The organism is Longimicrobium sp., from assembly GCA_036377595.1.
In the GTDB taxonomy this organism is placed as follows: domain Bacteria; phylum Gemmatimonadota; class Gemmatimonadetes; order Longimicrobiales; family Longimicrobiaceae; genus Longimicrobium.
Genome location: DASUYB010000105.1, coordinates 1 through 114623, shown reverse-complemented (window position 1 = coordinate 114623; position 114623 = coordinate 1). Strand labels below are relative to the sequence as shown.

At 70.9% G+C, this 114623-nt stretch carries 101 protein-coding genes and 4 tRNA genes (1 of these 105 running past the window's edge); 58 read left to right on the top strand and 47 right to left on the bottom strand.

What is annotated here, in order from left to right; translation table 11 throughout:
• Nucleotides 1–381: the 5' portion of a phage holin family protein gene (locus VF092_17955; GenBank protein ID HEX6749186.1), read on the bottom strand. 87 nt of this gene lie to the left of the window's left edge; only the first 381 of its 468 coding nucleotides appear in the window; it begins with the start codon at nucleotides 379–381; its stop codon lies off the left edge, out of view.
• Nucleotides 382–391: 10 nt separating this feature from the next.
• Nucleotides 392–1216 (bottom strand): hypothetical protein, encoded by an 825-nt coding sequence (locus tag VF092_17950; protein HEX6749185.1) that lies wholly within the window; start codon nucleotides 1214–1216, stop codon nucleotides 392–394.
• A gap of 238 nt (nucleotides 1217–1454) precedes the next feature.
• Here VF092_17950 and mnmG point away from each other — a divergent pair, with 238 nt between their 5' ends.
• The 8 genes from mnmG to VF092_17910 all read left to right on the top strand — a co-directional run bounded on the left by mnmG (nucleotide 1455) and on the right by VF092_17910 (nucleotide 8403).
• Nucleotides 1455–3350 (top strand): tRNA uridine-5-carboxymethylaminomethyl(34) synthesis enzyme MnmG, encoded by a 1896-nt coding sequence (mnmG, locus tag VF092_17945; protein HEX6749184.1) that lies wholly within the window; start codon nucleotides 1455–1457, stop codon nucleotides 3348–3350.
• A 125-nt stretch (nucleotides 3351–3475) separates the two neighbouring features.
• Complete coding sequence (locus tag VF092_17940; protein HEX6749183.1) at nucleotides 3476–4303, top strand: AAA family ATPase; 828 nt, start codon at nucleotides 3476–3478, stop codon at nucleotides 4301–4303.
• A gap of 3 nt (nucleotides 4304–4306) precedes the next feature.
• Nucleotides 4307–5233 (top strand): ParB/RepB/Spo0J family partition protein, encoded by a 927-nt coding sequence (locus VF092_17935; protein HEX6749182.1) that lies wholly within the window; start codon nucleotides 4307–4309, stop codon nucleotides 5231–5233.
• 66 nt (nucleotides 5234–5299) lie between these two features.
• A complete protein-coding gene (locus tag VF092_17930; protein ID HEX6749181.1) occupies nucleotides 5300–5743 on the top strand; it encodes a hypothetical protein in 444 nt (147 codons plus the stop codon).
• 232 nt (nucleotides 5744–5975) lie between these two features.
• Nucleotides 5976–6437, top strand: coding sequence for a polymer-forming cytoskeletal protein (locus tag VF092_17925; protein ID HEX6749180.1), 462 nt, complete (start codon nucleotides 5976–5978; stop codon nucleotides 6435–6437).
• Between the two features lie 134 nt (nucleotides 6438–6571).
• Nucleotides 6572–7324, top strand: coding sequence for a Nif3-like dinuclear metal center hexameric protein (locus VF092_17920; GenBank protein ID HEX6749179.1), 753 nt, complete (start codon nucleotides 6572–6574; stop codon nucleotides 7322–7324).
• 48 nt (nucleotides 7325–7372) lie between these two features.
• The gene (locus VF092_17915) at nucleotides 7373–8107 is read left to right on the top strand and encodes a hypothetical protein (GenBank protein HEX6749178.1); all 735 of its coding nucleotides are present in this window, start codon (nucleotides 7373–7375) and stop codon (nucleotides 8105–8107) included.
• An 11-nt stretch (nucleotides 8108–8118) separates the two neighbouring features.
• Nucleotides 8119–8403 carry a DUF427 domain-containing protein gene (locus VF092_17910; protein ID HEX6749177.1) on the top strand — a complete coding sequence of 95 codons (285 nt, stop codon included), beginning with the start codon at nucleotides 8119–8121 and terminating at the stop codon, nucleotides 8401–8403.
• A gap of 104 nt (nucleotides 8404–8507) precedes the next feature.
• On the opposite strand, the gene VF092_17905 is transcribed toward VF092_17910, so the two are convergent.
• From VF092_17905 to VF092_17890, 4 genes are all read right to left on the bottom strand, one after another.
• On the bottom strand, nucleotides 8508–8666 hold the full coding sequence (locus VF092_17905) for a hypothetical protein (protein HEX6749176.1): 159 nt from the start codon (nucleotides 8664–8666) through the stop codon (nucleotides 8508–8510).
• Nucleotides 8667–8669: 3 nt separating this feature from the next.
• Nucleotides 8670–9581, bottom strand: a complete 912-nt coding sequence (locus VF092_17900) for an aminoglycoside adenylyltransferase domain-containing protein (GenBank protein ID HEX6749175.1) — start codon at nucleotides 9579–9581, stop codon at nucleotides 8670–8672.
• Between the two features lie 59 nt (nucleotides 9582–9640).
• A complete protein-coding gene (locus VF092_17895) occupies nucleotides 9641–10621 on the bottom strand; it encodes a hypothetical protein (GenBank protein HEX6749174.1) in 981 nt (326 codons plus the stop codon).
• Nucleotides 10622–10929: 308 nt separating this feature from the next.
• A complete protein-coding gene (locus VF092_17890) occupies nucleotides 10930–11112 on the bottom strand; it encodes a DUF1540 domain-containing protein (protein ID HEX6749173.1) in 183 nt (60 codons plus the stop codon).
• A 313-nt stretch (nucleotides 11113–11425) separates the two neighbouring features.
• On the opposite strand from VF092_17890, the gene VF092_17885 reads away from it, so the two are divergent.
• Nucleotides 11426–14131 carry a DUF5916 domain-containing protein gene (locus tag VF092_17885; protein HEX6749172.1) on the top strand — a complete coding sequence of 902 codons (2706 nt, stop codon included), beginning with the start codon at nucleotides 11426–11428 and terminating at the stop codon, nucleotides 14129–14131.
• Nucleotides 14132–14236: 105 nt separating this feature from the next.
• Here VF092_17885 and VF092_17880 read toward each other — a convergent pair whose 3' ends face one another.
• Entirely contained in the window at nucleotides 14237–15703 is a 1467-nt protein-coding gene (locus VF092_17880) for a pyridoxal-dependent decarboxylase (GenBank protein ID HEX6749171.1), read from the bottom strand.
• Nucleotides 15704–16128: 425 nt separating this feature from the next.
• Entirely contained in the window at nucleotides 16129–17427 is a 1299-nt protein-coding gene (locus tag VF092_17875; GenBank protein HEX6749170.1) for a VWA domain-containing protein, read from the bottom strand.
• 165 nt (nucleotides 17428–17592) lie between these two features.
• Between VF092_17875 and VF092_17870 the strand changes: the two genes are divergently transcribed.
• The 4 genes from VF092_17870 (at nucleotide 17593) to mutY (ending at nucleotide 21173) form a co-directional block, all read left to right on the top strand.
• Nucleotides 17593–18846: an MFS transporter gene (locus VF092_17870; GenBank protein HEX6749169.1), complete on the top strand. Its 1254-nt coding sequence runs from the start codon at nucleotides 17593–17595 to the stop codon at nucleotides 18844–18846.
• A gap of 79 nt (nucleotides 18847–18925) precedes the next feature.
• Complete coding sequence (locus tag VF092_17865) at nucleotides 18926–19114, top strand: hypothetical protein (GenBank protein ID HEX6749168.1); 189 nt, start codon at nucleotides 18926–18928, stop codon at nucleotides 19112–19114.
• Nucleotides 19115–19193: 79 nt separating this feature from the next.
• Entirely contained in the window at nucleotides 19194–19991 is a 798-nt protein-coding gene (locus VF092_17860) for a hypothetical protein (protein ID HEX6749167.1), read from the top strand.
• A 30-nt stretch (nucleotides 19992–20021) separates the two neighbouring features.
• On the top strand, nucleotides 20022–21173 hold the full coding sequence (gene mutY, locus VF092_17855) for an A/G-specific adenine glycosylase (protein HEX6749166.1): 1152 nt from the start codon (nucleotides 20022–20024) through the stop codon (nucleotides 21171–21173).
• A 150-nt stretch (nucleotides 21174–21323) separates the two neighbouring features.
• On the opposite strand, the gene VF092_17850 is transcribed toward mutY, so the two are convergent.
• Nucleotides 21324–21734: an OsmC family protein gene (locus VF092_17850; protein ID HEX6749165.1), complete on the bottom strand. Its 411-nt coding sequence runs from the start codon at nucleotides 21732–21734 to the stop codon at nucleotides 21324–21326.
• 286 nt (nucleotides 21735–22020) lie between these two features.
• Here VF092_17850 and VF092_17845 point away from each other — a divergent pair, with 286 nt between their 5' ends.
• Both VF092_17845 and VF092_17840 read left to right on the top strand, forming a co-directional pair.
• On the top strand, nucleotides 22021–22770 hold the full coding sequence (locus VF092_17845; GenBank protein ID HEX6749164.1) for a hypothetical protein: 750 nt from the start codon (nucleotides 22021–22023) through the stop codon (nucleotides 22768–22770).
• A 126-nt stretch (nucleotides 22771–22896) separates the two neighbouring features.
• The gene (locus tag VF092_17840; GenBank protein ID HEX6749163.1) at nucleotides 22897–23310 is read left to right on the top strand and encodes a hypothetical protein; all 414 of its coding nucleotides are present in this window, start codon (nucleotides 22897–22899) and stop codon (nucleotides 23308–23310) included.
• Nucleotides 23311–23413: 103 nt separating this feature from the next.
• On the opposite strand, the gene VF092_17835 is transcribed toward VF092_17840, so the two are convergent.
• From VF092_17835 to VF092_17820, 4 genes are all read right to left on the bottom strand, one after another.
• Nucleotides 23414–23776, bottom strand: coding sequence for a 4a-hydroxytetrahydrobiopterin dehydratase (locus VF092_17835; GenBank protein HEX6749162.1), 363 nt, complete (start codon nucleotides 23774–23776; stop codon nucleotides 23414–23416).
• A 135-nt stretch (nucleotides 23777–23911) separates the two neighbouring features.
• Complete coding sequence (locus VF092_17830; protein HEX6749161.1) at nucleotides 23912–25555, bottom strand: putative ABC exporter domain-containing protein; 1644 nt, start codon at nucleotides 25553–25555, stop codon at nucleotides 23912–23914.
• The gene (locus VF092_17825) at nucleotides 25552–26352 is read right to left on the bottom strand and encodes an ABC transporter ATP-binding protein (GenBank protein ID HEX6749160.1); all 801 of its coding nucleotides are present in this window, start codon (nucleotides 26350–26352) and stop codon (nucleotides 25552–25554) included. The genes VF092_17830 and VF092_17825 overlap by 4 nt, the downstream gene beginning before the upstream one ends.
• Entirely contained in the window at nucleotides 26349–27449 is a 1101-nt protein-coding gene (locus tag VF092_17820; protein ID HEX6749159.1) for a M20/M25/M40 family metallo-hydrolase, read from the bottom strand. The genes VF092_17825 and VF092_17820 overlap by 4 nt, the downstream gene beginning before the upstream one ends.
• Nucleotides 27450–27837: 388 nt before the next feature.
• Here VF092_17820 and VF092_17815 point away from each other — a divergent pair, with 388 nt between their 5' ends.
• The 5 genes from VF092_17815 to VF092_17795 all read left to right on the top strand — a co-directional run bounded on the left by VF092_17815 (nucleotide 27838) and on the right by VF092_17795 (nucleotide 35914).
• Nucleotides 27838–29169: a DUF1343 domain-containing protein gene (locus VF092_17815; protein ID HEX6749158.1), complete on the top strand. Its 1332-nt coding sequence runs from the start codon at nucleotides 27838–27840 to the stop codon at nucleotides 29167–29169.
• 450 nt (nucleotides 29170–29619) lie between these two features.
• Complete coding sequence (locus VF092_17810) at nucleotides 29620–30012, top strand: BlaI/MecI/CopY family transcriptional regulator (GenBank protein HEX6749157.1); 393 nt, start codon at nucleotides 29620–29622, stop codon at nucleotides 30010–30012.
• A gap of 2 nt (nucleotides 30013–30014) precedes the next feature.
• Nucleotides 30015–31643 carry a M56 family metallopeptidase gene (locus tag VF092_17805; GenBank protein ID HEX6749156.1) on the top strand — a complete coding sequence of 543 codons (1629 nt, stop codon included), beginning with the start codon at nucleotides 30015–30017 and terminating at the stop codon, nucleotides 31641–31643.
• 467 nt (nucleotides 31644–32110) lie between these two features.
• Complete coding sequence (locus VF092_17800) at nucleotides 32111–34738, top strand: DUF5916 domain-containing protein (GenBank protein ID HEX6749155.1); 2628 nt, start codon at nucleotides 32111–32113, stop codon at nucleotides 34736–34738.
• A 225-nt stretch (nucleotides 34739–34963) separates the two neighbouring features.
• Nucleotides 34964–35914, top strand: coding sequence for a hypothetical protein (locus tag VF092_17795; protein ID HEX6749154.1), 951 nt, complete (start codon nucleotides 34964–34966; stop codon nucleotides 35912–35914).
• 96 nt (nucleotides 35915–36010) lie between these two features.
• Here the strand turns inward: VF092_17795 and VF092_17790 are convergent, their stop codons facing one another.
• The 10 genes from VF092_17790 to VF092_17745 form a co-directional block, all read right to left on the bottom strand.
• Nucleotides 36011–39151: an efflux RND transporter permease subunit gene (locus VF092_17790; protein ID HEX6749153.1), complete on the bottom strand. Its 3141-nt coding sequence runs from the start codon at nucleotides 39149–39151 to the stop codon at nucleotides 36011–36013.
• Nucleotides 39152–39606: 455 nt separating this feature from the next.
• On the bottom strand, nucleotides 39607–42840 hold the full coding sequence (locus VF092_17785; protein ID HEX6749152.1) for an efflux RND transporter permease subunit: 3234 nt from the start codon (nucleotides 42838–42840) through the stop codon (nucleotides 39607–39609).
• A gap of 210 nt (nucleotides 42841–43050) precedes the next feature.
• Nucleotides 43051–44247, bottom strand: a complete 1197-nt coding sequence (locus VF092_17780) for an efflux RND transporter periplasmic adaptor subunit (GenBank protein ID HEX6749151.1) — start codon at nucleotides 44245–44247, stop codon at nucleotides 43051–43053.
• A 300-nt stretch (nucleotides 44248–44547) separates the two neighbouring features.
• Nucleotides 44548–46029, bottom strand: a complete 1482-nt coding sequence (locus VF092_17775) for an FAD-dependent oxidoreductase (GenBank protein ID HEX6749150.1) — start codon at nucleotides 46027–46029, stop codon at nucleotides 44548–44550.
• 72 nt (nucleotides 46030–46101) lie between these two features.
• Nucleotides 46102–46767 carry a thioredoxin domain-containing protein gene (locus VF092_17770; protein HEX6749149.1) on the bottom strand — a complete coding sequence of 222 codons (666 nt, stop codon included), beginning with the start codon at nucleotides 46765–46767 and terminating at the stop codon, nucleotides 46102–46104.
• On the bottom strand, nucleotides 46764–47921 hold the full coding sequence (locus tag VF092_17765; GenBank protein HEX6749148.1) for a hypothetical protein: 1158 nt from the start codon (nucleotides 47919–47921) through the stop codon (nucleotides 46764–46766). Before VF092_17765 ends, VF092_17770 begins: the two co-directional genes overlap by 4 nt.
• Before the next feature lie 106 nt (nucleotides 47922–48027).
• Complete coding sequence (locus tag VF092_17760) at nucleotides 48028–48228, bottom strand: hypothetical protein (GenBank protein ID HEX6749147.1); 201 nt, start codon at nucleotides 48226–48228, stop codon at nucleotides 48028–48030.
• Between the two features lie 72 nt (nucleotides 48229–48300).
• The gene (locus VF092_17755; protein HEX6749146.1) at nucleotides 48301–48507 is read right to left on the bottom strand and encodes a hypothetical protein; all 207 of its coding nucleotides are present in this window, start codon (nucleotides 48505–48507) and stop codon (nucleotides 48301–48303) included.
• Nucleotides 48508–49101: 594 nt separating this feature from the next.
• Complete coding sequence (locus VF092_17750; protein ID HEX6749145.1) at nucleotides 49102–49710, bottom strand: hypothetical protein; 609 nt, start codon at nucleotides 49708–49710, stop codon at nucleotides 49102–49104.
• A gap of 57 nt (nucleotides 49711–49767) precedes the next feature.
• Nucleotides 49768–50169, bottom strand: coding sequence for a hypothetical protein (locus VF092_17745; protein ID HEX6749144.1), 402 nt, complete (start codon nucleotides 50167–50169; stop codon nucleotides 49768–49770).
• Between the two features lie 241 nt (nucleotides 50170–50410).
• Here VF092_17745 and rimJ point away from each other — a divergent pair, with 241 nt between their 5' ends.
• Nucleotides 50411–50989, top strand: a complete 579-nt coding sequence (gene rimJ, locus VF092_17740) for a ribosomal protein S5-alanine N-acetyltransferase (GenBank protein ID HEX6749143.1) — start codon at nucleotides 50411–50413, stop codon at nucleotides 50987–50989.
• An 83-nt stretch (nucleotides 50990–51072) separates the two neighbouring features.
• Here rimJ and VF092_17735 read toward each other — a convergent pair whose 3' ends face one another.
• Nucleotides 51073–52644, bottom strand: a complete 1572-nt coding sequence (locus VF092_17735) for an alkaline phosphatase family protein (protein ID HEX6749142.1) — start codon at nucleotides 52642–52644, stop codon at nucleotides 51073–51075.
• Between the two features lie 263 nt (nucleotides 52645–52907).
• On the opposite strand from VF092_17735, the gene VF092_17730 reads away from it, so the two are divergent.
• The 3 genes from VF092_17730 to VF092_17720 all read left to right on the top strand — a co-directional run bounded on the left by VF092_17730 (nucleotide 52908) and on the right by VF092_17720 (nucleotide 56249).
• Nucleotides 52908–54404, top strand: a complete 1497-nt coding sequence (locus VF092_17730; protein ID HEX6749141.1) for a long-chain fatty acid--CoA ligase — start codon at nucleotides 52908–52910, stop codon at nucleotides 54402–54404.
• Nucleotides 54405–54552: 148 nt separating this feature from the next.
• Nucleotides 54553–54626: transfer RNA gene (locus VF092_17725), tRNA-Arg, on the top strand.
• A gap of 399 nt (nucleotides 54627–55025) precedes the next feature.
• A complete protein-coding gene (locus tag VF092_17720; protein ID HEX6749140.1) occupies nucleotides 55026–56249 on the top strand; it encodes an amidohydrolase family protein in 1224 nt (407 codons plus the stop codon).
• Between the two features lie 118 nt (nucleotides 56250–56367).
• On the opposite strand, the gene VF092_17715 is transcribed toward VF092_17720, so the two are convergent.
• Nucleotides 56368–56598 carry a hypothetical protein gene (locus tag VF092_17715; protein HEX6749139.1) on the bottom strand — a complete coding sequence of 77 codons (231 nt, stop codon included), beginning with the start codon at nucleotides 56596–56598 and terminating at the stop codon, nucleotides 56368–56370.
• A gap of 368 nt (nucleotides 56599–56966) precedes the next feature.
• Here VF092_17715 and VF092_17710 point away from each other — a divergent pair.
• From VF092_17710 to VF092_17675, 8 genes are all read left to right on the top strand, one after another.
• Nucleotides 56967–57050, top strand: a tRNA-Leu gene (locus VF092_17710).
• 14 nt (nucleotides 57051–57064) lie between these two features.
• Nucleotides 57065–57138: transfer RNA gene (locus VF092_17705), tRNA-Met, on the top strand.
• A gap of 6 nt (nucleotides 57139–57144) precedes the next feature.
• Nucleotides 57145–57218, top strand: a tRNA-Val gene (locus VF092_17700).
• A gap of 284 nt (nucleotides 57219–57502) precedes the next feature.
• Entirely contained in the window at nucleotides 57503–58300 is a 798-nt protein-coding gene (locus VF092_17695) for a hypothetical protein (protein HEX6749138.1), read from the top strand.
• 345 nt (nucleotides 58301–58645) lie between these two features.
• Nucleotides 58646–60100, top strand: a complete 1455-nt coding sequence (locus tag VF092_17690; protein ID HEX6749137.1) for an FAD-binding oxidoreductase — start codon at nucleotides 58646–58648, stop codon at nucleotides 60098–60100.
• 138 nt (nucleotides 60101–60238) lie between these two features.
• A complete protein-coding gene (locus VF092_17685) occupies nucleotides 60239–61735 on the top strand; it encodes a tetratricopeptide repeat protein (GenBank protein ID HEX6749136.1) in 1497 nt (498 codons plus the stop codon).
• 475 nt (nucleotides 61736–62210) lie between these two features.
• Nucleotides 62211–62627, top strand: coding sequence for an energy transducer TonB (locus VF092_17680; GenBank protein HEX6749135.1), 417 nt, complete (start codon nucleotides 62211–62213; stop codon nucleotides 62625–62627).
• Nucleotides 62628–62703: 76 nt separating this feature from the next.
• On the top strand, nucleotides 62704–62898 hold the full coding sequence (locus VF092_17675) for a hypothetical protein (GenBank protein ID HEX6749134.1): 195 nt from the start codon (nucleotides 62704–62706) through the stop codon (nucleotides 62896–62898).
• A gap of 47 nt (nucleotides 62899–62945) precedes the next feature.
• On the opposite strand, the gene VF092_17670 is transcribed toward VF092_17675, so the two are convergent.
• Both VF092_17670 and VF092_17665 read right to left on the bottom strand, forming a co-directional pair.
• On the bottom strand, nucleotides 62946–63752 hold the full coding sequence (locus VF092_17670; GenBank protein HEX6749133.1) for a LytTR family DNA-binding domain-containing protein: 807 nt from the start codon (nucleotides 63750–63752) through the stop codon (nucleotides 62946–62948).
• Nucleotides 63749–64867 carry a histidine kinase gene (locus tag VF092_17665; GenBank protein ID HEX6749132.1) on the bottom strand — a complete coding sequence of 373 codons (1119 nt, stop codon included), beginning with the start codon at nucleotides 64865–64867 and terminating at the stop codon, nucleotides 63749–63751. The genes VF092_17670 and VF092_17665 overlap by 4 nt, the downstream gene beginning before the upstream one ends.
• Before the next feature lie 708 nt (nucleotides 64868–65575).
• Between VF092_17665 and VF092_17660 the strand changes: the two genes are divergently transcribed.
• Genes VF092_17660 through VF092_17640 form a run of 5 tightly spaced genes read left to right on the top strand, consistent with a single transcriptional unit; the run spans nucleotide 65576 to nucleotide 69699 of the window.
• Entirely contained in the window at nucleotides 65576–66517 is a 942-nt protein-coding gene (locus VF092_17660) for a sulfurtransferase (GenBank protein ID HEX6749131.1), read from the top strand.
• Nucleotides 66514–67089 (top strand): YeeE/YedE thiosulfate transporter family protein, encoded by a 576-nt coding sequence (locus tag VF092_17655; GenBank protein HEX6749130.1) that lies wholly within the window; start codon nucleotides 66514–66516, stop codon nucleotides 67087–67089. Before VF092_17660 ends, VF092_17655 begins: the two co-directional genes overlap by 4 nt.
• Complete coding sequence (locus tag VF092_17650; protein HEX6749129.1) at nucleotides 67086–67664, top strand: YeeE/YedE thiosulfate transporter family protein; 579 nt, start codon at nucleotides 67086–67088, stop codon at nucleotides 67662–67664. The genes VF092_17655 and VF092_17650 overlap by 4 nt, the downstream gene beginning before the upstream one ends.
• Entirely contained in the window at nucleotides 67661–68287 is a 627-nt protein-coding gene (locus VF092_17645) for a rhodanese-like domain-containing protein (GenBank protein ID HEX6749128.1), read from the top strand. Before VF092_17650 ends, VF092_17645 begins: the two co-directional genes overlap by 4 nt.
• Nucleotides 68287–69699 carry an aminotransferase class V-fold PLP-dependent enzyme gene (locus VF092_17640; protein HEX6749127.1) on the top strand — a complete coding sequence of 471 codons (1413 nt, stop codon included), beginning with the start codon at nucleotides 68287–68289 and terminating at the stop codon, nucleotides 69697–69699. Before VF092_17645 ends, VF092_17640 begins: the two co-directional genes overlap by 1 nt.
• 115 nt (nucleotides 69700–69814) lie before the next feature.
• Here the strand turns inward: VF092_17640 and VF092_17635 are convergent, their stop codons facing one another.
• Nucleotides 69815–70633 (bottom strand): alpha/beta hydrolase, encoded by an 819-nt coding sequence (locus VF092_17635; protein ID HEX6749126.1) that lies wholly within the window; start codon nucleotides 70631–70633, stop codon nucleotides 69815–69817.
• A gap of 739 nt (nucleotides 70634–71372) precedes the next feature.
• On the opposite strand from VF092_17635, the gene VF092_17630 reads away from it, so the two are divergent.
• The gene (locus VF092_17630) at nucleotides 71373–71888 is read left to right on the top strand and encodes a type II toxin-antitoxin system VapC family toxin (GenBank protein HEX6749125.1); all 516 of its coding nucleotides are present in this window, start codon (nucleotides 71373–71375) and stop codon (nucleotides 71886–71888) included.
• Between the two features lie 162 nt (nucleotides 71889–72050).
• On the opposite strand, the gene VF092_17625 is transcribed toward VF092_17630, so the two are convergent.
• From VF092_17625 to VF092_17610, 4 genes are read right to left on the bottom strand one after another with little or no spacing between them, the layout of a single operon-like run.
• Nucleotides 72051–73649, bottom strand: coding sequence for a DHA2 family efflux MFS transporter permease subunit (locus tag VF092_17625; GenBank protein ID HEX6749124.1), 1599 nt, complete (start codon nucleotides 73647–73649; stop codon nucleotides 72051–72053).
• Between the two features lie 7 nt (nucleotides 73650–73656).
• A complete protein-coding gene (locus VF092_17620) occupies nucleotides 73657–74823 on the bottom strand; it encodes an HlyD family secretion protein (GenBank protein ID HEX6749123.1) in 1167 nt (388 codons plus the stop codon).
• 3 nt (nucleotides 74824–74826) lie between these two features.
• Nucleotides 74827–76164, bottom strand: a complete 1338-nt coding sequence (locus tag VF092_17615; GenBank protein HEX6749122.1) for a TolC family protein — start codon at nucleotides 76162–76164, stop codon at nucleotides 74827–74829.
• Entirely contained in the window at nucleotides 76161–76841 is a 681-nt protein-coding gene (locus VF092_17610) for a TetR/AcrR family transcriptional regulator (GenBank protein ID HEX6749121.1), read from the bottom strand. Before VF092_17610 ends, VF092_17615 begins: the two co-directional genes overlap by 4 nt.
• A gap of 702 nt (nucleotides 76842–77543) precedes the next feature.
• Here VF092_17610 and VF092_17605 point away from each other — a divergent pair.
• From VF092_17605 to VF092_17595, 3 genes are all read left to right on the top strand, one after another.
• Complete coding sequence (locus tag VF092_17605) at nucleotides 77544–78098, top strand: RDD family protein (protein ID HEX6749120.1); 555 nt, start codon at nucleotides 77544–77546, stop codon at nucleotides 78096–78098.
• 186 nt (nucleotides 78099–78284) lie between these two features.
• The gene (locus VF092_17600) at nucleotides 78285–78689 is read left to right on the top strand and encodes a hypothetical protein (GenBank protein HEX6749119.1); all 405 of its coding nucleotides are present in this window, start codon (nucleotides 78285–78287) and stop codon (nucleotides 78687–78689) included.
• Nucleotides 78690–78884: 195 nt separating this feature from the next.
• A complete protein-coding gene (locus tag VF092_17595; protein ID HEX6749118.1) occupies nucleotides 78885–79661 on the top strand; it encodes a hypothetical protein in 777 nt (258 codons plus the stop codon).
• 164 nt (nucleotides 79662–79825) lie between these two features.
• Here VF092_17595 and VF092_17590 read toward each other — a convergent pair whose 3' ends face one another.
• From VF092_17590 to VF092_17580, 3 genes are all read right to left on the bottom strand, one after another.
• Nucleotides 79826–80557 carry a hypothetical protein gene (locus tag VF092_17590; GenBank protein HEX6749117.1) on the bottom strand — a complete coding sequence of 244 codons (732 nt, stop codon included), beginning with the start codon at nucleotides 80555–80557 and terminating at the stop codon, nucleotides 79826–79828.
• On the bottom strand, nucleotides 80554–81498 hold the full coding sequence (locus VF092_17585; protein ID HEX6749116.1) for an ABC transporter ATP-binding protein: 945 nt from the start codon (nucleotides 81496–81498) through the stop codon (nucleotides 80554–80556). Before VF092_17585 ends, VF092_17590 begins: the two co-directional genes overlap by 4 nt.
• A 138-nt stretch (nucleotides 81499–81636) precedes the next feature.
• Nucleotides 81637–83703, bottom strand: coding sequence for an NAD(+) synthase (locus VF092_17580; GenBank protein HEX6749115.1), 2067 nt, complete (start codon nucleotides 83701–83703; stop codon nucleotides 81637–81639).
• A gap of 261 nt (nucleotides 83704–83964) precedes the next feature.
• On the opposite strand from VF092_17580, the gene VF092_17575 reads away from it, so the two are divergent.
• The 7 genes from VF092_17575 to VF092_17545 all read left to right on the top strand — a co-directional run bounded on the left by VF092_17575 (nucleotide 83965) and on the right by VF092_17545 (nucleotide 93540).
• Nucleotides 83965–85623 carry a serine/threonine-protein kinase gene (locus VF092_17575; protein ID HEX6749114.1) on the top strand — a complete coding sequence of 553 codons (1659 nt, stop codon included), beginning with the start codon at nucleotides 83965–83967 and terminating at the stop codon, nucleotides 85621–85623.
• Between the two features lie 114 nt (nucleotides 85624–85737).
• Nucleotides 85738–87048, top strand: a complete 1311-nt coding sequence (locus VF092_17570) for a M20/M25/M40 family metallo-hydrolase (protein ID HEX6749113.1) — start codon at nucleotides 85738–85740, stop codon at nucleotides 87046–87048.
• Nucleotides 87049–87168: 120 nt separating this feature from the next.
• A complete protein-coding gene (locus VF092_17565; protein ID HEX6749112.1) occupies nucleotides 87169–87990 on the top strand; it encodes a D-hexose-6-phosphate mutarotase in 822 nt (273 codons plus the stop codon).
• Nucleotides 87991–88084: 94 nt separating this feature from the next.
• The gene (locus VF092_17560) at nucleotides 88085–89473 is read left to right on the top strand and encodes an aminotransferase class V-fold PLP-dependent enzyme (GenBank protein ID HEX6749111.1); all 1389 of its coding nucleotides are present in this window, start codon (nucleotides 88085–88087) and stop codon (nucleotides 89471–89473) included.
• 222 nt (nucleotides 89474–89695) lie between these two features.
• Nucleotides 89696–90784, top strand: a complete 1089-nt coding sequence (locus tag VF092_17555) for a ligase-associated DNA damage response exonuclease (protein ID HEX6749110.1) — start codon at nucleotides 89696–89698, stop codon at nucleotides 90782–90784.
• 253 nt (nucleotides 90785–91037) lie between these two features.
• The gene (locus VF092_17550) at nucleotides 91038–92648 is read left to right on the top strand and encodes an ATP-dependent DNA ligase (protein HEX6749109.1); all 1611 of its coding nucleotides are present in this window, start codon (nucleotides 91038–91040) and stop codon (nucleotides 92646–92648) included.
• A gap of 94 nt (nucleotides 92649–92742) precedes the next feature.
• A complete protein-coding gene (locus tag VF092_17545; protein HEX6749108.1) occupies nucleotides 92743–93540 on the top strand; it encodes a DUF5995 family protein in 798 nt (265 codons plus the stop codon).
• Nucleotides 93541–93760: 220 nt separating this feature from the next.
• Here VF092_17545 and VF092_17540 read toward each other — a convergent pair whose 3' ends face one another.
• The 8 genes from VF092_17540 to VF092_17505 all read right to left on the bottom strand — a co-directional run bounded on the left by VF092_17540 (nucleotide 93761) and on the right by VF092_17505 (nucleotide 102201).
• Nucleotides 93761–94165, bottom strand: a complete 405-nt coding sequence (locus VF092_17540) for a hypothetical protein (protein HEX6749107.1) — start codon at nucleotides 94163–94165, stop codon at nucleotides 93761–93763.
• Nucleotides 94166–94199: 34 nt separating this feature from the next.
• Nucleotides 94200–94556 carry a hypothetical protein gene (locus VF092_17535; protein ID HEX6749106.1) on the bottom strand — a complete coding sequence of 119 codons (357 nt, stop codon included), beginning with the start codon at nucleotides 94554–94556 and terminating at the stop codon, nucleotides 94200–94202.
• Nucleotides 94556–95002 (bottom strand): hypothetical protein, encoded by a 447-nt coding sequence (locus VF092_17530; protein ID HEX6749105.1) that lies wholly within the window; start codon nucleotides 95000–95002, stop codon nucleotides 94556–94558. The genes VF092_17535 and VF092_17530 overlap by 1 nt, the downstream gene beginning before the upstream one ends.
• Nucleotides 94999–96453: a radical SAM protein gene (locus tag VF092_17525; GenBank protein HEX6749104.1), complete on the bottom strand. Its 1455-nt coding sequence runs from the start codon at nucleotides 96451–96453 to the stop codon at nucleotides 94999–95001. The genes VF092_17530 and VF092_17525 overlap by 4 nt, the downstream gene beginning before the upstream one ends.
• Nucleotides 96438–97238: a prolipoprotein diacylglyceryl transferase family protein gene (locus tag VF092_17520; GenBank protein ID HEX6749103.1), complete on the bottom strand. Its 801-nt coding sequence runs from the start codon at nucleotides 97236–97238 to the stop codon at nucleotides 96438–96440. The genes VF092_17525 and VF092_17520 overlap by 16 nt, the downstream gene beginning before the upstream one ends.
• 484 nt (nucleotides 97239–97722) lie before the next feature.
• Complete coding sequence (locus VF092_17515; protein ID HEX6749102.1) at nucleotides 97723–99390, bottom strand: O-antigen ligase family protein; 1668 nt, start codon at nucleotides 99388–99390, stop codon at nucleotides 97723–97725.
• Nucleotides 99391–99728: 338 nt separating this feature from the next.
• Nucleotides 99729–100895: an FAD:protein FMN transferase gene (locus VF092_17510; GenBank protein ID HEX6749101.1), complete on the bottom strand. Its 1167-nt coding sequence runs from the start codon at nucleotides 100893–100895 to the stop codon at nucleotides 99729–99731.
• 622 nt (nucleotides 100896–101517) lie between these two features.
• Nucleotides 101518–102201: a uracil-DNA glycosylase gene (locus VF092_17505; protein HEX6749100.1), complete on the bottom strand. Its 684-nt coding sequence runs from the start codon at nucleotides 102199–102201 to the stop codon at nucleotides 101518–101520.
• A 211-nt stretch (nucleotides 102202–102412) separates the two neighbouring features.
• On the opposite strand from VF092_17505, the gene VF092_17500 reads away from it, so the two are divergent.
• From VF092_17500 to VF092_17490, 3 genes are all read left to right on the top strand, one after another.
• Complete coding sequence (locus tag VF092_17500; GenBank protein ID HEX6749099.1) at nucleotides 102413–103126, top strand: hypothetical protein; 714 nt, start codon at nucleotides 102413–102415, stop codon at nucleotides 103124–103126.
• Between the two features lie 86 nt (nucleotides 103127–103212).
• Complete coding sequence (locus VF092_17495; GenBank protein HEX6749098.1) at nucleotides 103213–103464, top strand: hypothetical protein; 252 nt, start codon at nucleotides 103213–103215, stop codon at nucleotides 103462–103464.
• Nucleotides 103454–103879 (top strand): PIN domain-containing protein, encoded by a 426-nt coding sequence (locus VF092_17490; GenBank protein ID HEX6749097.1) that lies wholly within the window; start codon nucleotides 103454–103456, stop codon nucleotides 103877–103879. Before VF092_17495 ends, VF092_17490 begins: the two co-directional genes overlap by 11 nt.
• 156 nt (nucleotides 103880–104035) lie before the next feature.
• Here VF092_17490 and VF092_17485 read toward each other — a convergent pair whose 3' ends face one another.
• On the bottom strand, nucleotides 104036–105133 hold the full coding sequence (locus VF092_17485) for an AI-2E family transporter (GenBank protein HEX6749096.1): 1098 nt from the start codon (nucleotides 105131–105133) through the stop codon (nucleotides 104036–104038).
• Nucleotides 105134–105287: 154 nt separating this feature from the next.
• On the opposite strand from VF092_17485, the gene VF092_17480 reads away from it, so the two are divergent.
• Nucleotides 105288–106154, top strand: a complete 867-nt coding sequence (locus VF092_17480) for a VOC family protein (GenBank protein HEX6749095.1) — start codon at nucleotides 105288–105290, stop codon at nucleotides 106152–106154.
• A 22-nt stretch (nucleotides 106155–106176) separates the two neighbouring features.
• Here VF092_17480 and VF092_17475 read toward each other — a convergent pair whose 3' ends face one another.
• Nucleotides 106177–106566 carry a hypothetical protein gene (locus tag VF092_17475; protein ID HEX6749094.1) on the bottom strand — a complete coding sequence of 130 codons (390 nt, stop codon included), beginning with the start codon at nucleotides 106564–106566 and terminating at the stop codon, nucleotides 106177–106179.
• Between the two features lie 248 nt (nucleotides 106567–106814).
• On the opposite strand from VF092_17475, the gene VF092_17470 reads away from it, so the two are divergent.
• From VF092_17470 to VF092_17445, 6 genes are all read left to right on the top strand, one after another.
• Entirely contained in the window at nucleotides 106815–107027 is a 213-nt protein-coding gene (locus VF092_17470) for a hypothetical protein (GenBank protein ID HEX6749093.1), read from the top strand.
• A gap of 204 nt (nucleotides 107028–107231) precedes the next feature.
• Nucleotides 107232–109904 carry a hypothetical protein gene (locus tag VF092_17465; GenBank protein HEX6749092.1) on the top strand — a complete coding sequence of 891 codons (2673 nt, stop codon included), beginning with the start codon at nucleotides 107232–107234 and terminating at the stop codon, nucleotides 109902–109904.
• A gap of 227 nt (nucleotides 109905–110131) precedes the next feature.
• Nucleotides 110132–110614, top strand: coding sequence for a PIN domain-containing protein (locus VF092_17460; protein HEX6749091.1), 483 nt, complete (start codon nucleotides 110132–110134; stop codon nucleotides 110612–110614).
• Nucleotides 110607–110801, top strand: a complete 195-nt coding sequence (locus VF092_17455; GenBank protein ID HEX6749090.1) for a hypothetical protein — start codon at nucleotides 110607–110609, stop codon at nucleotides 110799–110801. Before VF092_17460 ends, VF092_17455 begins: the two co-directional genes overlap by 8 nt.
• Before the next feature lie 94 nt (nucleotides 110802–110895).
• A complete protein-coding gene (locus VF092_17450; GenBank protein HEX6749089.1) occupies nucleotides 110896–111078 on the top strand; it encodes a hypothetical protein in 183 nt (60 codons plus the stop codon).
• Nucleotides 111079–111230: 152 nt separating this feature from the next.
• Nucleotides 111231–111974 (top strand): hypothetical protein, encoded by a 744-nt coding sequence (locus VF092_17445; protein ID HEX6749088.1) that lies wholly within the window; start codon nucleotides 111231–111233, stop codon nucleotides 111972–111974.
• Here VF092_17445 and VF092_17440 read toward each other — a convergent pair.
• Both VF092_17440 and lepB read right to left on the bottom strand, forming a co-directional pair.
• Nucleotides 111938–113353 (bottom strand): cytochrome P450, encoded by a 1416-nt coding sequence (locus VF092_17440; GenBank protein HEX6749087.1) that lies wholly within the window; start codon nucleotides 113351–113353, stop codon nucleotides 111938–111940. The two genes, VF092_17445 and VF092_17440, sit on opposite strands and share 37 nt — an antisense overlap.
• A 1-nt stretch (nucleotide 113354) precedes the next feature.
• Nucleotides 113355–114170, bottom strand: a complete 816-nt coding sequence (lepB, locus tag VF092_17435; GenBank protein ID HEX6749086.1) for a signal peptidase I — start codon at nucleotides 114168–114170, stop codon at nucleotides 113355–113357.
• Nucleotides 114171–114623 lie beyond the last annotated feature (453 nt).

Here is a 114623-nt window from a genome sequence, read left to right as displayed (position 1 = left end):
GATGGAATCCTTCTTCAGGCGCTTCATCGCCCCCATGGCGAGGAAGCCCCCGATGGCCACGAACAGGACGCCCACGATCAGCGCGCCCAGCCAGTACTTGCCCAGCGCGTCGCCCAGCAGCAGCACCAGGAAGAGCACCAGCACCAGCGAGCCGACCGCCGCGACCACGGCGCCGACCGCGATCTTGGCCGTGTCGCGCGCCACGCTCTTCACGTTCTCCCGCAGCTCGGCCTTGGCGAGCGCCATCTCCTGGCGGACGAGCGTGGCGCTGTCCTGCGCGAGCTGCCGGAACAGGTCGCCGAGCTGCGGCTCGGCCGTGGAGGCGCGGCCGTCACCGGAGACCGCCGTGACCACCGGCGGGGTGTGAACTCGATCCGCCATCATTTCCTCCCTAGCGCAGGACCTTGCCGACGATGTAGCCGGCGCCCACCGCGGCCAGCACCGCCTGGATGGGGTGCTCGGAAACGATGCGGCCCAGGTCGCGCTGCAGCGTGTTCACGTCGTTGTCGCGCAGGAAGCGCGCGACGCTCTCCAGCGTGTCGGCCGCGCCCGAGGTCAGCCCCGCGGCGCGCGCGCCGATCCCCCGCTGCGGCACCCGCTCCGACAGCCCGTCGATGCGCTCGGCCACGCTCTCCAGCTGGTCGGCCGCCTCGTCCATGAGTTGGTCGGCGCGCCCCTGCAGCTCCTCCAGGGTGTCGGCCAGACCGCCGCCGGCGCCGCTCAGGCGGCTTGGAGTGCCCGTGGCCGTGCCGGTCGAACCGCCGAAGTCCGGCCGGTTGGCCGAGCCCGCCGTGCTCCCACCCAACTCGCTGCCGCCGCCGAGGCCGGTGCTGCTGCTCCCGAGGCCGCTGCTTCCCGTCGTGCCGAGTCCGCTCGTGGAACCGGTGCTCCCGCCGGTGCCGCCCAGGCCACTCGTCGAGCCGGTGCCGGTCGCGCCGAGACCGCTGGTGGAGCCGCCGAGGCTGCTGCTGCTCCCCGTGCTCCCTCCCAGCCCGCTCCCGCCGGTCGCGCCCAGGCCACCGGTCGAGCCGGTGCCCGTGGTGCCGAGACCGCTGGAGGTGCCGCCCTGTCCGCTGCTGCCGCCCGTTGCGCCGAGCCCGCCCGTCCCACTGCCCGTGCTCCCCAGGCTGGGCGAGCCATCCCCCAGACCCGAGCTGCGGCCGGTCTCCCCTGCTCCGCCGCCGGTGCCCCCGGCGCCGAAAGTCCCGTCTGACATGGCTATGCCTCCTCCGCTCGAAAGGGTTCCCGTCCGTATGGGAGAAGCGCGGGGGTGCAATGGGTGTGCCATGTACCGGCCATGTGAACGACGACGGGGAGAACTGCGCCGGGGGATCTGGGAAGACCGGAGAAAATGTTTCACGTGGAACATTCGTAGCGTACACGGCCTCGGATGCGCGCCTGACATTGTTATATATTGAAGATCTGTACCTGCGACTTCGGAGTGGATCGATCGGATGACGAGCGTGTTCGACGTGATCGTGGTGGGGGGCGGGCATGCCGGCGTGGAGGCGTCGGCCGCCGCGGCGCGTGCGGGTGCGCGCACGCTGCTGGTGACGGCCAACCTCGAGGCCATCGGCCAGATGAGCTGCAATCCCGCGATCGGTGGGGTGGCCAAGGGCACGGTCGTGCGCGAGGTGGATGCGCTCGGCGGGGTGATGGGTCTCGCCACGGACCGCGCGCGCATCCAGTTCCGCATGCTGAACCGCTCCAAGGGCCCCGCCGTGTGGGCCCCGCGCGCGCAGTGCGATCGGGGGCTGTATCCCCGCGCCGCTCGGGCGCTGCTGGAGCGGTACGCAGGCCTGGAGTTTTTCCAGGGGATGGTCGGTTCGCTGATCCTGGAGGGCGGCCGCGTCGCGGGCGTGCGGACGGAGAACGGGTTCGAGTTCCGCGCGCGCGCCGTCGTCCTTACCACCGGCACCTTCCTGCGCGGCCGCATCCACGTCGGCCGGGCGCCGGGGGTGCCCGCCGGCCGCGCGGGGGATCCGCCGTCCGTTCGCCTCGCCGAGCAGATGGAGGTGCTGGGGCTGGAGGTCGCGCGCTTCAAGACGGGCACGCCGCCCCGGATCGACGGGCGCTCGGTCGACTTCTCCAGGACGGACGTGCAGCCGGGGGAGATGCCGGAGTATCGCCTCTCTGTGTGGGAGCGTGCACCCCTTCTCCCCCAGCGGCCGTGCTGGATCACGTGGACCGGGGAGCCGCTGCGCGACCTCGTCACCGACCACCTGAGCGATTCCGCGCTCTACGGAGGGGAGATCTCGGGGCGCGGGCCGCGCTACTGCCCGTCGATCGAGGACAAGATCGTGAAGTTCCCCGACGCCCCGCGGCACCAGGTATTCCTGGAGCCGGAGGGACTGGAGACGACGGAGCTGTACGTGAACGGCCTCTCCACCTCGCTCCCCGCGGACGTGCAGCTACGGATGCTCCACTCCATCCCGGGGCTGGAGAACGCGCGGATGACGAAAGTCGGCTACGCGATCGAGTACGACTACTATCCTCCGCACCAGCTCCGCCCGACGCTGGAGTGCAAGGCGCTGGGCGGGCTCTTCCTCGCCGGCCAGGTGAACGGGACCACGGGGTACGAGGAGGCCGCCGGGCAGGGGATCGTGGCCGGGGCGAACGCCGCGTTCCACGCACTCGGCCGCGAGCCGCTGCTCCTGGAGCGCGACCAGGCCTTCATCGGCGTGCTGGTGGACGACCTGGTGACGAAGGGGACGGACGAGCCGTATCGCCTCTTCACCTCGCGCGCGGAGTTCCGGCTGGTGCTGCGCCAGGACAACGCCCTGCACCGCCTCGGCCCGATCGCCGCGGAGCGCGGGCTGCTGACGGAGGAGCAGCGCGCGGTGCTCGATCACCGGCTCGATCTTGCCGCAAGGCTGGACGGCTGGCTGCGGAGCACCAACGCGGCGCCGGCGCAGGTCGACGATCTGCTGCGGTCGGCCAACTCGCAGCCGCTGCGGGAGCCGACGCGGCTGGCGGCCATTCTCAAGCGCCCCGGTGTCACCGCCGAGGCGCTGGCGGAGGCGGTGGGCAGTGCGCCGGTGGAGGGGGAGGACGAAGCCGCCGTCGCGGAGGCGCTCGTGTCGGCGGAGATGGAACTCAAGTACGAGGGCTACCTCGCGCGCGAGCGGGAGCGCGCGGAGACGCTGCGCCGGCAGGCGGACTTCGCCCTTCCGGCGGACCTTCCCTATTCCGCGCTGGCGACGCTGAGCTACGAGGCGCGTCAGAAGCTGGATCGCGTACGCCCGGCGACGCTGGCACAGGCGGGGCGCATCCCGGGTGTGAGCCCGAGCGACCTGCAGAACCTGGTGATGGAGGTGCGGAAGCGCCGTGGCGCGGCCGTCGGTGCCTGACGGGAGCGATTGATCGCGCATTCAGATGTTCCACGTGGAACATTCCCGCCTCGTTTTCTGGACGAAGTAGGGCCCGCCGTGTAGATTCCCCGGACCCCATCTCCCCATCCCAACGCAGAGGACGCGTGTCGCGCATCATCGCCATCGCGAACCAGAAGGGCGGCGTCGGCAAGACCACCACGGCCATCAACCTGGGCGCATGCCTGGCCGTGGCCGAAAAGCGCACGCTGGTCATCGACACCGATCCGCAGGGGAACGCCACCAGCGGGCTGGGCATCGACAAGGACGAGGTCGAGAAGTCGATCTACGACGTCCTGATCGAAGAGGCGCCGATCGAGGACGTGATCGTCCGCGAGGTGCACTTCCCCTACCTGGACGTGGTGCCCGCCACGCGCGACCTGGTGGGCGCCGAGGTGGAGCTGGTGAACCGCAAGGGGCGCGAGATTATCCTCCGCCGCGCCATCGAGGCGGTGCGCGACCGCTACGACTTCATCCTGATCGACTGCCCGCCGTCGCTCGGGCTGCTGACGCTGAACACGCTGGCGGCGTCGGACTCGGTGCTGATCCCCATCCAGTGCGAGTTCTACGCGCTCGAGGGGCTGTCGCAGCTGCTGAACACCGTCACCATCGTGCAGAAGAACCTGAACCCCGCGCTGCAGATCGAGGGGGTGCTGCTGACGATGTACGACGGGCGCCTCAACCTCTCGCGCCAGGTGGCCGACGAGGCGAAGGAGTACTTCGGCCCCAAGGTCTACAAGACCACCATCCCCCGGAACGTGCGCATCGCCGAGGCGCCGAGCTTCGGGAAGCCGATCGTCCTCTACGACATCCTTTCCGTGGGCGCGAAGAGCTACCTCTCCCTCGCGAAGGAGGTGATCGCGAAGCGGGGGAAGGGCGGCCGCGGCGCGGCGGAGATCGAGGCGGCCCCCGCCGCCGCGGCCGGGGGAGAGTAGTCCGTGTCGTCCCGCAAGCCCCGCCTGGGGAAGGGGCTGAGCGCGCTCCTCGGCGACTTCTCGGCCGAGACGCAGCAGGCCATCGCCACCGGCGAGGGGGTGCGCGAGGTGGCCACGAGCCGGATCGCGCCCAACCCGTTCCAGCCGCGCCGGGAGTTCAGCGCCGAGCAGCTGGCGGAGCTCGAAGACTCGATCCGCAAGAACGGGCTGCTGCAGCCGCTGGTGGTCCGCCCGCGGACGGACGCGACGCCGGACGGCGCGGAGTGGGAGCTGATCGCGGGGGAGCGGCGGTGGCGGGCCGTGCGCCGCCTGGGCTGGCCGCAGGTGCCCGTCGTCGTGCGGGAGATCGACGACCGCGCGATGCTCGTCCTCGCCATCGTCGAGAACGTCCAGCGCGCCGGGCTCTCCCCGCTCGAAGAAGCGGCCGGATACCGGCAGCTGATCGACGAGTTCGGCTACACGCAGGCCGAGGTGGCCGACAGCGTAGGCCGCGAGCGCTCCACCGTGGCCAACCTCCTCCGCCTCCTGTCGCTCCCCGCCACCGTGCAGCGGATGGTGAACGAGGGCGAGCTGTCGATGGGGCACGCGCGCGCGCTGCTGGGGCTGGAGAGCGAGCGGGAGATGGCCGAGCTCGCGCGGCAGGCCGCGGACGCGGGGATGTCGGTGCGCACGGTGGAGGAGCGCGTCCGGCAGCTGCGGCCCGGGGCCCCGGCCGCCTCGCCGCGGTCGACGATGGCCGGGGTGCGCGAGGCGATGGACGACCCGCACGTGCGGCACCTGGAGGCGGAGCTGCAGCGCGCGCTCGGCACGCCCGTGCGGATCCGGGTGGCGAGCGGGAAGAGCGGGCGTATCGAGATCCCCTTCTACAACGCCGACGACTTCGACCGGGTGCTGGAGCTGATCCTGGGCACCGAGGCCGAGCGGGCGTGATCCGGCCGGCGGAGACGGAGATGATGGCCGGGGGTGCGTCCGCCTCTCACCACCCGCGGGGTAATGATGGCGCGTGACGAGCGGCGGATGACGTTCGTCGTCGTCCCCCACGGCGGGTCGGGCGACCTGAGCACGCGCTCGTACGAGATCTCGTACCGCCGGCTGCGGATGGCGGTGATCGCCGCGATGGTGGTGGCGGCGCTGATCTTCGTGATGGCGGCCAGCTATATCTGGGTGGGCGCGCAGGCGGCGCGGGTGCCGTTCCTGGAGCGACAGGTGAGGGAGCTGCAGAAGGAGCGGCAGGAGCGCGAGCGGCTCGCCCGGCAGCTGGCGCGGATGCAGGCGACGTACGAGCAGATCCGGGTGATGCTGAAGGGCGAGCTGCCCCCGCTGGACAGCATCGACGCGCAGACGCGCGCCGCCGGCGGCACCACCCGAGGCGACACCACCGCCCCGCCGCCCGATACCACGGCGACGGACGCGGCGCAGGGCGACTCGGCGAAGCGGTAGACCCCGTCCTCCGCGCCGACGCGTGAGGGATGCGCGCCCGCAGGGCCGGGACGCCGCCGCGCGCGCTCCGTCGCCGGATATCTGCGCGGATGCTCGGCGCGGTGGTGGCCCGGCGCGGTTGGGCACAGTAGTATCGTGCCCTACCGCGCGCGCAGCCCGGCCCCCGCGCAGCGGGGGACACGCCCAAGCCCGGGGTTGCCGTTGCAGTCCGGGAACGCCTGTGGAGAGCGAGATGGGGATCTTTCGAGGGAAAGACGACGTGGCGCGAGACAAGGGGAGCCCGGTGCTGCGGGCCGTGGCCAACGAGGCCTCGATGTCGATCATCGGCGCGGGGATGCGCATCACCGGCGACCTGGTGACGGAGGGGACGGTGCGGGTGGAGGGGCGCATCGAGGGAACGATCCGCGCCGGGAAGGCGGTGGTGATCGGCAAGGAAGGCGAGGTGGTGGGCGACGTGCTGACGCAGGACGCGGTGATCGGCGGGCACGTGCAGGGCACCGTGGTGGCCGAGAGCCGGCTGGAGCTGCAGGCCACGGCGCGCATCGAGGGGCAGATCTCCGCGCGGGCGCAGCACCTGGTGCTGGAGGAGGGGTGCCGCTTCAACGGGCAGGTGCAGATGCTGGGCGACGAGCAGGCCGCGCAGCGCGCCCTTCCCGCCGCCACGGGTACGGATAGTCCACAATCGTGGTCGTAGTTTTCCACATCGACGCCCGGATCGCCCAACTCGTGACGTAGCAGCGGGTTGGGCGTTTTCCGCAGGTGCCGGGGCGGGTTTTCCACCCGAGTTTTCCACCTGTTTGTGGGAAGCACCCATACCTCAAGCGCCGCATGCGACTGGACGAGCTTACGGACTATCTCGACACCTACCTGCGCGTCCGCGAGGTGCCGGACTGGAGCGGCGCGCTGAACGGGCTGCAGGTGGATTCGCCGCGGGAGATCGGGCGGGTGGCGTGCGCGGTAGACGCGGCGCAGGCGTCGATCGACGCGGCGGTGGCGTGGGGCGCGGACCTGCTGCTGGTGCACCACGGGCTGTTCTGGGACGGAAACCGGCCGGTGACGGGTCGGCGCTACCGGCGGCTGAAGGCGATCCTGGACGCGGAGCTGGCGGTATACGCGGCGCACCTGCCGCTGGACGTGCACCCGGAGGTCGGCAACAACGCCGTGCTGGCGCGCGAGCTGGGGATCGAGCCGCGCGGCACGTTCGGCGAGTACAAGGGGACGCCGGTGGGCGTGTGGGGCGAGCTGGACGTCACCCGCGACGAGTTGCGCGAGCGGGCGGAACGCGCGCTGGGCGGGCCGGTGAAGCTGGTGCCCGGTGGCCCGGAGCGGATCCGCCGCGCGGGGGTGATCACCGGCGGCGGGGCGGACGAGATCGCGGCCGCGGCGGACGCCGGGCTGGACGCGTTCCTGACCGGCGAGGCGCGGCACCACAATTTCTTCGACGCCGAGGAGGGGGGGATCAACCTGCTCCTGGGCGGGCACTACGCCACCGAGACGTGGGGCGTGCGCGCGCTGGCGGCGCACCTGGCGGAAAAGTTCGGCTTCGAGTGGACGTTCATCGACCACCCGAGCGGGTTGTAATCCCCTTCCCCATCGATTCTCCTCTCCCGAGCCGCAACGGTACTCCGAATGCCTGAGATGACGCCGCGCGTCGACCGATGGCTGCGCTGGGTGTGGCTGATCAACGGCGTCGTTCTCCTGGCGATGCTCGTGACCGGCGGTGTCTTCGCGCTCGTCGCCGGGCTTGCCGGGATGGGCGGCGGGAAGGCGGACTCCGCTCCGGCATCGCGGACGGAGGCGAAGGACGAGCGCGCGCCGCTGCGCTACGATCCGCCGCAGCCGGTCCGCGGGTCGGCGACGCGCATCGTCGTGATCCGGCGGGGAACGGGATACACCTACCGCAACACGTCGTCGAGCACGCGCGCGGCGGAGGCCCCGGCGGTGAACGTCGCATTCCTGGATGGGGATGGCGCGCGGCTGCTGCTCGACCGGCCCGGGTACCTCGCGCACGTACGCTTTCCGGGCGACGGCATGTCGGACGATTCGCTGCGGTGGATCGTCTACGAGGCGGCGATGGAGGACGCGAACGGCGACCGCCGCGTCGACGACCGCGACCGGCGCAGCCTGTACGTGACGGGGCTCGACGGCCGCGGGCTGCGCCGGGTGCTGCCGGACGGCTTCGAGCTCCGCGACTGGGCCGGGCAACCCGATGGCTCACTGGTTGCGACAGCCGTCCAGCTCCAGCAGGGAGACGCGCCGATGCCGGAGCGCGCGTTCGTGCTGGATCCGTCGGGAACGGTGCGGCCGTACGCCGCGCTCGACTCGGCGGTGGCGACGGCCGGGCGGATCGTGGGCAACCCCTGAACGGAGGCGTGATGGCGAAGGCGAGCTGGAATGGCGCGGTGATCGCCGAGAGCGACGAATACGAGGTGGTCGAGGGAAACGTCTACTTCCCTGAAGATGCGGTGAAGCGCGAGTACCTGCGGGAGAGCCAGACGCACACCATCTGCCCGTGGAAGGGCACGGCGAGCTACTACTCGGTAGTGGTAGACGGACGCGAGAACAAGGACGCAGCGTGGTATTATCCAGATCCGAAGCTCGCGGCGAGCAACATCGCCGGACACATCGCGTTCTGGCGAGGCGTGCAGGTTGAGCGGTAAGCTCTAGACTTACAAGGGAAGTTACGGATAACGGCGCACCCCAAGGACGTGCGCCGTTACTGCTTCTAAGAAAAAGATCATTGGCTCGGCCAAGCATCTCAGCTTCAGAAGTAGTCACGGATGATACGATGGGCGGCATAAATGCCAACGCCCGTCCCGACGGCGCTGAGCAGCACCGCGGCCATGATCCCCATCCGCTCGCCGAGCACCCAGCCAAGCCACCCGCCGAGCGAGGCGCCGATGAACCAGAAGAGTTTCTCCACGATCTATCCCTGGTTGAGATATGACGAGAAGCCGAGGCGCGCAGCCTCGGCCGCCGCGAAGTCTCGGAACGCGAGGAGCGGCGCGCGGTCCCAGCGCAGCCCTGCGGTGCGGCGCTGCTCGGCCGTGACCTCGTCGCTCGAAACGTAGGCGGCGAGCGCGCGGGAGATGACGGGGTGATGCTCGGGCGGGAGATGCGCGAGCGCCCACCGCGCGCCCTCTTCCTTGTCCACGAGAAGGCTTCCCTCCCCCTCCGTCAGCATCGCGAGCGTACGGCAGAGGTTGAGCACCGCGTAGAACGGGGTGACCAGCACGTGCTCGCCTTCCACGATCCACGCGAAGTCGTCCATCACCGACGCGACGTACGCGGCCCACGGCACGGGCGCGATTCCTTCGCGCGGCGGCGGGCCGTGCAGCGCGATGCCGCGCTCGCGCGCCGCGGCGGCGACGGAGGCGAGCTCCAGGTTCGGGAGGCCGGGTTGCGGCACCTCGTTACGGCCGATCCAGTCGCCGCGGCCGGGGCTGAAGGCGAGGAAGCCGGGCGCCATGCTGGCGAACGGGCGGACGTCGGCGTCACGGACGATCCGCAGCTCGAGCTCGCCGGTGCTCGGGCGGCGCTCGTGCAGCGCGGCCAGCTCGCCGGCGAGCGCGCGGAGCCGATCGTCGTCCGGATGCTCGCGGACGATGACGATCAGGTCGACGTCGCTCTTGGGGCGGCGGTAGGCGCCGGTGGCCAGCGAGCCGTGAAGGTAGATGCCGGTCAGCTCGCGGGCGAGATGGCGGCGCAGCGCGTCGACAGTCGCATCGACCCACGCGCGGACGTCGGCGTCGCACGCGGGCCAGGACTGCGGGCGCGCGGGTGGGCCGGGCTCAGTCGGGAGATCGGTGTCGCCGAGGGCGGGCTGGATGGAGAGCATGCAACAAAGAAAAGCGCGGGATCGCTCCCGCGCCAAGAGGATCGTGCCGGCGGCGTCCGTCAGCCCGCGTTCGCCATCTCCAGCGACTCGCGCCAGCGCAGGAGGCGCGGGGCGAGCGAGCGCGCGGTGGGCGCCGGGCGGTACGCGGACATGGAGACGAGCGGCGGGCGCTTGAACGAGCGCCAGCGGCGCATCCCCACCTGGTCGCCCAGGTCGCGCGCGAGCGTGTGCAGGCGCGTGCGGGCGTGGTCCTGCTGCGGCGCGTCGCCCCAGGCGAGGGCCAGCTGCAGCGCCTCGCCGGCCGCGGCGGCATCGCCGGACGCCAGGGTCACGCCGGCGAGGTCGTGGGCCACGCGCGCGCGGTCGACGGCGTCGGCGAAGCGTGCGGCGGCCAGCACCAGGTCGCGCGCGGCGCCGCGGCGGTCCCCCGCCCTGCGGCGGGCGGCGGCGCGCTCCTCGAGCCCGACGGCGGCGGCCTCCGCGTCGCCCGCCTGCAGCGCGCGGCGGATGGCGCGGCCGAGCGCGCGCACGGGATCGTCCGATACGACCGCCTCGCCCACGTGTGCCAGGCGCGCGATGGCGCCGCTGCCGCCGTCCAGCTCGCGCGCAGCGCAGTACAGCGCCAGCGCCCGCTCGCGGTCACCCAGCTTGCGGGCGAGGCGGGCGGCGTGGAGTGCGGTAGAAGACCCGGCGCCGTCCAGCGCGAAGGCCAGCGTGACCGCCGCATCGGCCTCGGGAAGGCGGCGGGTGCGCTCCAACTCGCAGGCGTACGAGACGAGCGACCTGGCCACGCGCGGCTGGTCGAGCTCGGCGGCCTCGGCCAGGATCAGCAGGCGGAGGAGGATCGACTTCTCGGGCGACTTCTCCAGCACCTCGGCCTCGCGGCGGGCGCGGAGGAGGCTGAACTCGTCGAGCTCGCCGGCGCGCGCGCGCTCCACGCAGGCGAGCGCCAGCGCCCCCGTGGCCGCGCGTCGGGCGCGCTCGCCCCGCTCGATCTCGGAGATCTGCCGGAAGGTGCTCGCCGCGGTCTGGAGGCTCATTTAGGTATGCTGTTGAGAACGGTTCTCAAAGAATCTAATGGAGATGAGAGTCTCACGTAAGGGTTGAGGTTGGGATTCTCGATCGCAATCGACGCGATTTCGTCCGACACTGGGAACCGGGCGCGGGATGACTGGCTATCGTGTTGACGCGGTTATAGATCCTTCGGTCGGCGCCAGGATTCGGTATGGGCGCCGATGGTGGGGCGGCGCCTCCCTCAGGATGACGTCTTGTCGGGGGCCATGATCCATCCCACAAAACGAAAGGGCCCTCGGACGAGGGCCCTGATCCCGATCAACCGATGCTGCCGTTACGGGCGCGGGCGGTTGGAGGCTTCGGGGGTGTAGGTGGCGCAATGGGCGCCGTCGGGGCCCACGCGCACCTCGATCTGGCCGGCGTGGCACTCATGGTTCTCGTTGAACCGGCAGTCCGTCACCGTGCATGCACCGACCACCGAAGTGTGCGCCTGCGGACGTTCCTGGGGGTTCTGCATCCGAGCCTCCTCGGTTGAGAGTTCGGCCAGCAGTAGAGCAACATCTGGACCAATATTCCCGTAAACAACGGTTTGACAAGCACTTGAGAGAGGTTCTCAATTGGCGCTCCAGAAGGTGCTAAGAATTTAACGTCGTCCTAATGGCGCTTTCTCTGCTAGAAAATTAACATCATCAACCACGTCCACCCAGGATTCCAACCCTGCGCGGGCGTCGCGCATCCAAACCGCACCAGTCGTGGTGCCCACCCTCCCTATCGCCCCCTCCGCGGACGCGGATCGGGCGGGTCCACTCCCCAGCGTTGGAGATGTGACCATGTGGTTCCGAATTGCCCTCCCCGCGCTGCTCCTCCTCTACACTCCCGCGATCGTGGCCGCGCAGTCGCAGCAGGCCGCGCGCACAACGGCGACGGCCGCCGCCGAGGCGCGCAAGCCCGCGACGGCGCTGCGCATCACCGGCGAGGCGCCAAAGCTGGACGGCGTGCTGGACGACGCGGCGTGGACGCAGGCGCAGCCGCTCGGCGACTTCATCCAGCGCAGACCGAACCCCGGTGCGCCCGCCACGCTGCGCACCGAGGCGCGGGTGGCGTACGACGATGCGGCCATCTATGTGGCGGTCCGTGCGTTCGATCCCCACCCCGACTCGATCGTGGCGCCGGTGGGCCGGCGCGACCTGGGCGGGGTGTCGAGCGAGTGGATCCACGTGATCATCGACAGCTACAACGACAAGCGGACGGCCTTCCGCTTCTCGGCGAACCCGGCCGGCGTGCAGAAGGACGTGTTCCACTCCAACGACTACAACGAGGACGTGGGGTGGGACGCGGTGTGGGAGGTGGCCACGAAGGTGGACAGCGCCGGATGGTCGGCCGAGTACCGCATCCCCCTGTCGCAGCTTCGCTTCAGCTCCCGCGCGGGGGGCGACGCCGGGCAGACGTGGGGGTTCCAGGTGATCCGCGACATCGCGCGGCGCAGCGAGACCGACGACTGGGCGCCGGTCCGCCCCGACCGCAACGGCTTCGTGTCGCAGTTCGGCGAGGTGAGCGGGATCACCGGCCTCCACTCCGGACGCCGCCTCGAGGTGCTGCCGTACACGCTGGGCCGGTTGACGCGCGCGCCCAACCGTCCGGGCGACCCGTTCTACTCGAGCAACCAGGCCGTGGGCGGGATGGGTGCCGACATCAAGTACGGGCTGACCTCGAACCTGACGCTGACGGCCACCATCAACCCCGACTTCGGCCAGGTGGAGGCCGACCCCAGCCAGGTGAACCTGACCGCGTTCGAGACCTTCTTCTCGGAGCGGCGGCCGTTCTTCACCGAGGGGTCCGACATCTTCCGCTTCGGGGTGAGCTTCCCCTACTGGGTGCGCAGCGGCGGCTTCGGCAACGACCAGCCGTTCTACTCGCGGCGGCTGGGGCGCGCGCCGCAGGCCGCCGACCCCGCCGCCGACTGGTCGGAGCGGCCGCAGAACACCACCATCCTGGGCGCCGCCAAGATCAGCGGAAAGACGGCCGGCGGGCTCTCCATCGGCATCCTGAACGCGCTGACCGCGCGCGAGGAAACGCGCTTCATGGACGCGGGCGGGAGCGAGCGCAGCGCGATCGTCGAGCCGCTGACCAACTACTTCGTGGGCCGGGTGATCCAGGACTTCCATGGGGGACAGAGCGCCGTGGGCGCCATCGTCACCGCCACGGCGCGCGACCTGGACGGGAGCGATTCGCGGCTCTCTCTCCTGACTCGCGACGCGTTCCTGGCCGGGGTAGACGGGCGGCACCGCTTCGGCGGCGGCAACTACGAGGTGCGGGCGTCGGTGCTGGGCACGCTGGTGCGGGGGAGCACGGACGCCATCTCGCGCATCCAGCTTTCGCCCGGGCACTACTTCCAGCGGCCGGACGCCAGCGACGTGCAGTTCGACCCCACGCGCACCTCGCTGGGCGGGTGGCTGGCGGACGTGAAGGTCGAGAAGGAGGCGGGCGGCCACCTGCGCGGCGGGTTGTACGCGCACGCGCGCTCGCCGGGGCTGGAGATGAACGACCTGGGGTTCCAGCGCAGCACCAACTGGTTCCTGCAGGGGGGATGGATCGGGTGGAACCACTTCGAGCCGGGGAAGGTGTTCCGCAACTGGAACGTGAACTTCAACGCCTGGAACGGCTACAACTTCGCGGGCGAGCGGCTGACCACGGGGATGAATACCAACGGCTTCTTCGCGCTGCAGAACAACTGGAGCGCCTGGTGGGGAAACGACACCGAGTTCCCCGCGCTGCGCACCGACATCCTGCGCGGCGGGCCGGCGTTCATCGGGCCGGCGTACACGCACTACAACGCGGGGATCAACAGCGACGGCCGCAAGCGCATCTCCGGCGACATCTGGTTCGACGGCTACAACGAGTGGAGCACCGTGGGCAAGAACTGGAGCGTGGGAACGGACCTGACGCTGCGCGCCGGCGCGCGGCTGCGCGTGTCCGCGGGCCCGAGCGTGAGCTGGGGGCGCGACCCGTGGATCTACGTGGCCACGGCGCTCGACGACGCGGGCGATCCGCACTACGTGTTCTCCGACATCCGCCAGCACTCGGTGTCGCTGACCACGCGCGCGAGCTACGCGTTCACGCCCAAGCTGACGCTGGACTTCTACGCGCAGCCGTTCGTGGCCACGGGCGAGTACGGCGGGCTGAAGGAGGTGACGGACCCGAAGGCGCACGACTTCGACGACCGCTTCAGCATGTTCGGCAGCGCGCTGTCGCTGGAGGATGGCGTCTACTCGGTGGACCGCGACGGCGACGGCACGGCGGATTTCTCATTCGGGCAGCCGGACTTCAACTACAAGGCGCTGCGCACGAACACGGTGCTGCGCTGGGAGTACCGCCCCGGCTCGACGTTCTACGTGGTGTGGAGCCATGGGCGCGAGAACTTCGAGCCCAGCGGCCGCTTCCGCTTCGGGCGCGACTTCGGCCGGCTGTTCGACAGCGCCCGCTCGCCCGGCACCAACGTGCTGCTGGTGAAGTTCAACTACTGGCTGAATCTCTGAGCCTGGGTCTTTAGAAGATTTATCTCACGCAGAGTCAGCAGGGTCAGCAGAGAAAAGCTGCAGCTTCTCTGCTGACCCTGCTAACTCTGCGTGAGATAAAATCTGTTATGTCTCCGCTGAGACGACCTCGCGGCCGATGCGGGCGACGGAGCGCGCGAGGAGCTCGAAGTCGGCGCGGCGGCTGCGGTGGTTCACGTTGGCCACGCGGATGGCGTAGCGGCCGCGCACCAGCGTTCCCGACGGCACCGCGATCCCCGCCTCCTGCACGCGCAGCAGGATCTCCTCGTTGACGGCGTTCAATCGCTCCTCGGGCATGCCCGCGGGCGCGTAGCGGAAGCAGACCACGTTCAGCGCGACCGGCGCCAGCAGCTCGAGCGACGGGTCCGCCTCGACCAGGTCCGCCAGGTAGCGCGCCTGGGCGACGTTCTGCTCGATCAGCCGCGCGTGCGCGCGCACGCCGTGCGCCTTCAGCGACATCCACACCTTCAGCGCCTTGAAGCTGCGCGTGAGGTCCACCCCCAGCTCGGCGAACGGGAGCCCGCCGGCGATGGCCCCGCGCGCCGTCTCCGCGAGATAGCTGGCGGTGAGGGAGAAGGCGTCGCGGTGCACCTCCGCGTCGCGCACCAGCACGCAGGCGGCCTCGAAGGGGAGCGAGATCCACTTGTGCAGGTCGAAGCCGAGCGAGTCCGCCTCCTCCATCCCCGCCACCAGCGGCGCGAGATCGGGGGAGATGCGGACCAGCGCGCCGAACGCACCGTCGACGTGGTACCACAGCCCCTCCTCGCGGCAGAGCGCGGCGAGGGCGCGGAGATCGTCGATGGCGCCGGTGTTGACCGTCCCGGCCGTGCCGATCACGCAGAACGGGTGATGGCCGGCGGATCGATCCGCGCGGATGGCGTCGCGCATCGCGTCCACGTCGACGCGGTCGGCCGCGTCGACGGGGATGGCGCGGAACGAGGCGCGGCCGAGGCCGAGCAGCTCGACGCCGCGGGTGATCCAGCCGTGCGTCTCCGCCGAGCCGTAGACGGTCATGCGCGGGCGGCCGCCCTGCAGCCCCTCGGCGCGCAGGTCGAAGCCCGCCTTCGCGTGGCGGGCCACGGCGAGACCCAGGATGTTGGCCATGGTGCCGCCGGCCACGAGCACGCCCGACGCGTCCGCGGGAAAGCCCATCAGCTCCGCCAGCCAGGCGATCACCTGCTTCTCGACCAGCGCGGGCGCCTGGTCGAAGCCGGCCAGGTGCGGGTTGAGCGCGGAGGCCAGCATCTCCGCCATCATGGCCAGCGGGGTGCCGTTCCCCTGCACCCATCCCCAGAAGCGCGGGCCCAGGTTGCCGTTGGGATACGGGCGCACGCGCTCCACGAAGTCGCGGTACGCGGCCGCGGCGCCCTCGCCCTCCACCGGCAGCGGCTCGGGGAAGGAGTGGCGCACCGCGTCGGGCATCGGCTTCCACGCGGGGAGGTCGTGGAGCGACGACAGATGGGTGACGGTATCGTCGACCATGCGGTGCGCGAGCACGCGGAACTCGTCCCAGTCCGCGGGATCGAGGGTGTGCTCGGGAGATTCGTCGTTCATCGCGTCGCGCGGGAGTCGGGCGGAGAGCGGGCGCGGAGGGATGCCGCGGGCGAGCGCGTAGAGTACGCGACGCGAGCGGAGGCGGCCACCCGGATGTTGCGGTGGATGGTGCGCGCCCTCTCCGGCCGGCTTAGGCCGTCCACTTCTCCCGTACCGGGAGAGGTAGCCGGACAGGCATCAGTGCGGGTGGCGGGACTTCGCGTGGCCGCCGGCTGTGGCCCCCTCCCCCGGCCCCTCCCCCGCTGCGCAGGGGAGGGGAGAACTCAGTGCAGTGTCTGAATCAGGCGCGGAGTGCTCCCCCGCTCCCGCGCAGCGGGGGAGAGGGGGTCGGGGCGAGGGGGCCGCCCGCGGCCGCGCGGATGCAGGCCGAACGCAACAAGCCCCGGCGGTGATGAATCCGCCGGGGCCCGAATCCCGATCTCCTCTCACCCCGCGCGGCGCGTCTTGCGGCGGAGGAAGTCGCGCATGATGTACTGGCCGAGCGTCATCGTGCTGGTGAAGTACGCCTTCCCGCGCGCGATGGCCGACACCTGGTTGACGAACGCCACCAGGTACGGGTCGCGGGCCAGCATGAATGTGTTGATCAGGATCCCGCTCTTGCGGCAGGCGCCCACCTCGCGGAAGGTCTCGCGCAGCACCAGCTGGTCCAGCCCCATCGAGTTCTTGTAGATCCGCCCGTCGCCCATGGTGATGGCCGACGGCTTTCCGTCGGTGATCATCACGATCTGGCGCATGTCCTTGTTCTGCGCCAGGAGGAGCCGCCGGGCCAGCTTGAGCCCCGCCGCGGTGTTGGTGTGGAACGGACCTACCTGCGCGTGCGCAAGCTGGCCCATGGGGATCTCGTGCGCGTCGTCGCCGAAGAGCACCACCTTCAGCGTGTCGCCGGGGAACTGCGTGCGGATCAGGTGCGTGAGCGCCAGCGCCACCTTCTTGGCCGGCGTGAAGCGGTCCTCGCCGTACAGGATCATGCTGTGGCTGGTGTCCAGCAGCAGTACCGTGGCGCAGCTGGAGCGGTACTCGGCCTGGTGCACGTGCAGGTCGCCGTACTCCAGCGGGATGGTCCCATCCCCCCGCAGCCCCTCGCGCGCCAGCGCGCTCTTGAGGGTGGCGGGGATGTCGAGGTTCATCACGTCGCCGAACTCGTACGGGCGGCTGGCGGCCTCCACCTCCACCCCCGTGGCGAGGTGCGGCGTCTCGTGCGAGCCGAAGCTGCTCTTCCCCATCGCGGAGAGGAGGTGCCGCAGCGTACGCCAGCCGAGGAAGTCGATCCCCTTCCCCGTCAGACTGAACTCCACCTGCCGCGCCGCCTCGCGCGCGTCGTCGAGCTTGCCGTGCCCGGGCTCCATCTCCTCGTACGCGCCGGGCATCTGCGGGGGCGCGTCGAGCTTGAGGTAGCCTTCCTCCACCATCCGCTCGATCAGCCGGTCGAGCAGGTCGGCGATCTGCTGGCGCACCTCCTCGTCGGGCTCGGCGTCGCCGCGCAGCTGGTCCACCATCTCGGGCGTCAGCATCCCGCTCTCCAGCAGCGCGTGCAGGAGCGCGTCCTTGAGCGAGTCGAGCGAGCGGTCGTCGTCGTCGCCGAACTCGCCCCAGTACGGGTGGTACATCTGCCCGCCCGCGAAGCCGCTCTGCAGCAGGAAGTCCGACAGCTGGTCCAGCAGCGACTGCAGGTTCAGCGCGTCGGCCAGGTTCCCGGTGTACTTGCCGTAACGGGTAAAGCGCATGCGGCCTCCGGTGGCGCGGAAGGGTCTCGTCTTGGTAAGATAAGCCCCGTTCCCGCAGTGTTGAAGTGAGGCATCCTGGCGGACTACGACGAGCAGGGGCGCGCGGACGCGGCCCTGCCTGACTTCGATCTCCTTGCGGACGGTGGCCCCGAGAGGTCGCCGCCCGTGGCGCTTCCCGACGCGCCCGCGGAGCCGGCCGAGGCGCCGGTGCGTGCGGGCGCGTTCGCGGCGCTGCGGCACCGCAACTTCCAGCTCTTCTACGCCGGGCAGTTCCTGTCCCTGGTCGGCACGTGGATGCAGTCCACGGCGCAGGGGTGGCTGGTGCTGAACCTGACCAACTCCGAGCTGCTGCTGGGCGTGGTCACCGCCGTCGGCTCGCTTCCCACCTTCCTGTTCTCGCTCTACGCCGGCGCCGTGGCCGACCGCGCCGACAAGCGCCGCATCATCGTCTGGGCCAACGCGATCGCGGGCATCCTGGCGCTGCTGCTGGGCGTCCTCACCTCGACGGAGTGGATCACCTATCCCGCCCTGCTGGCGATCTCGTTCGCGCTGGGGACGGCGAACGCCTTCGAGGTGCCCACGCGCCAGTCGTTCTTCGTGGACCTGGTGGGGAGGGAGGACCTGCCGAACGCGATCGCGCTGACCTCGGCGCAGTTCAACGCCACGCGGATCATGGGCCCGGCCATCGCGGGGTGGGTGATCGGGATCGCGGGGACGGCGGCGTGCTTCTACGCGAACGCCGCGTCGTACGTGTTCGTGATCGCCGGGCTGATGGCGATCCGCCTTCCCGCGTTCCGCGCGCCGGAGCGCCGCGAGGGCACGCTGGAGACGATCCGCGAGGGCCTGGCCTACATCCGCTCGGTGCGGGTGATCCGCACGCTAGTGTGGCTGATCGCGGCGATGTCGGTGCTCGGCTTCCCGTACGTGATGCTGATGCCCGTGTTCGCGCGCGACATCCTGCACGTGGGGGCGAAGGGCCTCGGCGCGCTGCTGGCGGCCACCGGAGCGGGCGCGCTGGTCGGCGGGCTGGTGCTGGCCGCCATCGGCGACCGCTTCCGCCGCGGGCGGGTGATGCTGGGTGGATCGCTCAGCTTCTGCGCGGCGATCTTCGCGTTCTCGCTCTCCCGCTCGTTCGCGCTGTCGCTGGCGCTGCTGGCGTTCGTGGGGTTCACGATGATCCTGAACAACGCCAACGCGAACGCGTTGCTGCAGTCCATCGTGCCCAACCGCCTGCGCGGCCGGGTGATGTCGGTGTACATCTTCATGTTCGTGGGGACGGCGCCGCTGGGTGCGCTGCAGGCCGGCGCGGTGTCGAAGTGGATCGGCGCCCCCGGCGAGCTGCAGATGGGCGCCGTGCTGCTCGCCGCGATCCTGCTGTTCGCCGCGTGGCGCGTGCCGGAGCTGGCCAACGCGCGGTAGCCGTCTCCGCTGCCGGTTGACCAGCCACGAGAGGTGGTATTATGTTCATTCTGTGTACCACGAGCATTCTGGAGTATCGATGAAGCCGATCGAATCCCCGCCCATGTCTCCGCCATCCTCCGATCCCGTGGCTGGGAAAATGGCTGTGACGGCGGAACAGGAAACCGAGGTTTCGCCGGAGGAGATTCAGGCCTTCTACGCCGCGCAGAAGGAGGCGTTCGCGCATCTGCGTGCGTACCATGCGAACCGGCCAAGGCGCAAGCGATAGCTGCGCGACGAGCTCGATATCGACATGGCCGGGATCATCTCGATCCCGGCCGTTTTCATTTCCAGATCGGGGAGGCCACATGCGACCCGGAAGCATCTTCTCGGAAATGCAGACGCGTCCGGCCGGGCACATCTTCTTCATCCCCGGAGTGGAGCGCCCTGGCGACGACCTGAAGAACCGGCCTCATTTCCTGGTGAATCGCTGCGATCCCACTGCGGATCCGCACGTGTTGGGAACGCTGGCCCACATGAGCACGAAGGCGACCGAGCTGACCGTGTACGGCTGCGCGGGCTACGTGCTCCAGGACAGGTCGCAGCCGAGGGACCATGCCAGCTATGTGATCACCAGCCGGCTCGTCCCTCAGCTCGCCGGGCTGTTGAAGACATCGCAGTTTTCCTGCACCGATCATGTGCGCTCGGTTCGCGGCAGCGTGCTTCAGGCGGTGGGCATCGGGGAGGGAATCGCCGAGCCGGGTGATGGAAGCGTACGTGGACGCCTGGCGCGCGTCGTGGATCATGAGGCCGGCTTCCGGTTCGGGGTCGTGCTCACCTCGCACGGCTACAGCCGCCAGCGCAGATTCCAGGTGGTCGTGCCGGTGGTCGATCGTCTCGTTGCCACGGCAGGGGGAATCGAGGAGCTCGAAGTCACCGAATGGGATGTGCTTCCCGAACGCAAACCGTGGTTCGACTCGCTTCCCCTCTCCGTACCCCTGTTGGAAACCGCTGCCGTCATCTCTCTTACGGAGGAATGGAAGAAGAGCCGGAACCCGCTGACGTGGCTCGGGAAGCAAATCGAGCTCACCGACGTCACGATCGATCCGGCTACGCTCGCGGCGGTGGACGCGAAGATCACCGAACGACTGCGTCGCGACGCGTGATCTCAGGCAGCAAACGGCATCCGCATTCTCTTGACTCGTTCGATTCCACAAAAGAGCGGCACGACCCCCTCTGCCGAGCACGATCTCTCTGCCGGTGAAGCCCTCGCCGAGCTGCGTGCGCGGCTGCTGGCGTGGTACCGCGCGCACCGCCGCGACCTGCCGTGGCGCGCGGGTGTCGGGGAGGCGCCGGACCCATACCACGTGTGGCTGTCGGAGGTGATGCTGCAGCAGACGCGCGTGGAGACGGTGCTGCGCTACTACGCGCGGTGGCTGGAGCGCTTCCCCACGCTCCGGGCGCTGGCCGGCGCGCCGCTCGACGACGTGCTGAAGCAGTGGGAGGGCCTCGGCTACTACTCGCGCGCCCGCAACTTCCACCGCGCGGTGCAGGAGGTCGTCGCCCGGCACGGCGGCGAGGTCCCCGGCGATCCGGCGACCTTCCGCGCGCTTTCGGGCGTCGGGCGGTACACGGCGGGCGCGGTGACGTCGATCGCGTTCGGCCGGGCGGAGCCGGTCGTCGACGGCAACGTGCGCCGCGTGTTCGCGCGGTGGATGGACCTCGCCGAGCCCACGGACGCGGAGCTTTGGGGGATGGCGGCGGAGATGGTTTCGCTCGGTGACGCACCCGGGGATCTGAACCAGGCGCTGATGGAGCTGGGCGCCACCGTCTGCACCCCGCGCAAGCCGGCGTGCGGCACGTGCCCCGTAGCCAGCCTCTGCCTCGCGCGGATGCGGGGGACGCAGGAGCAGCGGCCCGCGCCGAAGAAGGCGAAGCCGCTGCCGCACGAGGACACCGCCGTCGCCGTCGTCGAGCACGAGGGGAGGCTCCTGCTCGTCCGCCGCCCCGTGGACGTGCGGCTGGGTGGGATGTGGGCGTTCCCCCACGTCGTCCGCCATCGCGGGGAGACGGTGGCGGATGCCGCGGGGCGCGCCGCGCGCGAGGGGTTGGGGATCGCCGTCGCCGCGAGGGAGGAGATCGGGACGGTGGACCACGTCTTCACGCACGTGCGCGCGACGTATCACGCCGTGCGCTGCGCGTGGACCGGCGGCGAGCCGGCGCCGCTGCGCTACGACGGGTTCGCCTGGGCGGCGCCGGACGAGGTGGTGAGGTACGCGCTGCCGAAAGCCCAGCAGCGGATCGCCGCGCTGGCGATCGCGCAGATGGCGGGCGCCAGCGCGGCGTGACCGGTGCCGGCGGGAGATTCGGCGCCGCTTCGCAGAATCCCGTGCCGGCGCGGCGATAGATCCTTCGGCCTGCAAGCTCTTGTGCCGACGCCGATTACGGCCTGGCCGGCCTCAGGATGACGTCGGGCGGGCCTCCACGCGTAGACGGCTCTACTCGTAGACGAACTCGACCTCGCGGCGGATCTCGGGGAGGAGGCTGCGGTGCACCGGGCAGGTGCGCGCGGCCTCCTCCAGCTTCGCGCGCTGCTCGGGGGTGAGCGAGGCGGGAAGGCGGATGGTGACGGGGATGGCGTCTACGCGGCGCGGCGGCTGCGGCGTCATGTGCTTCTGCAGCACGAAGTCCGCGCGCTCGAAGGGGATGCCCTCGCGGCGCGCGACGATGGCCATGGTCGTCACCATGCACGACCCCAGCGACGCCGCCAGCAGGTCGGTGGGTGAGAACGAGCTGCCGTCGCCCATGTTGTCGCGCGGCGCCGCCGTCACCAGCGGCGTGCCCGAGGGCCCGTGCGTCAGCTCCATCTTCAGGTTGCCCGTGTAGGTGCCGCTGATCTCCACCGCCATCGCCATCCTCCATTCGCGTGACGCCCGCTGATCTCCGCGGGCCGAATCAGATCTTCCTCAATCTACCGCCGCCGGCCGTCCCGCCGCATCCTTGGAACGGACGGCGAAGTGTCCTCCCGCGCGGTCATCTCCATCCCCCCGCCCTTCCGCCGTCCGCAAGCTAAGTGGATGCGGCGCAATCGCATGCAATCCGGTACGCGCGAGGCACCGCGGTTGCTCGCAATCATCCTCCAGAGCGGGCCGTCCCCGGGCCCGCGACGCCACACCGAACGACACGAGGCCGATCATGCGCATCCGGAACCTCCTCTTGGTTGCCGCCGCGGCGGCGCTGGTTACGCGCCCGCTGGCGGCGCAGCACCGACATCACCACCACGACCGCGACGACGAGCGCGACTACCGCGAGCTGGGCCTGCCGCGCAGCTACCTGGGCGGCGAGCTGACCTTCGCGCAGCCGCAGGGCGAGTTCAGCAACTTCATCGACGAGGGATGGGGCGGCAGCATCCACTACCTGCTGCGGCTGGACCAGGGCGGGTGGCTGGGGCTGCGCGCCGACGCCGGGCTGGTGAACTACGGGCACGAGCGGCAGCGGGTGCTGCTGAGCCCCACCATCGGCGGGCGGGTGAGCGTGGACCTGGTCACCGACAACAACATCGCCTTCGTGGGCGTGGGGCCGCAGATCGGGCTGCCCACCGGCGCGCTGCGGCCGTATGCGAACGGCTACGCGGGGGTGAGCTACATCTTCACCGAGTCGCGCGTGGCCGGCACCTCGAGCGGCGAGAGCTTCGCCAGCACCACGAACTTCGACGACGCGTCGTTCGCGTACGGCGGCGGGGCGGGGCTGTACATCCCCGTCAGCCGACGCAGCAACCCGGTCTCCGTCGACCTGGGGCTGACCTACCGCCACAACGGCGTCGCGCGGTACCTGCGCCACGGCGACATCACCGACAACCCCGACGGCTCCATCACCCTGCACCCGGTGGAGAGCGAGACCAACCTGCTGACCTTCCACGTGGGTGTCTCGGTGGGCGTGCGTTAGGCGTTCTGTGCCTTAGATTCACGTGCCCGGCCGTGGCTCGCGGCCGGGCACTCCTCTTGCCCCCGGGTGTACTCGCGGCGAAATCCACCGCCGTGCGACTCCGCCCATGCGATCCGGAGCGATTCCGTGAAGAAGCTCATCCTCGCGCTCGGCTGCCTGGTGGCGGCCGCCGCCTGCAGCATCACCGACAGCGACGCCTTCCAGTTCTCGTTCTCGGCCACCCCGCTGGACGCGGCGCCCACGCCGCCCGCGCCCGCCACCATCAACACCGACACCTCGGGGCTGGTGGTGGTCCGTGGCGACGCCAACACGCCGTGCGCGGACCAGGGCGTGCGCATCAACGGCAACCGCTCCGGCAACGACCTGCGGATCTCCATCAACCGCGGCTCCACGGGCGCCTGCACCGGCGGCACGCGCTGGTTCACCTACTTCGCGCGGATGGCGGTTCCGTCCGGCGGCACCTATCACCTGATCCTGACCGACGGCACCTCCGGGAGCACCGTGACGGTGCTCGACCAGAACGTCACCGTGAGGGATTGAGGAAGCCGTCAGAAACGGCAGGTCTCACGCAGAGTCAGCAGGGTCAGCAGAGAACCGCAGCCGGTTTCTCCGCTGACCCTGCCGAGTTTCGTGGAGATGGATTCTATTCCCGGCGCGTCTCCTCCATGTGGCGCAGCGCCTCGTCCGTCTTCGCGGCCATGATGAAGTCGTTGCGATGCAGGCCGCGGATCTTGTGCGTCCACCAGGTCACCGTCACGCGGCCCCACTCGGTCAGCAGCGCGGGGTGATGCCCCTCCTCCTCCGCGATCTCCCCGACGCGGTTGGTGAACGCCAGCGCCGACGCGAAGTCGGGGAAGGCGATCACGCGTTCCAGCCGCTTGATCCCCTCGCGGTCCACGATCCCCCAGTCCGGCAGCTGCGCGATCAGCTCCGCCGCCTCGGCGTCGGTCACCGTGGGCGCGCCCTTGCGGCACGGCTCGCACTTCCCCGTCGATAGCTCCGTCATCTCCACCTCCGTCGAAGATCAGGCGATCCTGGAGTTCTCTCACAGAGGGCACAGAGGTCACGGAGAACAGCAACGAACTCCTCTGTGTTCCCTGTGCCCTCTGTGAGAGCCTTCTTCTTCCGAGTCAGGTCCGCGCTACGGCGCCGCCGCGGCGCGCGTGAGGTCGAAGCGGGCGAAGGTGCGGCCGACCAGCCATGTCAGCGGCGCGCAGGGGACCGCCATCGCCACCGCGGCGGCGACGATGGCGACAGGCGCGGACGCGCCGGCGAGGCGCAGCCCCCACCACGTGCCGATCCCCGCCGTGGCGAGGACCGCCAGCGCCACCATCTTCATCAGCATCAGCAGCAGCGCCTTGCCCAGGAACTGCGCGCCGGCGCGGCCGTCGGGGCCCACGCGGTACGGCATCCACAGGAAGAGCAGGTTCTCCAGCGCCGCCGTGCACCAGGCGATGGGAAGCGTCAGCACCGCCGCGGCCACGATCCACCCCGCCGGCACCGCGCCGGTGAGCGCCGCCGCGCCGACCAGCACCAGCACCTCGAACAGCGCGAAGCAGACCGCCGCCGGAAATACCTGTCCCACGGCGACGGCAAAGGGCCGTAGCGGCAGCGAGCGCAGGAAGGCGATGCGGTCCAGGTCGCGGCGGAAGTCGAAGGGCAGCGGGTTGCCGAAGATCACCGGCATCAGCAGCGCCGTGGCCAGGACGGACGACTGCATCGCTTCCGATCCCCCGCCCGACGCGCGGATCCCCCCGAACATCGCCACCAGCCACACCGCGCCGAACACCAGCGGCGACAGCATGGCCCGCGGCGTCCGCAGCAGCTCGGTCAGCTGGCGCCACGCGAGCGGCCCCGCGCGCCCGGGGAGCGGCAGCCGCGGCGCGCGCGGGCGGAAGCGCGGCGGCGGCGCGTCGCTCCCCTCCCCGTCCCCGCGCGTGGAGAGCATCCGGCTCAGGCGCTGCTGCACGCGCCGTCCCACCGCCAGCGAACGCTCCGTGTACGCCACGTCGAACGAGAGCACGAGCGTCACCGCGATCCCCACGATCGCCGCCGACGCGAGCCCCCACATCACCGCCGCGCCCGCCGTCTCCGCCGCGAACAGCTCGCCCAATGGCCGCGCGGCGATCGACGCTACGCGCACCACGGGCGAGTCGAGCACCGCGCGGAATCTCTCTCCCGTCGCCCCTGGCGCCGCGCCCATCGCCGCGGAGGCGACGACGAGGACGATGCCCGCGATCAGCGCCGTACGCGCCAGCCGCCGCGCCACGGGCGACAGGTACGCCTCCGCGGCCGTGGCGCCGAGGGCCAGCGCCTGCGCGGCCACGTACATGAACACGAACGCCAGCATCACCGCCGCGAACCCGGCCAGCGGCAGCGGCGCGTAAAGGACGGTGTAGACGGACACCCAGAGGCCGGAGAGCACCTGCACGCCCAGGCGCGTCACCAGGTTGTAGAGGAGGAGCTCTCGCCGGCCGACGGGTGCTGGAAAGAGGAAGGCGATCTCCGGCGGCGTGAAGTAGAGGCCGCGCTCGCTGACCGCGGCGATCACGGTCAGCACCGTCACGATCGCGGGAACGAAGGTCCGCAGCGACCCGGGCGACGGGGTGCCGCCGCGCATCTCGGGGTCGATCGCCCGCCAGAGCTGCAGCGCCGCAAAGCCGAGGAGGAAGAGCACGGTCGCGCCCACGCCGAGCGCGCCGCGCACCGTCTTCATCCGCCGCCCGATGCGGCGGAGGCGGCCGCGCGCCAGGCGCAGCGCCAGCAGCCGCAGCCCGGGGTTCACCGCGCCGCCGTCTCCGCGGGCGCGGCGGCCGGGCCCTCGGTGAGGTGGAAGAACACCTCCTCGAGCGAGCCGCCCACGTCCGCGTACCGCTCGCGCATCTCCTCGCGCCGCCCGGCGAAGAGGAGGCGCCCCTGCCGCATCACCGCGAAGCCGGTGCACAGCCCCTCGATCTGCCCCAGCAGGTGGCTCGAGAGGAGCACCGCCGCGCCCGCCGCCGCGCGCCGTCGGATGGCGTCGTAGAGCGTGCGGATCCCCCGCGGGTCCAGCCCCGTCAGCGGCTCGTCGAAGAGGAGCGCGGCGGGTTCGTGCAGGAGCGCGCAGGCCACGGCCACCTTCTGCCGCATCCCCCGCGACAGCTCGTCGGCCAGCGAGCCGCGGCGGTCGGCCAGCTCCAGCTCGTCCAGCAGCGCGGCGCCGGGCCCCTGCCACTCGCGCACGCCGTAGATGCGCGCGGTGAACTCCAGGTGCTCCCACACCGTCAGCGACGCGAAGAGCGCGGGCTCGTCGGGCACCATCGCCAGCCGCCGCCGCGCCTCCACCGGCTGGCGGACCACGTCGAAGCCGGCCACGCGCACCGTTCCCGCGCTGGGCGGGTGGATGCCGGCGATGGCTCGCAGCGTGGTGGTCTTCCCCGCGCCGTTGGGGCCCACGAGGCCCACGATCTCGCCCGGCGGCACGGAGAAGGTGAGCCCGTCCACGGCCACCCGGTCGCCGTAGTGCTTGGAGAGGCCGGCGATTTCGATCACCGGCGGCGGATCGGGAGCGGCGCCGTGCATCGCGTCGAAGGGGACGCTCACGGGCGCGCCGGCGGTTGGCCGCCGGGCTTCCACACCGGCGCGGGGCCGTCCGCGAGCATCCGTGTCGCCCGCGCGGCGGCGCGGATCACCTCGGTCATGTGCGCGAAGTCGATGCGTGTCGCGTCGTCGGCGGCGGTGTGGTAGTCGTCGTGGAGGTTGAAGGTGGAGAGGGTATGCGCCGGGATTCCGCGCCGCGCGAAGGCGATGTTGTCGCTGCGCTCGAAGAACTGCTGGTCGGGCCGCGGGTCGGCCACGATGGGGATCCCCGCGGAGGCGAGCATGTCGCCCATCGTCGAGCGCTCGTATCCGGTCAGCCACGCCTTCCCCGCGCCACCGGCCTGCGGGTCGGGGCGGCCGATCATCTCGATCTCCAGGTTCGCGACCGTCCGCTCCAGCGGGACCACGGGATGCTGGATGTACCAGCTCGTCCCCAGCAGCCCCACCTCCTCGCCCGTGGTGAGCAGGAAGACGACGGTGCGCTGCGGCGCCGGGCCGCGCTTGAGCTCGCGGGCGATCTCCAGCACGGTCACCACCCCGGACGCGTCGTCGTCGGCGCCGTTGCAGATGGTGTCCGCGCCCATCGCGCGGCAGCCGGCGCCGAGGCGCGCGGTGCCGATGTGGTCGTAGTGCGCGTCCACCAGCACCACCTGGTTGCGCAGCTCGGGGTCGCTGCCGCGCAGGATGCCGACCACGTTCACGCCGACGCCGCGATCGCCTGCGGCCACGCCGGTCGTGTCCGCCCACGACGCCAGCAGCCGCGGAACGCGCGTCCCGCCGGCGGAGCGCCACGCCAGCGGCATGCGCTGCAGGTAGCCGTCGTCGCCCGCCGGCTCCAGGCCGATCTGGCGGAAGACGCCGGCCAGATAGCGCGCCGCGCGGTGCATCCCCGGCGTGCCGGTGAAGCGCCCCGACATCGAGTCGTCCGACAGCGCGAGCTCCTCCGCGCGCACCTCCGCCTCCGTCGTGCGCGCCGGGATCACCGCCGTGGCGGGCCCGGTCGCCGGCCCGGGGGCAGTCCCGCGCGCGCACGCGGCGGGCGAGATCGCTAGGACGAGCAGGGGGAGATGGCGGAGGGAGATGGACGGCGATGCGCGCATGCGGTGGTCCCGGTTCGATTGCGTCACGGCGAGAGCGGAGATGCCCGGAATATGCCGGGTGCACGAGGATGGGCGAAAGTGCGCGGCCGGCGATGTCGCGGCGATCGAGAGGGCGATCCCGCCACGATCCAGCCGCCATCGCCGCGGCGACGCGCAAGGACGTCCGAGCGGCACGGTTGCGCGGCGGGGTATCGTATACCGAAGTTGTTGATACGGCGCTGGATCAATCGACCGGGCCGGACGGTAGAAGTGGTCGAAGCCGGATTCGCCCCGCGCGTCACCCCCCCACGCACAACCCGACCCTTCCACCCGCGCCCGGCGTGTCGCGACGGACCGCGACCGCGAGCTTCCGTCGCTCCGCCCGTAGAACCCGCACCAGCGCAGCACCATGCCGACGTTTCCGTTTTCCCGCGCCGCCGCCGCGGCCGTGCCCGCCGCCGCGCTCGCGGCCGCCCTCGCCTGGCCGATGGTGGCGCACGACGTCGCCGTCTCCATGCCGGTCCAGCTGCCGCGCGCGTTCGCGACCGCGCCGGAACGGGCGTCGTCCGGCCCGGACGCGCTGGCGCCGCTGCCGGGGATCGAGGTGCTGATCCGCGACTCGCTGCACCTGGTGCGGGGGAAGCGCGTGGGGCTCATCACCAACCACACCGCCGTCACCCGCGACGGGCGCAGCGACGTGGACGTGCTGTTCGGGACGCCGGGCGTGCGGCTGACCGCGCTGTTCGGGCCCGAGCACGGCATCCGCGGCAACATCGACGGGGGCGAGCACATCGCCGGCGGCCGCGACGCGCGCACCGGTGTCCCCGTCTACTCGCTCTACGGCGCCACGGAGCGGCCCACCGGCGCCATGCTGCGCGACGTGGATGTGCTCCTCTTCGACATCCAGGACATCGGCGCGCGGCCGTACACCTACGTGTGGACGATGACCTTCGCGATGGAGGAGGCGGCCCGGCGCAACCTCCCCTTCATCGTTCTCGATCGCCCCAACCCGGTCACCGCGCGCGTGGAAGGCCCGCTGATGCACTGGGAGATGCGCACGCACGGACCGCTGATCACCGGCGCGTACCCGGTCCCCCTGCGCCACGGGCTGACCGCGGGCGAGCTGGCGCGCTACGTCAACGGCGAGTTCCGGCTGGGCGTGAAGCTGAAGGTCGTGCCCGTCGCCGGGTGGCGGGGGAACAGCTGGTTCGACCAGACGGGGCTGCCGTGGATCAACCCGTCGCCCAACATCCGCTCGCTCGACGCGGCGCTCAGCTTCAGCGGGCTGGTGATGCTGGAGACGACGAACCTGAACGTGGGCCGCGGCACCGAGGCGCCGTTCAGCTACGTGGGCGCGCCCTACGTGGACGGCGCGGCGCTGCTGCGGCGGGTGCGCGCCTACGACCTGCCGGGCGTGCGCTTCGAGCAGGCGGACTGGACGCCGCGCGGCGTCGGCTGGATGCAGTTCCCCGGGCGGCGCTGCCACGGCGTGCGCCTGGTCATCATCGACCGCGAGGCGTACCAGCCGGTGCTGACCGCGCTCGTCTTCCTGGTCGAGCTGCGGAAGATGTATCCCGAGGCGCTGGGGATGGGCTCGATGCGGCAGATGCTGGGGAGCGAGTGGGCGCCCGCCGCCGTGCGCCGCGGCGACGACCCGCGCGCCATCTTCGCCCGCTGGCAGCGCGAGGACGCGCAGTGGGAGCGCACCATCGCCCCGTACCGCCTGTATCCCGCCGAGTAGCCTGCAGATCGGAAGATTTCGAGAAGGACACGGAGCCGCATCGCCCCGTGTCCTTCTTCGTTTGAGGACGATCCAAAGCGATGTCATTCCGAGCGGAGCCGCCGCGCCAAACCGGCGAAGTGACGATCATCCGGGCGGCTCCCGAGGAATCTATAGCCTGTCCACGCAACGACATACGAGGGTCGGCACGTACCTCGGCCACAGATTCCTCGGCCGCCGCGCAGACATCGGTGCGGACGCAATATCCAGCATGCGGCGGCGCTCGGAATGACAGGCATTTGCTTCGTCGTTCGGACTCACCTGTAAAGGATTCGTGAGGATCGTCAGAACCCATCTCCACTCCGCGTTCTTCGTCGCGATGCTTGACGGGGCGGGTGGGGAGGGGTATTCATTCCGAGTGCTAGAGTTTTAGCAGCGAGACCCGCTGCCTCCTCGGAATCACAGCCCCAGATGAACCGGAACACCGCGCTCTCCCAGCTCAGCCGCCGGGAACGGCAGATCATGGACGTGGTCTACCGGATGGGGAAGGCCAGCGTGAGCGACGTGCTCGAGCGCCTTCCCGACCCGCCCAGCTACTCGGCCGTCCGCGCGCTGATGCGCATCCTCGAAGAGAAGGGCCACCTGAAACACGAGCAGGACGGCCCCCGTTATCTGTACTTGCCCACCGTGCCGCGCGACGCGGTGAAGAGCGACGCCCTGTCGCACCTGGTGCGCACCTTCTTCGGCGGCAGCGCCGAGGCCGCCGTGGCCGCGCTGCTGGAGCTGCCGGAGAACGGGCTCTCCGAGGACGAGCTCGACCGCCTGTCGCGGCTCATCGACGAAGCACGCAAGCAGGGACGCTGACCATGACCGCAGCCCCCGCCGCCTGGGCGCCCGCGCTGGCGTCCGCCGCCCTGATCGTGGCCAAGTCCACGCTGCTGCTGGGCGCGGCCGCCGGGGGCGCGCGCCTGCTGCGGCGGGGCTCCGCTGCGGCTCGCCACCTGGTGTGGACGCTGGGGCTGGGCGGGCTGCTGGCGCTCCCCGCGCTCGCCATCCTCCTCCCCGACTGGAAGCCGGAGCTCCTCGCCTTCCTCCGCCCCGCGGCCGCCGCGGCTTCGGAGACGGGGGGCGACGTGGTCATGAGCGGCTCGGCGATTCATCCCGTCGTCCTGCTCTTCCTGGCCGTCTGGGCGGCGGGGACGATCGTCGTGCTCGCGCGGCTGGCGATCGGGCTGCGCGGCGTGGCCCGGCTCGCGCGCGGGGCCGAGCCGGTGACCGATCCCGCGTGGACGGATCTCCTCGAGCGCTTCGGCGCGGCCGTCGGCGTGCGCCGCCCCGTGGTCCTCCTGCGCAGCCGCGACGCGGCCATGCCGCTGACCTGGGGCGCCTTCCGCCCCGCAGTCCTCCTTCCCGCCGAGGCGGACGGGTGGGGGCCGGAGCGGCGGCGCGTCGTCCTTCTCCACGAGCTGGCGCACGTGGCCCGGCGCGACTGCCTGATGCAGCTGCTGGCCGAGATCTGCTGCGCGCTCTACTGGTTCCATCCCGGCGCTTGGTGGGCCGCGCGGAAGATGCGGATCGAGCGCGAGCAGGCGTGCGACGACCTGGTCCTCGCCGCGGGCGCGCGCGCGTCGGAGTATGCCGGCCACCTCCTCGACGTCGCCCGGACGTACCGCGCGCCGGCGCTGGCCGCGGCGATCGCGATGGCGCGGCCGAGCCACCTGGAGGGCCGCGTGCGCGCCGTGCTCGAGGCCACGCGCGACCGCCGCGCCGTCACCCGCCGCACCGCCGCCGTCTGCGCGGGCGCCGTCCTCCTCGCCTCGCTCCCGCTGGCCGCCGTGGCGCCGTCGGAGCGCGCGCAGGCCCCGTCCCCGAGCGCGGAGACGCGGGTGATCGCGTGGAAGATGCCCGAGGCGCGCAGCTGGAACGTCCGCCCCGGCGAGAGCTGGGTCACCGAGCGCCAGCCGTCGATCCACGGCACCTACCAGGTCTTCCCCGCGCAGCGCGTCTCCGATGCGCCGCGGACGTCGGCGCCGCGGAGAAACGCGCACGCGGCCGCGCATCCGTCCGGGCACACCTCCGCCGCGGCCCGCACGCCGCGGACGGAGCCGCGGCGCGAGGAGCCGGTGCGCCTGGCCTCGAACGACGGCGCCGTGGTGGCGACGGTGGACGGGAGCGAAGTCCACGCGCGCATCCGCGTGGGGAACGGCGTGGAGGTGCGCTTCGAGGGTCACGGCGTGCGCGCCGTGACCTCGCGCGGGCAGCTGCGGATCGACGCGGACCTGAAGGCGCTGGCCTCGGCGCTGGCGCCCGCGGACACTTCCTGCCCGAAGTCGCGCGCCACCCGCAACTCGCTGCAGCGGAAGACGGAGAACGCCCGCCGCGTGGCGATGCGCCGGCAGCAGAAGACCGACCTGGGGCTGCGCATCCTGGGCGCGGTGAGCGAGATCGCCGCGGCGCACGACGGCGAGAACGCGGACGACACCGGCGGGGCCTGATCCCTCCGTGACACGATCCCGCCGGACCCACACCGGCGGTTTCGTCGCCCAGGGTGCTAAAATATTAGCGCGGGATTAGGCGTGCGCGGCGTCCACCGTTGCCGGTAAACGCGGAGCCGCGACGGGGCGTCACACCGCAGGGCCCGCTCGTCACGGCGGACGTGCCGCCCGGCCCACCGAAGTTGCGAATGGCGGCGGATTTCCGCTCCTTCCGCACAGCGGAGGGAGCCCGGCGGCGGTCCCTGGAGGGTGGCCGCCCCGGCGGGTGGGCGCGGAAGGCCGCGAGGCCGACCCGCCCATCCGTCTCCGCCCGCTGCTTACAACCTTTCGCGGAAACGGTGAATCCAAACGCCGTCACCGCACGTACGCGGCAGAGCCGCAAACAACCGTAGTTACCACAGAGCCGGACCCCGCAGGCGCGCCGCGGTCATGGCCGCCTCGAAACCCTCTCCTTCGGAGTACTTCCGATGTTCGAACGCACCCTGCCGCGCCTTGGGCTCCTGGCCGTCGCGGCGCTGCTGGCGGCCCGTCCGGCGGCCGCGCAGATCACCTCGGCGGCGAGCACCGACTCGCAGCCGGCGCGGGCCGCGGGCTCGGCCGGCAACCCGCAGCGCTCGCTGCGCGCCGCGGCCGCCATCCAGATCCACGTGGACGGCAAGCTCGACGAGGAGGCCTGGGCCACCGCCACGGCCGCGGGCGACTTCATCCAGCAGGGCCCCAACGAGGGGCAGCCCGCCACGCAGCGCACCGAGGCGCGCATCCTGTTCGACGGCGAGGCGGTGTACGTGGGGATGCGGATGCACGACACGCATCCCGACTCGATCATGGCCCAGCTCACCCGGCGCGACCAGGGCTCCGAGTCCGACGGCGCGCGGGTGTTCATCGACAGCTACAACGACAAGCGCACGGCGTTCGTCTTCGGGCTGAACCCGCGCGGGGTGAAGGACGACTTCCTGCGCTACAACGACGGCGAGGGGGTCGACTTCGACTGGGACGCAGTGTGGGACGGCGCCGCCCACGTGGACAGCGCCGGGTGGACCGCCGAGTTCCGCATCCCCCTCTCGCAGCTGCGCTTCAACGCCGCCACGGTGAACGCGGGCGGGCGGTGGGGATTGAACTTCCGCCGCTACCTGGCGCGCCACGGCGAGGTAGACTTCTGGGCCCCCATCCCCCCCAACTCCAACGCCTTCGTCTCGCTCTTCGGCGAGCTGGAGGGGCTGCAGGGGATGCGGCAGGCGCACCGGCTGGAGGTGCTGCCCTACGTCAGCAGCAGGCTCGACCGCGTTCCCAGCGCCGACCGCACGCACTTCACCGGCGCCAGCAACTTCGCCGGGGGGATGGGCGCGGACCTGAAGGCCGGGCTCCCCGGCGGGCTCACCCTCTCGGCGACGATCAACCCCGACTTCGGGCAGGTGGAGGTGGACCCCGCGGTGGTGAACCTCTCCGCGTTCGAGACCTTCTTCCCCGAGCGGCGGCCGTTCTTCATGGAGGGCGCCGACATCTTCCAGTTCGGCAGCCTCAGCACCTTCAACAGCTACGGCTTCACCCAGTTCTTCTACTCGCGCCGCATCGGCCGGCTGCCGCAAGGGGCCATCCGGCTGGACGACGTGGACGAGGAGCACATGCCCGACGCGACCACGATCCTGGGCGCCGCCAAGGTGAGCGGAAAGCTGGGGGGATGGTCGATCGGGCTGATGGACGCGCTGACCAACCGCGAGAGCGGCGACTACCGCATCGACGGGGTGGACGGGCGCTACCCGGTGGAGCCGCTGACCAACTACTTCGTGGGGCGCGTCCGCCGCGACTTCAACCGCGGCGCCACGGTGCTCGGCGGGATGGTGACCGGGGTGGGGCGCGACCTCAAGGGCGACGAGTTCGACCCGTACCTGCGCTCGCGCGCGGCGATGTTCGGCATCGACGGCTCGCACGCCTGGCACAACCGCGACTGGACGCTCACGGGCTACCTGGCGGGGACGCGGGTGAGCGGCTCGGAAGACGCGATCGCGCGGACGCAGCGCGGCGCGGCGCACTACTACAACCGTCCCGACGCCGACTACCTGGAGTACGACCCCACGCGGACGGCGCTCTCCGGGCACAACGCGGGGCTGTCGCTCAGCCACAGCGGCAAGTGGGACGCGTCGGCCACCTACGTGGAGGTGAGCCCCGGGTTCGAGACCAACGACATCGGCTTCATGAACCGCGGCGACTACCGCGCGTTCAGCACCTTCGCGGGGCAGCGGATGAACAATCCCACGGGGCCGTTCCGCAACCGCACCATGTACATCTACCACAACGCCGCGTGGAATTTCGGCGGCGACGTGATCTACAACGGCATCGGCACCGGGCTGCAGGCGGGGTGGAAGAACTTCTGGTACACCAGCCTGAGCGCGGGCGTGAGCTTCGACCGCTGGGACGACCGGGCCACGCGCGGCGGGCCGGCCATCCGCCGGGCGGGGGGATGGAACCTGAACCTGAACACCAGCACCGACTCGCGGAAGCGGGTGTCGTTCAACGCCTACGCGGGCACCTCGAGCAACGGCGACGGTGGCTGGAACCGCAACGGCGGCGTGGGGATGACCTACCGCCCGACCCCGTCCGTGCGGCTGAGCCTGTCGCCGGGCCTTTCCCGCTCGCGCAACCCGGTGCAGTGGATCACCACCGAGGAAGACGCGACGGCCACCGCCACCTACGGCAACCGCTACGTGTTCGCCTCGGTGGACGCCACGGAGGTGTCGATGGACACGCGGCTGGACTGGACGTTCACGCCCACGCTGTCGCTGCAGCTGTTCGCGCAGCCGTTCGTCTCCAGCAACGACTTCCACGACTACCGCTCGCTGGCGCGGCCGCGGAGCTTCGAGTTCGACCCCTACGCGGTGAGCGCGGACGACGACTTCAGCTTCATGTCGCTGCGCGGGAACGCGGTGCTGCGCTGGGAGTACCGGCCCGGCTCCACCCTGTTCTTCGTCTGGCAGCAGGACCGCAACGGGGTGGACGAGGCCGGCCGCTTCAACTTCAGCGACCACGTGGGCGGCATCTTCGACCGCGGCCCGCGCAACGTCTTCCTGATCAAGGCCACGTACTGGCTGAACAAGTAGGGCGATGGAGATGACGAAGCCGCCCCGGGGAGCGATCTCCGGGGCGGCTTCTTCGTGTTCTCGGTGATGAAAGGATGGCCTCACGCGGAGACGCGGAGGCGCGGAGAGCTCATCCCGGCGGTGAGTTCTCCGCGTCTCCGCGTCTCCGCGTGAGATTTCCAACGATGGCGGCCCGACGGGTGTATCATGTTGTGCTGCAACCTGATCTCCCGACCGACGAAATCGATGAAACGAACAAGCATTCTCGTCCTCCTCGCCGCCGCGATCGCGTCACCCCTGGCGGCGCAGCACGAGCATGGGGCGATGCACCACGCGGATGCGGCCGCCTCTGCGCGCGACTCGGCGGAGCTGCGGGCGCAGATCGAGGCCGTGCGCGCGGCGACGGCGCGCTACCGCGACCACGCCAACGCGGTGCGCGACGGCTACAAGCGGTTCGGGCAGGAGGGGCCGCTGATGGGCGAGCACTGGTATCGCCGCGACCTCGTCACGCAGCCGCTGGACCTGCGCCGCCCGTCCACGCTGCAGTACGCCGACGTCGGCGGGCGGAAGGTGCTGGTCGGTGTGGCCTACACCGTCTACCGCCGCCCGGGCGAGCCGGTGCCCGAGGGGTTCGCCGGCGCGAGCGACCACTGGCACACGCACGACGTGGTGCGGCTGGCGCAGGCCGCCACCGCCGAGCGCCCCTTCGTCCGCTGGCTGGTGCAGCGCCGCATCGACCGCGGGAAGGTGGGCCCCGGCGGCGGGCGCACGCTGCTGACCATGGTGCACGCCTGGATCTGGCTCGACAATCCGGAGGGGATGTTCGCGCAGGAGCACCTGGCGCTGCCGTACCTGCGCGCGGGACTGCCGACGTCGTGGGCGTCGAGCGCCGCCGCGGCGCAGGGCGTCCAGCTCCTCGTCTCCGGCGCCTGCCAGGCAGAGGTCGGCCGCACGGACAAGCTCGCGCGGATCGACGGCGGGCAGGAGCGCCTCCTCGCCGCCGCGTGCGAGCAGGAGGCGGCGCAGGTCCGCGCCGCGCTCGATCGCCACCAGGATGCGGCGACGGTGAACGCGGCGGCCGAGCGCGCGTGGACGGGGTACGAGGCCGCGCGCGCCCGCATCCTCCAGCCGGACCAGCTCGCCCGCATGCAGCGCATCATGGGCGCGGCGATGGAGCACGAGATGGTGGGGATGTAGAAACAGAAAGTCTCACGCAGAGGCCGCAGAGGGCGCAGAGGACTGATCTTCGGTTCCTCTGCGCCCTCTGCGGCCTCTGCGTGAGATTGCAGTTCGTCAGACCTGGACCGCGGGCGAGATCTGCGGGACCGGGATCATGGAGGCGGCGGCGAGCCTGGCGAGGCGGCGCTTCTCCGGGCCGCGCTCGAAGAGGAGGTAGAGCGCGGGGGTGACGGTGAGGACCAGCAGGGTCGAGCTCGCCAGCCCCCCCAGCAGCGAGAAGCCCAGCGCGTTCCAGATGTTGGCGTCGGCCGCCTTGCTGAACAGCACCAGCGGCAGCAGGCCGATGATGGTGACCGCGCTGGTCATCAGGATCGGCCGCACCCGCTCCAGCGTCCCCCGCACGATGGCGTCGTGCAGCGGGAGGGCGTCGTGGCGGCGCACCTGGTTCACCCGGTCGATCAGCAGCACGGCGTTGTTCACCACCACGCCGCCCATCATGATCACCCCGATGAACGCCTCGCGGGTGAAGCTGGCGTTGGTGAAGAAGTACACCAGGAACACGCCGATCAGCGCCATCGGCACCGTCAGCAGCACGCACAGCGGCTGGCGCACCGACTCGAACAGCCCCGCGCACACCATGAAGACCAGGATCAGCGAGAAGGCCAGCACGCCGTAGATCTGCGCCTTCTCGTCGTCGCTCCAGCGCCACTCCTCCTTGCCGACCAGCTGGTACCCCGCGGGGAGGCGCGTGGAGCGGATCACCGCCTCCCGCACCCGGTCGCCCAGCTTGGTGGGGCCGCGGAACTCGTACGCCACCGTGCGCTGGTACTGCTGGTCTTCGCGCAGGATGCGGGAGAGCACGTCGCGCTCGCCCACCTCGGCCACGTCGGCCAGCCGCACCGGCTCGCCGCCGGGCGCGGGGATCTCCAGCGCCTGCAAGCGGGCGACGTCCAGCGTCTCGCTCCCCGCCAGGCGGACGGAGAAGAAGAGCTCTTCATCTCCCACCCGCAGGAAGCTGCGCCGGCTGTCGCGTCCCACGGCGGCGGCCACGCGGCGGACCACGGCCTGCGCCGTCAGCGCGTGCATCGCCAGCCGCCGCCGGTCGATGCGCACCGCCACCTCGGTGGCCTTGTCGCGGTCGAACCACTGGCCGCTGGCGTTGGTGTCGACGTCCTGGATGCGCGAGAAGCGCTTCAGCCGCTCGCCCAGGTCGTCGGCGATGGCGCGCACCTGCTCGTAGTTGTAGCCCAGCACGCGGATGGTGTAGTTGGGCGGCGACCCGCCCCCGCCGTAGAACGACGGCCCGTAGCCGTACACGTGCACCTCGCTGCCGCCGAACAGGTGGCTGTACGCCTCCATCTGCTCCTTGATGGCCACGGGGATGGCCGTGGCCTGCAGCGAGTCGGGGAAGTCGACGCGGATGTCGGCCGCCTGCGCGTACACGCGGGTGGTGAAGCGCGCCACCTCGGGCATCTCCGCCAGCCGCTGCTCGAACTGGCGGGCCAGCGCGTCGGTGTGGGCCAGCTCCTCGCCGCGGGGCTGCTCGACGGTGATGCGGATGTACGAGTCCTCGTCCCACCACGGCCGCCACAGCGTCCCGCGCGTGACGTACTTCTGGAAGAGCCACCCCGACCCGGCCAGCAGGAGCACGGGGACGGCCACCGCCAGCCATGGCCGGCGCAGCGTGAACCCCACCATCGCCGCGTAGAGGCGCGTGTACCACGGCGGCCGGTCGGGGTCGCGGCGGTGGATCGCCAGCGCGCGCCGGCCGAGGAGGCGCGACGCCAGCGCCGGCGTGAACGAGAACGCCGCCAGGAGCGAGGCCAGGTTCGTCAATCCGACGACGATCGCGAGGGGGACGTAGAAGAGCCGCACCTCGCCCTGGAGGTAGACGAAGGGGACGAAGACGATCACGTTCGTCGCCGTCGCGGCCAAGACGGCGAGCACGACCTCCCTCGCGCCGCGCTCGGCGGCCGCGGCGGGATCCTCCCCCGGCCGGGCGCGGCGGTAGATGTTCTCCAGCACGACGACGGCGTTGTCGATCACCACGCCGAAGCCCATCGCCAGCCCCATCAGCGTGAGCACGTTCAGCGTCAGCCCGCCGAAGTACACCAGGTTCAGGGTGATGAGGACGGCGAAGGCGATGCTGCTGAACACGATCATCGCCGAGCGGAAGGAGCGCAGGAAGGCGAACAGCACGAGGAAGACGACCAGCGCCGACGACAGCGCGCGCCAGCGCAGGTCGGTGAGCTGCGTGCGCACCGCCTGGCTCTCGTCCTCGTCGCGGATCACCCGGGCGCCGGCGGGAAGGGCCGCGCGCAGCTCGCGCATCCGCGCCTTCACGCGGTCGGCGACGGCCACGACGTTGGTCCCCGCCTCCTTGTAGACCTGGAAGGAGACCGCCGGCTGCCCGTCGATGCGGTAGAGGTTCGACGGGTCCTCGTAGGTGTCGCGCACCACCGCCACGTCCTGCAGCCGCACCAGCCGTCCGCGGTCCGTCAGCAGCGGCGTGCGGCGGAGGTCGGTTACGGTTTGCGGGCGCTCGCGGATGGCCACCGTGTACAGCATCCCCCCCTGCCGCACGGCGCCCGCCTCGCGCACGAACTCCAGCCCGGAGACGCGCGCGCGCACGTCCTCGGGGTCGAGGCCGAGCCCCAGGATGCGCGCCTCGTCGAGCTCGATCACCACCTCGCGGTCGCGCCCGCCCCAGGCGCGCACGTCGGCCACGCCGGCCAGCTGGCGCAGGTCGGGCGCGATCTCCTCGTCCACGTGGCGGCGCAGCGCCTCCGTCGTGTACGGGCCGGTGATGGTGTAGAGAAGGAAGGGCTTGCGCTGCTTCTCGAACTCGGGCGGGACGTACTGCTGCACCTGCGGATGCTGCGCGCCCTGCGGAAGCTGGTCCTCGAGCGCGGAGAGGCGCTCGGACAGGTCCAGCCGCGCGAAGTCCATGTCCGTCCCCCGCGCGAACTGCACGTCGACGGTGCTGGTGCCCGCGCCGTTCCGCTCCTCGGAGACGGACTCCACCTTCTCCACCCCGCGCACCTGCTGCACCGCCGCCTCGACGGGCGAGGTGAGGAACGCCTCCGTCGTCTCCGGGCTGGCGCCGCGCCAGCTGGCGGTCACGCGCAGCCGCGGCAGCTCCGTCTCGGGAAGGAGCTCCACGGGCATCTTCACCCAGCTGGCCACGCCCAGCAACGCCAAGGCCAGGTAGCCCATCGCCACGGCGACGGGGCGGCGGATGGAGAAGCGGATCACGGCGCGGCTCCCATGAGACCGCAAGCGGGGAGCCCGTCCGCCGTCATCTCACGGGCGGCTGAAGCCGCGGCAACAACTACGGGAAGCCTCGCAAACTGCGCGAGGCTGTTCGGCACGTGATCGACCATCGCTCGCTCGCGCGGATGAGCCGAACGTGTGCAACCACACGGTGTCATCCTGAGGGAGGCGCTGCACCGCTCTCTCGTCAGCACGAGCGCTGGGCGCCGACCGAAGGATCTACTCGACCCCGCGGAGATGCTGGTGCCTCCGGGCAGACATCCTGCCCGCCATGCAAGATCCTTCGGGCGCGCAGGGTTTCGTGTCGACGCGACTTCGGTGCTCCGCGCCCTCAGGATGACACCCGATGGGTGTCCACAGGTTCGCCAACACCCTCGCAGGAAGTCCGTATTCGTAGACTCCCTCGATGTGATCGGCGCGAGCGGGCAGGGCACCGTTCAGTCTCCCGCCACAAGACCGGGCGCCGCGACCGGTTCGCGCGCGTCGGCAGTCTCCGACGCGGCGGCGGGGAGCGGCGCGGGCGCGGGTAACGCGTCCGCCGACGGGCGGCGGAGCCAGGCCCTGACGCGGTCGTTCAGCTCCTCCAGCAGGTCGTAGCTCACGGGGATCACCACCAGCGTCAGCGCGGTGGCGCTCAGCAGGCCGCCGAACACCGCCATCGCCAGCGGCGCCTGCAGCTCGCCGCCGGCGCCGATCCCCAGCGCCATCGGCAGCAGCCCCAGCATCGCGGTGATGGTGTTCATCACGATGGGACGGAAGCGCGCGTGGCCGGCGGCGCGGATGGCCTCGTGGCGGCTCATCCCCTGCCGGCGCATCTGGTTGATGAAGTCCAGCTTCACCACCGCGTCGTTGTCCACGATGCCGACCAGGATCACGATGCCGATCAGGCTCATCGTGTTCACCCCCGATCCCCCCACCCAGAGCGCGACCGCCGCGCCGAACGCCGCGAGCGGGACGGCGAGGAGGATGATGAACGGGTGCAGCAGGCTCTCGAACTCGGCGGCGAGCAGCATGTAGCACAGCACCAGCGCCAGCGAGAAGGCGAGCGCCAGGTCGCGGAACCCCTTCCGCATCTCCTCGTTCTCGCCGCCGATCTCCGCGCGCAGCCCGTGCGGCGGCGGCAACGATGCCAGCGCGCTCCGCACCGCCTCGACCGAGCGGTCGACGCTCGCGCCGCCGGAGACGTCGGCGAGCACCGAGACCACGCGCCCCTGGTCGATGCGGCGGATCTCCGCCGGGCCGCTGGCGGTGCGCACGCGCACCAGCTCGCGCAGCGGCACGCCGTCGACCATCAGCAGCTCCAGCGTCTCCGCGGATCTCCGTGCGTTCTCGGGAAGGCGCACCACGATGGGGATCTTGCGGTCGAAGTCCACCAGCTGCGTGGCCTCCTTCCCCTTCATGTACGCCTCCACCGACTCGGCTACGCGCCGCGGGTCGATGCCGTACGCGGCCGCGCGCTCGCGGTCGATCTCCACGCGCACCTCGGGCTGCCCCAGCTCCGTCCCCACGCGCACGTTGGCCACGGAGGGAACGGAGAGGAGGCGCGCGCGAACCTGCGCGGCGTAGCCCAGCGCCGCGTCGAGGTTCTCGCCGCGGATGCGCACGGACAGGTCGCTCTCGCCCGCGCCCAGGAGGCGGCCGAGCTGCGTGGCCTGCCCCGTTTCCAGCGTCACCGCGCCCGCGGGAAAGCCGTCGAGCCGCGCGCGCAGCCACCGCAGCGCGTCCGCCGTGGACGAGCCGCCGCGCAGCCGCACCTCCAGCGTCGCCGTGTGCAGCCCGCTCTCCCCCTCGTCCATCCCCGCGACCGCCGCCTGCCGGCCCACGCGCGTGAACACCGCCTCCACCGCGCGGTCGCCGCGGATCGTCCGCTCCAGCCGCGCGGCCGCGTCGGCCGTCGTCTCCAGCGGCGTTCCCCGCGGCAGCTCCAGCCGCGCGCGGAACGACCCCTGGTCGACGTCGGGAAGGACGCTGCGGGGGAGGGAGAAGAGGATCCACAGGCCGACGACCAGCAGCGTCAGCGCGACGGCCATCGTCCGCCCGCGATGCCGCATCCCCATCTCCAGTACCCGCTCGTACCGCGCCAGCACCCACGCGAAGCCGTGCTCGAACGCGTCCAGCGGCCGCGAGAGCTGCCGCGCCAGCCAGCCGTGCCGGCGCGACCCGTCGTCGTGCGTCCCGTGGTCCCACCGCGCCGCCAGCGCGGGGAGGAGCGTGATGGCGACGACGATCGAGGCGAGGAGCGAGAAGGAGACGGAGAGCGCCAGCGCACCCAGCATCTCCCCGGCCACCCCCTCGATGTACACGATGGGCCCGAAGACGGCGATGTTGGTGAGCGTCGAGGCGATGATCGCGCGCTGCACCTCCTCCGTCCCCAGCGCGGCGGCCACGGCCGCGCGCGCGCCCAGCTCGCGGTGCCGGAAGATGTTCTCCAGCACCACGATGGAGTTGTCCATCAGCAGGCCGACGCCCAGCGCCAGCCCGCCCAGGCTCATGATGTTGAGCGTCACCCCCGTCGCCTGCAGCAGCGCGAAGGTAGCGACCAGGGAGATGGGGATGACCAGCGCCACCGCGACCGGATAGTGCCACTCGCGCAGGAAGAAGAAGAGGACGAGGAAGGCCAGGATCCCGCCGAGGATCACCTCCTGCACCACGTTCGACAGCGCATCGGAGATGAACCCGGCCTGGCTGGTGGCCACCTCGAGCTTGACCTCGGGATACTCGCGGCGGAGCTGCGTGAGGACCCGCTCCACCTCGCGCGTGACGCGGACGGTGTTGGCGCCGGCGTTCTTGAACACCATCAGCCCGACGGCGTCGGTCCCGTTGTAGCGGGCGATCGACTCGCGCTCGCGGAAGCCGTCGTCCACGTTCGCCACGTCGCGCACCAGCACCTGGCCGGGGAGCGCGGTCGAGTCGCCCCCTCCGTTCGCGGACGCACGGCGCACGGGGACGGAGGCGATCTCGTCCACCGACTGCAGCTCGCCGAGCGTGCGCAGCGAGTAGCGGTAGCGCCCGCGGCGGATGGTGCCGCCCGGCGCGCTCGCGTTGGCCTGCGCCAGCGCGTCCGCCACGTCGTCGATGGTCAGCCCGTAGCTCTCCAGCGCGCGCGGGTCCACCTCCACGTGGATCTCGCGCTCCACGCCGCCCGTCACCGACGCCTGCGCCACACCGTCGATCTGCTCCAATCGCCGCTTGAAGACCGCCTCGGCCAGCTCCTTCAGCTGCGGCAGGTCGCGCCGGCCGGCCACGCTCACGGCCATGATCGGCTCGCTGCGCGGGTCGGTGCGGAGGACCACGGGTCGCGCGGCCAGCTCGGGAAGGGCGTCGCGGATGTTGTCGAGCTTCTCGCGCGTGTTCAGCGCGGCGAAGTCCATGTCCGTGCCCCACGCGAAGCGCGCGGTCACCAGCGACTGCCCCTCGCGCGTGACGCTCTCCACCTTCTGTACGCCGGGGACGGTGCTGACCGCCTGCTCGACGGGCTCGGTGATGAAGCGCTCGACCTCGGCCGGCGCGGCGCTCTCATCGGTGGTGTAGACGACCAGGCGCGGATAGGCGACGTCGGGAAGGAGGTCGATGGGCAGGCGCACGAACGACAGCGCCCCCAGGAACACGACCCCCAGGAAGAACATGGCGACCGCCACGGGCCGCTGGATGGCGATGCGGGGGAGCGACAACGTCCCTCGTCCCGTTCAGGAAAGTGGTTGAAACCGCGGGGTCGGCTGCGTCTTACGCTCTACCCGCGAGAGGGCGAGACGGCGTGAAGCCGCGGCATCCCGCCGCCCACCCCACGCTTCGCGCGACCCTCCCCCGAAACCGACTGGGGGAGGGTGATTGAGCATGCATTTGTGTGAAGCCACCAGCAGGCGCGACCGCGCCGGCCTCCGCTATCGCTGCGGCGAGCTCGTCCCCGCTCCCTCGTCCTCCACGTCGTCTACCAGGCGCACGCGGGCGTCGTGGATGAGGGTGTAGTGGCCCTCGGTCAGTACGATCTCGCCGGGGCGCACGCTGTCGGTCTCCTCGCTGGGGACGATCTCCACCATGGAGTCGTTCTGCAGGCCGGTGGTCACGTACCGCCACTTGGCAGACCCCTGCCCGTCACGTCCCTCGAAGACGAAGAGCATCGTGCGGCGGTCGCGTTCCAGGATGGCCGAGCGCGGCACCAGCACGCGGTCGGCGAAGCGGCGCGCCTCGAGCGACACGCGCGCGTACATCCCCGGCAGGATGCGCCCCTGCGGGTTGGGGACGACCACCGTCACGCGCGCGGTGCGCGTTCCGCTCTCCACCACCGGGTTGATGGTCTCCACCGTGCCGGTGAACGGCTCCGGGAAGGCGGCGAAGCTGACCCGCGCCTTGCGGCCGGGCGCCAGGAAGCCGACCTCGCTCTCCAGCACCTGCACCTCCACGCGGATCGGGTCGAGCGACACCACCGTCATCAGCTCGTCGCCCGCGCGTACCCACTGTCCGGGAACCACCTTCAGCGACGCCACGCGCCCCGCGAACGGCGCCCCGATGCGCGTGCGCGACAGGTCCAGCTGGGCCTTGCGCAGCCGCACCTCGGCCGCGTCGAGCCCCGTCTTCGAGCGCGCGAAGGCGGCGCGCTCGGCGCGCACGGCCGGGTCGCGGATCTCCTCGTCCAGCAGCGTGGCCTCGCGGTAGGCGGCCTGCGCCTGCCGCAGGTTGGCCTGCGCCTCCTCCACCGCCAGCCCGTACTCCGCCGCGTCGATCCCCGTGAGCAGCTGCCCGCCGCCCACCGCGTCGTTCTCGCGCACGGGGAGGCTGGCCACGCGGCCGGCCACCTGCGCCACCACCACCGTCTTCTTCCACCCCTCCGCCTGCCCGGCGGCGTTCACGGCCACCACCAGCGTGTCGCGCACGGCGGCCACGCCCTTCACGGGAATGGCCACATCGGTGCTGAACCGGCTCGTCGCCGAGGTGCGCGGCCGCGGCCCCGGCGAGCCGCCCTCGTCGTCGTCGCCGGCCGATTGGGAAGCGCGGATGCGGCCGTAGATCCCCGCCGACGCGGCGACCACCAGCGCGAGGACGCCGAAGCCGATCAGGAAGGTACGGAAGGGTGCTTTCATGCGAGGAGATTGGGAACGCGTGGAATGCGCCCGAGTGGGGAAACGCAATCTAACTCGTTGCCCCACAACCTACAACCGTCGTGAAAGGAGTGCGGCTTTCACCTCCTCGCCCCCCTTCCCTCGTCCGGTGCGTTCGTCCGACGCCGCGTTGCTTCGTGCGGTTGCCGGGCACTCCGCTCCCGGCTCCATCCTTAATCATCCGCTGATCTTCTCGCGATCTCAGGCGCGCCGGGACCATGGGCACCGGTGCACGGCGGCAGCTCGATTCTCAACGAGTGTCGCGAACCGCGCCGTCACCGACTACGACGCCAGTTTCGCCGCCGCCGCGTGCACCTCGTCGGCCGCGCGGACGCCGGACGCCAGCGCGCCCTGCATCCATCCCGGCGTGGCGGAGGTGTGGTCGCCGGCGAAGTGGATCCGCCCCTCCGGCCGCGCCAAGTGCGGAAGGAAGGCCTGCATCTCCCCGGGCGCGAACCAGGCGTAGTCGCCGCGTGCCCATGGGTCCGCGTCCCAGCAGTACGACGCGCCGCGCTCGAACCGGCGCGCGATTCCCGGATGCAGCTGCTCCGCGTATCTCCCGGCGAACGCCACCCGCGCGTCCGGCTCCATCGCGGCGACGCGGCGGGCGCTCGGGCCGGAGATGAAGGCTTCCAGCACGGCGCGGGGGCCGGGCTGTCCCACCGAGGCGTCGACGGCGTGCATGATCGGCAGATCGGTGGGGATGGCGGCGCCTTCTTCTCCCCAGCACCGCTCGCGCACCTGCAGGTACACGCGGGTGATCGAGGTCGTCCGCAGCCCCTCGGTCGCCCGCCGCTTCTCCGGCGAGAGCGGCGGCGACACCCGCACCCTGCGCAGCGTGGTGAACGGGATCGCGCAGACGAGGAAGTCCGCCGCCAGCATCCGCCTCGCCCCGCGCTCGGCGACCTCCACGCGGACGCCCTCGTCGCCGTGCTCGATGGCGGTGACCTCCGCGCCGTAGCGGATGCGCGTCCCCAGCTTCGCCGCGAAGGCGCGGGGGAGATGGTCGCTCCCGCCCGCAACGACGTACGTCTCCCGCGCGCCGCGGCGGAGCGCCAGGTCGCGCAGCAGGAAGAGAGCGGAGACGCGGTCGATCCCGTCGCCCCATTCGTCCAGGTAGCCCAGCCGCATCAGCGAGACGGCGCCGTCCGACGCGCCGCGGCTCCGCAGCAGCTCGGCGAAGGAGACGCCGTCGTACCGCAGCGCCGCCTCGCCCGGCCAGCCGGGATGCAGCGGGTCGCCGATCTCCTCCAGCACCGGATCGACGTACCGCGCCAGCAGCATCCACGGCGGGAGACCGCGCTCGGCCGGTGCGAGATCGACGGGCCAGCTTGGGCGCTCGCCACGGCGGATGGGGATGGACCGGCCGTGCACGAAGTATCGCTCGCCGCCGCCCCGTGCTCGCGGCCCCGCCGGCGCGAGCGCCACCCCCAGCTCGCGCGCGTAGCCGACGGTGTGGTGGTGGTGGTCGGGGACGTACACCGCGCCCGCCTCCACGTACAGCCCGCCGTCGAGCTCGCCGCGCAGCGTGTGGACACGCCCGCCGGGACGCTCCCGCGCCTCGAGCACCGTCACCTCGTGCCTCCGCTTCACCAGCTCGAACGCCGCCGCCAGCCCGGCGAGCCCCGCGCCGGCGACGATGACGCGGGCGGGCTGCGCCTCGCCGCGCGTTGGCGGCGTGAAGATGGACCGGGCTCCAGCCAGCACCGCGGCTGCCGCGGCCCCCTGCGCCAGGAGCTGGCGTCTCGTAATTGTGTGTTCCATGCGAATGCAACGGCGCCAAAGGGCGGGAAAACAGGAAGCGTGGTTTCATGGGTTCGCATCTCTCCTCTCGCGTCATCGGGTGCCGGGATCGGCGACCAGCTCCTCCAGCTCCGCCTCGGTGAGCGCGCCGGGGCGCAGCGTGCCGTTGACGATCAGCGTCGGCGTCACCTGCACCTCCGTCTCCTGGGCGGCGCGCACGTCTCGGTCGACCGCCTCCATCGTGCGCGGATCGGCCAAGCAGCGCTCGAACGCGGCCGAGTCGCGCACCCCCGCCTCGCGGGCGAAGCGGGCCCACGGCGTGACGCCCAGCGAGTCCTGCCGCGCGAACAGGAGGTTGGCGAACTGCTCGAAGCGTCCCTGCGCGGCCGCGCATTCCGACGCCACCGCGGCGGGTCGCGCGTGCGGGTGGATGGCGTCGAGCGGGAAGTGGCGGTACAGCACGGCCACGCGGTCCGGGTGGCGCCGGCGGACGGCGTCGAGCGCCGGCTGCGCCCGCGCGCAGAACGGGCACTGGAAGTCCGAGAACTCCACGATGCGCACCGGCGCGTCCCTGCGCCCCATCCACTGGCCGGCGGCCAGCAGCGCTTCCCAGTCGTCCACCCGCCGCGGCCGCATGTCCGGCTGCCCCGCGCGCCCGGGCGGAGCGAAGAACTCGCGGCGCACCAGCAGCCCGGTGACGGCGAGCGCGCAGATCACCATCACCGCGGTCGCCAGGTTCGAGAGCAGGTTCCGGTTCATGTCCGCCCCCGTGATTGGGAAGTGACGGGCTTCAGGTCGTAGATCGCCACGTGTGGAACGTCGTCGTCGTCCAGCGACACGCCGTACGCCGTGTCGCCGCGGATGAGGTGGATGCGCACGCTCTCGGGCAGGTCGAACGCGCCCACGCGGCGGCCCTGCTCGTCCGTGGCGATCCAGTGCACCGGCTCGCCGCGCTGCCCGGTGGCGGCGAGCCAGATGCGTCCTCCGTCGTCCACCACCAGGTCCTGCAGCACGGGCCAGGTGTGGCGGCCGGTGCCCTCCATCGCCCTCTGCACGGTGGCCCGCGAGAACGGGAGCCCCTCCATCATCAGCGTCACCACGCTGTCGAGCTCCGCCGGGGTGATCGGGCGCGGCTCGGGCGGCGCGCCGGGGCGGATGGTGCCGAGGTACCGGCCGGTGACGGAGTGCATCTCCACGCGCCAGTCGCCGCTCCACGCGGAGTAGACGCGGTCGCCGGAGAGCGCCACCAGCATCCGCCGGCCGAACGGGTCGAAGAGCGCGCCCTGCACCGGGCCCTGCCGGATCGGCACGGCCTCGTACTCGGGGAAGCTCAGCACCGAGTCCTGCCGCAGCGAGGCGTCCGCGTTCAGCAGCCGGATCGTCTCCCTGCGAACGCCGCGCTCTCCGCCGTCCGGGCCCACACCGTACGCCGCGCGGAAGAGGGCCAGCAGCGCGCCGCCGCGGACCGGCTGCACCCAGTAGGGGAAGAATAGGCCGGCCGTGCTCAGCCCGGTGGTGTATGCCGCCCGGTCGGACGCCGGGGGGAAGACGGTCACGCGCGCCGCCCCCGCGTCGAACGCGAACACGCTGTCGCCGGCGAGAATGCGGATGACGTTCACGCGCTCGAACTCGCCGGGGCCCTTCCCCTCGCGGCCGATGCGGCGGAGGAGCCGCGCGTCGGGCGAGAGCACCGCCACGTTCACCGCGTCGGCCACGTACAGGTTGCCGCGCGAGTCCACGTCGATCCCCGAGATCGCGGTGAACTCCACCGGTTCGGGGCTCGAGGCGCGGAGCACCGCCTGGTACTGCGTGAACTCCCGCGGCCGCTCGGGCGGGCGCGCATCCTTTCCGCACCCGGCGACGAGCATCCCGGCCGCGAGGGCGGGGACGAGGGTCGATCGTTGTATCGCCATCACTCACCTCTCCATTCAAGCCGGGGATGATTGACGAGGAAGGGAATCAGCCCCGCGCGGGACCGGGTCGCCGCGTGGACGGCCCGGTCCGGGCGCGCGGATGACGTCAGCCGGAGCCGCAGCCCCGCGGCGTGATGGCGCACCAGCTGTTGCCGCAGCACTTGGTCTGGCCGCCCTGGCAGCAGTACAGCCACTCGATGGCGGTCGGCGTCATGGTGGCGCCCGCCGGGGCGGGGCGCCCCAGGTGCATGGCGCCGCCGGCGGCCAGCGTGGCGGCGAACGCGAAGAGATTGATGTGGTTGCGCATCGTCGAGCTCTCCGTCGTCTGGATGCTTCGATGGGTTGGCGCGCCGGCGAAAGCCGCCGGCGCGCGGAAGGGTCAGTGCATCTGCACGCACGAGGTGCTGGTCACCATGCAGCCGGTCCAGAAGCAGCACGACTTCGACTTGTCGAGGCTCGAGCAGCAGTACAGCCACCCCGTGAGCGCGGTCGGAGCCATCGTCGCGTGCGCCGCGGGCGGCCGGCCCAGGTGCGCCGCGCCCGCCATCACGCAGGTGAGCGCCAGGATTTCCACGATTCTCTTCATCTCCGTGTCTCCATTGTCCGAAGGTGTGGATCTCGATTGTCCCAGAGTTACCTGTCGGTTCCCTCACGCCTGCCCGGCCGGGCGCCGGCGGTGGAGGTCGTGTGATGATGCCATTCGCTCCTCCTTGTTCGGGTTCATGAAGTCCGCTCCCCCGCTCGGGAGCACCGGGCCGTCCGTGGTCCCGGTATCGAGCAACCCGTTCATGCGTGCCCCCGCCGGATGTGTAGTCGGCGGCACGTTAGTGGGCGAAAAGAGCTTTAGTGGTCAGAAGCGGATCACCGGGCCTGGGCATCCGGTGACGCTGTCGCAGCCGTGCGGCGTCTACTTCGTGAAGCGGGGCGAATCGTAAAGGCGAACGCCACGCTCGTCAACGCGAACGTTTGTTCTCAGAAATAGCAACCTGCAATCTATTTTACGACAACGCCTTACATTGCCCGTGTGGCTGACCTGTCCGGAATTGAGTGGTGAATCAAGCGGAAAAACGGGGCGATCAGTCGCGCCAGCGCGGAAAGTGGCAACCGTACAGTGATCGTGGCCGCGTGGAGATAGGGTCCGTCGGTGGCGTCAATGAGTCGTGGCGGGATGCGTATACCGTCAGCGGTGCTCGAAGCGGAGGGTGAGCAGCTCGATCCACTCCTGCGCCTCGGCCGGCCGCGCGACCGCCAGCGCGTCACGATAGTGGCTCCCCGCGCGGATGGGATCCTCGCCGAGCCACGCCACCTCGCCGAGAAGGTAGTGGCACTGGATCCGGCGCAGCGACTCGCCGAAGCGCTCGAACAGCCGCGCGGCATCGCCCAGGCGCGCGCGGGCCTCGTTGCGGCGGCCGCGCGCGAGCTGCGCCAGCGCCACGCCCAGGCTGGCCAGTGCCACCCAGTAGTCCTGCTTCTCGCGGCGCGCCAGCCGCAGCGCGGCTGCGGCTTCGCGCACGGCCGCGTCGAGGTCGCCGGCGTCGAGCAGCGCCTGCGCGCGGTTGGCCAGGACCAGCAGCCGTCCGAAGTGGTCGCGGGGCTCCAGCGCCTCTTCGGCCGCCGCCAGGTGCTCCAGCGCGCGGCCGGCATCCCCCGCCAGCCCGGCGGCGATGGCGCGGTCGATCTCCACGTACGCGCGCTCCGTCGGCGCCTCGTCCACCGCCGTTGCCTCGGCGACGGGGATGTAGCCGCGCGGCGGCAGGAGCTCGGGAAGCGTGTCGGCAGGAAGCGTCATCGTCTCGTGGGGATGGAGAAGGCGCGGCGCCCGCCAAGGGCGCCGCGCCGTGGCCGCTCAGGTCCGCTCCGGGTCGTCGATGCCGCGGAGGCGGTTCCAGGTGTCGTACGCCACCCGGTCCTTGGCAACGTAGGCGTTCCCCGGCCCTGCCGCCATGTCGCCCGTGGCGGTGAACTCGCCGCGCGCGGGATCGCGCAGGTCCATGTAGGTGGCGCCCTGCTGCAGCCGCTCGCCCGGACGGATCACCGGCACGCGCTTCAGCTCGTCGTCTGGCAGGCCGAGCGAGCGGTGCAGGTCACGCATGTCGTGCGCGCTGGCGAAGCCCACCTCGCGGTCGGGCTCGGCGCCGATGTTCTGCCCGGCCATGCGGTCCGGATTCAGGTCGCGCTCCCACTCCGGCGGGTGCTTCACCTCCGTCTGCGGCTTGCTCTGCATCCGCTCCTGGTTGCCGTCCTGCATCGCCATCCTCCTGCGTCCGGGTTCTATCCGCGAGGGACGGGAACCGCGCGCAAGTTGTGTGCGAGAATGGGGTTACAGCGTCAGGAGCCAGATCCGCCCGAGATCACCCTGAGTTCGATCGCATGCATCGATGCCTCCTCTGCCGGGATCTGGTCAATCCATCGACAGTTCCAGTGCATCGTGAGGCTCCAACTATATTCAGCCAGGGTGGGAGCCACTTCACAGCATTCATCAATCTCAAATGCACAATTCCACACATCAGATCTGGACCGAGCGCACCGTGGTGCGGATGGCCACGCTGGACGACGTTCCCGCCATCGCGCGCTACTTCCGCGAGAACCGCGCGTTCCTGGCCCCTTGGGAGCCGCGGCGCTCGGAGCGCTTCTTCACGGACGAGTTCTGGGGAGAGCAGGTGCGCCGCAACCTGGAGGAGGCGGACAACGACCGCTCGCTGCGCCTCTTCATCTTCCCCAGGGATGCGCCGGGCGAGGTGATCGGCAACCTCGGCTTCAGCGAGTTCGTACGCGGGATGTTCCAGGCGTGCTACCTGGGATACGGGCTCTCCGCGGCGCGTGAGGGACGCGGATACATGCGTGAGGCGCTCACGGCGGCCATCGCCCACGTGTTCGGCGAGCTGCGCTTGCACCGCATCATGGCCAACTACCTCCCGCACAACCGCCGCAGCGGCAACCTGCTGAAGGCGCTCGGCTTCCAGGTGGAGGGCTACGCGCGCGACTACCTGCTGATCGATGGCCGCTGGGAGGACCACGTGCTCACCAGCCTCACCAACCCGGAGTGGCGCGCCGCCGACCCGATGTGAGCGGCGTCGATGGGGAGATAAGAAGCGGGGCCGGCGATCCACGTCGCCGGCCCCGGCTTCTCTCCGATCTCGCTCGCTTCGCGTCACCGCAGCGCCGGTGCAAGGACGCGTCCGTCGATCGGCTCCGTCGGCGCCACGCCGAGCGCGCGCGCCAGTGTCGGGGCGATGTCGACCGTGCGCGCGAAGACGTCGTACTTCCCCGGCCGGAACGGCGCGCCGTAGAAGATGATGGGAACGTGCGAGTCCATGTCCCACGGCGAGCCGTGCTGCGCGTACGTGCTGGCTCCCCAGACGTAGCCGGGGCGAAGCGTGACCGTGGCGTAGAACGGCAGGTCGCGCGGGAGCATGTGCAGCCACCGCCGCTTCACCGCGTCGTCGACGGTGTCGCCCGACGCGAGAGCGGAGACGAGGTCCGCGCGCAGCACGCCGGGGATGGCGCGCGCGGTGGCCGCGAACTCGCGCGCGAGCGCCTGGGGGTCGCGTCCGGCGCGCGCCAATGCGGCCGGATCCAGCCGCAGCAGCCCGGCGTCGTCCCAGCGCACCGCGCCGGCGTCCACGCCGTACCGCGTGGCCGCGTCGCGCGTCCACCGCACCAGTGCCTCGTCGCTCACGTGCATCTGCGCGGCGTGCGCAGGGTCCGCCACCTCGGGATACGGCGTCACGCCGTGGTCCGCGGTGAGCGCGACGATGACCGTGGACGGGTCGCGCCCCGCGTAGACGGAGTCGAGAAACGCGCCGAGCCAGCGGTCCAGTCGCAGCACCTGGTCGTGGATCTCGCGCGAGTCCGGCCCGAAGGCGTGGCCCACCGCGTCGGTTGTGGAGAGCGAAACGGCCAGCAGGTCTGTCGCAGGCCCCTCGCCCAGGCGCATCGTGCGCAACCCCCTGAGCGCCATCTGCATCGTCAGCGAGTCCATCGCCGGATACGAGGCGAACACCAGCGCGGCGCTGTCGGGCGTGGTCGGGAAGCGGTGCGGGAAGGTGAAGTCCCGCCCGCGGTTCTCGATCGGCACGCTGTCGCGCTCGGGATAGGACGACGCGGGCGCGGCGAGGTCCCACCGCTGCCCGGCGTAGCTCTGCGGGATGCGACGCGCGTTGAGCTCGCGCACCCAAGCCGGCAGCGAATCCGCGTAGTAGGTGCTGGTGACGAACGACCCGTTCGGCGCGTACCAGAAGACGCTCTGGTGCGCGCGGCCCAGGGGGAGGATGGCGCCGCGATCCTTGCGCGACACCGAGAGCGCGCGCGAGCGCGGGTCGGCCACGCGCATCCAGTCGAGCAGCACGCTCCCGCGGAAGCGGAACGGCGACGAGCCGACGGAATCGTAGCCCACCAGCCGCGTCTGCGGGTCGGGATGCACGCCGGCCGGGTTGCTGACGATGCCGGTGCCGCGCGGGAAGCGGCCCGACATCACCGACGCGTGGCCGGGCGCCGTCTCGGTGATGGCGTGGTCCTGGTGCGCGTTGGTGAACACCGCGCCGCCGTTCCACAGCCGCGCCAGCCCGCCGTTCAGCTGCCCCGGCCAGCGGGTGAAGTACTCGGGCCGGAGCTGGTCCACGGTGATGAACACCAGCAGCTTCGGCTTCTGCGGCGCGGTTTGCGCCACGGCGGGCACGGCGGCGCACGCCAGCGCGCCGGCGAGGGCAAGGCGGCGGAGCATAAGGGAACGTCTCCGGGTCGGGAGATGGCCGGCCGCGGGCTGGGCGTCGGTCGGTGATCGCGAGGGGCCTGGTGCCGCGCAACGTATCGCCTTCGTCGCGGCGATGCCAAGCGGGCAGGCGTCTCGATGCGGCAACGGCTGGTACGATCCTCCGGCGCCACGACCGCGTATCCGGCGGAGAGCGGCATTCCGTCTTCCCGGTGGCCGAATCGGTACCTAGGTTGCGGACGGCACCTCCGTCATCTCCCAGTCCCGCTACACCGATGAACGTCGCGCAGAACCTGGAGCGCTCCGCACGGCTCTTTCCCGACGCCGTCGCCATCGAGTTCGAGGGCCGCTCCATCACCTACGCGCAGTTGGAGACACAGGCGAGCCGCGCGGCGCACGGGCTGAGCGCGCTGGGCGTGGCGGCTGGGGATCGCATCGCCCTCTTCCTTCCCAACCTTCCTGAGTTCGCCGTCGCCTACCTGGCCGCGCAGAAGGTGGGCGCGGTGGCCGTCTCGGTGAACGCGCTGCTGAAGACCGACGAGCTGCGCTACGTGCTGGGCGACAGCGGCGCGGGCGTCGTCTTCACCACCGCCGCGCTGCTGCCGGAAGTGGCGCCGCTGCGCGGGGAGCTCGCCACGCTGCGCGAGCTGGTGGTCTGCGAAGGCGACGCGGCGGGGGAGCGCACGCTCGACGAGCTGTGCGCGGGGCGGCCCGATCGGTACCGCGCGCGGGAGATGGAGCGCGACGACCCGGCGGCCATCCTCTACACCTCGGGAACCACGGGAAAGCAGAAGGGCGCGGTGCTTTCGCACGGGAACGTGGTCTCCAACTACCACTCCACCTGCTACTGCGTCGGCTCGCGGCCGGGTGACCGGCATGGCCTGTTCGTGCCGCTGTTCCACTGCTTCGCGCAGGACTTCATCCTCAACTCCGCGCTCAACTCCGGCGGCACCGTGCTCCTGCACCGGCGCTTCGATCCCGAGACCACGCCGGCGCAGCTGCGCGCGCAGCGGATGACGCACCTGTACGCCGTTCCCACCATCTACATCTACCTGCTGAACGCCGGCGTGACCCCCGTGGAGCTGCCGGACGTCCGCTACTGCTTCTCCGCCGCGGCCACGATGCCGGTGGAAGTGGCGCGCCGGTGGCAGGAAACGTTCGGCATGCCGGTGTTCGAGGGATACGGGCTGACGGAGACGAGCCCGTTCGCCGCGTACAACCACGAGTACGCATACCGGCCCGGCTCCATCGGCACGCCCATCGAGAATGTGGAGATGAAGGTCGTCGGCCCCGACGACGCCGAGGTGCCCGACGGCGAGTGGGGGGAGATCTGCATCCGCGGGCCCAACGTGATGCTGGGCTATTTCAACCGTCCCGCCGAGTCGGCCGAGGCGCTGCGCGGCGGCTGGTTCCACACCGGCGACGTGGGCTACCGCGACGGCGATGGCTTCTACTGGCTGGTGGACCGGGTGAAGGACATGATCAACGCGGCGGGATTCAAGGTCTGGCCGCGCGAGGTCGAGGAGGTGCTGTACACGCATCCGGCCGTAAAGGAGTGCGCCGTCGTCGGCCTCCCCGACGAGGTGAAGGGCGAGGCCGTCGCCGCCTTCGTCGTCCTCCAGGGTGCCGGCGCGTGCACGGAAGGCGAGGTGGAGGCGTTCTGCCGCGAGCGCATGGCCGCGTACAAGGTGCCGCGCCGGATCGCCTTCGTGGACGCGATCCCCAAGAGCCCGACGGGGAAGATCCTGAAGCGGATTCTCCGCGAAGGATGATCGGAGGGCGCCTGCCGATTCCGCAACCTGCTGCAGCGCTCGTCCGACCTCCAAGCCATGGCCGGCCAACGGCTTAGCCACGGGGTTGACTCGGTGGATGGAAGGTGATAACTTATCTCCGCGCAACGAGTTAGCTCGTTGCTTTTTTGCGCCCGTAGCTCAGCTGGATAGAGCGTCTGACTACGGATCAGAAGGTCGGGAGTTCGAATCTCTCCGGGCGCACCTTCTCAAGTGAAGCCCCGACAGCGGATTAACGCTGCCGGGGCTTTCGCTTGTCCGTACCGGAGGGGATGGGTTGGTGGGGTCGCGTGCACATGCGTGTACCGCGTTCCCCCGACCGCGGCGGCAACCTGCGCCCGCGGAGCGATCGCCGCCATCGCCGTCTCAGGAGGCACTTTGGTTTCCCGGGCGAGGTATCACGGCGCGTGCGACGATGGTTCGTAGCAACACGTCGGTCGTCGTGCCCGCTCGTGTCCAGAGATCGGCGCCGCTCATCCACTCCTCCCCTGCCCGGCCTCGACCAGAGCGAAAGCCGGTCTGCCAGTCAGCCGGTCTGGCGGGCGCACCCGAGCGGAACCTATCCGCAACCTGAAACGGAAAACGCCTTTCGCAGGAGGACGCATGGCCAGGCCCGACCTCCGCCGCGCCACGCCCGCCCCCAGGGGGCCTAGGGAGGCGCTCGTCCGCCTCCGTCCCCTCCTCGCCGCCGCGCTCCTGGCCTGCGCCGGCACGCCGGCGGCGGCGCAGGCGTACGTGATCCGGACGGGACACGTCCTCGACGTCTCCAGCATGACGCTGCAGGACGGGGTGACGCTGCTGGTGGAGAACGGCGTGGTCACGCGGCGCTGGAGCGGCGCCCCGCCGGGTACCCTGCCGGTCGGAGCGACGGTGGTCGATCTCTCCCGCTACACCGTGCTGCCGGGGCTGATCGATGCGCACGTGCACCTCACCCTGGGCGGGCCGCCCGCGGAGAACGCGCGCAGGACGGTGGAAGCGGGGTTCACCACCGTGGCGGACCTCGGCTCGGCCGCACACCAGGCGCTGCGGCTCCGCGCCCGGATCGCGGCCGACAGCATCCCGGGCCCGGCGATCATCGCCGCCGGCTCGTGGATCGGCGGGCGGGGCGGCGTCTGCGAGTTCGGCGGCGCGACCGTGCGCGGGGAGGAGGAGGCACGCTCCCGTGCGCGCGCGGACCTCGCCGCCGGCGCGTCGCTGCTGAAGGTCTGCGTCACGGGGTGGACGGAGACGGCGCTCGCTTACCCCGATTCGGTGGAGCTCACCCCGGGCGAGCTCGGCGCGGTCGCGGCCGAGGCGGCGGCCGCCCGCGTCCCGGTCGCCGCGCACGCGATCGGGCAGGCGGGCGCGCTGCAGGCCACGCGGGCGGGAGCGCGCCTGCTCGCGCACACGCCGATCGTGGACTCCACGGCCGCCGGGGTGCTGGGCCGCGAGCGGATGTGCGTGGCGTCCACCCTCGCCACCGTCTCGGAGGGAGCGCCGCGGGACGCGGCCGCGCGGGCGCTCCTCCGGCTGCGCGCGGCGGGGGCGCGCATCGTCGTGGGGACGGACGCGGGCGTGCTGGCGCACGGCACCAACGCGGCGGAGCTGCTCGCGCTGCGCGCCATCGGCTTCGGCGAGGCGGAGGTGCTGCGCGCCGCGACGGTCGTGGCCGCCGATTGCCTGGGCCTGCCCGCGGGTTACGGCGCGCTTCGCGAGGGAGGCGAGGCCTCGCTGGTCGCCGTGGCCGAGAACCCGCTGCTCGACCTGACCGTGCTGCAGCGGCCCGCCTTCGTGATGGCGCGCGGCCGGGTGGTCGTCGACCGCACGAGCACCGGCGGTCGGCCCTGAGTACCCGGCCAACGGCGTGGCCTGCGCGGACACAGGTCACCAGACCTGACGACACGAACGCCCCGGCAGCTCCTGCGCTGCCGGGGTGTTCACGTGCTGCGCGCGCTCTCGCGGCTCGTCAGCAGGCGTAGCAGACGTTGGTGGCCACCAGGCAGACGCCGCTGCAGTCGCGGTCCGTGTCGCACCACGCGGTGTTGCCCAGCATGTCCGAGTAGTCGCCCGCGACGATCGCGTTCCCCTTCCGCTTCTCCTCCCGCCGCGGCGCGTCCAGCACCGCGGTGCCGCCGCTGTCGCTGGTCGAGAACGACTGCACCTCGAGCTTCTCCACGCTCATGTTCACCCGGGCCATGGGCTTCCTCCAGGATAAGTGGAAAAGGATGCCGCGCACGCGGTGACTTCCGGGATGCCTGGGTGACACCAACCGCAGTCATCCCTCGCCGCGCTTGATCACTTCTTTTGCGCTGCAATTTTCATCCCGCACCATGTAGCTTGGACAGTGAGATGACGGAGAATGGCAATTCTATTTCGCACTCGTACATGTGCGAGGCAGTGCCCGAAGCGTTTGGATAGTGTCTAAACAGGAGAAACAAGGTGATCGAATTGCGGCGGTGAGGAGTCCGTCGGCGCGAGAGGAAACGGATCGGGTGGGGCTTCCCCAACGAGGGGAATCTGGTTATAATTAGGGCCTTGCTGGTGCGCCTTCGGGCGCACCTTCGTGCTCCTGTGGCGGAATTGGTAGACGCGCTAGATTCAGGATCTAGTGGGCGCAAGCTCGTGGAGGTTCGAGTCCTCTCGGGAGCACTTGTTGGACGTGTCGCGGGGTGGAGCAGCCTGGTAGCTCGTCGGGCTCATAACCCGAAGGTCGCGGGTTCGAATCCCGCCCCCGCTACTGCAAGGTCGATTAGCTCAGCTGGTTAGAGCGCTCGCCTCACATGCGAGAGGTCCGGGGTTCGAGTCCCTGATCGACCATCCGGAAACAGAATCAGCGCCCCGGCAAGCCTTCAGGCTCGCCGGGGCGCTCTGTTTTCCGCTCGTTCTTCGCCACCGTAGGGAGACTGTCCACCACCGCGCATCTTCAAAAGGTGCACGGTGTTGCGATTGATCCGCCGGCCGGCGAGCCGTAGACTGGGGAAGCTCGCCTCGTGCGAGCCGACGCCGATTCAGAATCGTACAGCGCCTCCGCCACCATCCGGCCGCGGAGGCGCTTTCGTTTTCGCGGCAAGTGGACGCGGAGAGCGCCGGCTCTTCGTCCGATGCCGCTGCCCGCCACCATCGCCCCGCAGCTCCTGACCGTCGCCCCCGCCGCGCCCGAGGGCGAGCGGTGGATCCACGAGGTCAAGTACGACGGCTACCGCCTCCTCTGCCGCATCGAGCACGGCCGCGCGCGGCTGCTGACGCGCAACGGCAACGACTGGACGCCGAATCTGCGGCGCGTGGCCGACGCCGTGGAGGCGCTCGGGATCGAGCGCGCGTACCTGGACGGCGAGGTGGTGGCCGTCGGCGCGGACGGGCTCCCCGACTTCAACGCGCTGCACCGGGCGATGCGCGGCGGCCGTTTTGCGCCGGCGCTGGGGTACCAGGTGTTCGACGTGCTGCACGCCGGCGGCCGCACGCTGCTCGAGGTGGACCTGCTCCTGCGCAAGGAGATGCTGCGCGAGCTGATCGCCGGGCGCTGCGACGTGGTGCGCTACTGCGACCACATGGTGGGTAGCGGCCCCGCGCTGCATCGCCGCGCGTACGAGCTGGGGCTCGAAGGGATCGTCTCCAAGCGCATCCGCAGCCACTACCGACCCGGCGTGCGCTCGCGCGACTGGCTGAAGGTGAAGTGCTGGCACCCCTACCGCTTCACCGTCACCACCGTGCTCGCGGATGGCGTGAAGGTGGCGGACGGGGACGGGAACCCGGCGGGGATGGTTTCCATCTGGTCGCGCCGCGCGCTCGCGTCGCTGGCGCCCGGGATGGAGGTGGCGGTGAAGGCGCTGGCGTGGAGGCCGGGGACGAAGCTGCGGCACGCCGTAATGGCGCCGGAGGGCGATCCTGCCGCGCCGTGATGGCCGCATCGACGTGAACGGGGCGGCCTGCATCCACCGGCTGCCCCGTTTTGCGTCCGCTCCCGGCTTTCCGTGATTTGCGTTGCCCGGACAAGTCGTTCATCCACAAACGTTTGCTGGACATCCACCTCGCGCTCCTTAGCTTCATCACCCCCGGGTTGACCTCCGTTCATCCGGCGGCGATGCGGCGCGTCCTTGCCGCACCTCTCGTGGCCGCGTGCGAACGCGTCGAAGAGGTCCCATGCGCCACGAATCCCACGCCCCACTCCGCTGAGATCGGCCCCACCGCCGGCCGCTGGCGCCTATGCCGGTGGCCGCGTGCTCGTTTTCGAGAGGGAGGGAAGCATGTCCGACACCGTCTCCACCCCGTCCACCCATATCGACCTGACCGACGTTCGCATCCTGGCGGGTGCGGAGCTCGAGGTGGCGATCGCCGAGCTGCGCGCGGCCATTCGCGGCGAGATCGTCCTCCCCGGCGACACGGGCTACGACGAGGCGCGCGCGGTGTGGAACGCGATGATCGACCGGCGCCCCGCGGTGATCGTGCGCTGCCGCGGCGCGGCCGACGTGCGCCGCGCGGTGCGCTTCGCGCGCGGGAGCGGGCTGCCGCTGGCGGTGCGCGGCGGCGGGCACAACATCGCCGGCAACGCGGTGTGCGACGGCGGCGTGGTGATGGACCTCTCGCCCATGCGCTCCGTCTGGGTCGACCCCGCGAGCCGCATCGCCCGCGTGGAGGCCGGGTGCACGCTGGGCGACGTCGACCACGAGACGCAGGCGCACGGGCTGGCGCTGCCGATGGGGATCAACTCGACCACGGGGATCGCCGGGCTGACGCTGGGCGGGGGATTCGGATGGCTCAGCCGCAGCCGGGGGATGACGATCGACAGCCTGGTCTCCGCCGACGTGGTGACCGCGGACGGCGAGCTGGTGCGCGCCAGCGAGACGGAGAACCCGGACCTGTTCTGGGCCATCCGCGGCGGCGGTGGCAACTTCGGAGTGGTCACCTCGTTCGAGTTCCGGCTGCACCCGGTCGGTCCGGACGTGTTCGCCGGCCTCGTGGTCCACCCGCTGGACGACGCGCCCGCCGTGCTGCGCTTCTACCGCGAGTTCGTTCGCACCGCGCCCGAGGAGCTGGTGTGCTGGTTCGTGCTGCGCCTGGCGCCGCCGCTCCCCTTCCTCCCGCCCGAGTGGCACGGCAGGGAGATCCTGGCGCTGGCCATCTGCCACTCCGGCGACCTGAACGGCGCGGATGCCGCGACCGCGCCGCTGCGCGAGTTCGGCCATCCCGTGGGCGTGCACGTGGGGCCGATGCCGTTCACCGCGTGGCAGCAGATCCTCGACCCGCTGCTGACGCCGGGGATGCGGAACTACTGGAAGTCGCACGACTTCACCGGGCTGAGCGACGGGCTGATCGACGTGCTGGTGGACGCCGCGCGGCACATTCCCGACCCGCAGACGGAGATCGCGTTCGCGCTGCTGGGCGGAGCGATGGCGCGCGTTCCCGACGGCGCGACGGCGTATGGCCACCGCAACGCCGAGTTCGCCATCAACGTGCACGGCCGCTGGGCCGATCCCGCGAAGGACGAGGCGTGCATCGGCTGGGCACGTGGCCTGTTCGACGCGGCGGCGCCGTTCGCCACCGGCGCCGTGTACGTGAACTTCCTCACGCAGGACGAGACCGACCGCGTTCCCGCCGCGTACGGCGCCAACTACGCCCGCTTGGTGGAGGTGAAGCGGCGGTACGACCCGGAGAACCTCTTCCGGGTGAACCAGAACATCGCACCGGGCTCGTCGTCCTGAGTCCTGAACGACCCGCGGCGGGCGGAGATCCATCTCCGCCCGCCGCGCGTATCCACCCTGCCGTCCCCTCCGGCCGGCGAGCACGGGGCGATTCCGCGCCGGGCCCGTCATCCGTCTCCTCCAGCCCACGGAGGCCCCATGAAGCTCCCACGCCTCGCGCCGCTGCTGGCCGCCGCGCTGGCCGTGTTGTCCGCGCACGTACTGGCGGCGCAGCCCCAGCCGCAGATCCGCCGCGCCACGATGATGTTCCCGTCCGCGCAGCACCCGCAGGCGGCCATGGAGCACTTCGCGGCCGGGCAGCACGACATGGACTTCGGGAACCCCGTCTCCGCGCGCGAGCACTTCGCGATGGCGGTGCAGGCGGACCCGGCGTTCGCGTTCGCCTATCTCCAGCTGGCCGAGAACGCCAACTCGCTGGACGAGTTCCGCGCCAACCTGGAGCGCGCGGAGGCGAACGCGGCGCAAGCTACGCCGGCCGAGCGGCTGCTGATCCAGATGGCGCGGAAGGACCTCGACAACGACGTGCAGGGTGAGCTCACCCTGGCGCAGCAGCTCGTGGCCGCGCAGCCGAACACCCCGCGCGCGCTGATGGAGCTGGCCCGCGTACAGGCGCTCCTGGGGCGCGAAGAGGACGCCCGCGCCACGCTGCGGCAGGCCACCCAGGCGGCGGCGCAGTTCGCGCCGGCGCTGATGACGCTGGCCAACCAGTACCTCGCCGAGCCGCGCGACCTGCCGAAGGCGGAGGAGGCGATCCGCGTCGCCGTGGCCGCCGCGCCCGACGAGAGCTACGTGTACGACGTGCAGGGCGACGTTTTCCGCATGCAGGGGCAGCTGGAGGCCGCGCGGGCGGCGTACACGCGCTCGGCCCAGCTGGCGCCGCGCGAGGGATCGCCGCTGCAGCAGCGCGGGCACGTGAACTCGTTCCTGGGCCGGTACGACCAGGCGCGCGCCGACTACGAGACGGCGGCCGCTTTGGGGCGGGGGAACGAGAAGGCGACGTATCCCGTCTGGCGCGCGCTGGTGTCGGTGCACCAGGGGAACCCGCGGGCCGCGGTGGAGGAGCTGGACCGGCTGGTGGCGTCGATCGACGGGATGAACGTGCCCGACCCGCTCGGCTCGAAGATCTTCGCGCTGGAGACGGAGGCCGTCGTCGCGCTGCACGCGAACCTGCTGGATGCCGCCGGCCGCGCCGTCACCCAACGCAACCAGCTGGCCGCGAGCGAGGCGGAGGGGAGCGGCTCGGCCAACTTCCGGCGCCGCGCGGAGGCCAACGCGGCGTACTGGGAGGGGATGCTGGCCGCGCGCCGCGGCGACTACGCGGCGGCGGGTGAGGCGTATCGCCGCTACATGACGGCGGTGGAGCCGCTCTCCGACCCGCGCAAGGCCGAGGCGGCGCACGAGCTGATGGGGATGATCGAGCTGCTGCAGCAGCACTACGCGCAGGCGGCCGCGCACTTCGAGCACGCCGATCCGAACGATCCGTATGCCACCTATCACCGCGCGCTGGCGCTGGATGGCGCCGGGCGCGCGGACGAGGCGCGGCGGCTGTTCCAGCGCGTGGCCGAGTACCACTTCAACAATGCCGGGATCGCGCTGGTGCAGAAGGACGCCGTCCGCCGCGCCGAAACGCCGTGAGGCGAGGCGAAGGTCCGCCGTCGGCCAGACGCGGTTCGAGGGTGGAGGATGCGGCTGAAGCCGCGGCTACGACCACACGCAGTCCGCCTTCGCGGACTTCACGAAGCGCAGCCCCGCACGTCCGTCGGACGTGCGGGGCTGGTTTTCTACGTCACACCGCTCTTCCTGAGGGGGAATGGTTCGGTAGTGGAAGCGGTAGATAAGCGATCTCAGCGTGCCGCCGCACCTGTTGCTGATTCCAAAATCATTTCGAGAGCGCTCTTAATAAGCTTGTTTTTAGAAACGAGCGTATGTACCCTGTGCTGTATCATCCGTTCGGCACTGCCGAGCGCCAAACGCTCTGCAACGGCTTCACCTCATGTTCTGGGAGGGTTTAATGTCGAAAGCGAGCATATCGTGGCGTATTCTCGGTTTGATGTTGCTCTCGCATGTTGTCGCGTGTGGCGCCGATCCTTCCAATCCGCGTGGAGGCCGAATGCGCGAGCACCTTACCCCCGAGGCCTTGAAGGCGATGGCGGGGGTCTCGGAGTTCCCCAAACCGGCGGATCGCTCTGCACTACCGGCAGCGGTGCAGCGGCACTATCCGGCTGCGCTGAGGGAGCGGGGCGTGACGGGATTCGTTCTTGTGGACGCGATGATCGATGAGACGGGGAAAGTAACGGACGTCGACGTGCTTCCGAGTCCGGACGGGCCGCCACACCAGGCCGTGCTGATCTCGCGGGATCGGGCAACGGGCGCGGAGACGCGGCGTACGTTAGGCAACAGCACCTCGGATCCGGCATTTGGCGAGGCCGCGAAGGCTGCACTCCGCGAAGTCCGGTTCACTCCCGCAATGCGGGATGGTCAGCCCGTTCCATTCAGGCTGCGCATGAGCATCCAATTCGCTCCGTGAGCCACTTTCTGTGATGAAAGGCTGGTGTGAAATGCGTGGTGTATTCATGCGAAATCTGCTCGTCCGACGCATTTTCGTGCCTGTCGTCGTCCTGTTCGGGCTGATGGCAATGACGGCCCAAGCAGCGCAGGCATGCTTCTTCGGCTGCATCTATCATTTCGGCTACTTCACCGTCGCGGATGGGGAGATCTATTACTACCAGGGCTGCTGGCAATACTCGGAGGGCGGACAGACTTACGTCATCTGCTATTACTCGGAAGTGTTCAACTAACCAGTGACTGGTGATACACCGACTCAAGGGCGGTCGTCTGCGGAGGCTCACCGCCCCGCCAGCATCGCCTCCAGCTTGTCGAGGCGGCCGCGGCTGAGCTTGAGCCTGGTGCCGTCGTGCAGGATGACGACGTGCTCGCCGCGGAAGAGGAACTGCACCTCGCGCACGCGGTCGAGGTTCACGATGGCCGAGCGGTGCACCCGGAAGAAGCGGAGCGGGTCCAGCCGCGTCTCGAGCGAGCCCATGGTCTCGCGCAGGAGGTGCGATTTGCCGCTCACATGCAGCTTCGCGTAGTAGTCGTCGGCCTCGATCCAGTCCACCTCGTCGACGCGGACGAAGACCGTGCGCCCGCTTCCCTTCACCGTCAGCCGCGTCGCGTAGCCGGCCGGTTCGGGGCGCGGGGATTCGGCCACCGGCGACGGCGTTCCGCCGCGCTCCAGCATCGCCAGCACCCGGCGCCCCAGCTCGCCCGCCTCGGCGTTGCGGACGGCGTGCTTGGCGCGGCCCATCGCCAGCGCGAAGCGCTCGTCGTCGAACGGCTTCAGCAGGTAGTCCACCGCCGCCACGTCGAACGCGCGCAGCGCGAAGCGGTCGAAGGCGGTGACGAAGACGACCACGGGCAGCCGCTCGGGCCCCAGCTCGCGCAGCACCTCGAAGCCGTCCATCTCCGGCATCTGCACGTCCAGCAGCACCAGGTCGGGGCGGAGGCGGGAGATGGCGTCCACCGCCTCGCGCCCGTCCGCGCACTCGGCCACCACGGCGACGTCCGGATCGCGCGCCAGCAGCCCGGCCATCCCCGAGCGCGCCAGCGGCTCGTCGTCGACCACCACCACGCGCAACGGCGCCTGCGTCACGCCGCCTCCTCGTCGGCGAAGGCGTCGCGGCGGTGGAAGGGGAGGCGGATGGTCACCCGCGCGCCGCCGCCCGCGGGCGACTCGAGGTCGAGCGCCTGCTCGTCGCCGTACATCCGCGCCAGGCGCGCGCGCGTGTTGGCCAGCCCCACGCCGTCGCGCCCGTTCGCGGCGATCCCCGGGCCGTCGTCGCGCACGGACAGCCGCAGCGTGCCGCCCTCGCGCCGCGCCTCGATCTCCAGCAGCCCCGCTGCGCGGCTGCGGGCGATGCCGTGCCGGATGGCGTTCTCCACGATCGGCTGCAGGATCAGCGTGGGCACGCGCGCGTCGAGCGTCTCCGGCTCCGCGTCGATTCGCACCTCCAAGCGGTCGGCGCGGATCTGCTCGATCGCGAGATAACGCTCCAGGAACGCCAGCTCGTCGCGCAACGGCACCTCGTGCGGTCGGTCCTCCTCCAGCACGTCGCGCAGCAGGTCGCCCAGCCCGGCCAGCATCCGCACCGCCTCGGCGTTGCGCCCGCCGCGGACCAGCATGGAGATGCTGTTCATGGCGTTGAACAGGAAGTGCGGGTTCAGCTGCATCCGCAGCGCCTGCAGCTGGGCCCGCGCCAGCTGCCCCTGCAGCTGCGAAGCGGCCAGCTCGCGCTCGCGGTAACGCGCGTAGTAGGCGGCGCAATACACGCCGCCCAGCAGGATCGCGTACAGCCCCAGCCGCGAAGTGACCGCGCCGATGACGAATTGCTCGAAGGTTCGCGGATACGGGCTCCCCATCAGGAACAGCCGTTGCGGCAGCAGGCGCTGCACCCCCAGCTCCAGCGCGCCGTGCGCCAGCACCGCGGCGATGGCCACGGACAGCATCAGCGCGGTGCCGGGAAGCCAGCGCATGCGGTCCAGCGGCCAGCGGCGCGCGAACCACTGCATCCCGGGAACGAACAGCGCCCAGAGGAACCAGAACGGCATGCGCATGGCCATCCCGTGCGCCAGCGGCGCGTGCACGTGCGGGGGGTACTGCGCCATCCCGTAGACGTGCTGCCACGCGGCCACCATCCCGAACAGCGTGGCCAGCAGGACCAGCAGCAGCGGCGGGATCCGCACTCCGGGCGTGGCGTCGGCTCGCATCAATGATCCAAGAAATGGAGATGGGATTGCGATTTGGGGGATACGGCCGCGAGACCCTCCCCCCGCGGCTGGGGCCGCGTACCCCCTCCCGATAACGGGAGGGGGTAACTTCGATCGCGCCGCCGCAGCCCACGGCACACTCAGAAAGTCCGGTGCGACGCGATCGTGGCGGCAGGTCCCGCTCTCCGCGCCATCTCCGTCGCCGCGCTTTGTTCTCCCCTCCCCTGCGCAGCGGGGGAGGGGCCGGGGGAGGGGGCCAGCCAGCGGCCGCACAGAACTCCGCCACCCGCGCAGATGTCCTCACCCCTACCTCTCCCGGTACAGGCCCCGGTACGGGAGAGGTGGCGAGCCCCAGCGAGCCGGAGAGGGCGAGCCGGAGAGGGCGAACCGGGTCCGCGCCAAACCTAAATCTCCCCGCACCTCCGCGGAATGCGCGTGCAGCGAAGGCCGCGTTCCGTGCAGCGAGCGCCCTCTCCGCGTCCGCGAACGCCGGATGCGACGCGGCGAGCGCGTGATTCCTCGCGTCTTCCAATCTCCATCTCCCCCGTCTCCCGTCGGACGAAACGGCCGCCGCGCGCGGGGCGGCGTTCCCTGCACGGACACCGTCGTTCGCTGCAATCGCGTGGCGGCGACGAGGCTCCGGGACGAATGTGCGGCTCACGGTCCTGACGGATCGCGATGCATCCACCCCATCCGGAGCCGATCCCGATGATTCGAACGTACTTCCCCGTGCGGCGCGCCATCGCCCGTGCGCTCGTCTCCACCACCATCGCCGTTGCGGAGCTGGCTACGGGCGCGTCCGCGCAGTCTCCGCGCGACCGGCTGCTGGTGACGCCGCAGTGGCTCGCGGCGCACCTGAACGACCCCGACCTCGTGCTCCTGCACGTGGGCGACCCGGCCGAGTACGCGCGGACGCACATCCCTGGCGCGCGGCTGATCCGGCTGCAGGACGTTTCCACGCCGCACCGCGAGGGCGCGCTGATGCTGGAGATGCCGCCCGCCGCCGAGCTGCACGACCGGCTGGAGGCGCTCGGCATCTCCGACGACTCGCGCATTGTCGTCTACTATGGCAACGACTGGGTCAGCCCCAGCACGCGCGTCGTCTTCACCCTCGCGTACGCGGGGCTCGGCGACCGCGTCTCGCTGCTGGACGGGGGGATGCCGGCGTGGACGGAGGCGCGTCGCCCCGTCACCGCCGCGGTTCCGCCCGCGCGCCGCGGGCGACTGTCGCCGCTGCGCACGCAGGAGCTGATCGTCGACGCGCAGTGGGTGCGGCAGCACGCGCGCGACCCGCACGTGGCGCTGGTCGACGGACGCGCGGCGGCGTTCTACGACGGCGTGCAGGCCACCGACAAGCGCTACGGCCACATCCCCGGCGCGCGCAGCATCCCCTTCACCGAGATCACCGACGCGCGGCTGCGGGTGAAGAGCCCGGCGCAGCTCGCGGCACTCTTCCGCAACGCCGGCGTCAGGCCGGGCGACACCGTGGTCGGCTACTGCCACATCGGCCAGCAGGCCACCGCCATGCTCTTCGCCGCACGGACGCTGGGCTACGACGTCAGGCTGTACGACGGCTCGTTCCAGGACTGGGACGCGCGCACCGACCTTCCCGTCGAGAACCCGTCCGCGCCCTCCGGGGGGAGCCGGTGAGCGCGATCGACGCCGCCGCTCCGCTCTCCCTAGCCCCCGCGCGCGCGGGGGCGGAGGCCGTCGCGCGGCCGTACGCCAGCCCGTACCTGGCCGGCGTCGGGATCGGGCTGGTGCTGCTGGCCGCGTTCGTGGTGATGGGCCGCGGACTGGGCGCGTCGGGCGCCTTCTCCTCCGTCGCCGCGGCGGGCGTGGCCGCCGTGGCGCCCGCCCACGCCGCGGCGAATCCCGCGCTCGCCGGCTACCTGGGCGACGGCGCGCGCGGTCCGCTGGGCGACTGGCTGGTGGTGGAGGTGATGGGGATCGCGCTGGGCGGCTTCGCGTCCGCGCGGCTGGGCGGGCGCTTCGGGCGGACGGTCGAGCGTGGAGATGGGATCACCGACCGCGCGCGGATCTTCTACGCGTTCGGCGGCGGCGCGGTGATGGGCATCGGCGCGCGGCTGGCGCGGGGATGCACGAGCGGGCAGGCGCTCACCGGCGGCGCGCTGCTGAGCGTGGGGAGCTGGCTGTTCATCGCCACCGCCTTCGCGGCGGCCTACGCGGCGGCGCCGCTCTTCCGGAGGGAATGGAGATGACCTTCCCCCTCCTTCCCGGCGACGCGGCGTCCCTCGCCGTCGCGCTGGCGATCGGCGCCGCGTTCGGATGGTGTCTCGAGCGCGCGGGGCTGGGGAGTGCGCGCAAGCTGGCGGCGCAGTTCTACGGACGCGATCTCACGGTGCTGAAGGTGATGTTCAGCGCCATCGTCACCGCCGCGCTCGGCGTGTTCTGGCTCTCCCGTCTCGGCGTGCTCGACCTCGCGCGGGTCTACGTCCCCGAGACGCACGTGCTGCCGCAGGCTGTCGGTGGCGCGGTGTTCGGGGTGGGGATGGTGATGGGCGGCCTCTGCCCCGGCACCTCGTGCGTCGCCGCCGCCGCCGGCCGGCGCGACGGGCTGGCGGTCGTCGCGGGGATGCTGGCGGGTGTGCTCGTCTTCGCCGAAGCCTTCCCCCTCGTCCAGCCGTTGTACGAGAGCACCCCGGCCGGCGTGCTCACCTTCCCCGATCTCCTCCATCTCGGCTACGGCGCCACGGTCGCGCTGGTGGTGGCGATGGCGCTGGGCGCGTTCGCCGCCGCCGAGCGCATCGAGGCCCGCGCGCGGGGGTGGGGATGAGCGCGCGCGTCGCCCACCGCCTGCTGGCCGGCGCCGCCGCGGTCCTCGCCCTCCTCGCCGTCGCCGCCGGCGAGCCGCGGAATCGATCAGTTGATGTCGATCGACTCGCGCGGATCGTGGAGAACGAGGAGGATCACGTCACCGCGCTGGAGCTGGCGGGATGGATCCGCGAGCGGAAGCCGGGGCTGCGGGTGATCGACGTGCGTGGCGCGGACGACTTCGCCGCGTACCACCTCCCGCGCGCGGAGAACCTGTCGCTCACCGCGCTGACGCGCGCCGGCTTCCGCCCGGACGAGACGGTGGTGCTCTACTCCGAGGGCGGCACGCACGCGGCGCAGGGGTGGTTCTTCCTGCGCGCGAGCGGGGTGGAGCGCGTCTACTTCCTCCGCGGCGGGCTGTACGAGTGGCTGGCGGAGGTGATGAATCCCGCCCTGCCGGCCAACCCCACGGCGCGCCAGCAGGCCGCGTTCGACTCCGCCGCCGCGCTCGCCCGCTACTTCGGCGGCGTGCCGCGCACCGGTGTCTCCGCGCCGCCGGCGGACGATCCCTATGCCGCGCTTCCGTCCCGCGCGCCGTCGGGTGAAGCCGCGGCCGTGCGCCGCATCCGCCAGCGAGGCTGCTGATGCCGAGCGAGATCGAGCCCTTCTTCCGCGCCCTCCGCGAGCGCGAGTTCGGCCGGCTGGATGCTGCCGGGCAGGCGTACCTGGACTACACCGGCAGCGGCCTCCACGCCGAGGGCCACGTCCGCCACCACGCGGCGCTGCTGGAGGCGGGCGTGTTCGGCAACCCGCACTCCGAGAGCCCTGCGTCGCGCGCCAGCACCGCGGCGATGGACATGGTGCGGACGCAGGTCCTGCGCTGGTTCGACGCGGACCCGGCCGAGTACGAGGTCGTCTTCACCCCCAACGCCACCGGTGCGCTGCGGCTGGTGGGCGAGGCGTTCCCGTTCGCGCCCGGCTCGCGCCTTCTCCTCTCCGCCGACAACCACAACTCGGTCAACGGCATCCGCGAGCTCGCCGCCCGCCGCGGCGCCGAGGTGCGCTACGTCCCGCTCGACGACGAGCTCCGCATGCGCGATCCCATCTCTCTTCTTGCGGATGGAGATGCATCGCGTCCGCGCCTGTTCGCCTTCCCCGCGCAGTCCAACTTCTCGGGAGTACGGCACCCGCTGTCGCTCGTCTCGACGGCGCGGGAGCTGGGATGGCGGGTGCTGGTGGACGCGGCGTCGTACGTTTCCACCGCCGCGCTCAGCCTGCGCGACGTGCCGGCGGACTTCGTGGCGATCTCCTTCTACAAGATGTTCGGCTACCCGACCGGCCTTGGCGCGCTGATCGCCCGGCGGGACGCGCTGGCGCGGCTGGAGCGCCCGTGGTTCGCGGGCGGCACGGTGGACTTCGTCGCCACGCACGCGCCGCGTCACCTGCTCAAGCCCGGCGCCGAGGCGTTCGAGGACGGCACGCCCAACTTCCTCTCCATCTCCGCCGTCCCCTGCGGCCTTGAGCTGCTGGAGCGCGTGGGGATGCCGCGCCTGGGCTACCACGTCGCCTCGCTGACGCGCACGCTGCTGGGCGAGCTGGCCGAGCTGCGTCATGGAGATGGAACGCCGCTCGCGCGCATCCACGGCCCCGTGGACGGGCGCGAGCGCGGCGGCACTGTCGCGCTGAACGTGCTGGATGCGAAGGGGCGGGTGATCGACTACCGGATCGTGGAGGCGCGGGCGCGCGAGGCGGGGATCTCGCTGCGGGGCGGCTGCTTCTGCAACCCCGGCGCGGCCGAGCACGCGTTCGGGTTCGCCGCGGAGGATGCGGAGCGCGCCTGGGACGACGCGCGGGCGAACGGCTTCAGCCTGGACCGGATGAAGATCGTGATGCGCGGCGCCCCCGTCGGCGCCATCCGCGTCTCCTTCGGCATCGCCAGCCTGGAGCGCGACGCGATGCGCCTCCTCGCCCTCCTCTCCACCTTCCGCGAGCAGGCGAAGACGACGACTCCGTCCCGCGCCGGCCGACCGTCGCGACCGGAGGCGGTGTCGCGGTGAAAAGCCCTCTAAAGAATTGGCTCACGCAGAGTTAGCAGAGTCAGCAGTAAAAAGCTGCAGTTATCTGCTGACTTTGCTAACTCTGCGTGAAAAAAATCGTTTTCGGGATTTCTCGTTACGGCAGTGTGTCGGCGAGCAGCTTCAGCACCGCGTCGGGGTTGTCGGTGTTGATCCAGTGGCCGCCTTCGAGCAGATGCAGGAAGACGCGGCCGTTCGCGCGCCCCGCCGCCTCGATGCGCGCGACCGACGCGGGATCGAGCGTGTCGGACTCCGTCGCCTTCACCACGTGGATCTCCACGCCGGGCGGCGGGTTTTCGATCACGTGCCACAGGTCGGTGCGGTAGAAGTCGCGCATCATCTCCTCCATCGCGTCGAGGTCGATGCGCCAGTGATAGCGCCCGCCGTGCGGCTCGAGGTTGATGGCCATCCACTGCGCCACCCCCGGCGCGTAGTCCGCCGCGATCAGCCGCTCCACCAGCTCGTTGCGCGAGTCGAAGTCGGGCGGCATGGCGCGCACCGATTCCAGCATCTCCCACGCGGTGCCCTCCGGCCCGCGTACGGCGGGGGTGCTGTCCATCACCCACACTTGGCGCAGCTCCGCGCCGTGGTGGTCGGCGTACGTCAGCGCCACCTTCCCCCCGAACGAGTGCCCCAGGACGGCGGCCGCGTGCAGGTCCATCTCCTCCACCAGCCGGTCCACGTCCGCCGCGCTCGACGCGATCGTGTGCGGCCCCGCGAAGCCGCGCGACTGGCCGTGGTTGCGCAGGTCCACCAGCACCGCGCCCCACTCCGGCCGCGCCTCCACCAGCCGCCGCGCGATGGAGCCCCAGTTGCGCCCGGCGCCGTAGATGCCGTGCAGCACCAGCAGCCAGCGCTCCGGCTCGCGCCCCGCCGCCGCCACGCGCGTGTGCGCCAGGATCGGGTTCTCCGCCATCATCTTCCGTTCGCCTGCCTCCATTGTTTGCCGAGGATTTCGAGCGGCGGAACGTAGCGCGGCAAGCGTGCGAGCGGCTAGTCCGCCGAAGCGGCCGCGTCTCCGCTCTTCTGCGGCCACATGCGCCAAAACTCGCCCTTTTCGATTTGTGGATAACGGGGATTTCGCTGCCGCCGTGCGGGAAATCGGCAGCGTAAAAACGGCCTCGTGTGCAGCTTGTAAATATCTGTACGCCAGCGTAGATTCGATGTCGCTGCCGACGCGCTCAAATCGGGGGATTGAATGGGCACCCGACCAAAGGAACAAGCCGGCGATACGATCCCGTTCTACTCCCGTCCCAAAGCGGAGCGGGACGAGATTCTCCGCGCCGCCGGCATTCGGCCCGCGCTGAGTGACGAGACGCCTCGCCTGGATTTCGAGCCGATCCGGGTCAGATGGTCGCTACGCTCGTTGTGGTATCGAATCTTCCCTGACGGACTCTGGTTCGAGCGGCCACGTTTTCCGAAGCGATTCCATAGGTCGGGTCGACCACAGACAGAGGAGCACCAGACAGAAGAGAACGTGGTCGTTCCGTTCTACTCGCGGCCGAAGGCGGATCGCGAGGCGATCCTTCGTGCCGCCGGTATTCGGCCCGCCGAGAGTGACGAGCCGCCAACGCCCTTCGAACCCATTCGCCTGCGCCCATCGCTGCGGCGATTCCTGATTCGAAAGTTCGGGCGCCGTTAATCGGATCTGTCCCATGATCCTCTTCCTCGACGCCAGCGCTCTCGTGAAGCTCTACCTCGAGGAGAGCGGCAGCTCGGCCATGCGTGACATGTTCGAGGCGCGGCGCTTCAGCGGCAGATTCTACATCTCCGATTACGTGGGACTTGAGGTGTTCGTCCGGCTCCACAAGCACAAACGGTCCGCATCCCGGCAGGGGCGGCGAGCGTTCCAGCACGGACTTCGGCAGTTCGAAACGCACCGAGCCCGCAACTTCAATGTCCTTGCGCTCGAACGGCACCTGCTCTTGGATGCCGAGGTGCTCGCGACTCGGTTTACCGACTCCGGAGCGGGAACGCTGGACCTGATCCACCTCGCGTCGGCGTTCCAGGTGCAGCGCAACGTACCCGATGAGAAGCTGGTGTTCGTCGCCGCGGATCGGAAGCTGAGGCACGTCGCCCAGCGGGCCGGGTTCCGGACGTTCGATCCCGAGCAAGAGCGGCCTGAAGACCTCGCGCGGATCTCCGATAACGCATGGTCCACGGGCGGGTAAAGAAGCCTCGCGCCGTTTGCGAGGCTTTCCAATGTTCCAGCCGCGGGTTTACCCGCCCGTCCCAATCCCCGCCGGACACACGAAGGGCCGGCATCCGCGCGGGTGCCGGCCCTTCGTCCTTCCGCGACCGGCGGCTCGTTGCTCCGTCGGTCGATCGCCGCGTCAGTGTGCCATCCCGCCGCCGGCGCTGGCCTTGCCGCGGCGCATCAGGAGCAGGAGGGGGAGGGTGAGCACCATCCCCAGCCCGAACATCAGGAACAGGTGCTCGTAGCTGAGCATCGCGGCCTGCCGCATCACCTGGCCCTGGATCACCGCGATGGCCTTGGTCTCGGCCAGCGGCGCGGGCGTTCCCTTCGCGATCAGCGCCTGCGTGATCATGGCCAGGCGCTCGCGCGTGACCTCGCCGTAGCGGCTCACGTGCTCGCTCAGCACGGCGTAGTTGGTCTCGCGGAAGCGGCTCACCAGCGTGGCCGTCACCGCGATGCCGATGCTGCCGCCCAGCTGCCGCGTCAGGTTGTACAGCCCCGTGCCGTTGGGGATCTTCTCCATCGGCAGGTCGGCCAGCGCCAGGTTGGTCATCGGCACGAAGATCAGCCCCAGCCCCACCCCGCGCAGGATCAGCGGCAGGAAGAAGTCGTGCTGCCCGCTCTCGGTGGTGAAGTGGCCGTGCATCCACATCGACGCGCCGAAGATGGCCACGCCGCACACCACCAGGATGCGCCCGTCGATCTTTCCCGTCGTCCGCGCCATGGCCGCCATGGTGAACGCGCTGGCCAGCGCGCCGGGAAGGATCACGAACCCCGTCTGCTCGGCCGTGAAGCCCAGCAGCGTCTGCAGGTACACGGGGAGCACGAACACCGTCGCGTAGAGGCAGCACCCCAGCATCGCCGCGAAGGTGATCCCCGCGGTGAACTGGCGGCTCTTCAGGATGCGCAGGTCCACGACGGGGTGCTCGGTGTGCAGCTCGTGCCACACGAACCAGGCGAGGGAGACGGCGCTCACCACCCCGTACAGCACCACCTCGCCCGAGTCGAACCAGTCCAGTCGCTCGCCGCGCTCCAGCATGGTCTGCAGGCACCCGATCCCCGCGATCAGCAGGCCGAGGCCCAGCCAGTCGACCTTCTCCACCTTCTGCGCGAAGCGCGAGTCGCGGATGAAGCCCAGCGTCATCGCCAGCGCGATCATCCCCAGCGGCACGTTGATGTAGAAGATCCACGGCCAGCTGAGCGCGTCGGTGATGTAGCCGCCGAGCGTGGGCCCGAGGGTCGGCCCCACCATCACCCCCATCCCGAAGATGGCCATCGCCGTCCCGAACTCCTCCCTCGGGAACACCTCGTAGAGGATGGACTGCGAGGTCGACAGCAGCGCTCCGCCCCCGATCCCCTGCACGATGCGCCAGAACACCAGCGCCTCGAGCGACCCCGCGTTGCCGCAGAAGAAGGAGGCCAGGGTGAAGAGCGCGATGGAGGCGGCGAAGTAGCGCCGCCGCCCGAAGCGCGCCGACAGCCAGCCGGTGATGGGGAGGACGATCACGTTCGCGACGACGTAGCCCGTCGACACCCAGGCGATCTGGTCGAGCGTGGCCCCCAGCGTGCCCATCATGTGCGGCACCGCGACGTTGACGATGCTGGTGTCCAGCAGCTCCAGCACCGATGCCAGGGTGACCGTCAGCGCGATCAGGTACCGGTTGCGGTACGGATCGTCCGCCGCCGCGCGCGCCTTCGCGCGTGCGGCGGGGAACGTCAGCGTCTGCGTGCTCACGGCCGGCTCAACTCCGCGCCTTGATGCGGACGAAGGCGCTCATCCCGGGGCGCAGCGGGAAGCCCGCGTCGCCGCGCCCGTCGAAGCGGATGCGCACCGGAATGCGCTGCACCACCTTGGTGTAGTTGCCCGTGGCGTTGTCCGGCGGCAGCAGCGAGAACCGCGCGCCCGTGGCCGGGCTGATGCTCTGCAGCCGCCCGTGGAAGGTGTGACCGGAGTACGCGTCGACCTCCACCTCCACCGGGTCGCCGGGACGCAGGTCGCGCGTCTGTGTCTCTTTGAGGTTGGCCGTCACCCACACGTCGGCGAGGTCGACCACGCTCATGACTGGCTGGCCAGGCTGCACCAGCTGTCCCACATCAAGGGATTTCCGGGCCACGACACCATCGCGCGGTGCGGTGATCACTGCGTAACTGAGCTGCAAAGCTGCCGCGTCGCGGGCGGCGCGGGCAGACTCGATCTTCGAGCGAGTCACGCGTACTCCCGCTCCAGCAGCCGTGGCTTGGCTACTGGCCGCATTCGCATTCTCCCGGGCTGCCTGTACCTGCGCGTCTGCGGCGCTCGCAGCGGCAACCACTGCGTCGTACTGCTGCTTGCTGACGATGTTACGCTCGGCAAGCGGGCGAAGGCGCTCCACATCGCGGTGTGCCTTCTCTGCGTTCGCCATCGCTGCTGCGATGTTGGCGCGAGCGGCGCCAGCCTGTGCCTCTGCCGCGGCCGCCTGCGCCACGGCTTGCCCACCGTTGCCCGCCGTCTGCTCTTCAGCAGCCGCAAGATCGGCCTCGGCCTGTTCCAACCGTGCGCGCAGATCACGGTCGTCGAGCAATGCCAGCGTATCGCCCTTATGAACCGGCTGGTTCTCCACGACTCGAACGCCGGCCACGTAGCCGCCCACGCGCGGCAGGATGGGGGTGATGTGCCCCTCGACCTGCGCGTTGTCGGTGGTCTCCCAGTTCCGCCCCTGCCACCAGCGGTAGCCGAAGTAGCCGACCAGGGCCAGCAGGAGCACGGCCAGGATGGGGAGCACGGGGCGCTTCTTCTTCGGCGCCTCGACGGCCTCGGGCGCGCCCGCGCCGTCGGCGGAAAGGGTGACGCGCTGCGGACCGGCGGGAGCGTCGGCCGTGTTCAGCTTTGCAGTGGCGTTGGCCATGGTCTCTTCGTCCTCGCGATGCATCCGTCAGCGGATGTTCAGGGTGGTCCCGGTGGCCCGGGCCAGGTTCACGCGCGCGGCGGCCGAGGCGGCCTGCGCGTCGATCACGGCGTCCTTCGCGCGCACCAGGTTCTGCTGCGCGTTGATCACTTCGATGTTCGTGGCCAGGCCGTTGGCGAAGCGCTCCTGCGCCTGCGAGAGCTCCTCGTTGGCCAGCCGCAGCCGCTCGGCGGCGATGCGCTGCTGGTCCAGCCCGGTGGCCACGTCGAGCAGCGCCGACCGCACCTCGGCGGCCACCTGCTCGCGCACGTCGGCCTCGCGCACCCGCGCCTCGTCGGCGGCCAGCGCCTGCTGCTGCTGGCGCGCCTCGCGGCGGAAGCCGTCGAACAGCGGCGCCGACACCTGCACGGCGATGTTGTAGGTGGGGAAGGCGTCGTGCGGGTTCAGCCCGGAAAGCCCGTAGTCGGCGGAGAGGTCCAGCCGGGGAAGCCGCTCCGCGCGGATGGCCTTCGACCCCAGCTGCGCCGCCCGCTGCTGCGCCTGCGCGCTCTTCAGCTCCGGCCGGTTCGCCAGCGCGGCTTGCAGCGCCGCCGCCTCGTCTGCGGGGACGGAGGTGGCCGCCGTCTGCGGCCCCAGCGCCTCGCCCAGGGAGATCGGCGTGCGGGGATCGATCCCCATCGCCCGCGCCAGGTTCACCCGCGCCTGCGCGAACTGGTTCTCGGCCACGGAGAGAAGGCCCTGCGCGGCGGCCAGCTGCGTCCGCGCGCGGGTGACGTCGAGCGCCGTGGCCACCCCGCGGTCCAGCTGCGCCTGCGCCAGCGTCACCAGCTCGCCCGCCAGGCGCACGTCCTCGCGCCGCGCGGTGATGGTGGCGGCGGCGCGCTCGGCGGTCACGAAGGCCTGCGCCGCGCGGGCGCCCGAGGTCTCCGCCGCGGTGGCGACGTCCGCCTGCGACCCGGCGGCCGCGGCACGGACGGCCTGCACGCGGACGAGCCCCGCGGGGTCGAAGAGCGGCGTCGAGGCCCGCAGCCGCGCGTCGAACACGTCCACCGGCCCGATCTTGGGGGGGATGGACTGCCCGGGCGGAAGCGGCAGCTGGAAGCCGAAGGTCTCCAGGTTCTGCGTGCGCCGGTCTTCGGCCACGGCGGCGGACAGGTTGGGAAGGAGCGCGCCGCGCGTCTCGCGGATGCGCTCCTGCGCCTGCTCGGCGCGGAGGCCGGCGATCTGCACGGCGGGCGCGGTGTCGGCGGCCACGGCCACCGCCCGCGAAAGGGTCAGGGTCACCGGCTGCGCGTTCTGCGCGGCGGCGGCCCCGGCCGTAAACAGCAGCGCGGCCACCGCGGCCGGCGCGAGCTCGAGCTTCATCGGGTCTGGTCTCCGTCTTCCGGGTCCTTCGCCAGTCCGCGAAGGAAGATGTCCATGTGGAGCTGGAGGTACCGCTCCATGTCCCACCCGTCGGGGTCGTACTGGATCATGGAGCGCTTGTAGATCGACGCCTGCACCAGCGGCGCGATGGCCAGCCGGGCCGAATCGGTCACCGGCACCGGGCGGAACTCGCCGCTGTCGATGCCGCGCTGGATGGCCGCCTGGAAGATGCGGCGCCCGCGGAGCACCACGTGCTCCACGTAGTACTGGGCTAGGTGGGGGAAGTTGGCCGCCTCGCCCGTCATCAGCTTGCTCAGGCAGGCCACGCGCTGGTTGCCGATCAGCTCCCACCAGCCGCGGATCAGCGTGCGGATCAGCTCCGCGGCCGAGCCCGTGTGCTCGGCCAGCATCCGCTCGCCGGTCTCGATGTTGGGCCCCATCATCTCCTCCACCACGGCGCGGAAGAGGTCTTCCTTGCTGGGGAAGTAGAGGTACACGGTGCCCTTGGTCACCCCGGCGCGCTTCGCGATCTCGTCCATCCTGGTGGCCGCGAAGCCCTTCTCCACGAACAGGTCCAGCGCGGCCTCCACGATCTCGCCGGGGCGCGCCTCGCTGCGGCGCCGCCATCGCGGGCCGTCCTGCTCGTCGTCGTACTGCGTCCTGATCTCGTCGCTCATGTGTGGGACCTGCGTCGACGGTTAAATAACTGACTGGTCAGTAAGATAAGGATTAGGACGCACAGGTCAAGGCCTCGAACGCAAGTCGTGGCGTGGGTTGGGGATAGGATTTTTCGGGGAGATTCAGACGATGCGGATCGCCGTGCCGGCTGGTGAGGCGGGATCTCACCACGACGAGTTCCTGCGGGGAAGGAGGGAGACCCAGCGCTGGCGCCTGATTCGAAGCTGAGTGCTCCCCCGCCCCTGCGCAGCGGGGGAGGGGGTCGGGGGGAGGGGGCCGTCTGCGGCCGCGGACAGGCTTGCCCTGTGGAACGGGGTCGATCCTCGCATCCCGCCGTTCATCCGTTTCTGTCCCGTGACCGCGACAGCCCGTGAGGGACCAATTCGCGCGCGTGGGGGAACGCCACGCAAGTCCGTGGAGCTTCGACGCTTGACACCGCCGAAAAGCCCGTTTACGATCCTTGTTGCACAGTGAACACGGTTCAGGCTCCGCGTCTCCCCCAGACCAGCCGCGTGCGCCACCACCCCACGGACCTCCACCCGGCCGCGCCCCCGTGGGCGGCAGGGTCCGTAAGAGCCCTCTCCGCGCCGCCATTCCACCGGCGGCCCAGCCCTTTTCCTGGCGGCCGGCCGGCGTAGCGCCGGTGCCGCCGCCCCCGGCGGGGTTCGCCCGCCTGTCTTTTCTCCCGCAGGAGGTTCTCCATGGACCCGCAAGCCCCCGAGACCCGCAGCAACCCCGCCGGCGGTCCCTATGGCGCCCCGGCGCCCGGCGCGCAGGTCGCGCAGACGGGCCGCCCCGACTTGGCGAAGCGGGCGATCGCCGCGATCATCGACTTCGTCGCCATCGCCATCGTGAACACCATCGTGAGCTTCGCGTTCACCATGGTGCTGGGCTGGATCGGGACGGCGGCCGCGGCCGCGGTGGGCACCGCGCTGATCCTGTCGCGCGACGTGCTGCTCGAGGGGCGCTCGCCCGGCAAGAAGATCATCGGGCTGGCGGTGGTCACCGCGCAGGGCGGGCCCATCACCATCCAGGAGTCCATCCGGCGCAACGCCACGCTGGCCATCGCCGCCGCGGCCAGTATCTTCGGCGCCGTGCCCGTGCTGGGGCTGCTGGCGTTCCCGCTGTACCTGGTGGGCGGGCTGGTGGGGCTGTACGAGATCTACCTGGTGGCCACCAACCAGCCGCGCCTGGGCGACAAGCTGGCCGGCGGCACCCAGGTCGTGTTCCAGGGTCAGCCCGCCATCGCCATCTGACCGTCTCGCAACCGCGTCCGAGCGCCCGCCCCACGCCGGGGCGGGCGCTCGCGCGTGTACCCGAACCCGCACCCTTCCCGACCACTTCGCGCCGGATGAGAAAAGACTTGCCGTGCACGTAAGGTGCGGACATTTTTACACCGTTGGTGCTTCACACCCTTTCAACCGCCCCCAGGAGGCACTTCAATGAACGGAGCAACCAAGACGCGCGACCCCTCGCCGGAGCGTCACGTCCAGAAGAAGAACATCGGCAGGCACGAGTTCACGGCGGGCTTCTATCCGGGATTCGCGCGCTCCATCCTCGTGAACGGCGAGGAAGTGTACGAGCAGCAGAAGCACGGGCCGTATCCCTTCGTTCTTCCCGACGGCCACGACAAGCCGCTGGGCCGCTGCGCGATCGAGCTGTCGAGCACCAAGGGCTACTCGTTCGTGCTGCACGTGGAGGATCCGGACCACGTGGTGGACAAGATCGAGATCACGCTGAAGCCGAAGGCCGGCGGCGGGGTGATGGCGTTCTCGGGCGACACCGAGGAGGGCCCCGACAAGATCACCGTGACCAACACCGCGCTCCTCTGCCCGCCGAACTGCTGAGCCACCTCTCAACTCCGGCCGGGCGCGCCTGCCGCGCGTTCCGTGCGGGAGGATGACCTCCGCCCGATCCGAGTCCTGAGGCCTTTTTTTTCCCGTACCGGGGGTGCCGGTGATTGGCCGGCGTCCGCGCCACCGTTGCTGCGCGCGTGCGGCGCCGGCCGGCACGCCCCGTAACCCGAACCTCCGTTTTGCAGGATGCCTGAGCCGATTCCCTTGAGCCTGGTGCTGCAGTGGCCGCTGCCGCTGCCGCTGATGCTGGTGGCCGTCTTCGCGCTGCGGATCGGCTCTGAGCGCGCGGGGAGCCGGTATCACCTGGCGGCGTGGACGCTCGTGGGCGTCGCCTTCACCACCTTCACCCTCTGCCTGGGCACGCAGACCGTGTTCGGGGCGGTGGCGTGGTTCGCCGGGAAGCACTCCGCCGAATGGGCGGACTACCTGCGCTGGCGCCCGGCGCTGGAGCACAGCCGCACCTTCCTGATGGTCGGCACCTCGGCGGCGCTCGCGGCGCTCGCGATGGCCCGCGCCGAGCCCGGCCGCCGTTTCGCCGTGGCCGCGGCGCTGCTCATGGCCGCGGGGATGGCGGCCGGCGCGGTCGGAGGCACGATCGAGGGCACGCTGAAGACGCTGCTGCACCTGACCACCGTGGCCGTCCTCGACGTGGTCGAGTTGCTGGTGCTGATGGGGATGCTGTTCGCGCTCCTGGTGTCCAACCGCGCCGACCGTTATCTCTGGGCCCTGCTGGCCGTGTACGCCGCCAGCGTGGCGCTGGGGATCGCCTGGCTGGTGGTGGTGGCGCCGATCGACACGCCCGGCGCCTGGCATCCCCCGCTGTGGACGTTCAGCGTGATGCGGCTGATCCTCTACGGCACCATGGCGGCGATCGCCTTCCGGCGCTGGCGCGTGGGCCGCCGCGGCCGCCCGATGCGCGGGATGCTGGGCCCCGAGCGGATGCAGATCTCCGCGCTCCGCTGACCGCGGATGATCGGAAACGAAGCGGCGGCGCGGGATCTTTCCCCGTGCCGCCGCTTCGTCGTTCCTCCATCTCCTAGAAAAGAAGGCTCACGCAGAGTCAGCAGAGAACTGCGGTTCAACTGCTCACCCTGCTAACTCTGCGTGAAACCAGGTCTTTCAACGGATCACGGCCACTCGCGCAACCAGAGGAGGAGGCCGGCGAGGATCAGCCAGAACAGGCCGTATCCCCCCGCGAACGCCACGTCGCCCCAAGCGCTGCCCCCCGCCAGCGTGACGTCGAAGAAGTGGCGCAGCGCCACGTGCGGCGGGAGCACCAGGGAGATGGCGTCGCGCAGGGCGGGCGAGATCGGCTGCCTCTCCATCTCCGCGAACACCGAGATCGTGTATTCCCACAGCGAGGTGACGGCGTACGCCGCCAGCGCGGCGAACGAGTCGCCTTTCGGCAGGACGACGGAGAAGAACGCCACCATCCCCCCGTACACCAGCGCGAACACGGCCGGCTGCACCATCACGCCCAGGCCCGCGCGCAGCTCGCCCCACGCCGCCAGCTGGCCGACGACGAGGAACGCCAGCGCGGCCAGGAGCGACAGCGCGTACGCCACCGTCCAGCGCAGCAGGTAGAAGCCGAGCGGGCGGGTGACGTGGGAGAAGTAGATGCGGTAATAGCCGCGCCGCCGGTCGGTGGAGACGAAGCCGGCCAGCAGCACCAGCATCGACGCGGCGGAGAGGTTCGCCAGCGTGAACCCCACCCCGCGCGGGTCGGTGACGAGCGGGTCCAGCTCCGCGCCGGCCGCGTCGTGGAGGTGAAAGCCGGGCTCGTACGCGTACAGCACCAGCATGACCAGCGCGACGAGCAGGAGCCGCCAGCGCAGCTGCCAGAGATAGAGCGTGATCACGCGCGCCCCTTCCCCTTCCCGCGCTTGCGGATGCCGTGGAAGCGCTCCTCCAGCGTCTCGCGCTCGGGCGCCAGCGCGCGCAGCGCCACGCCGCGCGCCAGCAGCGCGGCCACGCGCCGGTCCAGGTCGTCCACGTCCGCCGGGTGCACGCGGAAGGTGAGCGGCGACCCCTTCTCCGCCACCGCGTCGGGAAAGCAGGCGAGCACCGCCTGCGCCGCGTGCGGGGTGGACTCGACGACGATGCGGTAGGCGGGGAAGACGGTCTCGGCGGCGCGCAGGTCGATCACCTCCGACACCTTCCCCTCGTTGAGCACGGCCACGCGGTCGGCGGTGCGCTCCAGCTCGTCCAGGTCGTGCGAGGCGATCAGCGCCACGCGGTTCGGCGCGGCGGCCTTCCACTCGGCCACGATCGCCCGCAGCTCGGCGATCCACTCGGGATCCAGCCCGCTGGTCGGCTCGTCGAGGATCATCACCTCGCGCGGGCCCATCAGCGCCTGGGCGATGGCGACGCGCTGCAGCATCCCCTTCGACAGCGTGCGGATCTTCCGCTCCGCCACCCCCGCCATCGCCACCCGCTCCAGCGCCGCGGCGATCCGGGGACTGGGGTCGTCCAGCTCGCCGAGCGAGGCGAAGAAGCGCATCGCGTAGCCCACCGTCCACGCGCCGGGGATGGTGGGGAGCTCGGGGACGTAGGCCACGCCGCGGGTCTGCGCCCACGCGCGCGGCTCCATCCCCCCGATGCGCACCGTGCCGTGCGTGGGGCGGAGATAGCCGAGCAGGAGCTTGATCAGCGTGCTCTTTCCCGCGCCGTTGGGGCCCACGATGCCCATCACGGTGCCGGGCGGCACGTGCAGCGTCACGCCGTCCAGCGCGCGGACGCGGTTCCGCGGCGGCGTCGGCCAGCTTCCGTATTCCTTCGCGACGTCGTCCAGGTGGATCATGGGGCGGGAGCGTACGCCGGGGGTCCGGCGCGCGCAAGGAGGCGGGGAGCCATTAAGAAAGTCCTAAGTCCTGAGTCCCAAGTCCTAAGTGGAGTAAGTGCCAACTTAGGACTTGGGACTCAGGACTTAGGACTTCTTTCAATCCTCCGGCACGTTCCGCCGCAGCTCGTCCAGCCATACCGCGGCCTCGGAGTCGCTCGGCGCGCGCCAGTCGCCGCGGGGGGAGAGCGAGCCGCCGGAGCCGACCTTGGGCCCGTTGGGCAGCGCCGAGCGCTTGAACTGGCTGATCTTGAAGAAGCGCCAGGCGAACACCTCCAGCCACTTCCGGATCGCCGCGAGGTCGTACGCGCGGCGCTTCTCCGCCGGCACCAGCGCGGGCCAGGCGCCGCGCTCCACATCCCCCCATGCGTGCAGGGCGAGGAACGCCACCTTGCTGGGGCGGAAGCCGAAGCGGGTGATGTAGTAGGTGTTGAAGTCCTGCAGCTCATACGGCCCCACCACCTCTTCCGTCTTCTGCGCGGGCGCCGAGGTGTCGTCCGCGCCCTCGGCGTGGGGGACGAGCTCGGGGCTGATCTCGGTGTCGACGATGGCCTGCAGCACGCGCCCGGTCTCGTCGTCGAACTGTTTGCTCCCGATCACCCAGCGGATCAGGTACTGGATCAGCGTCTTCGGCACCGAGGCGTTCACGTTGTAGTGCGACATCTGGTCGCCCACGCCGTACGTGGCCCACCCCAGCGCCAGCTCGCTCAGGTCCCCCGTCCCCAGCACGATCGCGTTGTGCCGGTTGGCCAGGCGGAAGAGGTGCGAGGTGCGCTCGCCCGCCTGCACGTTCTCGAAGGTCACGTCGTACGTCGCCTGGCCCGACGCGTACGGGTGGCCGATGTCCTTCAGCATCTGCGTGGCGGACGGGCGGATGTCGATCTCCTCCGCCGTCACTCCCAGCGCCCGCATCAGCGCCCAGGCGTTGGACTTCGTGCCGCTGCTCGTCGCGAATCCCGGCATGGTGTAGCCCAGGATGTTGGTCCGCGGCAGCCCCAGCCGGTCCATCGTCCGCGCGGCCACGATCAGCGCCTGCGTCGAATCCAGTCCCCCGGAGACGCCGATCACGATCTTCTCGATCCCCGTGGCGGTCAGGCGCTTCATCAGGCCGTGCACCTGGATGTTGTACGCCTCGAAGCAGCGCTGGTCGAGCAGCGCCGGGTCGTCGGGAACGTAGGGGAAGCGCGGGACCTTGCGCTCCAGCGCGATGGCGCCCGTGGGGACGGCGAACTCGAAGGGGACGGTGCGCACCTGGCGGACGCGCTCGCGGTAGGCGCCCACCGAGTCGTTGAACGAGCTCATGCGCATCCGGTCCTGCGCCAGCCGCTCCAGGTCCACGTCGCCCGCGATCACCTGCTCCTCGTCGCTGAAGCGGCGGCTCTCGGAGACCAGCTCGCCGTTCTCGAAGATCATCGAGTGCCCGTCCCACGCGAGGTCGGTGGTCGACTCGCCCGGGCCGGCGGCGGAGTAGAGGTAGGCGCACACGCACTTGCCGGACTGCGCGGCGCACAGCTCGCGGCGGTACTCGGCCTTGCCGACGGTGATGTTGCTGGCGCTCAGGTTTGCGATCACCGTCGCCCCCGCCAGCGCCAGCCAGGTGCTGGGGGGGATGGGCACCCACACGTCCTCGCAGATCTCCACCGCCAGCCGGAACCCGTCCACGTTGACCGCATCGAAGACGAGATCGGTCCCGAACGGCACCATCTGCCCCAGGAGCTGCACCGCCGTGGCCACCGCCATCCGCCCGGAGGTGAACTGGCGCTTCTCGTAGAACTCGCGGTAGTTGGGGAGAAAGCTCTTGGGCACGATCCCCAGCACCCGCCCGCGGTGGATCACGACCGCGCAGTTGAACAGCTTCCCCTCGAACAGCAGCGGCGCACCGACCAGCAGGACGGGGGTGAGGGCGATGCTCTCGCGGACGATGCGCGCGAGCGCCTGCACCACGCCGTCGAGGAGCGCGCTCTGGTGGAACAGGTCCTCGTTGGTGTAGGCGCTGATCCCCAGCTCGGGGAAGAGCGCCACCGCGGCGTGCAGCTCCGAGGCGCGGCGGGCCAGCCCCAGCGTGCGCTCGGCGTTGTACGCGGGATCGGCCACGCGCACGAACGGGATGCACACGGCCGCGCGGACGAAGCCGTGCGAGTAGGGGTTGTGGAAGGGGCGATCCATGGGCGGCGTGTCCGTCCGGGTTCGGGTGCGCCTGCAAAGTGGACCGGAGCCCGTGCGGGCGCAATCGCACGGTGCGTGCTGATACACCGTGGTTCGCGCCGTCTCCGGACCAGACGGAGGGACGACGGCCGGTCCATCCGCGGACGGACGGTTTGTCTCACCGTTCCAGAGTGATGACAGGGCGGACGAAGACCGGTTCGCATCTTGCCACACGACTCCCCCCTGAGCTCCTTCACGCATGGATCGGGGAACGACGGCGGGATGCCTGGACTGGAGAACCTGCTCGCCGGCAAGACGCTGGTGAAGCGGTACCGAATCGACGAAGTGATCGGGCTGGGCGGGTTCGCGGCCGTATACCGCGCCGAGGACCTGCGCCTGGGCCGGCCCGTGGCCGTCAAGGTCATCACCCTTGCGACCCCCGACGCGCCCTCGCGCGAGCGGCTGCGCCAGCGCTTCGAGCGCGAGGCGCGCGCCGCCGCCGGCCTGCCGCACCACCCCAACGTGGTCACCGTCCACGACTTCGGCACCGACCCGGAGCTGGGGCTGGACTTCCTGGTGATGGAGCTGCTGGTCGGCGAGAACCTGGCCGAGCGCTTCAAGCGCGAGGGCCGGCCGCCGGTGGACGTGGCCATCGGCATCCTGCGCGAGGCGGCGCAGGGGGTGGGCGTGGGCCACGCGGCGGGGATCATCCACCGCGACGTGAAGCCGGGGAACATCTTCCTGGCCGAGCCGCACGACGACGAGCCCTTTCGCGTCTGCGTGCTCGACTTCGGCATCGCCCGCATCGCGGCGGAGGACGGCGAGCTCACGCGCACCATGGGCGCCGAGAACCCGCTGACCGCCGCCTACGCAGCCCCCGAGCAGATGCGCGGCGACGGGGAGCTGACACCCGCGGCCGACGTGTTCAGCCTGGGCGTGGTGGGCTACCAGCTGTTGACGGGGGAGAAGCCGTTCAGCGGGCCCGACGGCCAGCGGCTGCGCGGCCGCGACCCGGTGCGCCCCGTCCACGAGCTGAACCGCGACGTGCCGCGCGCCGTGGAGCGGGTGATCATGCGGGCGATGGCGGAGGATCCCGCCGCGCGCTACCCCGACGCGAACGCCTTCGCCGACGCGCTGACCGGCGCCGCGGCGGAGGGGGACCAGACGATCTTCGCCACGGCGGGTCTCGCCGGCGCGCCGCATCCCGAGGAGGACCACACCGTCGTCGCGCCGCCGCCCCCGCCGATGTCCGAGCGGCCGCGCGTGGTGGAGACCGTCCCCGCCGCCGGGCCCGTCGTGGCGGCGCCCGCGGCGGCCGCGCCGCGCATCGCGCCCGTTTCCGCGCGGAGACGGAGCCGCGCGCCGATGCTGCTCCTTCTCCTGCTTCTGCTGGCCGGAGGGGCCGCCGCGGCCGTGTGGGCGATGGGCGGCCGGGACAGGTCGGCCGACCGCATCCCGGGCCGCGACTCGGCGGCCGCCGAGCCCGCGCCGGAGGAGGACGGCGGGGGGACGGACGTCTCCCCCGCGCCCGCGCCTGTCGTCACCGCGCCGGCGCCGGCTCCCGTGCCGCCGCCGTCGGGCATCGATTCCGTCACCCCCGAGACGCTGCCGCCGATCATCCGCACGCCGGGGATCGCGCCGGAGCCCGCGCCGCCGGTGGCGCCGTCTCCCGCGCCCGCGCCTGCTCCGGCGCCGCCGCCCGCGCCGGTGACGCCGCCGAGCGCGCCGCCCGCTGCGCCGCCGACGCAACCCACGCCGCGGCCGTCTCCGCCTCCGGCGCCCGCACCGGCTCCGCCGCCGCCGGCACCGGAGCCCGTGCCGCTGCCGCCGCCACCTCCCCCACCGCCGCCTCCACCGCCTCCGCCGCCGGTGGTGGTGCCGATCCCGAATCCGAACGCGCCGCGCGACACCATCGTCATCCCCACCTCGCCGACGCCGTAGCGGGTTTGCGGCGCGCGCGGCCGCGAGCGAGATTCGCCGCCGTCACCCCGATCTCCATCGCCCGCGGCTTTCCATCCTCGGGAGCCGCGGCGCCACCGCCGCCCGCGCACGCCCATGCTCCGCACGCGCCTCTTCATCTCCCTCGTCGCCGCCGCCCTCGGCCTCGCGCCGACTCCCGCTCACGCGCAGCAGCTGACGGCTGCCGAGCGCCGCATCACCGCGTACGTCGACGCGCACGTGGACGAGGCCGTCGCGCTGCTGGAGCGCACGGTCAACATCAACAGCGGCACGCACAACCTGCGCGGCGTCCGCCAGGTGGGCGACGTCTTCCGCGCCCAGCTCGACTCGCTCGGCTTCCAGACGCGCTGGGTGGAGATGCCCGACTCGCTGCGCCGCGCCGGGCACCTGTTCGGCGAGCTGCGCGGGAGCCGCGGCAAGCGCGTGCTGCTGATCGGCCACCTGGACACGGTGTTCGAGCCCGACAACCCGTTCCAGCGCTTCGTGCGCAGCGGCGCCACGGCGAACGGCCCCGGCGCGAACGACATGAAGGGCGGCGACGTGATCGTGATCTACGCCCTGCGCGCGCTGCAGGCCGCGGGTGCGCTGCGCGACCGGCGCATCGTCGTGGCCTTCACGGGAGATGAGGAGGCGCCGGGGCGGCCGCTGTCCGTGGCGCGCGCGGCGCTGATCGAGGCGGGGCGGGCGAGCGACGCGGCGCTGGAGTTCGAGGGCGCCTCGCGCGACGAGGACGGCTCGGAGACGGTGGTGACCTCGCGCCGCAGCTCCAGCGGGTGGACGCTGCGGGTGCGGGCGCGGCCGTCGCACTCGTCCGGCATCTTCGCCGAGGGCGTGGGGAGCGGGGCGATCTACGAGGCGGCGCGCGTGCTGGACGCGTTCCAGTCCACCCTGCGCGAGCCGGGGCTCACCTACAGCCCGGGGCTGATCCTGGGCGGCACCGAGGTGCAGTTCGACGGCGCGGAGAGCCGCGGCACCGCGTTCGGCAAGTCGAACGTGATCGCCGCCACGGCGGTGGTGACGGGCGACATCCGCACGCTGACGGACGAGCAGCTGCAGCGCACGCGCGACCGGATGCGGCAGGTGCTGGCGACGCCCCTGGCAGGCGCCGCGTCGGAGATCAGCTTCAGCGACGGCTACCCGTCCATGCCGCCCACGCCGGGGAACCTGGAGATCCTGGGGGTGCTGAACGGGGTCAACCGCTCGCTGGGCCTGCGCGAGGCCGCGCCCAACGACCCCGGCCGCCGCGGCGCGGGCGACATCTCGTTCGTCGCCCCGTACGTCAGCGGCATCGGGGGACTGGGCGCGCACGGCACCGGCTCGCACACCGAGCGCGAGACGGTGAACCTCGAGACGCTTCCGCAGCAGATCAAGCGAGCCGCGCTGCTGATCTACCGCCTGACGCGGTGACGAAAATCAACCATCATGTGGCTGAATTTCAGCCACGCAGTGGTTGATTTACACGCAGAGTGTGCGGTTCTGCTTGTTCTTCGATGGGCGAGAAATGCAAGGAATAGCAGGGGAGATCGAATGGATCATCAGACGGAAGACCCCGAGAAGATCGCCCTTGCCTCGCGCGCGGGCGGGCGCGTGGAGATCCGCCGGCATGGGGCGCACGTGGTGCAGTGGATCACCGCAGCCGCGGAGGACGTGCTGTACCTGAGCCCGCGCTCGCGTTTCGAGCCCGGATCGGCCATCCGCGGCGGCATCCCCGTGATCTTCCCGCAGTTCGCGGAGCAGGGGCCGTTGCCGAAGCACGGGTTCGCGCGGACGGCGGAGTGGGAGGTGATGGAGACCGGCACCGGGCGCGCGATCCTCGCGCTCACCGACTCGCCCGCCACGCGCGCGGTGTGGGACCATGCCTTCCGCCTCGAGTTGCGGGTGGAGACCGGGCCCGAGCTCTCCGTCTCCCTCGCCGTCCACAACACCGGCGACCACGCGTTCGAGTTCACCTGCGCGCTGCACACCTACCTGCGCGTGAGCGACATCCGCTCGGCGTGGATCACCGAGTTGAAGGGGCTCCGCTATCGCGACAAGGTAACCGGCGGCGAGCAGGTGCAGATGGAGCGCGACCTTCGCTTCGCCAGCGAGACGGACCGCATCTATCTCGACGCACCCAACGAGCTCCGGGTGATCGACGGCCGCTCATGGGAGAGTACCCTCGTCCGCAAGCGCGGCTTCCGGGACGTGGTGGTGTGGAACCCGTGGGATGAGAAGGCTGGGGTGATGGACGACCTGGGGGCGGACCAGTTCCACCGCTTCGTCTGCGTGGAGGCCGCGTGCGCCGGCGAGCCGGTGCGGCTGGAGCCGGGCGGGCGGTGGGAGGGGATGCAGGCGATCCTGCCGGAGTGACGGCGCCCCTCGCCTTCCATACTCCGGCCCATCCCGCTACTTTTGCGAAGCGCTTGCGGGACTGCGCCTTACGTTTCCTCCGACCGATCCGGGGATGACCGACTTCTTCGCCGGGCTGCGCCGCCGCGAGTTCAGCCGGCTGGACGAGCAGGGGCACGTGTACCTGGACTACACCGGCGCCGGCCTGTACGCCGAGAGCCAGGTGCGCACCCACGCGGACTACCTGTGCGGCGCCATCCTGGGGAACCCGCACTCGCGCAACCCCACCTCGCAGGCGGCCACGCGGAAGGTTGAAGAGGCGCGGCTGAAGGTGCTGGAGTTCTTCAACGCCGACCCCGACAGCTACGAGGTGGTCTTCACGCTGAACGCCAGCGGCGCGCTGAAGCTGGTGGCCGAGGCGTATCCCTGGGAGCCCGGCGTCGAGTTCCTGCTGACGGCCGACAACCACAACTCCGTCAACGGCATCCGCGAGTACGCGGCCGCGCGCGGCGCCGAGGTGCGCTACGTGCCGCTGGGCCACGACCTGCGCGTGGCCGACCTGGAGTCGCACCTGACCTGCCAGGACTGCAGCAAGCCGAACCTGTTCGCCTTCCCCGCGCAGTCCAACTTCTCCGGCGTGAAGCACCCGCTGGAGTGGATCGAGGTCGCCCGGGCGCACGGCTACCACGTGCTGCTCGACGCGGCGGCGTTCGTTCCCACCAGCCCGCTCGACCTGGGGCGGTGGACGCCGGACTTCGTCTGCCTGTCGTTCTACAAGATGTTCGGCTTCCCCACCGGCGTGGGGGTGCTGCTGGCGCGGCGCAACGAGCTCGGCGAGCTGCACCGGCCCTGGTTCGCGGGGGGGACGGTGCGCTTCGTCTCCGCGCAGAACCCCGTCTTCCTCTCGCACGTCACCGGGCGCGCGTTCGAGGACGGCACCCCCAACTACCAGGGGATCGCGGCCGCGGCGGCGGGGCTGGACTTCATGCGGGAGATCGGGATCGAGCGCATCAACGCGCACGTGATGCGGCTGACGGGGCTGCTGCTCGAGCGGCTGAAGGGGCTGCGGCACTCGAACGGCGCGCCGCTGGTGCGCATCTACGGGCCGCAGGGGCTGGAGATGCGCGGCGGCACGGTCGCCTTCAACCTGCTGGATCCCGCGGGCGAGCTGGTGGACTTCCGCATCGTGGAGCAGCGCGCGAACGAGGCCGGCATCTCCATCCGCACGGGCTTCTTCTGCAACCCCGGCGCGGCCGAGTTCGCGTTCGACTACCACGATGAAGAGGCATTCCGCTGCATCAGCACGCTGACGGCGGAGACGTTCACGCTGCAGCAGTTCTCCGACTGCATGGGCGACCAGGCGGTGGGCGCGGTGCGCGCGTCGCTCGGCATCGCCAGCAACGAGGCCGACATCGCGCGGCTGATGGAAGTGCTGGCCACCTTCCGCGACGCCGACGCATCGGTGCGCCTCGCCCCCCTCCCCCAACTCGCCACGATCGACTGATCGATCGCTATTGAGATGAAATGCCCGTCCGGCAGCGCGCCGGGCGGGCTTTTCGCATGTGGATACTCGTCATCGCGCTTGCTGGAGATGAGGGTGATGGAGAGAATCCTGCGCCCGCGCAGTCCGCGAAGGCGGACTTCTTGAAGTTCCAGCGGCGGGTTTCAACCCACCGGGGATTTCGAGCCGCCGGAGATATCGTCCGTTGATGGAGATCGATCTCGCATGCTGATGCGGATCACGGAGCGGGGGCTGTATTGCGACGCGGGCGACTTCTACGTGGACCCGTGGATGCCCGTAGACCGCGCCGTGATCACGCACGCGCACGGCGACCACGCGCGCTGGGGATCGCGCCGGTACCTGGGCTCGCGCGAGGGCGAGCGGGTGATGCGCACGCGCCTGGGCTCGGACGCGAACATCCGCACGCTCGACTGGGGTGAGGCGATCGACGTGAACGGCGTGCGCATCTCCCTGCACCCGGCCGGGCACATCCTGGGCTCGGCGCAGGTGCGCGTGGAGCACGGCGGCGAGGTGTGGGTGGTGTCGGGGGATTACAAGATCGAGCCGGACCCCACCTGCACGCCCTTCGAGCCGGTGCGCTGCCACACCTTCGTCACCGAGTCTACCTTCGGCCTGCCGATCTACCGCTGGGCGCCGCAGCGCGAGGTGTTCGCCGGCATCGACGCGTGGTGGCGCGCCAACCGCGAGGCGGGGAAGGCGTCCATCATCTACGGCTACGCGCTGGGAAAGGCGCAGCGGCTGCTCGCGGGCGTGGATGCGTCGATCGGGCCGATCTACGAGCACGGCGCGGTGGCCCGGCTCACGCGCGACTATCGCGACACCGGCGTCGCGCTTCCGACCACGCAGTACGCCGGCGCGCAGCCGCGCGGGCACGACTGGAGCCGAGCGCTGATCGTCGCCCCGCCGTCCGCGCACGGCACGCCGTGGATGCGCAGGTTCGGCGCGGTGAGCACCGCCTTCGCCAGCGGGTGGATGCGGGTGCGCGGCCAGCGCCGCCGCCGCTCCGTCGACCGCGGCTTCGTCCTCTCCGACCACGTGGACTGGCCCTCGCTCCTCACCGCCATCGACGCGACCGGCGCGGAGTGCGTGTGGGTGACGCACGGCTACCGCGAGCCCGTCGTGCGGTGGCTGCGCCAGCACGGCCTCGAGGCGCAGGCCGTCGCCAGCCGCTGGGAGGGCGAGGAGGACGCGGGCGACGTGGAGATCGCGCCGGAGGCGGAGGGGGGCGACGAAAATCCTGTCACCGGGGCGGAAGGGGAGACGGAAGTGGAGCCGGGGGAGGCGGGCGAATGAATTCGCTGCAACAACCACACGAAGTCCGCCTTCGCGGACTACCGGCATCTGCTCATTCCGAAGCTTCGGTGCGCGCGACGAGCCACGATGTGGCCCCGGGCTTTGACGGAGACCGGATTCGCGCGACGAAGCTTCGTCTCACACCCAACTCTGTAGTCCCCGCAGGGGGACTTCGTGTAGTTGTTGCAGCGAATTTATTATTCGCCCCCTCAACCAATTCCGGCCCCTCCCACCTGCTCGCCGAGGCTGTCTCGTGAAAGCCTTCGCCGAGCTGTACGCCGCGCTGGACGAGACCACAAAGACGGGCGAGAAGGTCGACGCGCTTGCCCGCTACTTCGCGTCCGTCTCGCCGGCGGACGCGGCGTGGGCGGTGCACTTCCTGAGCGGGCGGCGGCCCAAGCGTCTGGTCGGCGCGCGCAAGCTGGCCGACTGGGCGATGGACTTCACCGGCACCCCCGAGTGGCTCTTCGGCGAGTGCTACGAGTCCGTCGGTGACCTGGCCGAGACCATCTCCCTCCTCCTCCCGCCCTCCGGCGCGTCCAGCGACCTCCCGCTCCGCGTCTGGGTCGAAGACCGTCTCCTCCCCCTGCGCGGCGAGAGCGAGGGGACGCAGCGCGAGGCCATCCTGCGCGCGTGGAGCGAGCTGGACGGCGAGCAGGCGTACGTGTGGAACAAGCTGATCACCGGCTCGTTCCGCGTGGGCGTGTCGCAGAAGCTGGTGGTGCGCGCGCTGGCCCGCGTCAGCGGCGTCGACGAGGCGGCCATCGCGCACCGGCTGATGGGCGCGTGGGACCCGTCGCCCGAGTTCTACGACCGCCTGGTGGGCGAGGACACGCGCGACACCGACGTCTCCCGCCCCTACCCCTTCTTCCTGGCGCACGCGCTGGAGGGCGAACCCGACGCGCTGGGCGAGCCCCACGAGTGGCAGGTGGAGTGGAAGTGGGACGGCATCCGCGCGCAGGTCGTCCGCCGCGCGGGGACCACGTTCATCTGGTCGCGCGGCGAGGAACTGGTGACGGAGCGCTTCCCCGAGCTGGCGGCCGCGGCGTCGTATCTCCCCGACGGTACCGTGCTGGATGGCGAGATCCTTCCCTGGCAGGACGGCGGCCCGCTCCCCTTCGCGCAGCTGCAGCGGCGGATCGGACGGAAGGCGCTGGGGCCGAAGATCCTGGCCGAGATCCCCATCGTCCTTCTCGCGTACGACCTGCTGGAGATCGATGGAGAGGACGTGCGCGAAAGGCCGATCGCCTGGCGGCGGGCACGGCTGGAGGAGCTGCTGGCGGGCATCCCCACCGCCGGCCGCTTCCTCCTCTCCCCCGTGGTAGCGACGGCCAGCTGGGACGACGTGCGGCAGGCGTATCGCGAGGCGCGGCAGGCCAGCCGCGAGGGGCTGATGCTGAAGCGCGCCGACAGCCCCTACCGCGTGGGCCGCAAGCGCGGCGACTGGTGGAAGTGGAAGGTGGAGCCGTTCACCGTCGATGCGGTGCTGATCTACGCGCAGCGCGGGCACGGTCGGCGGGCGTCGCTCTACACCGACTACACCTTCGCCGTGTGGAGCGGCGGCGAGCTGGTGCCCTTCGCCAAGGCGTACAGCGGGCTGACGGACGAGGAGATCCGACGCGTGGACAGCTTCGTGCGCCGCAACACGCTGCAGCGCTTCGGCCCCGTCCGCGCGGTGAAGCCGGAGCTGGTGTTCGAGCTCGGCTTCGAGGGGATCCAGCGCTCGCCCCGCCACAAGAGCGGCATCGCCGTGCGCTTCCCGCGGATGCTGCGCTGGCGCACCGACAAGCGGCCGGAGGACGCGGACTCGCTGGAGACCATCCGGGCGATGCTCGACGCGGTGGATGCGTCTCGCGGCGCTTGAGCGCGGCGGCGCTTTCCGTTATCTGTTCATCACCACATCTGGCGGTACCCTTTCGCGGTCCCTCCTTCCGTCCACGCTTCAGATCTCCCCGACCATGACGACAACTGCGCTACCCACCGACATCGACGGTGTCATCGAACGCCTCTCCGCGATCATCAAGGACTGCATCGCGCGGAAGGACCGGCTGGGCTACTTCGCCGCGCTCTACAACCGCGTGACCCTGGCCGTGCGCGACGGCATCAAGAAGGGCGAGTTCCAGGACGGCGCGCGGATGGAGCGGCTCGACGTGATCTTCGCCAGCCGCTACATCAGCGCGTACGACACCTACCGCGCGGGCGAGCTGCCGCCGCTGTCGTGGCTCAAGGCGTTCCAGGCGGCGCAGACCTCCAACCACATCGTCCTGCAGCACCTGCTGGCCGGGATGAACGCGCACATCAACCTCGACCTCGGCGTTGCCGCCGCGCGCACGGCGGCGGGGAGCCAGATCACCGGGCTGAAGGGGGATTTCGACAGGATCAACCAGGTGCTGGCCGCGTTGACTCCCGTCGTGGAGCAGGAGCTGGACGAGCTCAGCCCCGACTTCAAGGCCGTGACAGCGATGGCGCCGAAGCTCGAGCTGAAGATGGTGGGCTTCTCGATGGACAAGGCGCGCGCGGCGTCGTGGGCGTTCGCGCAGGAGCTGGCGCCGCTCCGGCACCTGCCGCAGGTGGCGAAGATGGCCATGCGCGACGCCGCCGTCTCCCTGATCTGCGACGCGGTGCTGAACGACGGCCTGGTGGTGCGCCTGATCCGCGCGAGAGAGAAGGACGACGTGTCGCGCAACATCGAGGTCCTCTCCCAAGGCCAGTTCAAGAACACCGTCCCCGCGCTGATCGGCACGCCGACGGGGTGATCCGCTCCGCCGCCGACAACGCAGCGAGGGCACGCGATTGCGTGCCCTCGCTGTGTTTCTGCATCCCCCATCATCCGTGCGCTTCGACCTGCTGTCGTGCCGGCGCGGCGATAGATCCTTCGGCCTGCAACTTCTTGCACAGAAGCTGGTTACGGTGTGGCCGGCCTCAGGATGACGTCTCCGGGTGAGGGATGGACATGGTTCGATCCCCCTGACATTCCTACAGCGCGACGGCGCAGGTGGCGCCCCAGATGATGAAGGAGAGGAACATGCACGCCACGCCCGCGGCCCAGAACGGTCCGCGCGCCGGGGGCGGCAGCTTGAGGGTGACGAAGATCGCCGCGCCCAGCGCGCCGGCGATCACCAGCAGCCCCTCGGGAAGGAAGAGCCAGGCGTTCTCGGAGTTGCCGGAGAGCTTCACGAACGCCAGCAGCAGCAGGTGGATGACTACCACCACGCCGAAGATCATGAACGCCGCGCGCACGCCCAGCCGCGTGGGGTCGGGCTGCTGCGGCTCGTAGGCCGGCCACTCGCGGCCGCCGCCGCCCGCGCCGCCCGGCGCGCCCGGGGGGATGTTGCCCAGCTCGGGCCGCGGCGGCAGTTCGTCTTCCGGATACTCTGGCATGGTCCGTTGCGGTTGCGGGTGGATCGGACCGGGCTCACCCGACCATCAGGCCGCAGGTGACGCCCCACAGGATGAACGCGATGGCCACGCAGATCACGCCGATGGCCCAGAACGGGATGCGGGCCGCGCGCGGGAGCCGGCTCCCCGCCAGCACCAGCACCGCGATCCCCCCGCCGGCGATCAGCAGGCCCAGGATGATGAAGAGCGCGGCCTGCCGCCCGCCGGTCAGCCAGTTCCCCAGCAGCGTGATCCCCTCCAGCACCACGATCCCCGCGAGGATCGCCAGCGCGGAGATCACGCCCTGCAGGAACGGCGTGCGCCCCGCCGTCTCGGGCGCGGGAAGGTGCTCGGGCGCGGGGCGCTCGCGCGGCGGCAGGTCGTCGTTCGTCATCACCCGCCCGCGGCGATGGTAGCGAGGCCGCAGGTGCCGCCCCACAGGATGAAGCCCAGGAACGCCATGATGATCCCCATCGCCCAGAACGGCCCGCGCGCGCCGCGCGGCAGCCAGAGCGACACCGCCGGCGCGGCGAGCACCGCCACGACGGCCATCGCCCCGCCGACGGTGACGAACGCGCTGAGCGCCTGGTCCGAGCTGGCGTCGGAGAGCTGCGCCCACACGAGCGTGCCGACCGACACGAAGCCGGAGGCCACGAACATCGCCAGCGCGGCGCGGACGCCCTGCCACGTAAGGCTGGGCGGCTCGCGGCGCGCGGGACGCTCTCCGCCGCCCCGCGACGCCGGGCGACCGGCGCCGAACGCGGAGATCTCGGCGCGCTCCGGCGCGGGCGTCTCTCGGATGGGATCGGGCCGCTCGGCGGCGGGGCGCTCGTCGCTCACGCGATGCCGCCGTGCGTCTGCAGCAGCGGCAGGCGGCCGCGCTCGGCCCACGGGTCGGCCAGCCGCGGCTTCCAGTGCTGCTCGCGGCCGTCGCGGTAGAACAGGTTGTAGGTGTCGAAGGGGATCAGCCGCCCGTCGGGGTGCACGATGTGGATGCAGCTCTTCTTCACCGAGCGGATGTCCATCGAGTACGCGTCCATGAACTGCACCACCAGCACGCGGAACACGTTCGCGTAGCCGAATCCCTCGGGCACCGCCACCATCGGCAGGCAGCAGAGCAGCTCGCGCAGGCTCTGGGCGCCGCTCTCGGGCGAGTGGTTGGTGCTGAACGCGCGGAACAGCGCCGTGCGCAGCCCCTCGTCCTGCTCGAACACGATGGTGTTGCGCCCGCCCTCGATCAGGATCCGCGGATCGATCATCCCCGTCAGCGGCGTCACGCAGCCGCCCAGCTTCAGCGCGTACGCCATCGCCAGGCAGTCGGGGTGGCAGGGGACGGGCACCACGTCCTCCTCGCGGAACACGCCCGACTGCTCGTAGATCGCCCGCCGCACCTCGGTCAGCGTCAGCCGGTCGGTCGCGGGGTCGAACTCCTCCAGCCGCCCCGCCGCCTGCACCGGCTGGAAGGTCACGCCGCGCACGCACGGCTGCTCGATCGCATGGCGGATGATCTCGCCCACCTCGTCGTCGTTCACCCCCTTCTTCAGCGTGACGACGAGGGTGGTGGAGATGTCGAACTCGTTCAGGTGCTCCAGCGCCTGCCGGCGGATGCGGCGCAGGTCGGCGCCGCGCAGCTCCATCAGCGCGTCGCGCTTGAACGAGTCGAACTGCAGGTAGATCTCGAAGTTCTGCCGGTGCTCCGCCATCCGCCGCACGAACTCGCGGTCCTCGGCGATGCGCAGCCCGTTGGTGTTTACCATCACGTGCTTGATGGGCCGCGCCCGCGCCGCCTCGAGGATCTCGAAGAAGTGGGGATGCAGCGTCGGCTCGCCACCGGAGATCTGCACCACGTCGGGGGATGTCTCGCTGGCCACCAGCGCGTCCATCATCCGCTCGATCAACTCCAGCGGGCGGAAGTCGGGGCGGTGCGGCCCGCTCTCGGCGTAGCACACCGGGCACTTCAGGTTGCACGCGTCGGTGACCTCGATCAGCGCCAGGCAGGAGTGCTGCTCGTGGTCGGGGCACAGCCCGCAGTCGTACGGGCAGCCGTAGCGGACGGGCGTCTGGTTGTGGTTGGGCTGCTCGGGCGGCTTGATGAAGACCTCGCGGCAGCGTTTGTAGTACTCAACGTCGTCGGCGACGAGGACGCGCTCGCGGCCGTGCTCGGGGCAGCGCTTCTCCAGGATCACCTTTCCCTCGGCGAACAGGATTTTCCCCTCCACCTTGCGCAGGCAGCGCGAGCAGAGGGCGAGCGCCACGTCGTAGTACAGGTACGGCCTTACCTTGTCTGCCATGCGGGTCCCGCTGCGTCGGGGTTGGTGGGGGATGGAGATGGGGAGGGAGACGCGAAGCCGAGCAGCCGCGGCAGGTGCGGCGCGTACCAGACGAGCCCGGCGAGACAGGCGAGCTGGATGGGCGTCATCCCCAGCAGGGTGACGTGCTGCGGCTTGATGAAATCCACCGCCAGCCGCCAGGCCAGGTAGGCGGCCATGAAGAGCTTGAACAGGTCGCCGCGGGGATACGGCCGTCGCGCGCGCCACGCCAGCGCGGCGGCGAGAAAGACAAGGAAGGCGATCTCGTACAGCTGCGTGGGATGGCGGGCGATGCCGTCGCCGAAGTCGATCCCCCACGGCAGGCGCGTGGCGATGCCGTAGGTGTCGTCCGCCAGCCCCGTCAGGAAGCACCCGATCCGCCCGATCCCGATCCCCACGATCAGCGGGAAAACGTACAGGTCGCCCGTGGGCGTCGTCTCCCCCACCCACTTCTTCGCCAGCTCCACGGCCACGAGCCCACCCAGCAGCCCCCCGACGATGGTCTTCCCCGCCATCAGCACGCGCAGGTCGGGGTGGGCGAGCACCGGCGCGGGGTTGTCGGCCAGCGCCAGCAGCTTGGAGCCGAGCGCCGCGCCCACCGTGGCCGCCGCCAGCAGCACCAGCCGCCGCTCGCTCCGCAGCGGATCGCCGCCGCGCCGGCGGAGCGCGAGGTAGAGGCGGAACGCGAGGAAGCATCCCACCCCCTCCAGCACCTGGTGCGGCGGGATCGCGAGCGAGCCGATGCGGATCAGGACGGGAAAGTCCACGCGGGCGGGTGGAGGATGGAGAGTGGGCTGCGGGGACGCGGTAAGTTGCGGCGGGATCGGGTGCGGGGCAACGATGACGGAGAGCGGCCGATTTCCGGAGGAAGTGTGCGACTGAAGTCGCGGCTACAACCACACGAAGTCCGCCTTCGCGGACTACCGGCCTCCGTGCAGCCGCAGCATCGGTTCGCGCGACAGACCCGTGGCATGTCATTCCGAGGCCGGCCACACCGTCGCCTCGTCAGTCCCGATTTCCGCAGGCCGAGGAATCCATAGCCGCGGCATGCGCAAGACCCAACCGTTTGCGCCGCGACAGGCGATAGATCCCTCGGGCGCCAACCCCGGCGCGCAGCGAGCTGCGGAGCGGCGCCCTCGGGATGACAGCCTCGGCGCTGGATCGCCTCCGCCGAGCGAAGTCCGCGAAGGCGGACTGCGTGTCGTTGTAGCCGCGACTTCAGTCGCATTGTCCGCAACCGTCCCGATCCGCCTATCCCCGCCGCCGCCGTCTTCCGCACGTCGTACGCAGGCCCTTGGGCGCGGAGGCGTTGGGGAAGAGCGAGTGAGCCGTCTCGGCGGCGGCGCGGCGGACGTCGCAGCTGGCGCCGCTGCGCGCGAGCTTCATCTGGATGCGGTAGCTCCCCGGGTCCAGCCGAGCGGCCTGCCGCAGGTCGGCCACGCGACTGGCGCCGTCGTACACGCCCATCGCCAGCAGCTGCGCGGCGCTCTTCACGGTGAACGCGCCGAAGACGGCGAGGGCGAGCAGCATCCCCAGCGCGCGCACGGGAAGGGGAACGCGCACGTCCCACTTCCCCGGCTCGGTGGCCGAGAGCGCGCCCAGCGCGGCCCAGATCAGGAGCGACGGGAGCGCCAGCAGCAGCACCGCGTCGAACGCGCCGACCACCACCGCGCCCGCCACCATCGCCGCCAGCGCGAGCGCGGCGAGGCCCTCGTCCGCGTCCCGCGCGGCGCGCATGCGGTGCAGCGCGGCGATCCCCAGGCCGACGAAGGCGAGCACGAGCAACGCCGTGGCCGCGATCCCCCGCTCCGCCACGAACGCCACCCAGTCGCTGCTGGGCCAGGGGTTCGACGTGGTCCCCGGCTCGTTGTCGTTCATCGACGGGTCGCGACGCGGCGCGAACTCGGGGTAGTGCACCGGCCAGTTCCCCGGGCCGACGCCCAGGAGCGGGTGGTGCACGGCCATCTTCATCGAGTTCTTCCACTGCAGCAACCGCCCGCGGCCGCTCCCCTCCTTCGCGTTCACCAGCCCGGCGGCGGTCTCGGCGTACGGGTTGTCGCTGGCCCAGTGCAGCGTGTTGGGGAGCGAGACGACGGCCACCGCGCCGCCGCCGGCGCACACCAGCAGCAGCATCAGCCGCGACCAGTGCCGCAGGCTGCGGCGCGCGGGCGGCACCAGCAGCCAGCCGACCAGGAAGATGGCGATCACCGCGGCCACCCCCAGCCACGCCGCGCGCGAGCGGGTGAGGACGAGGGTGCCGCACACCATCGCCACCCCGAGCGCGCCGAGGATCGTCCCCAGCAGGCGGTAGGCGCGCAGCGCGCAGAGGAAGAGGACGGGAAGGCCGAAGGCGCAGAGGTGCGCCACGAAGTTGCGGTTCCCCAGCGTGCCGCCCGGCGCCCGGTTCAGCGAGAAGAAGTCGGTGCGCACGCCGTACGTCTGCGCCAGCGACATCCCCGCGCCCACCGCCACCGCGGCGGCGATGGCCACCAGCAGCGGCCGCCCCAGCCCCGCGCGCGCCAGCGACCGTGCGGCCCAGAACACCGCGATTCCCGACGCGGTGACGGCCAGCGCGCGCACGCCGTTCCACGGGTTCTGCGCCAGCGCGGCGCTCGCGGCGCTCAGCAGCAGGAAGCCGCCCAGCAGCAGGTCCACCCGCGCGAGCTGTGCGCGCCGCGCCGCGCCCAGGCAGAGCACGGCCGCCAGGAGCGCCGCCAGGTTCAGCGTCAGCTCCTTGGGGATGAAGAAGCGGTCCAGCTCGAACGACTTGTACGTGGCCGCCGCCAGAACCGCGAGGATGCACGCCGCCTGCAGGATGCCCAGCGCCAGCCGCTGCGCGGGCGACGCGGCGACGGGGCGTCCCTGCTCGTCGGCCTGCGCCAGGCGGCCGAAGGGTTTGCGTGCGGCTTGGGTCGACATCGGGGCGTGGACGGGGGATGGGCGGCGGAGGACCGGGTTGCAGCGTAGCGCGGCGCCGTGCGTCTGTCCAGCCCGGGATTCGAGGATTGCAGGAGGTGATGGGTCACCGCGACACCCATGGTGTCATCCTGAGGGCGCGCCGCTGAGAACCGGCGGCCGCAAAAAACTCCGGCGCGACCGAAGGATCTGATCCGGGCGGAGAGATGCCGGATTCTCTGCGCGAGACCTGCCTCGCTCCTTCCCAGGCAAGATCCTTCGGCAACCGTCGAGTCAGGTGCGGATGCGAGTTCGGCGCACGGCTGCCTCAGGATGACACGCAGAGGGGTGTCGCGCTGAAATCAGTGTCGTGCCCGCGCGAGCAGCTCGCTGCACGTCGTCGGGCGCTCGTCCGTCGGCTCCTCGGTGAGAATCTCCAGCCGGTCCTTCAGCGCGTCGGTGATGACGACCAGCTCGGGATCCAGCCCCTCGTCGTCGTCCTCCTTCTCCTCGCGCTCGCCGGAGTCACGCACCCAGACGGCGTCCACGCCGGGCCAGCGCGCGACCAGGCGGCACCCCTCCTCGGGGCCGAGCACGTAGAGCGGCGTCGCCAGTGCCTCGGACAGGATGCCGCTGGGGGCGATCACCGAGACGGAGACTACGCCCCGCGCCGGCTGCCGCGTACGCGGGTCGAGGACGCGTGAGTAGCGCATTCCCCCTGCTTCGAAGAACTGCCCGTCGTCTCCCGACGTGCTGACGGCGCCACCGTCGATGCGCACCGCGGCGAAGACGGACTCGGGATCGCGGGGATCCTTCAGCCCCATCGTCCATCCGGGATGGACCGGCGGCGGGCCGAGCACGCGGAAGTTGCCGCCCAGGTCGACCACCGCCCGCGCGATCCCCGCCGCCCGCAGCGCCTCGATCCCCCGGTCCACCGCGAATCCCCGAGCGATCCCACCGAGCTCCAGCCGCATCCCCCGCCGCGGCAGCGAGACGCGGCGCGACGCGCGGTCGAAGCGCACCTGCCGCCATCCCACCAGCGGCGCGATGGAATCCTGCACCGATTGCGGGGGAACGGCGGCCTGCTGGCGATCGAATCCCCAGGCATCCGCCAGCGGCCCCGCGGTCACGTCCAGTCCCCCGCCCGACGCGGCGGCGATCGCGAGCGCCGAGTCCAGCACCTCCGCCGTCCACGCGGAGACGATCGTCGCCGAATCCGTCCCCGCGCGGCGGTTGGCGGCGGCGAGATCGGCGGAGATCAGCGAATCCGCACGCAGGACGGCGACGCGCGCGGCCTCCATCGCGGCCAGCGCGCGCGTGGTGTCCGCGTCCCACACGCTGATCCCCAGCATCGTCCCCATCGCCGGCCACGCGCGCACCACCGGCGCGGGCACCGAGTCCTCCGCGACGTAGCGCTGCCCGCCGGTGGACACGGGCGCGGGCGACGTCCGCGGCGGCACGCACGCGGCGAGCGCGACCCCCGCCGCGAGGACGATCGGGCGCGCCAGATGCCGCGCGCGGTGAACCACATCTCCTCGAGCGGTACGATGATGAGGACGAAGAAGCACGAGACCGTCAGCGGGTTGCCGTGAATTTGAGGAACGACGCGGCGCACAGCGCAACCTTGAGGCCGCGTGCAGCTCCTTGCACGGATGCTGGGGGCGGGAGTCCGCGAAGGCGGACTTCGGGCCGTTGTTGCCGCGAATTCATTCGCCCGTCCGTCGCCGGCGCCGCGGACGAGATCGGCGCCACGCGCGCTCTCACCGCTCCGTGATTGTCACTTCATGTCGGCTGATGAATGACGATGGGACTGACCGCCTCACCCCTGTCCCGCCGCCGCCGCAGGGAACATGAGTTCCGCCGTGATTTTCATCTCCCCCACTGCAGGAATCCGCGGATTTGCTGTAGATTGGGAAACCGACGAGCCGTGCCCACGGTGGCGTGTTGGTTGCGGTGCGGCCTCGGCGGACGCCGCGGGAGCCATTTCCGCGGCGAACGCTCGCATCGGCAGAGGTCCCCATGCATGCCCCGCTCCCGCTCCACCGCCGCGCGCGCACCTGGTACGGCCATCGCAGCGCACCCCAGGAGTCGCTCCGCCACCCCGCCCCGCTGCCGGCTGCGCCGCGCATCCCCGCGCTGAGGATCGCCCCGCTACCGGCCCAGATCCGGAAGGCACCAGTCGACCGGCGCCTGACCGGCCTGCTGTAGGGCCGCGTTGATGGCCGTGTACGGGCGGCTGCCGAAGAAGCCCCTCTTCGCCGAGAGCGGGGAGGGGTGCGCCGCCTTGATCACCGTGTGCCGCCCCGCGTCGATCAGCGCCTCCTTCTTTCCCGCGTAGCCGCCCCACAGCACGAACACTACCGGCTCCGGCCTGGCGTCGACGGCGCGGATCACCGCGTCGGTGAAGGTCTCCCACCCCTTCCCCTTGTGCGAGTTGGGCTGCCCCTCGCGCACCGTCAGCACCGCGTTCAGCAGCAGAACCCCTTGCTCCGCCCAAGGCACGAGATAACCATTGTCGGGGACGGGGCACCCCGCGTCGTCCCGCAGCTCGCGCAGCATGTTGCGCAGCGACGGCGGCGGCGTGATGCCGGGCCTCACCGAGAACGCCAGCCCGTGCGCCTGCCCAGCCCCGTGGTAGGGGTCCTGCCCCAGGATCATCACCCTCACCCGTTCGTACGGCGTAAGCTCCAGCGCCGCGAACACCTCGCTCTCCGGCGGAAACACGGCCTGCGTCCGCCGCTCGCGGTCCACGAACTCGCGCAGCTTGGTCCAGTACGGCTTTTCCAGCTCGGCGTCCAGGTGCGGGCGCCACGACTTGGGCAGGGGAAGCTTCATCGCCATCCATCCGGTCCGGGGTGATGCGCGCGGGTGATGCAAGCGTGATTCCAACATGCACGGAGTAGACGTAGGATGCCGCGCCGGTCACCGGCATTCGTCCTGCAAATCCACGAAGACGGCGGGCCGCGAATCCGGGGGGAACACCCGGCGCGCGGCGACGGGTATATTCCAAGGAAGGGCGACACACGTCCCACCCAGGAGGGAGGCGATGATCAAACCCAACGTTCGGGCGAGCTTCGGCAGGCGCGAGGCCGAGCTCCTGCTGGCGGTGGTCGGGCCGGGGGGCGAAGAGCGGCTGCGCGAGGAGGGGCTGGACGCGCTGCTGGACGACGTGGGCGTGCTCCGCGAGGTGCTGCGCCGCGGCGGGATCAGCCGCGCGCCGGCGCCGCTGGTGTTCTACCTGCTCGTGCGGCATGCCCTGCTTCAGCGCGATCTGCACGACCGCCAGCTGGCCGACTACACCGCCGCCGTGCTGCTGGAGTTCGGCATGCAGGGGCGCGCCGGCCGCGTCGACGGCGGCGAGGGGGAGCCGTTCACCTACCTGGCCGACATCCTGGCCGCCATCGAGCGCGCCCGCGGCGAGCGCGAGTTCCTGCTGCGGGTGCACCTGGGCAACTACGCGCTCTGGCTGGCGGGGATGTTCCCCGACCACATCACGCACCGGGTGCAGCGCCGCGCGGCGCCGCCGATCTCGTACTTCGACGCCATGGGCGCCACCGGCTTCCGCACCGCCGCGGCCGACGAGCTGGCGCTGCGGCACGGGCTGGGCGACCTGTTCCTGCGCGTCTCCGACCGCTTCGCCGACGTGCGCTCGGCGCTCAACTCGCTCTCGGACGGGGTCTTTTTCCCCGGCGCCAGGGACCCCGTCGACCGCCTCCTCCGCCAGGTCACCGACGACTTCCGCCGCAACTTCGGGGAGTAGGGGAGATCGGGCGGTTGGATGCTCGTGCATTGGGCAATGTGCCGGATGCCGTTAGATTCCGGGTCGACAGCCGAGAGGAGGATTTCGTGGCGCCGGTATCTGTGAGCGGGAATCCGTATAGTGTGAACGTAGAGGATGGCAAGATCGTCATCCGTATGGATTCGGATGCGATCAGCGCAGAGGAAGTCTCCGATTTCCTCGACTATCTCTACCTCGAAAACGTACGCCGGAAGGCCTCGTTGAGCGACGAGCAAATTGCCGAGCTCGCGGATGAGGTCGACCGAGCCGTGTGGAAGCGTCTTCGCCCCATGGTCGAGGAGAAGTTGCGTGCTCGCTGACGACGAGCCGGTCGTCGTCGACACGAACATCCTCTTCTCGACCTTGCTCGGGAGAGCGGGCCGCATCCTCAACACGTTCTTTCTCTCCGAGCGCCGCTTTGTCATCGGTGAAACGGCGCTCGTAGAGTTGTTCGAGCATAAGGAAAAGATCCTCAAGTCATCCAAGCTTACGCCGGATGAGGTCGCGGGCATGTATCATCGGATGCTGCGGCGCATCGAGATCTACAAGGAGGATTTGATATCGGTGGAACATTGGGAGCGGGCGGCGGAGCTTTGTGGTGGAATTGATGCCGATGACGTTCCGCACATCGCGTTGACGCTTGCTTTGGGTGGCAGGCTGTGGACGGGAGATGGCGTGCTCCGAAGAGGCTTGGAAGCTCGTGGGTTCAGCCGTTTCTTCTCCCCGGAAACCTGATTTGAGTGACTGTATGGGCCCGTCGAGCGGCCCATTCTCGTCTCAGGCCATGTACATGTCAGCAGGGTCAGCAGAGAACTGCAGTTGGCTGCAGTTGTTCTCTCTGCTGACCCTGCTGACTCTGCGTCAAATAAAGTTGTTCAGATGCCGTCTGATTTACTCCGCCGCCGGCGCTGGCTCGGGCTCGACGTGCGTGGTTTCAGGGAGGATGATCGTACCGGTGTCCTCGAAGCGGTAGAAGCGGTCGAACACCACCTGCAGCACCACCGCCACCGGCACCGCCACCAGCGCGCCGATGATCCCCTTGGCCTCGGCGCCGATGAACAGCGCCAGGATGATGGTGAGCGGGTGCAGACCCACCGCGTCGCCCACCACCTTGGGATACAGCACGTGGCTCTCCACGTTGGCGACGATGATCTCCAGCACCAGCACGGCCAGCGCGCGCCACGGCGAGATCGTGACCGCCACCAGCATGGCGATCGCCGTTACCGTCGCCCCGCCGACATAGGGGATCAGCTCGAGCACCGCGCCCGCCACGCCCAGCGACAGCGCGAAGGGCACGCCGAGCAGCGCCAATCCCACCCCGAAGAAGACGCCGAAGAACGCGCCCACCAGCAGCTGCGCGCGCACCCAGTGCCCCAGCCGCCCGCTGATCTCGCGCGCCAGTTCCTGCACCGTCGGCCGCGAGCGCGGAGGGAAGAAGCGCGCGAGGAAGCGCGGGGCGAAGTTGGCGTCGGCGCTCAGGAAGAAGCCCACCACCAGCACCAACAGCGAGCTCACCAGCACGCCGGTGACCGCCTTTCCCACCCCGACCAGGATGCGCGGCACGCCGGCGACGATCGACCCGACCTCGCCGCCCAGCTTGCGCCCCAGCTCGCTGGTGGAGATCTCGCCCACGCCGGGGATGCTGAAGCGCTCGTTCCCGGCCAGGTCGCCCACCTGTTGCGCGATCCTGGGCAGGCTGTCGGCCAGCTGGCTGCTCTCCTCCACCAGCACGGGGACGAGCAGCGCCACGGCGGACACCAGCACGCCCAGGATCGCCAGGTAGATGGCGAAGATGGCCACCGAGCGGGGTAGCTTCCACCGCTCCAGCCGGTCCACCAGCGGGTCGATGCCCACGGCCAGGAGGATGGCCAGGAAGAGGATGAACAGGATCTCGCTGAAGCCGACGACCAGCCACACCAGCCCCAGCGCCGCCAGAAGGATGGCCACGGCGCGGCCGGTGATGCGGATGGTGATGACGCGGGGGATCATGTCGGAAGCGGGGCTCGGGTCGGGTTGCGGCGGGCGTCCATCGAGGGCAGAGGTACGGTAGCGTTCGCGCCGGGGGATGAACAGATTTGCGGAGATCGGAGGTGATGAGATCTCCCTCCATTCGCGGCCTATCTCGATCTTGATCCCTCTGATGATGATCCGCGCTCGATCCATCTACGCCACCGCTGCGCTCGTCTGCATTACCTCGTCCGCGTCGGCGCAGGCGCGCTGCGACCCGGCGCAGGCGATCGCGCGCGTCGATCACGTCCCCGTGGCGGTGCGCGACCTGGACGCGGCCGCGCGCGACTTCGCGGCGATGGGGTTCAGCTTCAAGCCGGGGCGGCCGCACCCCAACAGCATCCTCAACCAGCACATCAAGTTCCGCGACGGCACCGAGGTGGAGCTGATCACCGCCACCGAGCCGCGCGACAACCTGGCCCGCTACTATATCGACTTCCTGCGCGAGGGCGAGGGCGGCGCCTTCGCCGCGTTCGACGGCGCGGCGGACAGCGTCCTCCGCGCCATCCACGCGATCGAGCCCGGCGCGCGGCTGGAGCCCGGCTCGTACGCGGACGGCGTCGGCTTCCCGGCCGGCCATCCCCTGCGCTACCTCTTCTTCATCCGCTACCGCTCGCGCCCGATTGACCTCCCCGAGCAGGTGACGCACGCCAACACCGCCGCACGCCTACGCGCCGTCTGGCTGCGCACGCCCGATCCCCGGCGCGAGCAGCGGATGCTGGAGCGGCTCGGCGGGTGCGCGTCCCGCACCGTCCTGCCGGGCGGCGAAGCGCGCGAGGTGCGGCTGGCGAGCACGAGCGTCTACCTGCTCCCGTCGCGCGGGCGGCGTATGGTGGCGGGGGTGACGCTGGAGGTCGCGAACCTGGCTGCGGCGCGGCAGGCCCTCCATCTCCCCGCCGATGCGGCCATGAGCGGCCGCGATTCGCGCGGGGAATGGCTGCGCGTCCGGCCGGAGCGGGCGCACGGCATCTGGCTGGAGCTCCTCCAGCCTGCGGATCGATAAAGGGAGATTTCGAGAGCGGAGCCTATTCGGACGTCTCGGCGAGCTCGCCGATCCAGCGCGGGGCAGGGGTGTTGCGGCGGCGGTAGAGGTCGACCGCGCGGGTGGCCAGCGCGCGCATCAGCTTCTCGCAGTCCTCGTCCGGCAGCCCGGGGACGAGGCGCGCGAAGAGCGGCCTGGCCAGCGCCAGCTCCGGCTCGTCTTCCACCGGCGGCTGGGTGACGTACCAATCGAGGAGCTTCTTGCGGGTGGCGGGGCGCGGGGCGGCGCCGTTGAGGAACTTCAGCAGCCCCGCCGGAGAGCGGCCGATGTCGCGCTCCAGCGTGTACAGCGAGGTCTCGTCCTGCTCCCACGCGCGCTGCAGCGCGGTGCGGAGGACCTCGTCCGAAGGTATGCCGCGGCCGGGCGCGCCCATTCAGGCCCGCCCGTCCGTAAACGCCCGGTGGCGTTTACCATGTGAACCGCCAAGATAAATACACTGGGTAGCTTATGAGCCGGAACACGCGCCTGCAAGTGTCTACTTGTTGATTTTCGCGGATAACGTGCCGCGTCCCGTTCGTCCGGCCTGCATCTCGCATGGCCCGCGCGACCGATCGACCCTTTTCACGGGAGATGCGAGTGGTGCGCGAAGTGACGGATCAGCAAGGAGTTCGCTGGAGCTGCGTGGAAGCCTACGCCGGCCTCTCGCCGGACGGCAACGGCGGCGAGGCGGCGAAAGCCGACGGCGCGGGCGAGCGATTTCGCGTGGTTTGCACGCCCAGCGGTGGCGCGAAGTCGGTGGAGCTGCGGCTTCCTGGCGGCTGGGAGGAGTCGCTGCCGGACGACGAGCTGCTGAGGGAGATCGAGGCGGCGAGAGACGACGGCGGAAGTGCGTGAGTGCGTAAGTGCGGAAGTGCGCTGGATCGCCGCGCGGGATCAGCATCAGCGCGACGATCCCGCGCACTCATGCACTTCCGCACTCACGCACATTCCCCGCGAATTGATTCCCCACGAATTGCGCTTTATCGTAGGCACCCCCCGTCGCGGCTCCCACCACCCCGCGATCTCCGGCGATCCCTCCAACCAGCCGAGTCCCGTCTCATGAACCGGAGGATTTTCGTCCCGCTCGCCGCCGCAGCGCTCCTCACGTCCCCCGCGGCCGCGCAGCAGCGGGGCGAGCCACGTGGGCTGCCGCCGTTCCGCGCGCCGTTCGATTCCACGCTGCTGGTGCCCGCGCTGCGCGCCCGCAGCATCGGCCCGGCGGTGATGGGCGGTCGCGTGTCGGACGTGGAGCTCGATCCGAGCGATCCCTTCACCTTCTACGTGGGGCTCGGCACGGGCGGGATCATGAAGACCACCGACAACGGCGCCACCTGGTCGGCGATCTTCGAGCACGAGCGCGTGGCCGCCATCGGCGACATCGCCGTCTCCCCCTCCGACCCCAAGGTGATCTGGGTCGGCACCGGTGAGGCCAACGACCGCAACAGCGTGAGCTGGGGCGCCGGCGTCTACCGCTCCACCGATGCGGGCGCGACCTGGCGCAGCGTGGGCCTCGCGCCGACGCGGATGATCAACCGCGTGGTCGTCCACCCCACCGATCCCCGCACCGCGTGGGTCGCCGCCACGGGTGACGTGTGGACGCCGGGCGAGCGCGGGTGCTACCGCACGACGGATGCGGGCGCGACGTGGCGCAAGACGCTCTCCGCGCCCGCGCCGTACCAGGACCGCGTCGGCTGCGGCGACATCGCCGTCGACCCAAAGAACCCGAACGTGCTGTACGCGGCGCTTTACGCGCGGCGGCGCACGCCGTGGTCGTTCGCCGCGGGCCCGGACGCCACCGACGGGCGTGACCTGGGCGGCATCTTCAAGTCCACCGACGGTGGCCAGACGTGGCGCAAGCTGACCGCGGGACTTCCGACGGGAACGGGGCGGATCGGGCTCTCGGTCTACGCCAAGGACCCGCGCATCCTCTACGCCGTCGTCCAGAGCGACGCCTCGGGGACGAGCAACATCGACGACGTGCACAGCAAGAGCGGCGGCGTCTTCCGCTCGGACGACGGCGGCGAGCACTGGACGCGGATGAGCAACCTGAATCCCCGTCCCTTCTACTTCTCGCAGATCCGCGTGGACCCGGAGAACGACAGGCGCGTGTACGTGCTCGGGTTCATGCTGCACGTCTCCGACGACGGCGGCCGCACCTGGCGCGAGGACCTGTTCAAGAACGTGCACGCCGACAACCACGCGCTGGCGATCGATCCCCGCAACACCAATCGCCTGCTGCTGGGCACCGACGGCGGCATCTACCAGAGCTACAAGAAGGGCGAGGGGTGGGACTTCATGAACCGCTTCGCGGCGGGCGAGTTCTACCGCATCCAGGCAGACTCCTCGCGGCCGTACCGGATCTGCGGGGGGCTGCAGGACAACCTGAACTGGGTAGGCCCCAGCCAGACGCGCAGCAAGGAGGGGATCGCCAACGCCGACTGGATCAACATCCAGGGCGGCGACGGCTTCTACTGCTTCTTCGACGCGCAGAACCCCAACGTCGTCTTCGCCGAATCGCAGCAGGGCTACGTGCACCGCTTCGACCTGCGCAGCGGCGCGGTGAAGGGGCTGCGTCCCGAGCCGGCCGAGGGGCAGACGGGCTTCCGCTTCCACTGGAACTCGCCGCTGATCCCCAGCCGCCACACGCCCGGCGTCGCCTACCTGGCCGGCAACCGCGTCTTCCGGCTGACGGACAACGGCGAGACCTGGCGCGCGATCTCGCCCGATCTCTCCGCGCAGATCCTCGAGCGCATCCAGACCACCGGCAGCGGCGCGGAGAGCTACGGCGTGGTCTACACGCTCGCCGAGAGCCCGCTTCGCCGCGGCCTGCTGTGGGCGGGGACGGACGACGGCAGGCTGTGGATGACGGAGGACGAGGGCGCGCACTGGACCGACCTCACCCGCAACCTTCCCGCGGCGGTGCGCGGCGAGTGGATCAGCCGCGTGGAGCCGGGCCACTTCGACGCACGGGTCGCCTATCTGGCGGTCGATGCGCACCGCAGCGGGAAGTTCGCGCCGCTGGCGTACCGTACGGCGGACGGGGGGCGGACGTGGGAGAGCGTGGCCGGCAACCTCCCGCCCGACGGCCCGGTGAAGGTGCTGCGCGAGGACGTCAACAACCCCAGCCTGCTCTTCGCGGGGACGGAGTTCGGGCTCTTCGCCTCGCTCGACCGCGGGCGGACGTGGCGGAGGATCGGCGACCTGCCGACGGTGGCGGTGGACGACATCCTCATCCACCCGCGCGACCTGGACTTGGTGGCCGCCACGCACGGCCGCTCGCTGTACGTGATCGACGACATCCGCGCGCTGGAGATGCTGGGCGACACGGCGCGGGGGAAGGACGCGGTGCTCTTCCCCATCCGCCCGGCCACGGGGTTCGAGCCGTTCCCGGGATGGGCGGACAGCGGAGGCAACGGGGTGTTCCGCGGCGCCAACCCACCTGCCGGCGCGCTGATCACCTACTACATCCGCCGGCTGACGGGCGACGAGGTGAAGATCAGCGTGACCGACGCGGCGGGCGCGACGGTGGCCAACATCACCGCGCCGGGAGTGCCGGGGCTGAACCGCATCAACTGGGACCTGAAGCAGAGTAAGGACCTGCTGACCGAGTACGGTGGCGAGGGCCAGCGCTTCGTCCGCACCGGCGACTACACCGTCACCCTCACCTACGGCAGCGTGAAGGAGACGCAGAAGGTGCACGTCGACATCCTGCCTGGGCTGGAGACGCGGTAGGGCGTCGGCCGGCGGGGGATCGAAACGAACGGGCGGGGTGCTGCGCGCTACCCCGCCCGTTTTTCGCCATCGGTGACACCAGCGCGACGCGACTCCCCTCACCTGCGTAATTCACCAAACCGTGCTGACTTCTCTGTTTATCTACAAGTGAGAAGTCTACGTTCCATCCCCATTTCGCCATCGTAAACAATGTTGATTTCTGCTGGTGGTGCAAGTAGATTCTTTGGATGAGCAGACCTCGCGTCTATGTCGAGACCACAATCCCGAGCTTCTACTTCGATGAGCGGCAGGCGCCGGAAATCGTCGCGCAGCGCCATTGGACGCGAGCCTGGTGGGACATCGCGCCCGCTCGATACGAGCTCGTAACGAGCGTGACCGTGTGGGGAGAGATTTTCCGCGGGCCCGATCATCGTCAGGGTGATTGGATTCAGTTTCTTCGGCAAATCCGGCTCCTTCCCCTCGTACCGCGACTCAGGGGGATCGAAGACACCTACATCGCGCAGAAGCTCATGCCCGCTGTCCGCGACGGCGATGCGCTTCACCTCGCGTTCGCATCGTACTACGCATGCGACTACCTGGTTACGTGGGACTACCGACACCTCGCGAACGCGAACAAATTTCAACACGTCCGGCGTGTGAACACAAAGCTGGGCTTGGCAGTCCCGACGATCGTGACCCCGCGAGCGCTGATGGGAGGACGCGATGATTGACGAAAACGATCCCGATGCTCCGCTGAAGGAGATCTGGGAAATCCGCCGCCGAATCGCGGAGGAGTTCGGACACGACCGCGATAAGTACTATGCCTACCTGCTGGAGCTGCAGAACTCTCCGGAGCTACGCGACCTGGTCATCACGAAGGAAGAACTCGATCGGAAGCGGAAGAATCCTGCTGCTTGAGAGGATTGTCGCCCTTCGAGCAGCTGCATTCACAGCACCTTGGTGCACGCAGGTGCCGACTCTGCCACTCCTGAAAAATGCTGGCGAGGGTCCCATGAAGGCGACCGACTGCTCCGATCCCGTGGTGGATGAGATCCGGCGGATCCGCCGCCAGATCGCCGCGCGGCACGGCAACGATCCCAAGCGGCTCGTGGAGCACTACATGGAGTACCAGAAGCAGTTCGCGGATCGACTGGTGCCCCCGCCGGACGCGTCGGGAGCCACCTTGCGCTCGTAAGTAGGAGAGGCGTGGGGCCCCAACCTCATCCATTCAAGCGGCTTGACGACCGCTCCGGACCCGGAGCGGTCGTTGACGTTTTCGCCCTTGGCCCGCGATGGTTACGGGGTGGCGGTGTGCTTCACCGCCTTGATTTCACCCGGTGATCGGCGATGGACTTCAAGCGGTTCGAGCGGCGGGCGCGGGAGATCTTCGATGCGATCCCGGCGGAGCTGCGGCACGGGGTGGAGTACGTCGCGGTCGAGCGGCGGGCGGTGCCGCACCCCACCATGCGCGACGTGTGGACGCTGGGCGAGTGCGCCACCGGCGAGTACGACCCCGGCGGCGCCCGGCCCGACGAGATCCGCTCGGGCGTGCACCTGTACCACGGTTCGTTCCGCGAGCTGGCCAGGATCGACCCGGACTTCGACTGGGAGGCGGAGCTGTGGGAGACCATCACCCACGAGATCCGCCACCACCGCGAATCGGCGGCGGGCGAGGACGCGCTGGAGGAGCTGGACTGGGCCGAGGACGAGAACCTGAAGCGCCGCGACGGCCGCGACTTCGAGCCGTTCTTCTACCGCGCAGGCGAGCCCGTCTCCGACCATGCGTGGGAGGTCGACGGCGACCTGTTCGTGGAGCGCGAGATCGGCCGCGACGAGTTCGAGCGCGGCGGCCGGATCACCGTCACAATCGACGGCGAGGAGATCGGCGTGCCGTTGCCGGACCGGCTCGGCGACGTGCACTTCCTCTACGTGGACGGGGTGTGGGACGACGACGTGGACGTCGCCGTGGTGCTGGTGCGGCGGCGCGGCGGGTGGGAGCAGCTCGGCGCGCTGTTCAGCGGCCGGCGCCCCGAGGTGCTGCAGTCGTCGATCGACTACGGCGAGCGGGAGGATGAAGCGGCGGACGGCTGACGCGGCTCCGCGATCATCCGCAGCCCCGTGGGGCGGAGGGTGATGAGCGGCTGGCGGCCGACCTCCGCGTCCGGCGCGTGGCGCAGGCGCCAGCGCCGGGCGACGGTCGCCAGCACCAGGATCCCCTCCGTCCACGCGAACCCCTCGCCGATGCACTTGCGCGGGCCGCCGCCGAACGGGAAGTAGGCGAAGCGCGCCCGCTCGGCCTCCATCTCCGGCGTCCATCTCCCCGGATCGAAGCGCTCCGGCTCCGCCCACCAGCGCGGGTCGCGGTGCGTGATCCACGGGCTCACCAGCACCACCGAGCCCGCGCGGATGCGGTATCCCCCTGCCTCGAACGCCTCCAGCGGCTCGCGCCCGATGGTCCACGCGGGCGGGTAGAGCCGCATCGACTCGGCCAGCATGGCGCGCGTGTACGGCAGCCGCGGCAGATCCTCCACACTCGGATCCCGGCCGGCGAGGACGCTGTCCAGCTCCGCGTGGAGGCGCGTCTCGGCGCCGGGATGGAGCGCGAGGAGGTGCCAGGTCCAGGCGAGCGCGTTCGCCGTGGTTTCGTGGCCGGCGAGGAAGAGGGTCAGCGCCTCGTCGCGGAGCTGCGTGTCCGTCATCCCTCCGCCGTCGCCCTCCTCGTCGCGCGCGGCCAGGAGCATGGACAGCAGGTCGCCGCGGTCCTCGCCGCCGCGGCGCCGCTCGTCGATCATGCGGAAGATGGTGGCGTCGAGCCGCGCCGCGGCCCGCTTCACCCGGATGGTGGTGGGGAGCGGCAGGCGGTCGAGGAGGGGGCCGAGGGGATTGGTCAACCGCTTGAACGCCTCCAGCGCCGTGGTCAGCGCGCCGCCGATCTCGTCCGCCTCGGCCTCCACGTCCGCGCCGAAGAGCGTCTTCCCGGCGATGGCCAGCGTCAGCCGGTTCATCTCCCGCGTCACCTCCATCTCCCGTCCGGAGATCCAGCCCTCCGCCATCCGCGCGGCGTAGCCCACCATCGTCTCGCCCAGCGCGGCGATGCGCTCGCGGTGGAAGGCGGGCTGCGCCAGACGCCGCTGCCGCAGGTGATGCTCGCCCTCGCTGGTCAGCAGCCCTTCGCCGAGTACCACGCGGGCGCGCTGCAGCGCCTTGCTCTTGATGAAGTTGCGGTGCTGGGTGACCAGGACGTCGCGGACCAGGTCGGGGTGCGCCAGGAGATAGAGCCGGCGCGGGCCGAAGCGGAAGCGCGCCACGTCACCGTAGCGGCGGTGGACGCTCTCGAGGAAGGCGAGGGGATCGCGGCGGAAGCGCGCGAGGTGCGCGAAGGGGAGGCCGCGCGTGGGCGGGCCCGGCGGCTCGGGAAGCAGGAGCGCGGCGCCGGATCCCGCGCGCGGCGCGCTCCCGCTCCCCGTCATGCTACCGCGAGCAGCAGGCGTGGATCGCCGAGCCGATGCGGCCCCACCGCGCCGCCGTCAGGAAGTGCGGGAAGGGCGAATCCTTCTCGGGGTCGACGCTGAAGTAGATGAACAGCGGCTTGCCGCGGATCACCTGGCGCGGGATGAAGCCCATGAAGCGCGAGTCCAGCGACTCGTCGCGGTTGTCGCCCATCACCCAGTAGCTGTTCGGGGGGACGACGACGGGGCCCCAGTTGTCGCGCGTGGGGTGATAGCCGGGCTTGTCGACGGAGGAGACGAGCGCCGGGAGATGGTTGTGGTAGCCGTAGCGCTCGGGGATGACCTCGGGCGGCACGCCCACGCGCCCATCGAAGCCGATCTCGGCGTCGGGGGTGCCGGAGCGCTGCACGTACGGCTCGTCGAGCTTCCTGCCGTTGCGATAGACCGCGCCGTCGCGCCCCTGCAGGGTGTCGCCGGGGATGCCGATCACCCGCTTGACCACGTCTTCCTCGGGGTGGTTGTAGGTGGGGCGGAAGACGACGATCTCGCCGTGGCGCGGGTCGCGGAAGCCCGGAACGCGCCACCCGGTGAACGGAATGTGCGCGCCGAAGACGGCGTTGTTGGCCATCAGGTAGTCACCCACCAGCAGCGTCTGCTCCATGCTGTTGGAGGGGATGGAGTACGCCTGGATCAGGAAGGTGCGGATGACCAGGAAGAGCACGATGGCGGCGCCGATGGACTTGGCCCACTCGAGCGCCTCGTTCTTCTTCTTCGCGTCCGGCTTGTCCTTGGCGGTGGCCTTGGAGCGCGCCGCGGCCCGGGTCTGAGAGGTCGACACTGTGCTCACGCATGCGGTGGATGCGGCCCGCCGGGAGGGTGGGGCGGGGCCGAACGAATATCCGCCGGACGGCAGGTGCGCACAAGCCGCCGGCCCGGTCCAGTACGCCGCGCCAAGCCGAAAGTTTCGCCGTGGCAGGGAGATAGGGGCAAGATATGCAGGATCGGACGCTGATCATTATCCCCCGCGCTGGCTCGTCCTGAGGCCGACCGAAATCCGGGAATCTTGATTGATCGCCCGCTGACGTCATCCTGAGGCCGGTCAGACCGTAATCAGCGTCTGCGCAAGCGTTTGCAGGCCGAAGGATCTATAGGTAGTGACTCTACTCATCAGTGATGAATTCTCCGAGTCAGGAATTCCTCCCAGGTCCAGACGTGGCCGCTCAGCCCGATGGCCATTGCGGGGGTTCGCTTGCGGTAGCGGTGCCCCTTCGGCAGGTCGGATGCCTGCTCG

Bases quoted from the DNA above. Each gene is read 5' to 3' on its own strand.
- VF092_17950 (HEX6749185.1), bottom strand. From the start codon at position 1,216: ATGTCAGACGGGACTTTCGGCGCCGGGGGCACCGGCGGCGGAGCAGGG.
- mnmG (HEX6749184.1), top strand. From the start codon at position 1,455: ATGACGAGCGTGTTCGACGTGATCGTGGTGGGGGGCGGGCATGCCGGC.
- VF092_17930 (HEX6749181.1), top strand. From the start codon at position 5,300: ATGGCGCGTGACGAGCGGCGGATGACGTTCGTCGTCGTCCCCCACGGC.
- VF092_17925 (HEX6749180.1), top strand. From the start codon at position 5,976: ATGGGGATCTTTCGAGGGAAAGACGACGTGGCGCGAGACAAGGGGAGC.
- VF092_17920 (HEX6749179.1), top strand. From the start codon at position 6,572: ATGCGACTGGACGAGCTTACGGACTATCTCGACACCTACCTGCGCGTC.
- VF092_17915 (HEX6749178.1), top strand. From the start codon at position 7,373: ATGCCTGAGATGACGCCGCGCGTCGACCGATGGCTGCGCTGGGTGTGG.
- VF092_17910 (HEX6749177.1), top strand. From the start codon at position 8,119: ATGGCGAAGGCGAGCTGGAATGGCGCGGTGATCGCCGAGAGCGACGAA.
- VF092_17900 (HEX6749175.1), bottom strand. From the start codon at position 9,581: ATGCTCTCCATCCAGCCCGCCCTCGGCGACACCGATCTCCCGACTGAG.
- VF092_17895 (HEX6749174.1), bottom strand. From the start codon at position 10,621: ATGAGCCTCCAGACCGCGGCGAGCACCTTCCGGCAGATCTCCGAGATC.
- VF092_17890 (HEX6749173.1), bottom strand. From the start codon at position 11,112: ATGCAGAACCCCCAGGAACGTCCGCAGGCGCACACTTCGGTGGTCGGT.
- VF092_17885 (HEX6749172.1), top strand. From the start codon at position 11,426: ATGTGGTTCCGAATTGCCCTCCCCGCGCTGCTCCTCCTCTACACTCCC.
- VF092_17880 (HEX6749171.1), bottom strand. From the start codon at position 15,703: ATGAACGACGAATCTCCCGAGCACACCCTCGATCCCGCGGACTGGGAC.
- VF092_17875 (HEX6749170.1), bottom strand. From the start codon at position 17,427: ATGCGCTTTACCCGTTACGGCAAGTACACCGGGAACCTGGCCGACGCG.
- VF092_17865 (HEX6749168.1), top strand. From the start codon at position 18,926: ATGAAGCCGATCGAATCCCCGCCCATGTCTCCGCCATCCTCCGATCCC.
- VF092_17860 (HEX6749167.1), top strand. From the start codon at position 19,194: ATGCGACCCGGAAGCATCTTCTCGGAAATGCAGACGCGTCCGGCCGGG.
- VF092_17850 (HEX6749165.1), bottom strand. From the start codon at position 21,734: ATGGCGGTGGAGATCAGCGGCACCTACACGGGCAACCTGAAGATGGAG.
- VF092_17845 (HEX6749164.1), top strand. From the start codon at position 22,021: ATGCGCATCCGGAACCTCCTCTTGGTTGCCGCCGCGGCGGCGCTGGTT.
- VF092_17835 (HEX6749162.1), bottom strand. From the start codon at position 23,776: ATGACGGAGCTATCGACGGGGAAGTGCGAGCCGTGCCGCAAGGGCGCG.
- VF092_17820 (HEX6749159.1), bottom strand. From the start codon at position 27,449: ATGCGCGCATCGCCGTCCATCTCCCTCCGCCATCTCCCCCTGCTCGTC.
- VF092_17815 (HEX6749158.1), top strand. From the start codon at position 27,838: ATGCCGACGTTTCCGTTTTCCCGCGCCGCCGCCGCGGCCGTGCCCGCC.
- VF092_17810 (HEX6749157.1), top strand. From the start codon at position 29,620: ATGAACCGGAACACCGCGCTCTCCCAGCTCAGCCGCCGGGAACGGCAG.
- VF092_17805 (HEX6749156.1), top strand. From the start codon at position 30,015: ATGACCGCAGCCCCCGCCGCCTGGGCGCCCGCGCTGGCGTCCGCCGCC.
- VF092_17800 (HEX6749155.1), top strand. From the start codon at position 32,111: ATGTTCGAACGCACCCTGCCGCGCCTTGGGCTCCTGGCCGTCGCGGCG.
- VF092_17795 (HEX6749154.1), top strand. From the start codon at position 34,964: ATGAAACGAACAAGCATTCTCGTCCTCCTCGCCGCCGCGATCGCGTCA.
- VF092_17780 (HEX6749151.1), bottom strand. From the start codon at position 44,247: ATGAAAGCACCCTTCCGTACCTTCCTGATCGGCTTCGGCGTCCTCGCG.
- VF092_17775 (HEX6749150.1), bottom strand. From the start codon at position 46,029: ATGGAACACACAATTACGAGACGCCAGCTCCTGGCGCAGGGGGCCGCG.
- VF092_17770 (HEX6749149.1), bottom strand. From the start codon at position 46,767: ATGAACCGGAACCTGCTCTCGAACCTGGCGACCGCGGTGATGGTGATC.
- VF092_17765 (HEX6749148.1), bottom strand. From the start codon at position 47,921: ATGGCGATACAACGATCGACCCTCGTCCCCGCCCTCGCGGCCGGGATG.
- VF092_17760 (HEX6749147.1), bottom strand. From the start codon at position 48,228: ATGCGCAACCACATCAATCTCTTCGCGTTCGCCGCCACGCTGGCCGCC.
- VF092_17755 (HEX6749146.1), bottom strand. From the start codon at position 48,507: ATGAAGAGAATCGTGGAAATCCTGGCGCTCACCTGCGTGATGGCGGGC.
- VF092_17750 (HEX6749145.1), bottom strand. From the start codon at position 49,710: ATGACGCTTCCTGCCGACACGCTTCCCGAGCTCCTGCCGCCGCGCGGC.
- VF092_17745 (HEX6749144.1), bottom strand. From the start codon at position 50,169: ATGCAGGACGGCAACCAGGAGCGGATGCAGAGCAAGCCGCAGACGGAG.
- rimJ (HEX6749143.1), top strand. From the start codon at position 50,411: ATGCACAATTCCACACATCAGATCTGGACCGAGCGCACCGTGGTGCGG.
- VF092_17735 (HEX6749142.1), bottom strand. From the start codon at position 52,644: ATGCTCCGCCGCCTTGCCCTCGCCGGCGCGCTGGCGTGCGCCGCCGTG.
- VF092_17730 (HEX6749141.1), top strand. From the start codon at position 52,908: ATGAACGTCGCGCAGAACCTGGAGCGCTCCGCACGGCTCTTTCCCGAC.
- VF092_17720 (HEX6749140.1), top strand. From the start codon at position 55,026: ATGGCCAGGCCCGACCTCCGCCGCGCCACGCCCGCCCCCAGGGGGCCT.
- VF092_17715 (HEX6749139.1), bottom strand. From the start codon at position 56,598: ATGGCCCGGGTGAACATGAGCGTGGAGAAGCTCGAGGTGCAGTCGTTC.
- VF092_17695 (HEX6749138.1), top strand. From the start codon at position 57,503: ATGCCGCTGCCCGCCACCATCGCCCCGCAGCTCCTGACCGTCGCCCCC.
- VF092_17690 (HEX6749137.1), top strand. From the start codon at position 58,646: ATGTCCGACACCGTCTCCACCCCGTCCACCCATATCGACCTGACCGAC.
- VF092_17685 (HEX6749136.1), top strand. From the start codon at position 60,239: ATGAAGCTCCCACGCCTCGCGCCGCTGCTGGCCGCCGCGCTGGCCGTG.
- VF092_17680 (HEX6749135.1), top strand. From the start codon at position 62,211: ATGCGCGAGCACCTTACCCCCGAGGCCTTGAAGGCGATGGCGGGGGTC.
- VF092_17665 (HEX6749132.1), bottom strand. From the start codon at position 64,867: ATGCGAGCCGACGCCACGCCCGGAGTGCGGATCCCGCCGCTGCTGCTG.
- VF092_17660 (HEX6749131.1), top strand. From the start codon at position 65,576: ATGATTCGAACGTACTTCCCCGTGCGGCGCGCCATCGCCCGTGCGCTC.
- VF092_17650 (HEX6749129.1), top strand. From the start codon at position 67,086: ATGACCTTCCCCCTCCTTCCCGGCGACGCGGCGTCCCTCGCCGTCGCG.
- VF092_17645 (HEX6749128.1), top strand. From the start codon at position 67,661: ATGAGCGCGCGCGTCGCCCACCGCCTGCTGGCCGGCGCCGCCGCGGTC.
- VF092_17640 (HEX6749127.1), top strand. From the start codon at position 68,287: ATGCCGAGCGAGATCGAGCCCTTCTTCCGCGCCCTCCGCGAGCGCGAG.
- VF092_17635 (HEX6749126.1), bottom strand. From the start codon at position 70,633: ATGGCGGAGAACCCGATCCTGGCGCACACGCGCGTGGCGGCGGCGGGG.
- VF092_17630 (HEX6749125.1), top strand. From the start codon at position 71,373: ATGATCCTCTTCCTCGACGCCAGCGCTCTCGTGAAGCTCTACCTCGAG.
- VF092_17620 (HEX6749123.1), bottom strand. From the start codon at position 74,823: ATGCATCGCGAGGACGAAGAGACCATGGCCAACGCCACTGCAAAGCTG.
- VF092_17615 (HEX6749122.1), bottom strand. From the start codon at position 76,164: ATGAAGCTCGAGCTCGCGCCGGCCGCGGTGGCCGCGCTGCTGTTTACG.
- VF092_17610 (HEX6749121.1), bottom strand. From the start codon at position 76,841: ATGAGCGACGAGATCAGGACGCAGTACGACGACGAGCAGGACGGCCCG.
- VF092_17605 (HEX6749120.1), top strand. From the start codon at position 77,544: ATGGACCCGCAAGCCCCCGAGACCCGCAGCAACCCCGCCGGCGGTCCC.
- VF092_17600 (HEX6749119.1), top strand. From the start codon at position 78,285: ATGAACGGAGCAACCAAGACGCGCGACCCCTCGCCGGAGCGTCACGTC.
- VF092_17595 (HEX6749118.1), top strand. From the start codon at position 78,885: ATGCCTGAGCCGATTCCCTTGAGCCTGGTGCTGCAGTGGCCGCTGCCG.
- VF092_17585 (HEX6749116.1), bottom strand. From the start codon at position 81,498: ATGATCCACCTGGACGACGTCGCGAAGGAATACGGAAGCTGGCCGACG.
- VF092_17580 (HEX6749115.1), bottom strand. From the start codon at position 83,703: ATGGATCGCCCCTTCCACAACCCCTACTCGCACGGCTTCGTCCGCGCG.
- VF092_17575 (HEX6749114.1), top strand. From the start codon at position 83,965: ATGCCTGGACTGGAGAACCTGCTCGCCGGCAAGACGCTGGTGAAGCGG.
- VF092_17570 (HEX6749113.1), top strand. From the start codon at position 85,738: ATGCTCCGCACGCGCCTCTTCATCTCCCTCGTCGCCGCCGCCCTCGGC.
- VF092_17565 (HEX6749112.1), top strand. From the start codon at position 87,169: ATGGATCATCAGACGGAAGACCCCGAGAAGATCGCCCTTGCCTCGCGC.
- VF092_17560 (HEX6749111.1), top strand. From the start codon at position 88,085: ATGACCGACTTCTTCGCCGGGCTGCGCCGCCGCGAGTTCAGCCGGCTG.
- VF092_17555 (HEX6749110.1), top strand. From the start codon at position 89,696: ATGCTGATGCGGATCACGGAGCGGGGGCTGTATTGCGACGCGGGCGAC.
- VF092_17545 (HEX6749108.1), top strand. From the start codon at position 92,743: ATGACGACAACTGCGCTACCCACCGACATCGACGGTGTCATCGAACGC.
- VF092_17540 (HEX6749107.1), bottom strand. From the start codon at position 94,165: ATGCCAGAGTATCCGGAAGACGAACTGCCGCCGCGGCCCGAGCTGGGC.
- VF092_17535 (HEX6749106.1), bottom strand. From the start codon at position 94,556: ATGACGAACGACGACCTGCCGCCGCGCGAGCGCCCCGCGCCCGAGCAC.
- VF092_17525 (HEX6749104.1), bottom strand. From the start codon at position 96,453: ATGGCAGACAAGGTAAGGCCGTACCTGTACTACGACGTGGCGCTCGCC.
- VF092_17515 (HEX6749102.1), bottom strand. From the start codon at position 99,390: ATGTCGACCCAAGCCGCACGCAAACCCTTCGGCCGCCTGGCGCAGGCC.
- VF092_17505 (HEX6749100.1), bottom strand. From the start codon at position 102,201: ATGAAGCTTCCCCTGCCCAAGTCGTGGCGCCCGCACCTGGACGCCGAG.
- VF092_17500 (HEX6749099.1), top strand. From the start codon at position 102,413: ATGATCAAACCCAACGTTCGGGCGAGCTTCGGCAGGCGCGAGGCCGAG.
- VF092_17485 (HEX6749096.1), bottom strand. From the start codon at position 105,133: ATGATCCCCCGCGTCATCACCATCCGCATCACCGGCCGCGCCGTGGCC.
- VF092_17480 (HEX6749095.1), top strand. From the start codon at position 105,288: ATGATCCGCGCTCGATCCATCTACGCCACCGCTGCGCTCGTCTGCATT.
- VF092_17475 (HEX6749094.1), bottom strand. From the start codon at position 106,566: ATGGGCGCGCCCGGCCGCGGCATACCTTCGGACGAGGTCCTCCGCACC.
- VF092_17465 (HEX6749092.1), top strand. From the start codon at position 107,232: ATGAACCGGAGGATTTTCGTCCCGCTCGCCGCCGCAGCGCTCCTCACG.
- VF092_17460 (HEX6749091.1), top strand. From the start codon at position 110,132: ATGAGCAGACCTCGCGTCTATGTCGAGACCACAATCCCGAGCTTCTAC.
- VF092_17455 (HEX6749090.1), top strand. From the start codon at position 110,607: ATGATTGACGAAAACGATCCCGATGCTCCGCTGAAGGAGATCTGGGAA.
- VF092_17450 (HEX6749089.1), top strand. From the start codon at position 110,896: ATGAAGGCGACCGACTGCTCCGATCCCGTGGTGGATGAGATCCGGCGG.
- VF092_17445 (HEX6749088.1), top strand. From the start codon at position 111,231: ATGGACTTCAAGCGGTTCGAGCGGCGGGCGCGGGAGATCTTCGATGCG.
- VF092_17440 (HEX6749087.1), bottom strand. From the start codon at position 113,353: ATGACGGGGAGCGGGAGCGCGCCGCGCGCGGGATCCGGCGCCGCGCTC.